General features: G+C 68.6%; 80 protein-coding genes (1 of these 80 running past the window's edge). 48 read left to right on the top strand and 32 right to left on the bottom strand.

Annotation, left to right across the window (positions count from 1 at the left end; all coding sequences use genetic code 11):
* The 6 genes from RT97_RS34050 to RT97_RS23590 form a co-directional block, all read left to right on the top strand.
* Positions 1–847, top strand: the end of a protein-coding gene (locus tag RT97_RS34050; protein ID WP_080898405.1) for an amino acid ABC transporter permease/ATP-binding protein. It extends 992 nt beyond the left edge of the window; only the last 847 of its 1,839 coding nucleotides appear in the window; its start codon lies off the left edge, out of view; its stop codon occupies positions 845–847.
* Between the two features lie 29 nt (positions 848–876).
* Positions 877–1,800 carry an ABC transporter substrate-binding protein gene (locus RT97_RS23610; protein ID WP_042581264.1) on the top strand — a complete coding sequence of 308 codons (924 nt, stop codon included), beginning with the start codon at positions 877–879 and terminating at the stop codon, positions 1,798–1,800.
* A 12-nt stretch (positions 1,801–1,812) separates the two neighbouring features.
* Entirely contained in the window at positions 1,813–2,739 is a 927-nt protein-coding gene (locus tag RT97_RS23605; protein WP_042581263.1) for an ABC transporter substrate-binding protein, read from the top strand.
* Between the two features lie 14 nt (positions 2,740–2,753).
* Positions 2,754–3,797 carry an LLM class flavin-dependent oxidoreductase gene (locus RT97_RS23600; RefSeq protein ID WP_042581262.1) on the top strand — a complete coding sequence of 348 codons (1,044 nt, stop codon included), beginning with the start codon at positions 2,754–2,756 and terminating at the stop codon, positions 3,795–3,797.
* Positions 3,798–3,933: 136 nt separating this feature from the next.
* A complete protein-coding gene (locus RT97_RS23595; protein WP_042581261.1) occupies positions 3,934–4,884 on the top strand; it encodes a sulfurtransferase in 951 nt (316 codons plus the stop codon).
* 120 nt (positions 4,885–5,004) lie between these two features.
* Positions 5,005–6,222 carry a YeeE/YedE family protein gene (locus RT97_RS23590; RefSeq protein ID WP_042581260.1) on the top strand — a complete coding sequence of 406 codons (1,218 nt, stop codon included), beginning with the start codon at positions 5,005–5,007 and terminating at the stop codon, positions 6,220–6,222.
* Here the strand turns inward: RT97_RS23590 and RT97_RS23585 are convergent.
* From RT97_RS23585 to RT97_RS23575, 3 genes are read right to left on the bottom strand one after another with little or no spacing between them, the layout of a single operon-like run.
* Complete coding sequence (locus RT97_RS23585) at positions 6,206–6,451, bottom strand: hypothetical protein (protein WP_042581259.1); 246 nt, start codon at positions 6,449–6,451, stop codon at positions 6,206–6,208. The genes RT97_RS23590 and RT97_RS23585 overlap by 17 nt on opposite strands.
* 9 nt (positions 6,452–6,460) lie before the next feature.
* A complete protein-coding gene (locus RT97_RS23580) occupies positions 6,461–8,530 on the bottom strand; it encodes an esterase/lipase family protein (protein ID WP_253278305.1) in 2,070 nt (689 codons plus the stop codon).
* Positions 8,527–9,567 (bottom strand): Lnb N-terminal periplasmic domain-containing protein, encoded by a 1,041-nt coding sequence (locus RT97_RS23575; protein WP_042581258.1) that lies wholly within the window; start codon positions 9,565–9,567, stop codon positions 8,527–8,529. Before RT97_RS23575 ends, RT97_RS23580 begins: the two co-directional genes overlap by 4 nt.
* A 218-nt stretch (positions 9,568–9,785) precedes the next feature.
* Between RT97_RS23575 and RT97_RS23570 the strand changes: the two genes are divergently transcribed.
* Positions 9,786–12,926, top strand: a complete 3,141-nt coding sequence (locus RT97_RS23570) for an amidohydrolase family protein (protein ID WP_042581257.1) — start codon at positions 9,786–9,788, stop codon at positions 12,924–12,926.
* Positions 12,927–12,947: 21 nt separating this feature from the next.
* Here RT97_RS23570 and RT97_RS23565 read toward each other — a convergent pair whose 3' ends face one another.
* Complete coding sequence (locus tag RT97_RS23565; protein WP_042581256.1) at positions 12,948–15,647, bottom strand: bifunctional acetate--CoA ligase family protein/GNAT family N-acetyltransferase; 2,700 nt, start codon at positions 15,645–15,647, stop codon at positions 12,948–12,950.
* Between the two features lie 308 nt (positions 15,648–15,955).
* Here RT97_RS23565 and RT97_RS23560 point away from each other — a divergent pair, with 308 nt between their 5' ends.
* Positions 15,956–17,317, top strand: a complete 1,362-nt coding sequence (locus RT97_RS23560; protein ID WP_042581255.1) for a homoserine dehydrogenase — start codon at positions 15,956–15,958, stop codon at positions 17,315–17,317.
* 306 nt (positions 17,318–17,623) lie between these two features.
* On the opposite strand, the gene RT97_RS23550 is transcribed toward RT97_RS23560, so the two are convergent.
* The gene (locus RT97_RS23550; protein ID WP_253278304.1) at positions 17,624–18,520 is read right to left on the bottom strand and encodes a LysR substrate-binding domain-containing protein; all 897 of its coding nucleotides are present in this window, start codon (positions 18,518–18,520) and stop codon (positions 17,624–17,626) included.
* Positions 18,521–18,685: 165 nt separating this feature from the next.
* On the opposite strand from RT97_RS23550, the gene RT97_RS23545 reads away from it, so the two are divergent.
* Genes RT97_RS23545 through RT97_RS23535 form a run of 3 tightly spaced genes read left to right on the top strand, consistent with a single transcriptional unit; the run spans position 18,686 to position 22,316 of the window.
* On the top strand, positions 18,686–19,657 hold the full coding sequence (locus tag RT97_RS23545) for a Bug family tripartite tricarboxylate transporter substrate binding protein (RefSeq protein WP_042581253.1): 972 nt from the start codon (positions 18,686–18,688) through the stop codon (positions 19,655–19,657).
* Positions 19,658–19,697: 40 nt separating this feature from the next.
* Positions 19,698–20,816, top strand: coding sequence for a DSD1 family PLP-dependent enzyme (locus RT97_RS23540; protein ID WP_042581252.1), 1,119 nt, complete (start codon positions 19,698–19,700; stop codon positions 20,814–20,816).
* Positions 20,817–20,852: 36 nt separating this feature from the next.
* On the top strand, positions 20,853–22,316 hold the full coding sequence (locus tag RT97_RS23535) for an N-acyl-D-amino-acid deacylase family protein (protein ID WP_042581251.1): 1,464 nt from the start codon (positions 20,853–20,855) through the stop codon (positions 22,314–22,316).
* A gap of 1 nt (position 22,317) precedes the next feature.
* Here RT97_RS23535 and RT97_RS23530 read toward each other — a convergent pair whose 3' ends face one another.
* Complete coding sequence (locus RT97_RS23530) at positions 22,318–23,505, bottom strand: amylo-alpha-1,6-glucosidase (RefSeq protein ID WP_042581250.1); 1,188 nt, start codon at positions 23,503–23,505, stop codon at positions 22,318–22,320.
* Between the two features lie 128 nt (positions 23,506–23,633).
* On the opposite strand from RT97_RS23530, the gene RT97_RS23525 reads away from it, so the two are divergent.
* Positions 23,634–26,258 (top strand): excinuclease ABC subunit UvrA, encoded by a 2,625-nt coding sequence (locus tag RT97_RS23525; protein ID WP_042581249.1) that lies wholly within the window; start codon positions 23,634–23,636, stop codon positions 26,256–26,258.
* A gap of 128 nt (positions 26,259–26,386) precedes the next feature.
* A complete protein-coding gene (locus tag RT97_RS23520) occupies positions 26,387–27,367 on the top strand; it encodes a ferritin-like domain-containing protein (protein ID WP_042581248.1) in 981 nt (326 codons plus the stop codon).
* 58 nt (positions 27,368–27,425) lie between these two features.
* On the opposite strand, the gene RT97_RS23515 is transcribed toward RT97_RS23520, so the two are convergent.
* Together RT97_RS23515 and RT97_RS23510 are read right to left on the bottom strand one after the other, a co-directional pair.
* The gene (locus RT97_RS23515) at positions 27,426–28,706 is read right to left on the bottom strand and encodes a phospholipase D-like domain-containing protein (protein WP_042581247.1); all 1,281 of its coding nucleotides are present in this window, start codon (positions 28,704–28,706) and stop codon (positions 27,426–27,428) included.
* A gap of 22 nt (positions 28,707–28,728) precedes the next feature.
* The gene (locus tag RT97_RS23510) at positions 28,729–29,361 is read right to left on the bottom strand and encodes a response regulator (RefSeq protein ID WP_042581246.1); all 633 of its coding nucleotides are present in this window, start codon (positions 29,359–29,361) and stop codon (positions 28,729–28,731) included.
* A gap of 273 nt (positions 29,362–29,634) precedes the next feature.
* Here RT97_RS23510 and RT97_RS23505 point away from each other — a divergent pair, with 273 nt between their 5' ends.
* A complete protein-coding gene (locus RT97_RS23505) occupies positions 29,635–30,735 on the top strand; it encodes an ATP-dependent DNA ligase (protein WP_042581245.1) in 1,101 nt (366 codons plus the stop codon).
* Positions 30,736–30,753: 18 nt separating this feature from the next.
* Here the strand turns inward: RT97_RS23505 and RT97_RS23500 are convergent, their stop codons facing one another.
* Positions 30,754–30,984: a hypothetical protein gene (locus tag RT97_RS23500; protein WP_042581244.1), complete on the bottom strand. Its 231-nt coding sequence runs from the start codon at positions 30,982–30,984 to the stop codon at positions 30,754–30,756.
* A gap of 254 nt (positions 30,985–31,238) precedes the next feature.
* Between RT97_RS23500 and RT97_RS23495 the strand changes: the two genes are divergently transcribed.
* The 12 genes from RT97_RS23495 (at position 31,239) to RT97_RS23440 (ending at position 54,202) form a co-directional block, all read left to right on the top strand.
* Entirely contained in the window at positions 31,239–33,659 is a 2,421-nt protein-coding gene (locus tag RT97_RS23495) for a catalase (RefSeq protein WP_042581243.1), read from the top strand.
* Between the two features lie 51 nt (positions 33,660–33,710).
* Positions 33,711–35,006, top strand: a complete 1,296-nt coding sequence (locus RT97_RS23490) for an NRAMP family divalent metal transporter (protein ID WP_042581278.1) — start codon at positions 33,711–33,713, stop codon at positions 35,004–35,006.
* 139 nt (positions 35,007–35,145) lie between these two features.
* Positions 35,146–35,388 (top strand): hypothetical protein, encoded by a 243-nt coding sequence (locus RT97_RS23485; RefSeq protein WP_042581242.1) that lies wholly within the window; start codon positions 35,146–35,148, stop codon positions 35,386–35,388.
* A gap of 300 nt (positions 35,389–35,688) precedes the next feature.
* A complete protein-coding gene (locus RT97_RS23480; RefSeq protein ID WP_042581241.1) occupies positions 35,689–36,174 on the top strand; it encodes a DUF421 domain-containing protein in 486 nt (161 codons plus the stop codon).
* Between the two features lie 127 nt (positions 36,175–36,301).
* Positions 36,302–36,613: a hypothetical protein gene (locus RT97_RS23475; protein ID WP_042581240.1), complete on the top strand. Its 312-nt coding sequence runs from the start codon at positions 36,302–36,304 to the stop codon at positions 36,611–36,613.
* Positions 36,614–36,839: 226 nt separating this feature from the next.
* On the top strand, positions 36,840–38,738 hold the full coding sequence (glgB, locus tag RT97_RS23470; protein ID WP_042581239.1) for a 1,4-alpha-glucan branching protein GlgB: 1,899 nt from the start codon (positions 36,840–36,842) through the stop codon (positions 38,736–38,738).
* Positions 38,738–40,804 carry an alpha-1,4-glucan--maltose-1-phosphate maltosyltransferase gene (locus RT97_RS23465; RefSeq protein WP_042581238.1) on the top strand — a complete coding sequence of 689 codons (2,067 nt, stop codon included), beginning with the start codon at positions 38,738–38,740 and terminating at the stop codon, positions 40,802–40,804. The genes glgB and RT97_RS23465 overlap by 1 nt, the downstream gene beginning before the upstream one ends.
* Before the next feature lie 19 nt (positions 40,805–40,823).
* Positions 40,824–44,138: a maltose alpha-D-glucosyltransferase gene (gene treS / locus RT97_RS23460; RefSeq protein ID WP_042581237.1), complete on the top strand. Its 3,315-nt coding sequence runs from the start codon at positions 40,824–40,826 to the stop codon at positions 44,136–44,138.
* Between the two features lie 36 nt (positions 44,139–44,174).
* Positions 44,175–44,930 carry a mechanosensitive ion channel family protein gene (locus tag RT97_RS23455; protein WP_042581236.1) on the top strand — a complete coding sequence of 252 codons (756 nt, stop codon included), beginning with the start codon at positions 44,175–44,177 and terminating at the stop codon, positions 44,928–44,930.
* A 57-nt stretch (positions 44,931–44,987) separates the two neighbouring features.
* On the top strand, positions 44,988–47,150 hold the full coding sequence (glgX, locus tag RT97_RS23450; protein WP_042581235.1) for a glycogen debranching protein GlgX: 2,163 nt from the start codon (positions 44,988–44,990) through the stop codon (positions 47,148–47,150).
* Positions 47,151–47,205: 55 nt separating this feature from the next.
* Positions 47,206–49,044 (top strand): malto-oligosyltrehalose trehalohydrolase, encoded by a 1,839-nt coding sequence (gene treZ / locus RT97_RS23445; protein ID WP_042581234.1) that lies wholly within the window; start codon positions 47,206–47,208, stop codon positions 49,042–49,044.
* Complete coding sequence (locus RT97_RS23440) at positions 49,034–54,202, top strand: malto-oligosyltrehalose synthase (protein ID WP_042581233.1); 5,169 nt, start codon at positions 49,034–49,036, stop codon at positions 54,200–54,202. The genes treZ and RT97_RS23440 overlap by 11 nt, the downstream gene beginning before the upstream one ends.
* Here the strand turns inward: RT97_RS23440 and ctaD are convergent, their stop codons facing one another.
* Genes ctaD through RT97_RS23425 form a run of 3 tightly spaced genes read right to left on the bottom strand, consistent with a single transcriptional unit; the run spans position 54,203 to position 58,073 of the window.
* Positions 54,203–56,710 (bottom strand): cytochrome c oxidase subunit I, encoded by a 2,508-nt coding sequence (ctaD, locus tag RT97_RS23435; RefSeq protein ID WP_253278303.1) that lies wholly within the window; start codon positions 56,708–56,710, stop codon positions 54,203–54,205.
* Entirely contained in the window at positions 56,707–57,642 is a 936-nt protein-coding gene (locus RT97_RS23430; protein ID WP_042581231.1) for a cytochrome c oxidase subunit II, read from the bottom strand. Before RT97_RS23430 ends, ctaD begins: the two co-directional genes overlap by 4 nt.
* Positions 57,639–58,073, bottom strand: coding sequence for a c-type cytochrome (locus RT97_RS23425; protein WP_080898404.1), 435 nt, complete (start codon positions 58,071–58,073; stop codon positions 57,639–57,641). Before RT97_RS23425 ends, RT97_RS23430 begins: the two co-directional genes overlap by 4 nt.
* Before the next feature lie 74 nt (positions 58,074–58,147).
* On the opposite strand from RT97_RS23425, the gene RT97_RS23420 reads away from it, so the two are divergent.
* From RT97_RS23420 to RT97_RS23400, 5 genes are all read left to right on the top strand, one after another.
* Positions 58,148–59,011 carry a c-type cytochrome gene (locus RT97_RS23420; RefSeq protein WP_042581230.1) on the top strand — a complete coding sequence of 288 codons (864 nt, stop codon included), beginning with the start codon at positions 58,148–58,150 and terminating at the stop codon, positions 59,009–59,011.
* Between the two features lie 141 nt (positions 59,012–59,152).
* Complete coding sequence (locus RT97_RS23415) at positions 59,153–59,428, top strand: hypothetical protein (protein ID WP_042581229.1); 276 nt, start codon at positions 59,153–59,155, stop codon at positions 59,426–59,428.
* A gap of 19 nt (positions 59,429–59,447) precedes the next feature.
* Complete coding sequence (locus RT97_RS23410; RefSeq protein ID WP_253278302.1) at positions 59,448–60,098, top strand: L,D-transpeptidase; 651 nt, start codon at positions 59,448–59,450, stop codon at positions 60,096–60,098.
* A 174-nt stretch (positions 60,099–60,272) separates the two neighbouring features.
* On the top strand, positions 60,273–60,644 hold the full coding sequence (locus RT97_RS23405) for a response regulator (RefSeq protein ID WP_042581227.1): 372 nt from the start codon (positions 60,273–60,275) through the stop codon (positions 60,642–60,644).
* A 30-nt stretch (positions 60,645–60,674) separates the two neighbouring features.
* Complete coding sequence (locus RT97_RS23400; protein ID WP_042581226.1) at positions 60,675–61,640, top strand: YihY/virulence factor BrkB family protein; 966 nt, start codon at positions 60,675–60,677, stop codon at positions 61,638–61,640.
* A gap of 3 nt (positions 61,641–61,643) precedes the next feature.
* On the opposite strand, the gene RT97_RS23395 is transcribed toward RT97_RS23400, so the two are convergent.
* The 3 genes from RT97_RS23395 to RT97_RS23380 form a co-directional block, all read right to left on the bottom strand.
* Complete coding sequence (locus RT97_RS23395) at positions 61,644–63,587, bottom strand: PAS domain-containing hybrid sensor histidine kinase/response regulator (RefSeq protein ID WP_042581225.1); 1,944 nt, start codon at positions 63,585–63,587, stop codon at positions 61,644–61,646.
* A gap of 199 nt (positions 63,588–63,786) precedes the next feature.
* A complete protein-coding gene (locus RT97_RS32165) occupies positions 63,787–66,534 on the bottom strand; it encodes a DUF6351 family protein (protein ID WP_155403870.1) in 2,748 nt (915 codons plus the stop codon).
* Between the two features lie 48 nt (positions 66,535–66,582).
* Positions 66,583–67,581, bottom strand: a complete 999-nt coding sequence (locus tag RT97_RS23380) for a tripartite tricarboxylate transporter substrate binding protein (RefSeq protein WP_042581223.1) — start codon at positions 67,579–67,581, stop codon at positions 66,583–66,585.
* A 226-nt stretch (positions 67,582–67,807) separates the two neighbouring features.
* Between RT97_RS23380 and RT97_RS23375 the strand changes: the two genes are divergently transcribed.
* The 6 genes from RT97_RS23375 (at position 67,808) to RT97_RS23350 (ending at position 75,506) form a co-directional block, all read left to right on the top strand.
* A complete protein-coding gene (locus RT97_RS23375; protein ID WP_042581222.1) occupies positions 67,808–68,632 on the top strand; it encodes an IclR family transcriptional regulator in 825 nt (274 codons plus the stop codon).
* 521 nt (positions 68,633–69,153) lie between these two features.
* A complete protein-coding gene (locus tag RT97_RS23370) occupies positions 69,154–71,628 on the top strand; it encodes a phosphoesterase (protein ID WP_080898407.1) in 2,475 nt (824 codons plus the stop codon).
* A 103-nt stretch (positions 71,629–71,731) separates the two neighbouring features.
* Positions 71,732–73,168 (top strand): cytochrome-c peroxidase, encoded by a 1,437-nt coding sequence (locus RT97_RS23365; RefSeq protein WP_253278301.1) that lies wholly within the window; start codon positions 71,732–71,734, stop codon positions 73,166–73,168.
* Complete coding sequence (locus RT97_RS23360) at positions 73,165–73,845, top strand: hypothetical protein (protein ID WP_042581220.1); 681 nt, start codon at positions 73,165–73,167, stop codon at positions 73,843–73,845. Before RT97_RS23365 ends, RT97_RS23360 begins: the two co-directional genes overlap by 4 nt.
* A gap of 71 nt (positions 73,846–73,916) precedes the next feature.
* Positions 73,917–74,588: a hypothetical protein gene (locus RT97_RS23355; protein WP_052810738.1), complete on the top strand. Its 672-nt coding sequence runs from the start codon at positions 73,917–73,919 to the stop codon at positions 74,586–74,588.
* A 30-nt stretch (positions 74,589–74,618) separates the two neighbouring features.
* Positions 74,619–75,506, top strand: coding sequence for a 2OG-Fe(II) oxygenase (locus RT97_RS23350; RefSeq protein ID WP_042581219.1), 888 nt, complete (start codon positions 74,619–74,621; stop codon positions 75,504–75,506).
* 27 nt (positions 75,507–75,533) lie between these two features.
* Here RT97_RS23350 and RT97_RS23345 read toward each other — a convergent pair whose 3' ends face one another.
* From RT97_RS23345 to RT97_RS23325, 4 genes are all read right to left on the bottom strand, one after another.
* Entirely contained in the window at positions 75,534–78,032 is a 2,499-nt protein-coding gene (locus RT97_RS23345) for a DUF6351 family protein (RefSeq protein WP_155403869.1), read from the bottom strand.
* Between the two features lie 194 nt (positions 78,033–78,226).
* A complete protein-coding gene (locus RT97_RS23335; protein ID WP_052810736.1) occupies positions 78,227–78,760 on the bottom strand; it encodes a GAF domain-containing protein in 534 nt (177 codons plus the stop codon).
* Complete coding sequence (locus RT97_RS23330; RefSeq protein ID WP_042581273.1) at positions 78,753–79,718, bottom strand: Bug family tripartite tricarboxylate transporter substrate binding protein; 966 nt, start codon at positions 79,716–79,718, stop codon at positions 78,753–78,755. The genes RT97_RS23335 and RT97_RS23330 overlap by 8 nt, the downstream gene beginning before the upstream one ends.
* Positions 79,719–79,762: 44 nt before the next feature.
* The gene (locus RT97_RS23325) at positions 79,763–81,598 is read right to left on the bottom strand and encodes a gamma-glutamyltransferase family protein (protein WP_042581215.1); all 1,836 of its coding nucleotides are present in this window, start codon (positions 81,596–81,598) and stop codon (positions 79,763–79,765) included.
* A 93-nt stretch (positions 81,599–81,691) separates the two neighbouring features.
* On the opposite strand from RT97_RS23325, the gene RT97_RS23320 reads away from it, so the two are divergent.
* From RT97_RS23320 to RT97_RS23305, 4 genes are read left to right on the top strand one after another with little or no spacing between them, the layout of a single operon-like run.
* Positions 81,692–82,633 carry a LysR family transcriptional regulator gene (locus tag RT97_RS23320; protein WP_042581214.1) on the top strand — a complete coding sequence of 314 codons (942 nt, stop codon included), beginning with the start codon at positions 81,692–81,694 and terminating at the stop codon, positions 82,631–82,633.
* A 19-nt stretch (positions 82,634–82,652) separates the two neighbouring features.
* Positions 82,653–83,330: a 2Fe-2S iron-sulfur cluster-binding protein gene (locus RT97_RS23315; protein WP_052810735.1), complete on the top strand. Its 678-nt coding sequence runs from the start codon at positions 82,653–82,655 to the stop codon at positions 83,328–83,330.
* A complete protein-coding gene (locus RT97_RS23310) occupies positions 83,327–84,313 on the top strand; it encodes an FAD binding domain-containing protein (protein WP_042581213.1) in 987 nt (328 codons plus the stop codon). Before RT97_RS23315 ends, RT97_RS23310 begins: the two co-directional genes overlap by 4 nt.
* The gene (locus RT97_RS23305; protein ID WP_042581212.1) at positions 84,310–86,628 is read left to right on the top strand and encodes a xanthine dehydrogenase family protein molybdopterin-binding subunit; all 2,319 of its coding nucleotides are present in this window, start codon (positions 84,310–84,312) and stop codon (positions 86,626–86,628) included. Before RT97_RS23310 ends, RT97_RS23305 begins: the two co-directional genes overlap by 4 nt.
* Positions 86,629–86,644: 16 nt before the next feature.
* On the opposite strand, the gene RT97_RS23300 is transcribed toward RT97_RS23305, so the two are convergent.
* From RT97_RS23300 to RT97_RS23290, 3 genes are all read right to left on the bottom strand, one after another.
* Positions 86,645–87,427 carry an exodeoxyribonuclease III gene (locus RT97_RS23300; RefSeq protein ID WP_042581211.1) on the bottom strand — a complete coding sequence of 261 codons (783 nt, stop codon included), beginning with the start codon at positions 87,425–87,427 and terminating at the stop codon, positions 86,645–86,647.
* Positions 87,428–87,532: 105 nt separating this feature from the next.
* Positions 87,533–87,859 carry a hypothetical protein gene (locus tag RT97_RS23295; protein WP_042581210.1) on the bottom strand — a complete coding sequence of 109 codons (327 nt, stop codon included), beginning with the start codon at positions 87,857–87,859 and terminating at the stop codon, positions 87,533–87,535.
* Positions 87,860–87,970: 111 nt separating this feature from the next.
* Entirely contained in the window at positions 87,971–88,564 is a 594-nt protein-coding gene (locus RT97_RS23290; protein WP_253278300.1) for a TetR/AcrR family transcriptional regulator, read from the bottom strand.
* Positions 88,565–88,640: 76 nt separating this feature from the next.
* Here RT97_RS23290 and RT97_RS23285 point away from each other — a divergent pair, with 76 nt between their 5' ends.
* Positions 88,641–89,276 (top strand): NAD(P)H-dependent oxidoreductase, encoded by a 636-nt coding sequence (locus RT97_RS23285; protein ID WP_042581208.1) that lies wholly within the window; start codon positions 88,641–88,643, stop codon positions 89,274–89,276.
* 52 nt (positions 89,277–89,328) lie between these two features.
* On the opposite strand, the gene RT97_RS23280 is transcribed toward RT97_RS23285, so the two are convergent.
* The 7 genes from RT97_RS23280 to RT97_RS23250 all read right to left on the bottom strand — a co-directional run bounded on the left by RT97_RS23280 (position 89,329) and on the right by RT97_RS23250 (position 99,318).
* Complete coding sequence (locus RT97_RS23280; protein WP_042581207.1) at positions 89,329–90,861, bottom strand: esterase/lipase family protein; 1,533 nt, start codon at positions 90,859–90,861, stop codon at positions 89,329–89,331.
* A 16-nt stretch (positions 90,862–90,877) separates the two neighbouring features.
* On the bottom strand, positions 90,878–93,058 hold the full coding sequence (locus RT97_RS23275; RefSeq protein ID WP_042581206.1) for a TCAD7 domain-containing protein: 2,181 nt from the start codon (positions 93,056–93,058) through the stop codon (positions 90,878–90,880).
* Positions 93,059–93,069: 11 nt separating this feature from the next.
* Positions 93,070–93,417, bottom strand: coding sequence for a GYD domain-containing protein (locus tag RT97_RS23270; RefSeq protein ID WP_042581205.1), 348 nt, complete (start codon positions 93,415–93,417; stop codon positions 93,070–93,072).
* Between the two features lie 17 nt (positions 93,418–93,434).
* Positions 93,435–95,087, bottom strand: coding sequence for a hypothetical protein (locus tag RT97_RS33200; protein ID WP_042581204.1), 1,653 nt, complete (start codon positions 95,085–95,087; stop codon positions 93,435–93,437).
* Complete coding sequence (locus RT97_RS23260) at positions 95,084–96,361, bottom strand: CHAT domain-containing protein (RefSeq protein WP_042581203.1); 1,278 nt, start codon at positions 96,359–96,361, stop codon at positions 95,084–95,086. The genes RT97_RS33200 and RT97_RS23260 overlap by 4 nt, the downstream gene beginning before the upstream one ends.
* A 281-nt stretch (positions 96,362–96,642) precedes the next feature.
* Entirely contained in the window at positions 96,643–97,401 is a 759-nt protein-coding gene (locus tag RT97_RS23255; protein WP_042581271.1) for a response regulator transcription factor, read from the bottom strand.
* 471 nt (positions 97,402–97,872) lie between these two features.
* The gene (locus tag RT97_RS23250) at positions 97,873–99,318 is read right to left on the bottom strand and encodes a TolC family outer membrane protein (RefSeq protein ID WP_042581202.1); all 1,446 of its coding nucleotides are present in this window, start codon (positions 99,316–99,318) and stop codon (positions 97,873–97,875) included.
* A 145-nt stretch (positions 99,319–99,463) separates the two neighbouring features.
* Here RT97_RS23250 and RT97_RS34045 point away from each other — a divergent pair, with 145 nt between their 5' ends.
* The 3 genes from RT97_RS34045 (at position 99,464) to RT97_RS23235 (ending at position 109,545) form a co-directional block, all read left to right on the top strand.
* A complete protein-coding gene (locus tag RT97_RS34045; RefSeq protein WP_052810734.1) occupies positions 99,464–106,408 on the top strand; it encodes a peroxidase family protein in 6,945 nt (2,314 codons plus the stop codon).
* A 67-nt stretch (positions 106,409–106,475) separates the two neighbouring features.
* A complete protein-coding gene (locus tag RT97_RS23240; protein ID WP_042581201.1) occupies positions 106,476–108,158 on the top strand; it encodes a type I secretion system permease/ATPase in 1,683 nt (560 codons plus the stop codon).
* A 37-nt stretch (positions 108,159–108,195) separates the two neighbouring features.
* Positions 108,196–109,545 (top strand): HlyD family type I secretion periplasmic adaptor subunit, encoded by a 1,350-nt coding sequence (locus RT97_RS23235; protein ID WP_052810733.1) that lies wholly within the window; start codon positions 108,196–108,198, stop codon positions 109,543–109,545.
* On the opposite strand, the gene RT97_RS23230 is transcribed toward RT97_RS23235, so the two are convergent.
* The 3 genes from RT97_RS23230 to RT97_RS23220 all read right to left on the bottom strand — a co-directional run bounded on the left by RT97_RS23230 (position 109,508) and on the right by RT97_RS23220 (position 112,864).
* Positions 109,508–110,962 carry an ATP-binding protein gene (locus RT97_RS23230; protein ID WP_080898398.1) on the bottom strand — a complete coding sequence of 485 codons (1,455 nt, stop codon included), beginning with the start codon at positions 110,960–110,962 and terminating at the stop codon, positions 109,508–109,510. The two genes, RT97_RS23235 and RT97_RS23230, sit on opposite strands and share 38 nt — an antisense overlap.
* Positions 110,955–111,632, bottom strand: a complete 678-nt coding sequence (locus RT97_RS23225) for a response regulator transcription factor (RefSeq protein WP_042581199.1) — start codon at positions 111,630–111,632, stop codon at positions 110,955–110,957. Before RT97_RS23225 ends, RT97_RS23230 begins: the two co-directional genes overlap by 8 nt.
* A gap of 428 nt (positions 111,633–112,060) precedes the next feature.
* Complete coding sequence (locus tag RT97_RS23220; protein ID WP_052810732.1) at positions 112,061–112,864, bottom strand: LuxR C-terminal-related transcriptional regulator; 804 nt, start codon at positions 112,862–112,864, stop codon at positions 112,061–112,063.
* Positions 112,865–113,515: 651 nt separating this feature from the next.
* Between RT97_RS23220 and RT97_RS33515 the strand changes: the two genes are divergently transcribed.
* From RT97_RS33515 to cpaB, 3 genes are read left to right on the top strand one after another with little or no spacing between them, the layout of a single operon-like run.
* On the top strand, positions 113,516–113,662 hold the full coding sequence (locus RT97_RS33515; RefSeq protein ID WP_172672240.1) for a hypothetical protein: 147 nt from the start codon (positions 113,516–113,518) through the stop codon (positions 113,660–113,662).
* 16 nt (positions 113,663–113,678) lie between these two features.
* Positions 113,679–114,263 carry an A24 family peptidase gene (locus RT97_RS23215; RefSeq protein ID WP_042581198.1) on the top strand — a complete coding sequence of 195 codons (585 nt, stop codon included), beginning with the start codon at positions 113,679–113,681 and terminating at the stop codon, positions 114,261–114,263.
* A gap of 48 nt (positions 114,264–114,311) precedes the next feature.
* A complete protein-coding gene (gene cpaB / locus RT97_RS23210; protein WP_042581197.1) occupies positions 114,312–115,154 on the top strand; it encodes a Flp pilus assembly protein CpaB in 843 nt (280 codons plus the stop codon).
* Positions 115,155–115,343: the final 189 nt, after the last annotated feature.

The raw sequence follows: 115,343 nt of genomic DNA, 5'->3' as shown, positions 1-115,343 counted from the left end.
CGCGAAAGCGCCGGTGGCGGCGGAGCCTTCCGTGTCTGCGCCGCCCGCACCGGTGCTGGTGCCGCGCTGGACCGACCCGCTCACGCTGGGCGGCGAGGTCACGATCCACGGCGTGTCGAAGAGCTTCGGCGCGCTGAAGGTGCTCGACGACGTGACGCTCACCGTGCCGCAGGGCAGCGTGACGGTGATCCTCGGGCAGTCGGGCTCGGGCAAGTCGACGCTGCTGCGTTCCATCAACCACCTGGAGCGCGTGGACGACGGCTTCATCGCGATCGACGGCGAACTCATCGGCTACCGGCGCGACGAGGACACGCTGTACGAACTGCACGAGAAGGACATCCTCCGGCGCCGCGTCGATGTCGGCATGGTGTTCCAGAACTTCAACCTGTTCCCGCACCTCACCGTGCTGGAAAACATCGTCGAGGCGCCGGTGTCGGTTCGCGGCCTGGCGCGTGAGGAGGCCGAGGCGCTGGCTTCGGAGCTCCTGGTGCGCGTGGGCCTGGGCGACAAGACGCATGCCTATCCGCGCCAGCTCTCGGGCGGCCAGCAGCAGCGCGTGGCCATCGCCCGCGCGCTCGCGCTCAAGCCCAAGGTGCTGCTGTTCGACGAGCCCACTTCCGCGCTCGATCCCGAGTTGGTGGGCGAGGTGCTGGCGGTCATCAAGGAGCTCGCGCGCTCGGGCACCACGCTGGTCATCGTGACGCACGAGATCGGCTTTGCCCGCGAGGTGGCCGACACCATCGTCTTCATGGAGCAGGGCCGTATTCTCGAAACCGGCACGCCCGACAAGGTGTTCAACGCGCCCACGCATCCGCGCACGGCCGAGTTCCTGGCCAAGGTGCTCTGACCCATTTTTTTCTGACCGGAATCCTTCCCATGATCCATCGCAAGAACATTCTTTCCGCGCTCCTGGGCGCCGCCATGCTGCTGCCGCTGGCGGCTTCGGCGCAGCCTGCCACCGACCTGAGCCCCGAGCAGGCCGGCCGACCGCGCGCGCAGAAGCTGGAGGAGGCCGTCAGGCTCGCCAAGGACTTCAAGTTCCAGAAGGAGGGCGTTCTGGTCGTCGGCACCACCACCGGCCGCCTGCCGTTCGCAGCCTATGCAACGGACACCAGGACGCCCGTGGGCAACGCCCCCGACATTGCGCAGCTCGTAGCCGACAGCCTCGGGCGCAAGCTCGAACTCGTGTCCACCGCCTGGGCCGACTGGCCGCTCGGCCTGCAGTCGGGCAAGTTCGACGTGGTGGTCTCCAACGTGACGGTGACCGAGGAGCGCAAGGAGAAGTTCGACTTTTCCACCTACCGCAACGACCAGTTGGGCATCTACGTGAAGTCGGACAGCAAGCTCGGCGCCATCAAGGAGCCGAAGGACATCGCGGGCCTGAAGCTCATCGTGGCGGCCAGCACAAACCAGGAGCAGATCCTCCTTCGCTGGAACAAGCAGAACGTCGCGGCCGGGCTCAAGCCCGTGGAGATCCAGTATTACGACGACGATGTGGTGCAGCGCCTGGCGCTGCAGTCGGGCCGCGCCGATGCGTATGTCGGCCCCAACGCCATCGCGGCCTACGAGGCGCGCGACGGCAAGACGCGGCTCGCGGGCCTGGTCTCCGGCGGCTGGCCGCTGAACGCCGAGATCGCCGTCACCTCGCGCAAGGGCTCGGGCATTGCCGAGGCCATCACGGTGGCGCTGAACGCGCAGATCAAGAACGGCAACTACGCCAAGGCCCTGTCGCGCTGGAGCCTGGATTCCGAGGCGATCGAAGTCGCGCGCACCAACCCGCCCGGCCTTCCCAAGAACTGAGGCGGGCTGCACATGTCTTTAAAAAGCAAGGCCGGCGCATTGGTCGCGTTCGGTTTCATCGCAGCGACGGCAGCGCAGGCCGCCGACAAGTTCGACTTCAGCCCCGAGCAGAAGGGCCGCCTGCACACGGGCAAGGACGCCGAGGCGGTCGCCGCCATTCCCCCGGGCTTCAAGTTCGTGAAAGAGGGCGTGCTGACCATCGCGATCGCGCCGTTCGCGCCACCCATTTCCACCTATGCCACCGATGCGAAAACCGTCGTCGGCTTCGACCCCGACTTCGCGCTCCTCATCGCCGAATCGCTGGGCCTGAAGCTCGAACTGCAGCCCGTCGCATGGGCCGACTGGCCGCTGGGCCTGGCCTCGGGCAAGTACGACGCGGTGATCTCCAACGTGGGCGTGACCGAGCAGCGCAAGGAGAAGTTTGACTTCTCCACCTACCGGCTCGGCCTGCACGGCTTCTACGTGCGCACCGACAGCGCCATCAGGTCGATCAAGGAGCCGAAGGACGTGGCGGGCCTGAAGCTCACGACCGGCGCCGGCACGAACCAGGAACGCATCCTGCTCGAATGGGACCGGCAGAACGTGGCCGCGGGCCTGAAGCCGGTCGCGATCCAGTACTTCGACGACGACGTGACCCGCTGGCTGGCGGTGACCACCAAGCGCGTCGATGCCAACTTCAACCCCAATGCGCCGCAGGCCTACGAGGCGGCCAAGAACGGGCAACTGCGGCTGGTCGGCACGGTGAATGCCGGGTGGCCGCTGAAGTCGGACGTGGCGGTCGCCACGCGCAAGGGCAGCGGCCTCGCCGCGGCACTGAGCATCGCGGCCAACGGCCTGATCCGCAGCGGCACCTACGGCAAGGCGCTCGCGCGCTGGAGCCTCACGGAAGAGGCACTGCCGAAGTCCGAGATCAATCCACCCGGCCTGCCCAAGTTCTGAAAGCGGCGACAACCGTGGCCATCCATCACATCGGCTTTCTCACGCCCGGCAACTACGCCGAGGCCGACCCGCTGGCAGGTCTCGAGGCGGCGCTGCAGCTCTTCGAATTCGGCGAGCGGCGCGGCTTCGACAGCGCCTGGGTGCGGCAGCGGCACCTGGAGCGTGGCGTGTCGTCGGCCACCACCATCCTGGCGGCCGCGACGCAGCGCACGCGCCGCATCGAGCTGGGCGCCGCGGTGATCCAGATGGGTTACGAGAACCCGTTCCGCCTGGCCGAAGACCTGGCCACCGTCGACGTGCTCTCGCGCGGCCGGCTGCAGGTGGGCCTGAGCGCGGGCGTGCCGCCGCACGGCGCGCTGCTGGGCAGCCGCCTGTACGACGCGGCGCCGAACACCATCGACTTCACGCACAAGCGCGTGGCGCGCCTGCGGGCCAACCTGGAAGACGTGCTGCTCGGCGACGACGACACCTTCGTCGAGTCGGCCGGCGGACGCGTGCGGCCGCGCGTGCAGCCCTATGCGCCGGGTCTTGTCGACCGGCTCTGGTACGGCGGCGGGTCGCTGCGCTCGGCCGAATGGGCGGGGCGCAATGGATTCAACCTGCTGCTGGGCAACGTGCTCTCGGGCGAGCACACGGACGATTTCCTGCAGGCGCAGTCGGCGCTGATCGAGCGCTACCGCGCGAGCGAGGCAGGGCCGCGCCCGGGAAGGGTCGCGCTGGGCCGGGTGATCGTGCCGCTCGATGGTGCCGATGCGGCCACGCGACGGCGCTACCGCGAGTTCGCCGCGGGCCGCGTCGAGCGCACGCTCGCGCCGCAGGGCGAGCGGCGCACGCTCTTCGCGACGGACCTCGTGGGCACCTCCGACGAAATCCTGGAGCGGCTGCAGAAGGACCCTGTGCTGCCGCAGGTGACCGAACTGCGCGTGGAGTTGCCCTACAACTTCGCGAGCGAGGAGTACGAGCAGATCCTGGACGACCTCGCGCGCCGCATCGCGCCGTCGTTGGGGTGGCATGCCACGGCCGAGCCTGCGCGCGAGGCGGCGCTGCTGGCAGCTTGATGCGGTTGCCCCTTTTTCTGCTGGGTGCATTCGCTGAATTGGTTATGGACTTATCGCAAACGCTTCGTTGGTGATCGGCGCGCGACTGCCTAGAGTCCAGCCTGTCTTTTTCACGATCATTCACAAGGAGTTCCGCATGTCGATTCTCAGCAGATGGTGGCGAGCCGCGTCCTTCGCCACGCTGACCTTCCTGGCCACCTCGCCGGCCGCTTTCGCGCAGGCCTCCGCCGACGGCAGCGGCCCGCTCGTGTCTACCGAGTGGCTCGAGAAGAACCTGAAGAACCCGAAGCTGCGCGTGATCGAGGTGAGCGTGAACCCCGGCCTCTACGAGCGCGGGCACATTCCCGGCGCCGTCAACTTCTCATGGCACAACGACCTCAACGACCGCGTGCGGCGCGACATCGTGAGCCAGGCCGATTTCGAGAAGCTGCTGTCCACGGCCGGCGTGGACAAGGACACCACCATCGTCCTGTACGGCGACAACAACAACTGGTTCGCGGCATGGGGCGCGTGGGTGTTCGACCAGTACGGCCTGTCGAACGTGAAGCTGCTCGATGGCGGCCGCAAGAAATGGGAGGCCGAGAACCGCGGGCTGGACAACCGCGCGCCCGAATACGCCGCCACCCGCTTCAAGGTGACGCAACCCAACCCGCAGATTCGCGCGCGGCTGGCCGACGTGCTGGCCGTGGCCGAGGGCAGGAGCGACACGAAGCTGGTCGACATTCGTTCGGCCGACGAATACAGCGGCAAGATCTTCGCGCCCGCCGGCGCCGCCGAGCTGGCGGTGCGCGCTGGCCACATCCCCGGCGCGGCCAACGTGCCGTGGGGCCGCGCGGTCAATGAAGACGGCACCTTCAAGTCGGCCGCCGAGCTGAAGGCGCTCTATGCGGGCGTGGGCATCGACGGCAGCAAGCCGGCCATCACCTATTGCCGCATCGGCGAGCGTTCGAGCCACACCTGGTTCGCGCTCAACAGGATTCTTGGCTACAAGAACGTGCGCAACTACGACGGCTCGTGGACCGAGTACGGCAACGCCGTCGGCGTGCCGGTCAACAACCCGAGCGGCACGATCTGGGCTTCCAGGTGACGGGGTTCGACGAATGAGTTCGAGGTGAGTCGGAGTCGGGTTGTCTTCATCGCCAACTCGACGGACGACTTTTGAGCGGGCCCTCGGGCTCGCTTTTTTTATGGATGCGCCGGAACGGACATGACCACTTCATCGCCTTCACTTTCCCGCAGCGGCCTCGCTGCAGCCGCGGCAACGGTGTTACTGATCGCAGCCGCCGTGCACCTGCTCGGCGAGCGCAGCGGCGGCCGGGCGCTCGCCTTCGCGCTCGGGCTGGGCGCCGTGCTCGGCGTGGTGCTGCAACGCTCGCGCTTCTGCTTCTATTGCCACGCACGCGACTATTTCGAGGGCGGCGATGCGCGCGGGCTGCTCGCCATCGTGGCGGCGCTCGCGGTCGGCACGGTGGGCATGCACGTCGTCATGACGGGCTGGCTGCCGGTGCCGCAGCCGGGACGCCTGCCGCCAGATGCGCACATCGGGCCGGTCAGCTGGGCGCTGGTGCTCGCGGGCCTGGCCTTCGGCGCGGGCATGGTGGTTTCGGGATCGTGCATCAGCGCGCACTGGTACCGGCTGGGCGAAGGCTCGCCGACCGCGCCGTTCGCGCTGCTGGGGGCTGCCGGCGGTTTTCTGCTGGGCTTCAACAGCTGGAATTGGCTGTACAGCGCGACCATCGCCGAGGCGCCGGTGGTGTGGCTGCCGCACCACCTGGGCTATGCGGGGTCGGCTGCGGTGCAGCTGGGATTGCTGGGCGTACTGAGTGCGGTGCTCTGGCGACGGCTGCCCACGGCCGATGCGCCGGCAGCGACGCCCCGCAGTTTTGCCGCGGCGCTGCGCGGTCTGCTGCAAGGACGTTGGGCATATGGATGGGGCGGCATCGCGGTCGGTGCGATCGCGGTGATCGTGGTGCTGCGGCTGCGCCCGCTGGGCGTGACGGCCGCGCTCGGAAGCGCCGCGCGCGACTTCGGCAATGCACAGGGCCTGCTGCCGCAGCGGCTCGATGGGCTCGATGGCTTCGGCGGCTGCGTCACCGCCGTGGTCCAGAGCCTCTGGCAGACACCGAATGCGTTGCTGGTCGGCGGCATCGTGGCCGGCGCGCTGGCCGCGGCGCTTGCGAGCGGGCAGTTCAAGCCCGCATGGCCCAAGCCCGGCCAGATCGTGCGCGGCCTCGGTGGCGGCGTGCTGCTGGGGTGGGGTGCGATGACAGGACTTGGCTGCACGGTCGGAAACCTGCTCTCCGGCACCATGGCCGGCGCGCTGTCGGGTTGGGTGTTCGGTGCGAGCGTGCTGTTCGCGGTGTGGGCGGGGTTGCGCGTGCGCCGGGTCTACACCGCCTCGGACGCACTCACTCGCGGTCGATGAAGACGCCCGCGCACAGCGCGATGCCCACGACGTAGAGCAGCCAGGTCCACGGCACCGCGTAGGGGTACAGCATCAGCGCCACGCCGATCCACTTGCTGCGCCGGCGGCCGGAACGCTTGCCCCACCGGTAGGCCGCGATCCCGGCGAGGCCGAACAGCACGGCGCCGAAGATGTAGGCCGGGCTCGGCAGGGTGATGCCGAGCGACTGCAATGCTTGCAAGTTGTCCATGGGGCGGTATTAACGCACGCCCGTATTACGTTCGACCGGCTCGCAGGGAACCGAAGAAGCCGACGACCCTGAGCTTCCTGGGCGCTTGCCGGAGGTGTCCTGACAACGTGGCGTCAGCTGAAGTTGTTCGCGGAGGATTCGCCGTATCTCCAGGATGGCCAGCGGGTTCTCCTGCACGCTGTGCGTCGACGCAAGCACCAGCTCGGACGCGGCGCCCTCCAGGTGCGCGCTCCCGTACGGCACGACGCCGTCGCTCGAGAGCGCCTCTGCAACGCCGGGCGTGTCGTTGCCGATGATCGAGTGGAAGCGCACGCGCGGGTCCATCGGCAAGCCCGACGACAGCCGCACGAAGGCGTCGCGGTCGCTCAGGTTGTCGATGCTGTTGGGAATGCGCAGCGGCCCGATGTCCTGCTTGCCGGGCGCGATGCGCATCAGCTCGCGGGAAACATCGTTCAGCTGCCCGAGCATCGCCACCGGCAGCGTGATGAGGTTGGCCACCCAGCGCGAGACGCGGTTGTTGGCAAAGGGCGTGCCGCGGTGCGGCGAGGCGATGAAGATCGCGTCGCTCACCTGCGGCAGCGGCTCGAAGCGCAGGTAGGGCGCAAGCTGCTGCTCGATGCGCTGCTGCTGCGCACCCTGCATGGGGTAGCTCGCGATGAGCGCGTCCCACAGCTTTTCGCCCGACGAGGACACCAGGAGCCGCGAGAGCACGCCGCCCATGCTGTGCCCGATCAACGTGATGTTGCGCGAGGCCTCCGCCCGGCCCGTCGGGTCGAAGTGCGCCAGCGTCTCGGTGATGGCCTGGCGGATCGCGAGGTTGTTGATCGGCAGCGGCGCGTTCGTCGGGTAGTAGACCTGCCAGATCTGGTAGCGGCGCCGCAGCGTTTCGTCGCCCAGCACCTCGTTGGCCACGTTGATCCACGCTTCGGGGCTGCTCGCGAGGCCGTGCAGCATGATGACCGTGCGCCGGTCCGGGTCGTAGGGCTGCATCAGGTAGATGCGCGGCCGGGTGATGCCGTCGGCGCTGCCGAACAGGCTGCGCAGCGCCTGGCGCGCGAAGTCCGAGCGGGCAAGCCAGAGGCCGTAGCCGGAGGTGAAGTTGGCGGCGAGCGGAACATCCTGTCCGGCGAGCCGCGTGGTCGAGGTGCGGTAAGGGTCGAACACCACGATGCGGGTGGTGCGGGTGTCGAGCACTGCGCGCAGGTCCGCGCCCTCGAAGCGCAGGAGCGCGGTGAGGCCGGGGAAGGGCATTTCGCTGTAGGGGGGCGTGTAGTCTTCGGCCGCGGTGCCGGTGGTGTCCGTGGTGTCCGCAGGATGCGGCGAGGGGCCTGGCTGGTTGGTCGCCACCACCAATTCGGCGCCGAAGCCGTCGCGCCGGTAGGTGTTGCGCAGCCCCGAAAAGGTGAGCGAGGCGGCGGGAATCAGCTCCTGCGGCACCGGGCCGCCCGGCCGCAGTTCGAGCGCGGACAGGTCCACGTCGATGCGCCATTCGCCCACCTGCGGCACGCGCGGCAGTGCGTTCTCGTCCGGGCGGCCATCCTGGCGGTAGCGACTGAAGAGGCCGGTGATGGCCTGCTGCACCGCGTAGTTGTAGTAGTCGCGTACCTGCGTCTGGCGGTCTTCGAAGGCCCGGTCGCGCGGCTTGCGCGCGGTGAAGAAGAGGTACGCATAGGCATGCCGCGCGGTCTCCAGCCATGCCTCGATGGTGGCCGGCGCGGCGGGCCCGGCGGGCCCGGCGAACCTGGCGTCTGCGCCGCCGGGCTTGCCGGCCGCGAGCGCCACCTGCAGCCAGACCTCCGAGAGCGCGGACAGGCGTTGCTCGTCGGTGATGCCGGGCGAGTCGGCCAGGGCCTGGCGGCAGGCGGGGCCGTTCTTGCCGCATGCATCGGCGTCCGTGCCGATCACGCGCAGCACCTCCTGCGCCGAGGTGCTCAGCTTGCCGGTGGTGAGCACGTCGCCGCGGCGTTGCGCGAGGTATTCGGCCGGCGAGATCGAATCGACGGTGACGCCCGCGCAGCCGGACAGCAGCAGCGCGGCGCACAGCACCATCGGCAGTGCCGGGAAGCGCGAACCCGTCATGGCTTGGCCCCGGCATCGACGGCCATCTCGACGCCCGGCAAGCCGTGCCGGATGGCTTGGGAGAAACTTTCCGTGCCGGGGTCGCGGTCGAATGCGCGCGCACGTTCGGTGATGCGCCCGGCCGCGCGCAACTCCTCCATGCCCAGGCGCGGCGTGAGGGCTCCGACGTCGTGCAGGTACTCGGGCAGGTAGCCCGAGGCCAGCAGCCGCCAGTCCATCGGCAGGCCCGGCACGACGTGCCTGGCGAGCGCGTAGACGATGGTCGTGCAGTTCGCGGTGAGCGTGTTGTAGAAGCTCGGCGCCTGCACCAGCGCCGCGCCTTCGCCCAGGTAGCCGAGGAACAGCGAGCGCATCTCCGATTGCGGCAGGCGCACGCGGTACATGTAGACATCTTCGCCGCGCACGTTGGTGCGCACCCGCAGGATGTCGTGCTCGTCGGCCGCGACGAGGCTGGTTTCGAATTGCTTGAAGAAGCCGCCGACGGACGAGAAGCTCTCGCCGCGCTCCTTGCGGATCTCGATGGAGAAAGTGACGAACTGGCCGTCGTCGAAGCCGAAGGAGACCAGCGTGTGCGCGATGGCCGGGCCGGTCCAGTAAGAGAGCGAAACGTCGACCGAGCGCAGGCGGTCGAGATCGTAGCGGCGGGTTTCCCAGCGCGGGGTGTAGTCGGTGTCGCTGCGCCATTCGAAGTTGCGCACGTTCTCCATCGTGACCTTGCTCCCGTCGACGCGCGCGACGAGTTGCCGCGCGACGTCGTCTGCCCAGACGCGGTCTTGCGAGGGCAGGATGGTGCCCCACCACGCGAGCACCATGGCGAAGCCCGCGGCGTACGAGAGCAGGGCGCGTCCAGCCCTGCCGCGCCAGAGCAGCGCGATCGCGACGAGCCCGAAGCCGGCCCAGAGCACGCCGGCCGCGATCTTGACGGCGGGCGTTGCCGGGAGCTGGTACCACAGGGCCGCAGCGGCCCACGCGGCCGAGAGCAGCACCGCGAGCGAGGCCACGATGCGGCCGGAGATACGCAGGAACGTTCGGATCATGGAAGGAGAAGGAAAACTGGAGACTTGCAACGAATTCATTACGCGCATCGCGCAATGCAATGCCGAAGCTTACGACGCGCCTGCGGTCGGTGGTCTCCACCGGTAACGGGTAAGCGGACTGTCAGAAAGCGCACACAGAGTGAACCGGCGCGCCCCCGGTGCGCCGCCCTTGCGCAGGCGAATGGGCGGAACAAGAAGACCAACAGGAGACCTCCCTCATGAAGATGCGCAAACACGTGCCGGCGTTGGCTGCTGCTGTTTCGGTGCTGATCGCAGGATGCGGCACCGGCACCGGCACCGGCACCGGCGGCGGCAGCGGCCTCGTTTCCCGTACCGACTCCACGGGTATCACCAAGCCCGCCGTGCCGATCACGAGCGTGAACACGCTGCAAGGCTCGACCAAGGACGTGTCGGTGGAATTCCACGAAGGCACCAACATGGCGGCCGCGCCATCGCCGGACGGCAAGCGCATTGCGTTCACCGCGATGGGCGCGCTCTGGATGCTGCCGCTGCGCGGCGGCATCGCCACGCGCATCACCAGCTGGGACATGGAGCCGACCGCGCCGGTGTGGTCGCCCGACGGCAGCCTCGTCGCATTCCAGAACTACGACGCGGAGGGCAACTACCACCTGTGGGTCGTCAACCCCGACGGGTCGGGCCTGCGTCGCGTCACCACCGGCCCCTACGACGACCGCGAACCGGCATGGACGCCCGACGGCAAGGGCCTGGTCTTCGCATCGGATCGCAGCAACGACGGCAACTACAAGATCTGGCGCGTATCGCTGGACGATGTGTACACGAGGCTGACCTCGGGCCTCGGCGCGGAAAGCAACCCGGTCCTCTCGCCCGACGGCAAGCAACTGGCCTTCGTGGACACGGCGCGCGTCTTCACCCGCGCGGTCGGCGGCACCGAGGCGCCGAGGCTGGTCGGCCCCGGCACCATGCCCGCCTGGGCGCCCGACGGCTCGGGCCTGGTGTTCCAGACCGACCGCAAGACGCTGAACGTGCGCGGCAAGGACGTCGCGCAGAACGAAGACCTCTTTCCGTTCCCGGTCCGGCATCTCGCGGACGGCCGCTTCATGTACACGGCGGACGGCCAGATCAAGATCCGCAATGCGGCGGGCGAGGCACCGGCCAGCGTGCCTTTCAGCGCGACGCTGACGGTGCGCAGGCCCGTCATCGACAAGCGCAAGGACCGCGGCTTCGACGCGCTGGGACCGCAGCCGGTGCGCGGCATCAGCGGGCCGGTGATCTCGCCCGATGGGCAGAGCGTGGCCTTCGTGGCGCTGAACGACGTGTGGGTGATGAAGATCGGCCAGGCGCCCGTGCGCCTGACCCACGACAAGGCGCGCGACGGCAGCCCGCAGTTCACGCCCGACGGGCGCGCCGTGTACTTCTCGACCGAGAAGGGCAACGGCGGTGCGCTGGCCATCGACCAGGTCGAGATCGGCTCGAAGCGGCGCACGCGCATTGCGGCCATCCCCGCCAAGTCGATGGTCACGCCGAAGATGTCCCCCACGGGGGATCGCATCGCCTACACCACCGGCTCGGGCCAGCTGGAGGTATGGGACATCGCCTCGCGCACGCCGCAGGTGGTGATCGCGCAGGTGAGCTCACAGGTCAGCACGCCTTCGTGGCTGCCGGACGGCAAGCGGGTGGTGCTGGTGGACAACGAGCGCATGAACAACCGCTTCCGCGAGGGCTACAACAAGCTGCGCGTGATCGACATCGCGGCCAGGACCGGCACCTTCCATTCCGTGACCAAGGCGCCGATGCAGATCTCCGACCGCGAGGAGGGCGCCGCGGTCGTCTCGCCCGACGGCACCAAGGTGGCCTTCATCATGGATTCGGTGCTGCACGTGATGCAGCTGAACCCCGACGGCTCGCCCTTCGGCGCGCCGATCAAGCTCGCCGCCGAGGCGGCCGACATGCCTTCGTGGGCGGGCGACTCGCGCACCATCCTCTACAAGGCGACCGACAAGCTCAAGACCATCGCGGCCGACGGCTCGGGCGCCAGGGAGATCCCGCTCGATCTCTCGTGGACGCAGGCCGTGTCGAACGGAACGACGGTAGTGCGCGCGGGGCGCCTGTGGGACGGCAACAGCGAGACCCTGCGCACCGACGTGGACATCGTGATCAACGGCAACCGCATCACGGCGATCCGTCCGCACGATCCGTCGGCTGCGCGGCGTGCCCGCAAGTACATCGATGCATCGGCGCTCACGGTGATGCCGGGGTTGTGGGACCCGCACTTCCATCCGCTCACGCTGTACCAGGGCGGCCAGTACGGGCAGGTGGCCGCGTCGATGCTGGCCTACGGCATCACCTCGACGCAATCGGTGGCCGGGCCGCTGCACCAGAGCATCGAGATGCGCGAGGCGCTGGAGGCGGGCAACCTCGTGGGCCCGCGCCTGTTCGTCTCTCCGCCGCTGTGGGAGGGCAACCGGCTTTTCTACAGCTTCGCGCGAACCCTGCGCAGGCCCGAGGTGGCCGACCTGGAGATCGCGAAGGCCAAGGCCATGGGCGTCGACTACCTGAAGTCGTACGTGCGCGCACCGATCCCGATCATGGCGAAGATCGCGCAGGCCGGCCTCGACATGGGCGTGCCCACCGGCACGCACATGCTGGCCCCCGGCGCGGCGGCCGGCATCGGCGGCACCACGCACCTGTCGGCGACGCAGCGCATGGGCTATGGCTGGTCGAAGTCGGTCGGCGGCTTCACCTACCAGGACGCGTACGACCTGCATGCGAAGGCCGATTTCCATGTCGTCGACACGCTGTTCTCCTCACTTGCGCTGGTGGGACAAGACCCGCTGATGACCAGCGACGACCGCTTCAAGCTGCTGATTCCGCCGAACTTCCTCACGGGCCTGAGCGGCACCGCGACGCCGACGCCGGCCGTGCTGCAACTCGCGCGCAGGGATGCCGAGCAATCGGCCAAGGTGCAGCGCGCAGGCGGCCTCCTGGCCATCGGCACCGACACGCCGCTGGTGGCGCCCGGCATCGCGCTGCAGACCAACCTGCGCGCGGCGGGCATGGTCACCTCGAACCACCAGGCGCTGCAGAACGTGACGATCAACGCGGCGAAGATGAGCCGCGTCGAGCAGGACCTGGGCACGGTGGAGGTCGGCAAGCTGGCGGACCTGGTGATCGTGCGCGGCAATCCGCTGCAGGACCTGAAGGCTGCGGCGGCCGTCGAGTACGTGGTGAAGAACGGCGTGAGCATGTCGCTCGGCGAGATCCTCGCGCCGTTCCGCACGCCGGCGGCCTTGAGCGAACGTCGCAAGGCCGTGGTCGCCTACGAGAAGCTGTGCCGCGCCGACCCGCACGACTGCGCGGACATGAACCACGCGGACTGAGCGCGTCCGCCGCACTGGGGCCTACAGCTGGTAGGTCACCAGCTTGAAGTCCGGGTCTTCGGGGAACGACTTCACGGTGAAACCGATGCGGCGCACCAGCTTGAGCATGTCGGGGTTGTTGGCGAGCACGAGGCCGTCGACTTCCGACAGGCCCCGGTCGCGCGCCACGTCGATGATGCTTTCCAGCAGGCGCGAGCCGATGCCCTTGCCGCTGAACTCGTCGGCCACCACCAGCGAGAACTCGCAACTCGTCTGGTCGGGGTTGGTGACGTAGCGCGACACGCCCACGATGCGCTCGCTGTCCAGAATCGTGCCGTCGGGCGCGTTGCTGCGCTCCATCACCACGGCCACCAGCGCCATCTCGCGGTCGTAATCGATGAGCGTGAAGCGCGAGAGCATCGAGGGCGGCAGCTCGTGGAAGCGCGAGACGAAGCGGAACCAACGGCTCTCGGGCGAGAGGCCCTGCACCAGCGACTGCAGCATCTGCGCGTCGTTCGGGTGCACCGGCCGCACGGTGTAGATGTCGCCGCCCGTGCCGGGCAGCGGCCATTCGCGCCGGTAGCGCGCCGGGTACGGCATGATGGCCAGGTGCTGGTAGCCGCTGCCCACGTGGCCCGCCACCGCCTGCGGGCTGCTGTCGACCACGATGCGCGCATCGACCGACACCGCGCCGTGCTCGTCCACGATGATCGGGTTGATGTCCATCTCGCGCAGCTCGGGCAGCTCGCACACCATTTCTGACACGCGCAGCAGCACGTCTTCGAGCGCCTCCATGTTCACCGGGTTCGCGCCGCGCCATTCGCCCAGCGTCTCGGCCACGCGCGAGCGCTCGATGAGGCGGTGCGCGAGGAACTGGTTGAGCGGCGGCAGCTCCATCGCGCGGTCGTTCATGAGCTCGATCATGGTGCCGCCCGCGCCGAAGACGATGACCGGGCCGAAGGGCTCGTCGGTCACCAGGCCCACGTAGATCTCTCGGCCGCGCCGCGCCTTCACCATCTTCTGCACCGTGACGCCGTTGATGCGCGCTTCGGGCGCGAGCCGCGCAACGCGCTCCATCATCTCCACGTAGGTATCGCGCGCGCTGGTGCCGTTGAGCACGTTGAGCGCCACGCCCTCGACATCGGACTTGTGGCTGATGTCGGGCGAGTCGATCTTCAGCGCCACCGGAAAGCCCAGTTGCGTGGCGATCATCATGGCCTCGTTGGCGCTGCGCGCAAGCAGCGTGCGGGTGATCGGGATGTGAAAGCACGACAGGAGCGACTTCGACTCCATCTCGGTGAGCACCTTGCGGCGCTCGGCCAGCACGCTTTCGATGATGAGGCGCGCGCCTTCGATGTCGGGCTTGGCAAGAGCGGAAAGCGGCGGCGGGGTCTGTTGCAGCAACTGCTGGTTTTGATAGAAGGCCGCGATGTTGCCGAATGCGCCCACGGCCGCCTCGGGCGTGCGAAAGCTCGGAATGGTGGCCTCGGCCAGCACCGCGCGCGCATTGCCGACCGAAGAGTCCCCCATCCAGCAGGCGAGCAACGGCTTGTTCATGGGGCGCGGAATATCGGCCAGGGCGCGGGCCGTGGCCGCGGCATCGACGCCGGCCTTCGGAGAGAAGATGGCCAGCACGCCATCGACCTGGCTGTCGGCCGAGGCGGTGTCGATGGCGGCGCGGTAGTGCGCGGGCGTGGCGTCTTCGGAGAGGTCGATCAGGTCCGTGAGCGTTGCGAGCAGCGGCAGCGCGGGCTGCAGCAGTTTCTGCGCTGGCGCCGAGAGCTTGCCCAGATCGAGGCCGATCTCGTTGATCCAGTCGGCCGCCAGTACGCCGGGACCGCCGCCGTTGGTGACGACCGCGAGCCGCTTGCCCACGGGCCGGTAGCGCGAAGCCAGGCACTTGGCGGCCGAGAACAGCTCGACGAAGGAGCGCACCCGCACCGCGCCGGCGCGCCGCAATGCGGCATCGAACACGTCGTCGCTGCCCACGATGGCTGCGCTGTGCGTCTGCGCCGCTGCGTTGCCGGCAGGCTTGCGCCCCGCCTTGAGCACCACCACCGGCTTGGCATGCGAGGCCGAGCGCAGGGCGCTCATGAAGCGGCGCGCGTCCGAGATGCCTTCCAGGTACACGATGATGCTGTGCGTGGCCTGGTCGTTCGCGAGGAAGTCGAGCACCTGCGGAATGTCCACCGAGGTGTGCGGGCCGAGCGACACCACGCTCGAAAAGCCCACGCCGTTCTGCCGCGCCCAGTCGAGCATCGAGGCGGTGAGCGCGCCCGATTGCGACACCAGCGCGAGCGGCCCGGCCTTGGCCAGCGGCCCTGCGACGCTGGCGTTCAGGTGCAGCAGCGGGCGCTGGAAGCCCAGCGAGTTGGGCCCCAGCAGGTGCACGCCTTCGCGGCGCGCGATCTTGCGCCACTGGGCCGCCTGCTCCGGCGCGATGCCGTTGGAGATGACCACCGCCGCCTTGCAGCCGATGCGCCCGGCGATCTCCAGAGCGGCCGCCACGTCCTGCGGCGCGAGCGCGATGAGGGCGAGGTCGGCGTGCGTCTGCGAGAGTTCTTCGAGCGTGCCCTTGGTGTGCACGTCCAGGAAGCGCAGCGTGCCGTCGAAGCGGTTGGCGCGGAAGGCTTCGCGCAGCACGCGGCCCGATGCGGTCTGGCCGCCGGGGTCGCTGGCGTTGCCGACGAAGGCCACGGCGGAGGCGGGTGCGAAGAGCGGGGTCAGGAAGTGCTTGTCCATGGCCTAGTTTGCACCGATCGCCGGGCCCTGTCGCCTGTGCCCGCATGGCTCCTGTACACTCCGCGCTCCATGTCGTGCCTCCCACTCCACACCGCATCCGCCGCCGCCCGCCTGGGCCGGATGATGCCGCCTGCATTCCCGCAGGCAATGGGTGCACGAATGATTACCTCCATTACCACCGCGGCCACCTGAGCACGCGCAGGTGGCCGTTCCGGCAGCCACCTGGTGAATCGCTCTTCTCCCCGAACGAATGAAACCCAGCTCTGGCAGCTGGGTTTTTTGTTTGTTTTTTTGTTCGGAGAAGCCTCATGTACCGCGATCCAGTCCTGTCCCTTCAGCCCCTTGCCGGTGTTCCGGTGGCCATGCGCCCGCTGCGCGTGGGCATGATCGGAATCGGCACCGTGGGCTCGGGAACCTTTCGCGTGCTGGCCCGCAACCAGGCCGAGATCGCCGGCCGCGCAGGCCGAGGCATCGAGGTGGTGATGGTGGCCGCGCGCAACCTGCCGCGAGCGGCCGGCATCGTCGGCGAAGGCGTTCCGCTGACGGACGACCCGATGCACGTCGCCACGCACCCCGACATCGACGTGCTGGTCGAAGTGGCCGGCGGCACCGGGCCGGCGCGCGACTGGGTGCTGGCGGCCATCGCGCACGGCAAGCACGTGGTCACGGCCAACAAGGCGCTGCTGGCCGAGCACGGCGCCGAGATCTTCACGGCCGCCCGGCAACACGGCGTGGCCGTGGCGTACGAAGGCGCGGTGGCGGTCAGCATCCCCATCGTCAAGGCGCTGCGCGAAGGGCTCACGGCCAACCGCATCGAATGGGTGGCGGGCATCATCAACGGCACCACGAATTTCATCCTGAGCAAGATGCGCGACGAGGGCCTGGACTTCGCCGCCGCACTCGCAGAGGCGCAGGCCCTGGGCTACGCCGAAGCCGACCCGGCCTTCGACATCGAGGGCATCGACGCCGCGCACAAGCTGACGCTGCTCGCCGCCAATGCGTTCGGCACGCCGGTGCGCTTCGCGGATGTGCAAGTGGAGGGCATCACCACGCTGCAGGGCGCGGACGTGGCCTGCGCCGAACAGCTGGGCTTTCGCATCAAGCTCCTCGGCATCGCGCGACGGCGCGAGGAGGGCGTGGAACTGCGCGTGCAGCCCGCGCTCGTGCCCGCCACGCACCTGATGGCGCATGTGAACGGGTCGATGAACGCGGTCATGGTCAAGGGCGATGCATCGGGCGTCACGATGTACTACGGCGCGGGTGCGGGCTCGGAGCAGACCGCATCGGCCGTGATCGCCGACCTGGTGGACGTGGCGCGGCTCGATGGCACCCATGCGGCGCAGCGCGTGCCGCATCTCGGGTTCCATGCGCATGCGATGAGCGATCTGAAGGCGCTGCCGCGTGCCGCGGTGTGCACCTCGCACTACCTGCGGGTGCCTGTGCATTCGGCGGGCCAGATCGAAGCGGTCGCGGCGTTGCTGGCAGGGCATCGGGTGCCCGTGCAGCAGATGGTGCTGGCAGCGGAGCGGCCGGAAGCGGGACCGCAGGTGTTGGTGCTGACCGAGCCGGCGCCGCAAGCCGCGATCGACCTTGCGGTGCATGCGCTGCAGGCGAGCGCAGCGGTTGCCGGCGCGGTGACGACGCTGCGGGTGGAGGCGCTCGCGGGCTAAGGTCTCAGCGCGGCAGTCGATCCGGTCCGCTGGCGGGGATGTCGAGGCGCACGAAGGCCTCCACGTCCAGCCAATGAAGCTCGTCAGGCTCGAACGGCAGGGAGCGCGTCATCCCGTCCATCCGGACCCTCACGGCAGCGGAACTGGTCGAGGTCACGGTCCCCAACTGTCCCTTGAACTCGACGCGTGCACCTCGCCTGGCGGGCACGTTGTACCTGGCTCTGATGTGTGAGTAGTTCATGATTTGAAACAATAGTATTACTCGATTGTTTCAAAATGCAAGCTGTATCACGTAGGACGCCCTTGTCAGCCCTCGTTCGCCTGCGCCAGCAGCCATTGCCTGAACACCTGCAGCGACTGCATCTGCGCCGACTCTTCCGGGTACACGAGGTGATAGCCCTTGGCATAGCGCCACTTGCGCCGCGACAGCCGGCGCAGCCGCCCCGAGGCCACCGACTCGTCGCTCATGTAGGGCGGCAGCAGCGCCACGCCCATGCCGGCCAATGACGCGTTGAGCGCCATCGACATGATGTCGTAGCGCGGTCCTTCGCGGCCCGCTTCGGCCACGATGCCTTCGCGGGCGAACCACTCGTCCCACGCGCCGGGCAGTGTCTGGTGGTGGATCAGCGCCGAGCGCGGCGTGTTCGCATCGACCGTCTTGCCGTGTGCGGCGATCCAGGCGGGCGCGGCGTAGGGCGACAGGTCCAGCGGCAGCACGAACTCGCTGTGCAGGCCCGGGCGCTTGCCGTCGCCGAATTCGAGCGATGCATCGACCGGCGTCGCGCTGAAATCCACCGGCCCCACGCGCGTGCCCAGGTTCAGCGTGATCTCGCCGTGGTCGCGCGTGAACCCCGGCAGGCGCGGAATCAGCCAGTAGCTGCCGACCGAGGCGCCGCACGACAAGGTCAATTCGCCGCCGCGGCCCTTGAGCGCCATCACGTTGGCCGTGGCGCGCTCCAGCCGCTGCAGCAGCGGTGCGACTTCGCCGAGGTAATAGCGGCCCGCGTCGGTCAGTGCGAGGGCTTCGCGACGGCGCGTGAAGAGCTTCACGCCGAGCCGGTCTTCCAGCGTCTGCACCTGCCGGCTCACCGCGCCCTGCGTGAGGCGCAGCTCCTGTGCGGCCGCGGTGAAGGAGCGCAGCCGCGCGCTCGCCTCCAGGCACATCAAAGACATCGTCGAAGGGGCGCGAACGTGCTGGTTCATGAGAAAAGAACAAGTCTGGTGCATGCCCGCTCTGGTGGTAACCCTGAGCGCACCGCCACCGTGCATGAGGAAAGCTCATGCTAATCCCAGAAAACGTGGCTTGTCCACCGGCGCTCGCGAACTGATCATCGGCACACCGATCCTTCACTGCCGGAGTTCTCTGCCATGCGTCCACGTGCCTTGCTGTGTGCTCTTTTCGTCGCCGCGATGGCGGTGGTCTCGCTGCCGGCGCTGGCGGCCTATCCCGACAAGGCGATCCGCCTGATCGTGCCCTCGGCGCCGGGCGGCGCACCCGATTCGTTGATGCGCGCCCTCGGGGCGCAGCTGTCGCAGCAGATGGGCGTGCCCATCGTGATCGACAACAAGCCCGGCGGCTCCTACACGATCGGCACCATGGACCTGGTGCATGCCGCGCCCGACGGCTACACGCTGGCCTACGGCAACATCGTCTCGCTGGCCACCAACCGGTCGCTCTTGCCCAACGTGCCGTACGACGTCGAGAAAGACCTGACGCTGGTGGCCAACACGCTGCGCCTGTCGAACCTGATGATCGTCAACAACGACCTGCCGGTGAAGAACGTGACGGAGCTCGTCGCCTACGCCAAGAAGAACCCCGGCAAGCTGGCCTTCGCGTCCGATGGCAACGGCACCACGGCGCACCTGGGCGTGGAGCTCTTCAAGTCGATGACCGGCACCAACATGCTGCACGTGCCCTACAAGGCCGCGACGGCGGCGGTGACCGACCTCATCGGCGGCGGCGTGCAGCTGATGATGGTCAACACGCCCGTCTCGGGCCCGCTCGCGCAGTCGGGCAAGGTGAGGGCGCTGGGCATCTCGTCGCGCCAGCGCTCGGCCACCTACCCGGACGTTCCCACCATCGCCGAGGCCGGTGTGCCGGGCTTCGAGGTGGAGGCCTGGGGCGGGATCATCGGGCCGGCGCGCATGCCCAAGGAAGTGGTGGCCAAGCTCAATGCCGAGATCCGCACCGCGCTGGCCAACCCCGGGCTGCGCGAGCGCTTCCGCCTGCTGGGGGCAGAGACCGATTTCGCGACGGCAGACCAGTTCCTGGAGCTCTCGCGGCGCGAGACGGTCAAGTGGGCAAAGATCATCAAGGACTCGGGCGCCAAGATCGATTGAGTCGACCGAATCGGTTGAAGCGACTGAAGGCCAACGCACCATGACCCCCTGGAAAGCCGCAAGGCCCGGCGACCCCGTCGGCGCCATCGACACCCCCGCGCTCGTACTGGACCTCGACGCGTTCGAGCGCAACCTCGCGCGCATGGCCGAGGCGCTGCGCGGCAGCGGCGTGCGCCTGCGCGCGCATGCCAAGTGCCACAAGACGCCCGAGATCGCGCGGCGCCAGGTCGCACTGGGCGCGGCCGGCATCTGCTGCCAGAAGGTGAGCGAAGCCGCGGTGTTCGTGGAAGCCGGCATCGCCGACGTGCTGGTCACCAACCAGGTGATGGGCGAGACCAAGCTGCGCCACCTTGCATCGCTCGCCCGCAAGGCGCGCATGGGCGTGCTGGTCGATCACCCCCGGCAGGTCGAAGCGCTGAGCGCCGTCGCAGAGGCCGAGGGCGTGACGCTGGATGTGTACGTCGAAGTCAACGTCGGCGCCAACCGCTGCGGCGTGGCGCCGGGCGAAGAGGCGGTGCGGCTCGCGCTGCAGGTCGCGGACGGCGCGCCGCAACTGCGCTTCATGGGCCTGCACTGCTACCACGGGCCGGCGCAGCACCTTCGCGCACCCGAGGAGCGTGCCGCGGCCATCGCCGGCGCCGTGGAGGCCGCACGCACAACCCGCGCCGCCATCGAGGCCTGCGGCGTCGCAGTCGAGCGCGTGACCGGCGCGGGCACCGGCAGCTTCCCGCACGAGCGCGACTCAGGCGTGTTCAACGAGATCCAGGCGGGCTCCTACGTCTTCATGGACCGCGACTACGGCGACAACCGGCGCGGCGAGGGCGATGTCGCGTTCGAGCACGCGCTCTTCGTGCGCACGACCGTCCTGAGCCGCGCGACGGCCGAGCGCGCCGTGGTGGACGCGGGCCTGAAGGCCTCCAGCGTCGATTCGGGCATGCCGACCGTCTGGCAGCGCCCCGAGCTTCGCTACGTGAAGGCCGCCGACGAGCACGGCGTGCTGGCCACGACCGACGCCGCGGCGCTGGCCCTGGGCGATGCGCTGATGCTGGTGCCCGGCCACTGCGACCCGACGGTCAACCTCTACGACGAACTGGTCTGCGTGCGCGGCGGGCGGGTGGAGACCCTGTGGCCGATCGCCGCGCGCGGCGCGCTGCTTTAACTCTCTTCTATCCAAGGCATTCAAGGTACTCATTCGATGCAGGAAAAATTCGACCTTCTCATCCGCAACGCCAGCATCGTCGACGGCACCGGCGCGCCTCGCTTCACGGGCGACATCGGCATCCGCGGCGACCGCATCGCGCGCATCGGCGATCTCTCCGCCGCGCAGGGCGAGGTGGAAATCGACCGGGCAGGGCGCATCGCGGCACCCGGCTTCATCGACGCGCACACGCACGACGACCGCCTCATGCTGTCGAACCCCGACATGGCGCCCAAGGTCAGCCAGGGCATCACCACGGTGATCGCCGGCAACTGCGGCATCTCGCTCGCGCCGATGCCGGGCGGCATCACGCAGCCGGTCACGCCGCCGCTGAACCTGCTGGACGAGGAGGGCGGCTGGTTCTCGTTTCCCACGTTCGCCTCGTACATCGCCGAGCTGCGCGCCAAGCCCGCGGCCACCAACTGCGCGCTGCTCGTGGGGCACACCACCTTGCGCGTCGCGACGCTGGACGACCTGGGGCTGCCGGCCACCGACGAGCAGATCGGCCGCATGCGCGCGCTGGTGCAGGAGGCGCTGGAAGCCGGCGCCATCGGCGTTTCCACCGGCCTCTACTACGAGCCCGCAGTCGCCGCGCCGACCGAGGAAGTCATCGAGACCTGCCGCCCGCTGAAGGACTTCGGCGGTGTCTACTGCACCCACATGCGCAACGAAGCCGACCGCGTGATCGACTCGCTCGAGGAAACCTTCCACGTCGGCCGCGAGGTGGGCGTGCAGGTGGTGATATCGCACATGAAGGTGGTCGGGCCCGAGAACCACGGCCGCTCGCAGGAGGCGCTTTCGTTCATCGAGAAGAACATGGCCACGCAGCCCATCTGCCTGGACTGCTACCCGTACACGGCCGGCTCGACCATCCTCTCTTCCGACCGCGCCGCGAGCTCCTCCCGCGTGATCGTGAGCTGGTCCAAGCCCATGCCCGAATACGCGGGACAAGACCTTGACGTCATCGCGAAAAAGCTGGGGGTGGGCCAGGACGAGGCGATCCGCCAGCTCAGCCCGGCGGGCGGCATCTACTTCCGGCTGGACGAGGCCGACGTGCAGCGCATCCTGAAGTTCGACCAGACCATGATCGGCTCCGACGGCCTGCCGCACGACGCTTCGCCGCACCCGCGGCTGTGGGGCAGCTTTCCGCGCGTGCTGGGCCACTACGGCCGCCTGCTCGGGCTGTTTCCGCTGGAGACGGCGATCTACAAGATGACCGGCCTCACCGCGAAGAACTTCGGCCTGAAGGATCGCGGCGTGCTGAAAGAGGGCGCCTACGCCGACCTGGCCCTCTTCGATGCCGACACGGTGGACGAAGCCGCCACCTACGAATCGCCGATGGCGCCGGCCCGCGGCATCGAGGCGGTGATCGTCAACGGCCAGGTCGTGTGGCAGGGCGGTCCGACGGGCGCGCGGCCCGGGCGGGTATTGGCGCGCGAGATCGAAGCGGCGAAGGCCTGAGTCACCACGCGTCCGTGCGGCCTTCCAGCGCGCGGCGGGCGAGCAGGAAGGTCGCCGCATTCCAGCTCTGGCCGGCCATGCCCATCGGCACCAGCGTCTTGCCGTGGAACCACTCGGTGAAGCGCCAGTCGTCGAGCGCGTTCACGCGCGCGAGCCGTGCGAGTTCGGCCCAGCCGAGGGCGTCCTGCCCGAGCCGGGCCAGCGCCATCACCCAGAAGCCGCCGACGAAGGGCCAGATGCCGCCGTTGTGGTACTGGTGCACGTCGTTCTGCTGGTGGCGCCCCATGTAGGGCCGCCACAGTTCGTGCTGGCGCGACAGCGGATGCAGCACCACCCGCACCGGATGCGGATCGCTCGCGCGCGCCGCGGCCACGGTGTCGACGATGCGGCCCGCCATCGCCGGGTCTACCAGCCCGGCCTGTATCGCCAGCACGTTGCCGAACACGTCGCCCTCGTCGCCGACGACCGCGAAATTGACGAAGCTCAGGTACAGGCCCGGGTCGCGCCGCCCGCGTCGCGCGTAGTGCCGCAGCAGCCGCGCCCGGTGGTACTCGGGCAGGTCGCGCTGGAACGGGTTGAACATGTGGTTGAAGTGGTGCTGCGTCTCCTCGATGTGGTCGAGCGCGAAGCGGCGCTTGACGTCGTACCAGAGCGCATTGCTGTAGAGCACGTAGCCCGAGCGCGGCATGATGTCGGCCCAGTCGCTCGCTTCGTTCTGCTGCAGCAGCCGGAAGTGCTGGTGCTCCTGCGCAAGAAGCCAGCCGATCGCGCGGGCCACGCCGTCTTCCCAATGCGATGGGCCGACCTTGCCGTGGCGGCGCACGTGGTCCACCGCGATCAGCCACCACAGCGTGGCGTCGATGCAGCCCAGGTACCAGAAGTCCGCATCCTGGCCCTCGGGATCCACGTACTTGGGAATCTGGCCGTTGGCCGCCTGCTGTTCCGCGAGCGCATCGAGGCTCGCGACCGCGCCTTGCTCTAGCGCGGGCACGCCGCTGCCGCACATGGCCATCACGCAGATCGCCGCATCGCGCCCGAAGATGCGCGTGTAGCGCCGCGCCACGGCCGCCTCGGTGCGGCTGGCGGCCAGGATGCCGTGCGGTGTGAGGTTGCTTTCCAGGAGCGCCAGCGAGGCCTGAGAGCAGGCGTCGAGCAGCGCGAGCGAATCGGAATCGGGCATCGTCGTCATTGCGTGAATCGTAGGGGATGCCGCGCGCGGCAGTCCGACGTCCGGGGTGGCCCGGTGCTCACGGCTTGGCCTCGTCGTACGCTGCAGGCTCCAGACGTTCGCACAGCAGAAGACAGGAAGAAGAAACCATGGCGCGCAAACCTGCCGGGAGCCCCACCAGCGCTCCCGCCCACGACATCGACCGTTTCGTGCGCGTGCGCGGCGCACGCGAACACAACCTGCGCAACGTCGACGTGGACATCCCGCGCGACGCGCTGGTGGTGTTCAGCGGGATATCCGGCTCGGGCAAGTCGTCGCTGGCCTTCGGCACGCTGTATGCCGAGGCGCAGCGGCGCTATTTCGAATCGGTCGCGCCGTATGCGCGCCGGCTCATCGACCAGGTGGGCGTGCCCGCGGTGGATGCCATCGACGGCCTGCCGCCTGCCGTGGCGCTGCAGCAGCAGCGCGGCACCCCGAGCACGCGCTCCTCGGTGGGGAGCGTCACCACGCTCTCGAGCCTCTTGCGCATGCTCTATTCGCGGGCCGGCGACTATCCGCCGCGCCAGCCGATGCTCTATGCGGAAGACTTCTCGCCCAACACGCCGCAGGGCGCCTGCCCGACATGCCACGGCCTCGGCCGCATTTTCGAGGTGACCGAGCGCTCCATGGTGCCGGACGACACCCTCAGCATCCGCGAACGCGCCATCGCCTCGTGGCCGCCGGCCTGGCACGGCCAGAACCTGCGCGACATCCTCGTCACCATGGGCATCGATGTCGACAAGCCCTGGCGCGACCTGCCGAAGAAGACGCGCGACTGGATCCTCTTCACCGAGGAGCAGCCCACGGTGCCCGTGTACGCCGGCTTCACGCCCGCGGAGACGCGCGCGGCGGTGCGCAGCAAGATGGAGCCGAGCTACCAGGGCACATTCATGGGCGCGCGCAAGTACGTGCTGCACACCTTCGCGACCACGCAGAGCGCGCTCATGAAGAACCGCGTCGCGCGCTTCATGGTGGGCGGCGATTGCCCGGGTTGCAAGGGCAAGCGGCTCAAGCCCGAAGCCTTGTCGGTGCGTTTTGCAGGGCTCGACATTGGCGAGATCTCGCGCATGCCGCTCGCGCAGTTCGCGCAGGTGCTGCGGCCGGTGGCGGCGGGGGAGGCGCCCGCGTCGCCGGGCGGCGCCGGCACACGCGGCGCCCTGCGCGAAAAAGGTGGCGCGCACGCCGCGGCGCCCGACGTGCGCCGCACACCCAATCAATCGGTGGAGAAGCGCATCGCCGCGCAGCGCATCGCGCACGACCTGCTTGAGCGCGTTACGGTGCTGAACGACCTGGGCCTGGGCTATCTCTCGCTCGACCGCAGCACGCCGACGCTGTCGCCGGGCGAACTGCAGCGCCTGCGCCTGGCGACGCAGATCCGCTCGAACCTCTTCGGCGTCGTCTACGTGCTCGACGAGCCTTCGGCCGGGCTGCACCCGGCGGACGGCGAGGCGCTGGTCGTGGCCCTCGACACGCTCAAGCGATCGGGCAATTCGCTCTTCGTGGTCGAGCACGACCTGGAGCTGATGCGCCGCGCCGACTGGCTGGTGGACGTGGGCCCCGATGCGGGCGAGAAGGGCGGCCTCGTGCTCTACAGCGGCCCGCCCGAGGGGCTGCGCCACGTGAAGGCGTCGCACACCGCGCGCTATCTGTTCGCGCCGGACACCGCATCGTCGCGGCCGGTGCGGGAGCCGGCCGCCTGGCTGAAGCTGGAAGACGTCACGCGCAACAACCTCGAGGGCCTGTCGGTGGCGTTTCCGCTCGGCGTGATGACGGCGGTGACCGGCGTCTCAGGTTCGGGCAAGTCCAGTCTGGTGAGCCAGGCGCTGGTCGAACTGGTGGCTGCGCACCTGGGCCACGAGGCGCCGCCGCCGGACGACGAACCCGATGCCGAGCCCAGCCTCGCGGGCCGCACCGGCGGACACATCGCCGGCGGGATGGAGCGCATCCGCAGGCTGGTGCGCGTGGACCAGAAACCCATCGGCCGTACGCCGCGCTCCAACCTGGCCACCTACACGGGCCTTTTCGACCATGTGCGCAAGCGCTTCGCCGACACCAAGGCGGCCCGCGCGCGCCGATTCGATGCCGGCCGGTTCTCGTTCAACGTGGCCAAGGGCCGGTGCCCGACCTGCGAGGGCGAAGGCTTCGTGAGCGTCGAGCTGCTCTTCATGCCCAGCGTGTATGCGCCGTGCCCCACCTGCCACGGATCGCGCTTCAACGAGCAGACGCTGAAGGTCACGCTGCGCGACCGCACCATCGCCGACGTGCTGGCCATGACGGTGGAAGAGGCGCATGCCTTCTTCGCGGACGACGCCGCCATCGAGCGGCCGCTGCGGCTGCTGGCCGCCATCGGCCTGGGCTACCTGCGGCTCGGGCAGCCGGCCACCGAGCTGTCGGGCGGGGAAGCGCAGCGCATCAAGCTCGCGACCGAGCTGCAGCGCTCGCAGCGCGGCGATGCGCTGTACGTGCTGGACGAGCCGACGACCGGCCTGCACCCGTCCGACGTGGACAAGCTGATGGCGCAGCTGGGCGGCCTGGTCGATGCCGGCAACACCGTCATCGTGGTCGAGCACGAGATGCGGCTGGTCTCGGCCTGCGACTGGGTGATCGACATGGGGCCGGGCGCGGGCGAGGAGGGCGGGCGCATCGTGGCGAGCGGCACGCCGCAGGCGGTCGCGAAGGCCGCGGGGAGCAGGACCGCGCCGTACCTTGCGCGCTGGACAGCGCCGGGCAAGTAGACCGCGCGAGGCCGCGGAGGCCCGACTGCACCTACAAGCACCCGCGCCCAAGCCCCACGGCCGCACATCTTCGGGCACCCAGGATGAAGTCTGTTCATTTCGACTTCAACCTTCTTCAAGGAGCCCTCATGGCAAGAGACCAGAACCCCCTTCATCACGACGATCTCAACCGCGATCCCATCTCCGGCGCACCCGGCGCGCATCCCGTGGGTACCGGCGTCGGTGCCACCGGTGGTGCCGTGGCCGGCGCCGCCGTCGGTGCGGTCGGCGGCCCTGTGGGCGCAGCGGCCGGCCTCGTGGTCGGTGCAGTCGTCGGCGGGCTCGGCGGCAAGGCCGTGGCCGAGCGCGTGAACCCGACCGCCGAACATGCGTACTGGGAAGGCGCCTACGACCGCGAGTCTTACTACGAGACCGGGCGCACCTACGACGACTACGGGCCGGCCTACGAGCTGGGCTGGTCCAGCCGCGCTTCTGCGGTCGATGAATTCGCCGCCGTCGAGCCTTCGCTCGCACGCGAGTGGGAAGCACGCCGCGGCAACTCGTCGCTCGACTGGGAGCGCGCCCGCCCGGCCTCGCACGCGGCCTGGGAGCGCGCCGACCGCCTCTACTTCAACGAGGAAGACACCGCGATTCCCGAAGGCGATCCGCTGTCGAACGACGATGTGGTCGACGTGTTGAACGACCTCCTCGAAAACACCCGCGACGGCGAATACGGCTTCCGCACCTGCGCGGAAGAAGTGGAAACCGGCCGCCTGAAGGAGGTGTTCGCGTCGCGCGCGGCGCAATGCCAGGCGGCGGCGAGCCAGCTGGTGGAACTCGTCATCAGCTACGGCGGCAAGCCTGCAGAAGGCGGCACGGCCACCGGCGCGATGCATCGCGGCTGGGTCCACGTGAAGGGCGCCCTGGGTGCGAACAGCGAGCTGTCCATCCTCGAAGAATGCGAACGCGGTGAAGACGCGGCAGTGGCCCGCTATCGGAAGGCCCTGAAGCAGGCATTGCCCGCGGGCGTGCGCCAGGTCCTGCAGACGCAGGCGCAAGGCGCGCAGCGCAACCACGACCAGATCCGCGACCTGCGCAATGCAGCGCGCGCGGCCAAGGCAAGCGACTGACCTGGGAACGCTTGAATCCCGCATGGAACCGCGGCCCTCGGGCCGCGGTTTTTTCGTTTCAGAGTTGGACCGAGAGCACCGACGCCAGGTGTTCCATCGCCTTCTCGTGCAGAGGGCGGTTCTTCCAAGCTTCGAGCGTGACCCGCCTGGACTGCTTCAGGTCGGCCTCGAACTGCACGGTCTCCGCGGCAGCGAAGGCTTCGTCGTAGATGTTGAGGTTGGCCTCGTCGTTCAGGCGGAACGAGCGGTTGTCGAAGTTGGTCGACCCCACGGACACCAGCAGCCCGTCGACCATGAAGACCTTGCAATGGAACATCGTCGGCTGGTATTCGCTGATCTCGGCGCCGGCTTCCAGCAGCGGGCCCCACGCGGCACGAGAGGCGGCGCGCACGGTCTGCGAATCGATGATCGGCCCGGGCGTGATGATCCGCAGGCGCACACCGCGCTGCATGGCGGCGACCAGTGCGCCGACGGTCAGGTCGTCCGGCACGAAATAGGCGCTGGAGAGGTCGATGGTCTTCGTGGCCGCCGCGATCGACAGCAGGTACATGAGGTGCATGCTCTCGCTGCCGCCCGAAGGCGAGCTGCTGAACACCTGCGCGCGGCCGTCGCCTGCGGCGGGCAGCGGTGGAAAGTAGCGTTCGCCGTGCAGCACGTCGCCCGACACCTTGACCCAGTTGTCCATGAACACCGCCTGCATCTGCGCGACCACCGGCCCCTCGACCTTGTAGTGCGAATCGCGCCAGTGCTGCGGGTCCTGCCCGTTGCCGGTCCATTCGGGCGCGATGCCCACGCCACCGGTGAACCCGACACGCCCGTCCACCACCAGGAGCTTGCGGTGGGTGCGGTTGTTCATGCGGCCGATGTCGTACCAGGTCGGCTTGTGGAAACGCCGGATCTGCACGCCGGCCGATTCCATTTCCTTGATGAAATCGTCGTCCACCTTGGCGCTGCCGACCCAGTCGAGCAGCACGTGCACCGGAACGCCGGCCCGCGCGCGCTCCGACAACGCATCGGCGAACTCGCGGCCGATGTCGCCCGACCAGTAGATGTAGGTCTCGAAGGTGATGCTTTGCTTCGCGGCGCGGATTGCTTCGAGCATCGGCGGGAAGATCCGGTCGCCGTTGTAGAGCGCCTCGAAGCGGTTGCCCCCGGTGATGGGCGGGCCGAGCAGCACGCCCAGGGCGCGCTGGTATTGCGCATCGTGCAGCGCGTATTCGCGGCGCACCTGTTCGTCGAGCTTTTTCTCGCTGCCGCCGAGGTTCACCACCAGCAGCGTGGCGGCGACGGTCAGGACGAAAGTCCAGACAATCGCCTTGAAGGTCTTGCGGTGCCTCACGCTGAAAGAACGCGCGGCATGCTCAATCGATCAACTGCGTCTTGATGGCGTAGTAGGTGAGGTCGCTGTTCGTGGAGAGGTTCATCTTCTCCATGAGACGCGTGCGGTAGGTGCTGATCGTCTTGACCGACAGCGACAGCGCCTCGCCGATGCTGCCCACCGATTCGCCCTTGGCGAGCTTGAGGAACACCTGGAACTCGCGCTCCGACAGGTGCTTGTGCGGCGGCTCGCTGTCCTTGCGCTCCAGCTGGCCTGCCAGCAGCTCGGCCACCGAGGCCGAGATGTAGCGGCGACCGAGCGCCACGGTGCGGATGGCGTTGGCGATTTCCTCGGGCGCGCATTCCTTGTTGAGGTAGCCCGACGCGCCTTGGCGGATCAGGTTGACTGCGTAGTGCTCTTCCGGATAGCCGCTCAGGATGAGCACGCCCAGCTGCGGCGCCTTGGCGCGCACCATGGCCAACGCGTCGATGCCGCTTTGCCCGGGCATGGACAGGTCCATCACCAGCACGTCCATCTCGGTGGTGCGCACCATGTCGATGGCCTCGCGGCCGGTGCCGGCTTCGCCGACCACACGGAAATCCACGAAGGTAGAGAAGAAAGCCTTCAGGCCTGAGCGAACGACCGCGTGGTCGTCGACGATGCCGATCTTGATCATGAGGGGCGCTCCTTTCCGCGTGGATGAAATTGAAAGATGGCCGCGCACTTCGCGGCGACAGGAACAATGCCACAGCGGCGCGGCATTCCCCATCGGCACATGCAGGTCGCGCTCTTGTCCTGCACGGCGACGCCGTCGTGTCCGCCAAGAAGACGCGGCAAGCTACCGATTCGTGGCGCCGCGCCTACAGTGCATGCCCCGCCGCGCCGACATGGCGGCCACCGGCGGCGCGAAAACATGCCGGCTTTCATCCCACCCAACGAAGGCCGGACCATGCCGACGAACACCCCGATCGAGCCCATGCTCGCGAAGATCGCCGAGGCCGTGCCGCCCGAAGGCGACTTCCTCTACGAACCCAAGTGGGATGGCTTTCGGGCGATCGTCTTTCGCGATGCGTCGGGTGTACGCATCCAGAGCCGCGACCTCAAGCCGCTGGACCGCTACTTTCCCGAACTGAACGCGGCGCTGCTCGCAGGCCTTCCGGCCCGCTGCGTGCTGGACGGCGAGATCGTCATCGTCGGAGCGGCCGGGCTCGATTTCGATGCGCTGCTGCAGCGCGTGCATCCGGCCGCGTCCCGCATCGAGCGGCTGGCGCGGGAGACCCCCGCCTCGTTCGTGGCCTTCGACCTGCTGGCGCTCGAGGGGCGCGACCTGCAGCGCCGCAGCCAGGGCGAGCGGCGGATGCTGCTGGAGGCCTTGATGGCCGACGTCGATCCGCCGATCCACCTCACGCCGATGACCGAAAGCCGGGCGGTCGCCCTGCAGTGGCTGGACCGCTTCGAGGGCGCGGGCCTGGACGGCGTCGTCGCCAAGCGGGCCGACGGCGCGTACCTGCCGGGCGAGCGCGCCATGCTCAAGGTGAAGCACGTGCGCACGGCCGATTGCGTGCTGGCCGGGTTGCGGTGGCACAAGTCGGGCACGTCGGACGATCGCGTGGTGGGTTCGCTGCTGCTCGGGCTCCACGACGCGCAGGGCGTGTTGCAGCACGTGGGCGCAACCTCGTCGTTCGACATGGCCACGCGCCGCGCGCTGGCACGCGAACTGGCGCCGCTCATGCGCAATGCCGGCCGCGGGCATCCGTGGATCGGCGCCGACGATGCGGCCACCGCCGCGCTGCAGGCGCGCCAGCGCGCACCGGGCGGACGGACCCGGTGGAATTCGGGCAAGGATCTCTCGTGGGTGCCGTTGCGCCCGGAACGCGTGTGCGAGGTGCGCTACGACCACCTGCAGGGCGACCGCTTCCGCCACGGCGCGGTGTTCGTGCGCTGGCGGCCCGACAAGCCGCCGGCCGCCTGTACCTACGCGCAGTGCGAGGTCACGCCGCCCTATGAACTCGCACGGGTGTTCGCCGGCGAACGCAAAGGCCGGTCCTGAAGCGAAGCGCCGCGGCGCTCAGCTCACGCCGAGAACGATCGCACCCGATTCGATGAACCGGTCGAACTCGATCTTCGGAATGGCGGCGGTCAGCGGCTGACCATCGTCGATCCAGGTCAGCACGGCGCTGTCGCCCTCCACGATGACCTGGCACTCGCCTTCGCGAATCTCCAGCAACGGGCCGTCGCCGGCTCGGAACTCGACGGGCGCGACGATGCGCGCGCTGATCTGGGTGGGGTTGGATGACATGGCGCCGATGTTTGCAACCGGCGGCCCGCCAGCGCGTGGGACGGCACCGCATGCGAAGCGAGGGCAATGACCTCAAAGGGCAGGCACCCCTCGCATCGAAACCCCCCTTCGATGCCGTGCTCGATCGCCGGGACGAGAGCCGGGCGATTCGGCCCATTGAGCTCCGACAGCCTCTTCGCTACGGCGTCCTACAAAAACGCACGGCTCGCCGCTCTAGGTTGAAGTCCCCTCGAACCCAACCGGACACCACACACATGGCCAAGCAACCCCGAGCCAGCACGGCACCTTCCGCCGCGCTCGACGCCGCCCGCTCCGCGGCACGCAACACCGACAGCGGCCCCGCCCACCCGGCGCCCGCCGCGGCGGGCAAGGGCGACATCCCCGCACAGAAGGCGATCGACACGCAGGCGCTCGCCGCCGCGATGCCCGCCAATACGAACAAGCCGCTGGAGCACACGCCGGAGGCGCCCGTCGGCCTGAGCGCCAAGCCGCCGTCGCGCCTGCCCACCGGCAGCACCCTCTCGGAAGCCAACGTGTCCGACAAGACCGGCTCGGTCGCGCCCGAAGGCACCAACGCCACCGTCGGCACGCTGGACCGCGTGCGCGTCGATTCCGGTGGCCAGCGCCTCACCACCAACCAGGGCGTGCCGATAGCGGACAACCAGAACTCGCTCAAGGCAGGTGCACGCGGCCCGGTGCTGCTGGAAGACTTCATCCTGCGCGAAAAGATCACGCATTTCGACCACGAGCGCATTCCGGAGCGCATCGTGCACGCGCGAGGCTCGGGCGCCCACGGCTTCTTCGAGTGCTACGAGCCGCTGACGAAGCACACCCGGGCCGCGCCGTTCCAGGAAGCCGGCAAGGTCACGCCCGTGTTCGTTCGCTTCTCGACGGTGGCTGGCGAGCGCGGCTCCAAGGACACCGCGCGCGACGTGCGCGGCTTCGCCGTCAAGTTCTACACCGACGAAGGCAACTGGGACCTGGTGGGCAACAACATGCCCGTGTTCTTCATCCAGGACGCGATGAAGTTCCCCGACCTGGTGCATGCGGTCAAGCCCGAACCGCACCATGGCATGCCGCAGGCCGCTTCGGCGCACGACACCTTCTGGGATTTCGTCTCGCTCATGCCCGAATCCACCCACATGCTGATGTGGCAGATGAGCGACCGCGCCATTCCGCGCAGCTACCGGATGATGCAGGGCTTCGGCGTGCACACCTTCCGGCTGGTGAACGAGGCGGGCGAGTCGGTGCTGGTCAAGTTCCACTGGCAGCCCAAGCTCGGCACGCATTCGCTGGTGTGGGATGAGGCGGTGAAGATCTCCGGCGCCGACCCCGACTACCACCGCCGCGACCTGTGGGAGGCCATCGACGCCGGCGAATACCCCGAGTGGGAACTGGGCCTGCAGATCTTCACCGAGGAGCAGGCCGAGCAGTTCAGCTTCGACATCCTCGACGCCACCAAGATCATTCCCGAGGAGCTGGTGCCGGTGCAGATCGTCGGGCGCATGGTGCTGAACCGCAACCCCGACAACTTCTTCGCCGAGACCGAGCAGGTCGCGTTCTGCACGGCGCACGTGGTGCCGGGCATCGACTTCACCAACGATCCGCTGCTCGCGGGGCGCATCCACTCCTACGTCGATACGCAGATCACGCGCCTGGGCGGCCCCAACTTCCACGAGTTGCCCATCAACGCGCCCATCGCGCGGGTGCACAACAACCAGCGGGACGGCATGCACCGCCAGGCCATCCATCGCGGGCGGGTCGCCTACGAACCCAACTCGCTGGCGGGCGGCTGCCCGTTCCAGGCCGGTGCGGCGCAGGGTTTCGCGAGCGTCGCCAAGCGCCTCGATGCCAAGGAGAGCAGCGACAAGATGCGCGTGAAGCCCGAGAAGTTCGCGGACCACTACACGCAGGCCACGCTCTTCTTCCAGAGCCAGACGCCTGAGGAGCAGGCGCACATCGCGGCCGCCTTCCGGTTCGAGCTCTCGAAGGTCACGGTGCCGGCGGTACGCGAGCGCGTGGTGGCGAGCCTGCTGAATGCCTCGCCCGACCTCGCGGCCAAGGTGGCGCAAGGGCTCGGCATGGAGCTGCCTGCGCCGCTGCCCAAGGCGCTGGAGACGCCCGCGACGCCCGAGGTCGACAAGTCGCCCGCGCTTTCGCTGCTGGCCCGCCCCGGTGACGGCGGCATCCGCACGCGCAAGATCGCGATCCTCGTGGCCGACGGCGCCGAAGGCGGCTCCATCGGCAAGCTGGTCACCGCGCTGGTGCAGGCGGGGGCGGTGCCGCGGCTGGTCGGCCCGCGCCTGGGTACCTACACCGCGGCGGACGGCGACAAGCTCGAAGCCGATGCCAGCATGGAAAACAGCCCGGGCTTCCTCTTCGACGCGCTGGTGCTGCCGGACGGCCTCGCGGCGGTGGAGGCGCTCGCCGCCGACGGCCACTCGATGGAGTTCGTGAAGGACCAGTACCGCCACTGCAAGACCATCCTCGCGCTCGGCGCGGCGCAGGCATTGCTGACCGAGGCCGGCATTCCGATGAGCTTGCCCGACGGTTCGGACGACCCGGGCCTGATCCTCGCGGACGCGGCGCATGCCGACACCGCCACGGTCGACTTCATCGCCGCGGTGGGCATGCATCGCCATCCGGCGCGCGACACCGATCCGCCGCGGGTGTAAGTGGAGCGGGGTGCCGTGGAGAACCCGCCGCCGCTGAAGGGCCTCGACGGCCTGGGCCCGCCCGCCGAGGGGCAGGCGGCACCGCCCGAGGAGGGGCGGGGCTTCTGGCGCAAGCTGGGCCCGGGCCTCATCACCGGGGCGGCCGACGACGACCCGAGCGGCATCGCCACGTACACCCAGGCCGGCGCCAAGTTCGGGTACGGCCTGGGCTGGACGCTGCTGGTGACCTACCCGCTGATGGTCGGCATCCAGCTCGCGAGCGCGCGCATCGGGCGGACCACCGGGCGCGGGCTGACCTCGGCCTTCGCGAAGCTCTGGCCGCGGCCGGTGGTGGCGGCCGCGGTGCTGATGCTGCTGGTTGCCAACATCGTCAATCTCGCGGCCGACCTCGGCGCGATGGCGGAGGTCACGCGGCTGGCCATCGGCGGGCCCGAGGCGCTGTACGCGCTGGCCTTCGGCGCGGTCTCGCTGGGGCTGCAGGCCTGGCTGCCGTACCGGCGCTATGTGCGCGTCCTGAAGTGGCTGACGCTTTCGCTGCTCGCCTACGTGGGCGTGGCCATGGTCGCGCACGTGGACTGGAAGGCGGCGCTCTCGGGCGCGGTGCTGCCGCACGTGACCTGGAATGCCGAGACGGTGAAGATGGTCGTCGCGATCCTCGGAACGACCATCAGCCCGTACCTTTTCTTCTGGCAGGCCGCGCAGGAGGTCGAGGAGATCGAGCGCGTCGAGAAAGACCAGCCGCTCCACAAGGCGCCGCACCAGGCGCCCGCGCAGCTGCGGCGGCTGGGCTTCGACACCTGGCTGGGCATGGGCTTTTCCAACGCGATCGCATTCTTCATGATCGTCGCCGCGGCCGCCACGCTGCATGCGGGGGGCCAGCTGGATGTCGAATCGACCGCGCAGGCCGCCGAGGCGCTGCGGCCGGTGGCGGGCGATGCGGCCTTCGTGCTGTTCGCGCTCGGCATCCTGGGCACGGGAATGCTGGCGCTGCCGGTGCTCGCGGGCTCCGCCGCGTACGCGTGCGCCGAATTCCTGAAGGTGCGCCGCGGGCTGGAGAAACCCGTCGGCGCGGCGCCGGCGTTCTACGCCATCCTTGCCGCGGCCATGGTGTGCGCGATGGCCATCAGCCTGATCGGCATCGACCCCATGAAGGCGCTGGTGTGGGCGGCGGTGATCAATTCGCTCATGTCGGTGCCCATCATGGTGGGCGTGATGCTCGCGGCCGGGAGCCGCAGGCTCATGGGCGATCTTCGGTTGCCGTTGGGGTGGCGCGTGCTGGGCTGGGCAGCGACGGCCGCGATGGCGGTGGCGTCGGTTGCCTTCGTCGTGACGAGCTTCGCCTCGTAGCGGTGCCGCCGGTACCGCGGCGCGGGACTGCTCCCACGCACAGGCGCAACGCCATCCGACCGCTCGCCTGAAGAACCGGACCACCATCGCCCGACGCCTTCCTTTTTCGAGGAGGGGTCCACATCGCCAGGAGCGCACCATGACCGCCAAGCAAGAGAAAGAACAGAAGCCGTTTCCCTTTCCCACATCGGAGAACCACGGCAAGCCTGCCGACCACGGAAAACCTGTCGAGCAGCCCGCCAGCGAGGACGCGCTGGACAGTGGCGTCGAAGAGTCCTTTCCCGCCAGCGACCCGGTGTCGGTGACCGTCACCAAGGTGAAGCTGCCTTCGGCGGAGAAGGAGAAAGAAGAGCAGAAGGAAGGCGAGGCGCAAAGGCGCTGACCGCCGAGGTGCCCACTGCCGATCGCCACCGGCCACGGCAATGAAGGTGAAGGCGGCCCTCTACCCCCGGCCGGCAGCATCGGCGTCGCCCGCGCCGTCGGCGCTCGCGCAATTGCGCAGCCTCTTGAACGGGCCCGCGCAAGGCTCACAGCGCGCTGCTGGTGTCGTCAATGAGGGAGATGACGCTCGGAGCCAGGGCGAACGCGACGATCACGAAACCGGTGTCCACGGGTTCGGCCTGAGCCGTCGGACGCCACCCGACAACAAACGGCACCCGCCAACGCCGGAGGGAGGCAACCCATGGATTCGCTCTCGGAACTCTTTCGCCTGGAGATGCTGCCTTGGCACATGGTGCTGCGCGGCACGGTGGTCTATTGGTTCCTGCTGCTGGTGTTTCGCTTCCTCTTGCGGCGCGATGTCGGCTCGCTCGGCGTGGCCGACTTGCTGTTCGTCGTGCTGGTCGCCGATGCCTCGAGCAACGCGATGCAGGGCGAATACAAGACCATCGGCGACGGGCTGGTGCTCATCTCCACGCTGGTGGCCTGGAACTACCTGCTCGACTGGGGCAGCTACCACTCGCCGCTGGTGTCGCGCTTGATCGAACCGCCTCCCGAGCCCTTGGTCAAGCACGGGCGCATCGTCCAGCGGACGCTGCGCCGCCAACTCATCACGGTCGACGAACTGATGTCCAAGCTTCGGGAGAAGGGCATCGCCGAACTCTCCGACGTGCGACTCGTGATGCTGGAGAGCGACGGCGAACTCAGCGTGCGCAAGTACAAGACATGAACCAGGGAGGCGGTACGGGTTGTGTAGGACGCTTCCTGCATGAACATGCGCCGAATTCCAGTGGGCTTCCTGCGCTTGCGCGCCTTCAATGCTTGCCGCGAAAGCACCCCAACAAGGAGACACGGCAATGGATTTCGAGGGTATTTATTGTTTCGATACCGCGTCGGTGCGCGTTGCCGTCTATCCCGACGGGCCGCAGGGCGCACGGATCGTGGCGCAGATTTCGGAAGACACCCTTCACGACGGCTTCGGCACGCGCGAGGTCGGACAGCGCCTGCTGGATGTCTGCAGGAACAACTTCCATGCGATCGAACCCGCGGTGGTCGCGCGTTACCGGGCCAATCCGCGGCAGCCCGTCGTCACGCTCACGCTCGGCGACTTCGCGATGCATCGGGGTGCACGGTTCGCGGCCCGCGAGGGCGACGCGCTCGCCGCCTGAAGCTCGATAGAACTCAGCCAGAAGTTCGCCTGGGTCGCCCCGTATTTTCGGGAGGCCGTTTCATCCTTGGCCCGTGCGTTGCGCGATACGGGCAACTCTCCGACACGGCGAGGAGACACCTACCGTAGCTGCCATGCCCGTCACTCCTTCAGATTGGTGACAGCCATGCGGAGGCCAGAGTCGTTCCTTGAACAACCGTTCCGCGGGCCCCCCATCAAGGAACGCCGTGCCGCTGAACCATTCATCGCTGGACGATCGAGACGCTTACCTGTTCCGTGAAGGAACGCACTCCCGCCTGTACGACGTGCTCGGGTGCCACCCCGCCAATGCCGGAGACGGCGGCGGCGCGCACTTTGCCGTGTGGGCGCCCAACGCCGAATCGGTTTCGGTGGTCGGGGACTGGAACTACTGGTCGGGCGACGCCGACCCGCTGCAGCCCAGCCCCGACGGCACCGGCATCTGGCGCGGACATGTGCCGAATGCCGCCATCGGCCAGGCCTACAAGTACCGCATCCGCTCGCGCCACGGCGGCTACACCGTCGACAAGGCCGACCCGGTCGCCTTCGCCGCCGAGCCGCCGCCCGCCACCGCCTCGCGCATCTGCGAACTCTCGTACGAATGGGGCGATGCGGACTGGATGGCCAACCGCGGACCGCACAACGCGCTCGATGCGCCGCAGTCGGTCTACGAGGTTCACCTGGGGTCGTGGCGCCGCAAGGACGGCCAGTTCCTCGGCTACCGCGAACTCGCGCACCAGCTGGCCGAGTACGTGACGAAGATGGGCTTCACGCACGTGGAGCTCATGCCGGTCACCGAGCACCCGTTCTACGGCTCGTGGGGCTACCAGACCACCGGCTACTTCGCGCCGACCTCGCGCTTCGGCTCGCCGCAGGACTTCATGTACCTGGTCGATCACCTGCACCAGCAGGGCATCGGCGTGCTGCTGGACTGGGTGCCTTCGCACTTTCCGACCGACGAGCACGGCCTGGGCTACTTCGACGGCACGCACCTGTACGAGCACGCCGATCCGCGCCAGGGCTTCCACCCCGAGTGGAGCTCGAGCATCTTCAACTACGGCCGCGCGGAAGTGCGCAGCTTCCTGGTGTCGTCGGGGCTGTTCTGGCTCAACCTCTATCACCTGGACGGCCTGCGGGTGGATGCGGTCGCCTCGATGCTGTACCTGGACTACGCGCGCAAGCACGGCGAATGGATTCCCAACCGCCACGGCGGCCGCGAGAACCTGGAAGCGATCGACTTCCTGCAGACGCTGAACCGCGCCGTCTACCGCGAGCACCCCGACACCGTCACCGTGGCCGAGGAATCGACCGCCTGGCCGCGCGTCTCGCGGCCCACCGACATGGACGGTCTGGGCTTCGGCGAGAAATGGAACATGGGCTGGATGCACGACGCGCTCGCCTACATGAAGGAGGACCCGGTCAACCGGAAGTACCACCACCACAAGCTGACCTTCTCGCTCGTGTATGCCTTCAACGAGAACTTCGTGTTGCCGCTCTCGCACGACGAAGTGGTGCACGGCAAGGGCTCGCTCATCAACAAGATGCCGGGTGACGCGTGGCAGCAGTTCGCGAACCTGCGGGCGCTGTACGGTTTCATGTGGGCGCACCCGGGAAAGAAGCTGCTCTTCATGGGCGGCGAGTTCGGCCAGCGCCGCGAATGGACGCACGACGGCGAGCTCGAATGGTGGGTGTGCGAGCAGGAAGGGCACGGCGGCCTGCAGCGCCTGGTGGCCCAGCTCAATCGCGTGTACCGCGGCGCGCCGGCGCTCCACCAGCTGGACTTCTCGTCCTCGGGCTTCGAGTGGGTCACCGCCGACGACGAGGCGATGAGCGTCTTTGCATTCCTGCGCAAGGCCGGCGACGGCAGTCCGCCGTTGCTCGTCGTGAGCAACATGACCCCGGTGCCGCGCACCAACTACCTGCTCGGCGTGCCGTTGGGTGGCCACTGGCGCGAGGTAATCAACACCGACGCCGCCGAGTTCGGCGGCTCGGGCTGGGGCAATTTCGGGGGCGTCGAGGCGGCGCCCGTGCGTTCCCACGGACACAGGCAATCGGTGTGCATCACCTTGCCTCCCTTGTCCACGCTGATCCTGGAGCACCGGCCCTGATGAAGAACATTTTCTCGACGAAGACCCCATCCGCCGCGGCAACCGATGTCGCACCGAGCGCCGATATCCAGCAGGCCGACGGCGCCGTCCGCGCGGTCATCGACGCGGTGTTTCCGTGCGTGGACAACGGCCGCTTTCCCGTCAAGTGCGTGGCCGGTGAGCGGGTCGCCGTGCGCGCGCATTGCTTCACCGACGGGCACGACGTGCTTCGCGTGCAGCTGTGCTGGCGCGCGCAAGACCAGAAGGAATTCCGCGAAGTACCGATGAAGCCGCTGGGCAACGACGTGTGGGAGGCCGCGTTCCCCCCGCCGTCGCTCGGGCGCTACCTGTACACCGCGGTGGCCTGGGTGGACCCGTTCGAATCTTGGCGCCACGAGCTCACGCGGCGCGTCGATCCGGATGACGTGCGCATTGCCGCGCAAGTGGGCGCGCTGGAAATCGCCGCGGCCGCCGGGCGCGCCGAGGGTGCCGACCGCAGCGCGCTGCAGCGCTGGGCCACCGAACTCGATGCCGGCGCGGCCAACCCCGCGTCCGATGTCGCTTCGCTCAAGGCACTGGCGCTGGACGACGAATATGCCGAGCTCGCGCGCCGCCACCCGGACCGCCGCCATGCGGTGCGCCACCCGGTCGAACTGCCGCTGGTGGCCGACCGCGAGCGTGCGCGCTTCAGCACCTGGTACGAGCTCTTTCCGCGCTCCACCGGCGAGCCGGGCGTGCACGGCACTTTGAGGGACGTGGAGGCGCGCCTGCCGGCCATCGCCGCGATGGGCTTCGACGTGCTGTATTTCCCGCCGATCCATCCGGTCGGTCGCATGCAGCGCAAGGGCCCGAACAACGCGCTGCAAGCCGGCCCCGAGGACGTGGGCAGCCCCTGGGCCATCGGCGCGGCGGAGGGTGGGCACAAGTCGATCCTGCCGGCGCTGGGCACCTCGGACGACTTTCGGCACCTGCTCGCACGCGCCGCCGAACACGGCCTGGAGATCGCGCTGGACATCGCCTTCCAGTGCGCGCCCGACCACCCCTACGTGAAGGCGCATCCCGACTGGTTTCGCTGGCGCCCCGACGGCACTGTGCAATACGCCGAGAACCCGCCCAAGAAGTACCAAGACATCTATCCGTTCAACTTCGAATGCGAAGACTGGCGCGGCCTCTGGGCCGAACTCAAGAGCGTGTTCGACCACTGGATTGGGGAGGGCGTGCGCATCTTCCGCGTCGACAACCCGCACACCAAGGCCTTCCCGTTCTGGGAATGGGTCATCGGCGAAATCAAGCGCGAGCACCCCGACACCATCTTCCTGGCCGAGGCGTTCACCCGGCCGAAGGTGATGCACCGGCTCGCGAAGCTGGGCTTCTCGCAGTCGTACACCTACTTCACCTGGCGAAACACCAAGGAAGAGCTGCAGGAGTACTTCACCGAGCTTTCCAGCGGCCCCGGCGCGGACTACTTTCGCCCCAACGCGTGGCCCAACACGCCCGACATCCTGCACGAGCAGCTGCAGACCGGGGAGCCGTCCGTCTACATGTCGCGGCTCGTGCTGGCCGCCACGCTCGCTGCCAACTACGGCATCTACGGCCCGGCCTACGAGCTGCGCGAACACCTGCCGCGCGGCCCCGCGAGCGAGGAGTACCTCGATTCCGAGAAGTACCAGCTGCGCCACTGGAACCATGACGACCCCGCGAGCCTTTCGCCCTTCATCGCGCGGGTAAACCGCATCCGCCGCGAGAACCCGGCGCTGCAGTGGGACCGGGGCCTTCGCTTCCTGCACGTGGACAACGACCAGCTGCTGGCCTATGCCAAGGAATCGCCCGACGGCGACAACGTGATCGTCACCGTGGTCAACCTCGATCCGCACAACCCGCAGTGGGGCTGGGTCGGGCTGGAGCCCGGGAGCGTGGGCGTGAAGGACGGGCGTGCGTTCCAGATGCACGACCTCCTGAGCGACCAGCGCTTCGTGTGGCAGGGCGACTGGCACTACGTGCGCCTGGACCCCCACAGCGTGCCGGCGCACATCTTCGTGGTCCGGCGCCGCCATGGCGACGAACGCGACTTCGACTATTTCCTATAACAAAGAAGGTGATTCGCCCATGAACGCACCCGTCTCCCATATCGCGCTTGAAACCGTCGAGATCGACAACAGCGACGATCCGCTGTGGTACCGCGATGCGGTGATCTACCAGCTCAACGTCAAGGCCTTCTTCGACTCCAACAACGACGGCATGGGCGACTTCCAGGGCGTCACGGCCAAGCTCGACTACGTCAAGGAGTTGGGCGTCAACACCATCTGGCTGATGCCGTTCTATCCGTCGCCGCTGCGTGACGACGGCTACGACATCTCCGAGTACGAAGACGTGCACCCGCAGTACGGCACGCTGGACGACTTCCGCGAAATGCTGGCCGAGGCGCACAAGCGCGGGCTGCGCGTGATCACCGAGCTGGTCATCAACCACACCTCGAACGAGCATCCGTGGTTCAAGGCCGCGCGCCTGGCGCCGCCCGGCTCGCCCGAGCGCGACTTCTACGTATGGAGCGACACCGACCAGATCTACCAGGGCACGCGGATCATCTTCACAGACACCGAAACGTCGAACTGGACCTGGGACCCGGTCGCCAAGCAGTACTTCTGGCACCGCTTCTTCAGCCACCAGCCGGACCTGAACTTCGACAACCCGGCGGTGATGGAAGCCATCCTGAAGACGATGAAGTTCTGGCTCGACATGGGCGTGGACGGCTTCCGGCTCGATGCCATTCCCTACCTGGTGGAGCGCGACGGCACCAGCAACGAGAACCTGCCCGAGACGCACGCGGTGATCAAGCGGCTGCGCGCGGAAATCGACGCGCAGTACAAGAACCGCTTCCTGCTGGCCGAGGCCAACATGTGGCCCGAGGACGTGCGGGAGTACTTCGGCGACGGCGACGAGTGCCACATGGCGTATCACTTCCCGCTGATGCCGCGCATGTACATGGCCATCGCGCAGGAAGACCGGCACCCGATCGTGGAGATCATGGCGCAGACCCCCGACATTCCCGAGGGCTGCCAGTGGGCGATTTTCCTGCGCAACCACGACGAGCTCACGCTGGAGATGGTGACCAGCAAGGAGCGCGACTACATGTACACCATGTACGCGGCCGACATGCGCGCGCGCATCAACCTGGGCATCCGCCGGCGCCTGGCGCCGCTGATGGAGAACGACCTGGACCGCGTCAAGCTCATGAACGGCATGCTGCTCTCGATGCCGGGCTCGCCCATCATCTATTACGGCGACGAGATCGGCATGGGCGACAACGTGTTCGTGGGCGACCGCAACGGCGTGCGCACGCCGATGCAATGGAGCCCCGACCGCAACGCCGGCTTCTCGCGCGCCGACCCGCAGCGCCTGTACCTGCAGCCCATCATGGACCCGATGTTCGGCTACGAGGCGCTCAACGTGGAAACGCAGGCGCGCGACAGCAGCTCGCTCCTGAACTGGACCAAGCGCATGCTCGCCGTGCGCAAGACCAGCCATGCCTTCGGGCGCGGCAAGCGCCGCTTCCTGAAACCGGGCAACCGCAAGATCCTGGCGTACCTGAGCGAGCACGACGGCGATGTGATCCTGACGGTGTTCAACCTCTCGCGCGCCGCGCAGCCGGTGGAGCTGGACCTGTCGGAGTTCAAGGGCTTCGTGCCGATCGAGATGCTGGGCCGCGCACCGTTTCCGCCCATCGGCGAGCTGCCGTACCTGCTCACGCTGTCTTCGTACGGCTTCTACTGGTTCAAGCTCACGGCCGAGGCCGATGCGCCCAGCTGGCACGAGCAGGGCGTGGCGCTGCAGGAGTGGCCCACGCTCGTTCTCTTCGACGGCTGGACCAGCTTCTTCCGCGAACGCGTGATGCCCTGGCGCATCGGCATGTCCGAGCGCATGCGCACCCAGTTCGAGACGGAAACGCTGCCGCGCCACATCGAGATCCAGCGCTGGTATGCCTCCAAGGGCACGGCCATCCGGCGCGCGCGGCTGGTCGACCACGCGGTGTGGGAGGCGAACGGCCAGAGCTGGCTCCTGCCGCTGCTCGACCTGGAAGGCCCGCCTGGCGGCGCGACCTACTTCATGCCGCTCGCGCTCGCCTGGGAAGAGCGCGACGAAGAGCGCATGGCCGGGGTGGCGCAGGCCGCCATCGCCCGCATCCGCCAGCAGGCGCAGGTGGGCCTCATGGGCGATGCGTTCTACGACGAGGCCTTCTGCCGCGAACTGGTGCGCACCATCGAGAAGGGCGCCGAGTTGCCCACTGCCAGTGGCAGGCTCGTCTTCAAGCCGACGGCCGCGTTTGCGGAAATGTCGGTCGACATCGACGCGCTTCTCGTCGGCCGCCCGAGCGGCGTGAGCAGCAACACGGTGGTCACGCTGAACGAAACGCTGTTCCTCAAGGGCTACCGCCATGTGCGCGAGGGCATCAATCCCGAGCTGGAGATGGGCCGCTTCCTGACCGAGGTGGCGCGCTACCCGAACTGCGTGCCGGTGCTCGGCGCGCTCGAGTACATGACCAACGACGGCCGCACGATGACGCTCGCGATGGTGCAGAGCTACATGGCCAACCAGGGCGACGGGTGGGACTACACGCTGGGTTACCTCGAACGGTTCCTTCGCGACGCGGCCACCACCGACGCCGCGGCGACGCCCGACAGCGCCGAGGTGGCGGCGGTGCACGGCGGCTTCCTCGCGCTCATGGCCACGCTGGGCCGGCGCACGGCCGAGCTGCACCATGCGCTGGCAGCGCGCACCGGCGCCGCGGCGTTCGATCCCGAGCCGCTGGCGGCCGCCGACTTCGCGAGCTTCAAGACGCACGCGGCCAACGACGCCACGGCCACGCTCGCGCTGCTGCGCGAGCGCATCGAGCTGCTGCCGGCCGCCGCGCAGGCCGATGCCCGCACGCTGCTCGCCGCGGCCGACGCGCTGCAGGCCGGCATCGCGGCGCGCCACCCGGTCGAGGGCGCGGGCGTCAAGACGCGCTACCACGGCGACTTCCACCTGGGCCAGGTGCTGGTGAAGGACAACGACTTCGTCATCATCGACTTCGAGGGCGAGCCCGCGCGCACCTTCGAGGAGCGCCGCACCAAGAGCTCGCCGCTGCGCGACGTGGCGGGCATGCTGCGCTCGTTCAACTACGCGCGCTGGTCGGCGCTGCGCCGGGTGGCGCAGAGCACCGACGAGGCCGAGCGGCTCGCCGCCCCGGCCATCGCCTGGGAGCGGGCCACGCGCGACGCATTCCTGGCCGGCTACGGCGACGCGGTCGATACCGAGCTGCTCGCGCTCTTCGAGCTGGAGAAGGCGCTCTACGAGCTGCGCTACGAGCTCAACAACCGCACCGACTGGGCGCAGGTGCCGCTGCATGGCGTGCTCGCGCTCATCCAGCCGGCCCGCACCTGACGCCACCGACGCAACCTTCAACGCAAGAGACACACCATGGAAAATTTCGGTATTCACCTGGAGCCGCTGCGCGCCATCCTCTACCAGGTCGGCGCGTTCATCCCGCGTCTCCTGATCGGGGTGGTGGTGGTCGTCGTCGGCTGGCTCATCGCCAAGGCGGCCCGCTTCGCCGTGACCAAGGCGCTGCGCGCCATCAACTTCAATGTGCTCACCGAGCGCGCGGGGCTGGACAACTTCCTGCGGCAAGGGGGACTTGCGGGCGACACCAGCAGCCTGTTCGGCATCCTCACCTATTGGCTGGTGATCCTGGCCTCGCTCCTCATCGCCTTCAACGGCATGGGCCTGAGCTACATCGCGGACCTTCTGGGCCGCATCGTCTGGTTCGTGCCGAACGTGTTCGTGGCGCTGCTGGTGCTGGCCTTCGGCTCGTACTTCGCGCGCTTCGTGGGCGAGGCGGTGGCCAGCTATTTCCGCGGCGTGAAGATGCATGACGCGGTGGCCTTCGGCAAGGTCGCGCAGTACGCGGTGATGGCCTTCGTCATCCTGATCGCGCTCGACCAGATCAAGGTGGGCGGCGACATCATTCGCGAGAGCTTCCTCGTGATCCTGGCGGGCGTGGTTTTTGCGTTGGCCCTGGCATTCGGCCTGGCGGGCAAGGACTGGGCAAAAGCACAGATCGAGCGCTGGTGGCCCAAGCAGATCAAGGACGCCAAGGACGCGAAGACGCCGACGCCCGGCGTCACCCCGGTGGGCACGCCCACGCGATTCGACAACGACCGGCCACCGCGCTGAAACGCACATCTTTCTTCTCTCTCTCTCTCTCTCTCTCTCTTGAATCCGGCCACCTGAATGACACGAAAAACCAATCCAACGATCACGGCTGTCTGGCCCGGCCGGCCTTACCCGCGCGGCGCCACCTGGGACGGGGAGGGTGTCAACTTCGCACTGTTCTCGCAGCACTCCGACAAGGTGGAGCTGTGCCTCTTCGACGACCGCGGCCGCCAGGAACTGCAGCGCATTCCGATGCGCGAGCGCACCGACGGCGTGTGGCACTGCTACCTGCCCGAGGCGCGCCCGGGCCAGGCCTACGGCTATCGGGTGCACGGCCCCTACAAGCCTGAAGAGGGCCATCGCTTCAACCCCCACAAGCTCCTGCTGGACCCGTACGCCAAGGACCTGGTGGGAGATCTGCGCTGGGGCGACGCGCTCTACGGCTACACCGTCGGCAGCAAGCGCGAAGACCTGTCGTTCGACCGCCGCGACAGCGCGCCGCTCATGCCCAAGGGCCGCGTGCTGGAGACCGCCTTCACCTGGGGCGACGACCGCCGCCCCTCGGTGCCCTGGCAGGACATGGTGATCTACGAGATGCACGTGCGCGGCTTCACCATGACGCACCCCGACGTGCCGCCCGAGCTGCGCGGCACCTACGCCGCGCTCGGCTGCGCGCCGGTGGTCGATTACCTCAAGCGCCTGGGCGTGACCACGGTCGAGCTCTTGCCCGTGCACAGCTTCCTGAACGACCGCCACCTGGCCGAGAAGGGCCTGCAGAACTACTGGGGCTACAACACCTTCGGCTACTTTGCCCCCGAGATGCGCTACAGCGCCTCGGGCAAGGTGAAGGAATTCAAGACCATGGTCAAGACGCTGCACTCCGCGGGCATCGAGGTGATCCTGGACGTGGTCTACAACCACACCTGCGAGGGCAACCAGCTCGGGCCGACGCTCTCGATGCGCGGCGTGGACAACGCCTCGTACTACATCGTCAATGCCGACAACCGGCGCTACTACGACGACTTCACCGGCTGCGGCAACACGGTGAACCTGGAGCATCCGCACGCGCTGCAACTGGTGATGGACTCGCTGCGCTACTGGGCCGAGGAGATGCACGTGGACGGCTTCCGCTTCGACCTGGCCTCGGCGCTCGCGCGCGAATCGGGCAAGGTCGAGAACCTGGGCGGCTTCTTCGATGCGATCCGGCAGGACCCGACGCTGAACCGCGTCAAGCTCATCGCCGAGCCCTGGGACCTGGGCCACGGCGGCTACCAGGTGGGCAACTTCCCGCTCGGCTGGGCCGAGTGGAACGACCAGTACCGCGACGGCCTGCGCGGCTTCTGGAAGGGCGACGGCGGGCTCATCGGCGAGGTGGCCAAGCGCGTCACCGGCTCCGAAGACCTGTACGGCTGGTCGGGCAAGCGGCCGAGCGCCAGCATCAACTTCATCACCGCGCACGACGGCTTCACGCTGCACGACCTGGTCTCCTACAACGACAAGCACAACGAGGCCAACGGCGAGGACAACCGCGACGGCAACAGCCACAACGTGTCGTGGAACTGCGGCGTCGAGGGGCCGACCGACGACCCCGAGGTGGTCACGCTGCGGGAGCGCCAGAAGCGCAACCTGCTGGCCACGCTGCTGCTGTCGCAGGGCGTGCCGATGCTGCTCGCGGGCGACGAGCGCGGCCACACGCAGCAGGGCAACAACAACGTCTACTGCCAGGACAATGCGCTCGGGTGGCTCGACTGGACCCCGACGCCCGAGCGCCTCGCGCTCGCGACCTTCGTCGAACGCGTGGTGGCGCTGCGCCGCGCGCACCCGTCGTTCCGGCGCCGCACCTTCTTCGCGGGCAAGCCGGCCGAAGGCGAGACGGTCACCGACGTGCACTGGCTCAAGCCCGACGGCGCCGAGATGCAGCCGGACGACTGGAACGACACCAACGCCCGCTGCATCGCCATGTACATCCCCGGTGGCGGCATCGCCGACCGCGGGCCACGCGGCGAGGTGCAGCACGACGACGACTTCCTGGTGCTCATGAACGCCCACCACGACGAGATCTCCTTCACGCTGCCGCCCATGCCGCACGGCGCATGGCGCCTGCTGGTGGACACCGCGAGCAATTCGCCGCCGCCGACCACCGAGGACGCCGCGTCGCTCGCGCCGGCGTGGGGCGAGGCGGCCTATCCGCTGCAATGCCGCTCGCTCGTGGTGATGAGCCGGCCGGACGTGCGGCCATGAGCCGCCGTGCCGCTCCCAGGGCGAATGCCGCATTGCGAAGCACGGAGGTGATCCGATGACCGTTCATTCACATCGCATGCCTTTCGGCGCCACGGTGCAGGCCGAAGGCGTGGACTTCGCGCTCTGGGCACCGTCCGCGGAAACCATCGAACTCGAACACCGATCTGCCTCCAGGCCGATGACGCGCGACGGCGGCTGGCATCGCCTGACCGTGCCCGGCGCCAAGCCCGGCGACAGCTACAGCTACCGGCTCCCCGACGGCACGCGCGTGCCCGACCCGGCCTCGCGCTACAACCCCGACGACGTGCACGGCCCGAGCGTGGTGACGGACCCCGGGGGCTTCGCGTGGACCGACGACGCCTGGCGCGGCCGGCCGTGGGAAGAGGCGGTGGTCTACGAGCTGCACATCGGCACCTTCACCGAAGAAGGCAGCTTCAACGCCGCGCGCGAGCGCCTGGGCGACCTGGCCGAACTCGGCATCACCGCCGTCGAGATCATGCCGCTCGCGGACTTTCCGGGGCGGCGCAATTGGGGCTACGACGGCGTGCTGCAGTTCGCACCCGATGCCTCGTACGGCACGCCCGACGAGCTGAAGGCGCTGGTGGACAAGGCCCATTCGCTCGGGCTGATGGTGTTGCTGGACGTGGTCTACAACCACTTCGGTCCGGAAGGCAACTACCTGCACGCGTACTGCCCCGAGTTCTTCAACGCGGGGCACCGCACGCCCTGGGGTTCGGCGATCAACTTCGACGGGCCGGGCTCCCGCACGGTTCGCGATTTCTTCATCCACAACACGCTCTACTGGATCGAGGAGTTCCGCTTCGACGGCCTGCGCATGGACGCGATCCACGCCATCCACGACGAGACGCGGCCGCACATCGTGCGCGAGATCCGCGAGGCGATCGACGCCGGCCCGGCGCGCGAGCGCCACGTGCACCTGGTGCTGGAGAACGACACCAACCAGGCCTCGATGCTGATGCGCGACGGCCGCGGCCTGCCGGTGGCCGGCACAGCGCAATGGAACGACGACCTGCACCACGCGGTGCACGTGCTGGCCACCGGCGAGCGCGACGGCTACTACGCCGACTATGCCGACGACCCGGTGTGCCGTTTCGCGCTGGCGCTGGCCGAGGGCTTCATCTACCAGGGCCAGCCTTCCGCATTCCGCCAGGGCGAGGCGCGCGGCGAACCGAGCACGCGGCTGCCGCCGCAGGCCTTCGTGTCGTTCCTGCAGACGCACGACCAGGTCGGCAACCGCGCGTTCGGCGAGCGCATCCACGCGCTGGGCGATCCCGTGCTGGTGCGCGCGGCCATGGCCTGCCTGCTGCTGTCGCCGCAAGTGCCGATGCTCTTCATGGGCGACGAGTTCGCGGCCTCCACGCCGTTCCAGTACTTCTGCGACTTCGGGCCGGACCTCGCATCCGCGGTGTCCGAGGGACGGCGCTCGGAGTTCGGCGGGTTCGCGGCCTTCAAGGACGAAGCGGCCCGTGCGCGCATTCCCGACCCGAATGCCGAGGCGACCTTCCTCGCATCGAAGCTGCGCTGGCGCGAGCGCGGCACGCGTGCGCATTTTTCGCGGCTCAGCGAGGTGCAGCAACTGCTGGCCCTGCGACACCGCTACATCGTGCCCAGGCTCGCCGGAATGGCGGGTGCGGGCATCTACCGCTGCGAGAACGACATGCTCCGTGTGCAATGGGACCTGGAACCCGAGGCCGAGGGTGCGCCGCCGATGCGCCTCCACATGCTGGCCCACTTCGGCGCCGAACCGGCACCGGGTGTCGAGATGCCGCCCGGCGAGGCGATCTACAGCGATGGCGTGCAGGCGCACGACGGCGCGCAGCAACTGGCGCGCGGCGCGGTGTACGTGACGCTGGAGGCCGTGCATGGTGAATGAGGCAGGCCACGTCACCGGCGACCTGGGACGACTCTGCGAGCACTACGGCATCGCGACCGGCTACTTCGACGCGTTCGGCGTGCGGCAGGAGGCGTCGGCACAAAGCCTGATCGCCTTGCTGGCGGAGTTCGGCGTGCGCCTTGAAAACGTGTCCGATGCGGGCCAGGCGCTCGATGCGGCACGCCGCGCGCAGCGCGCCGAGTCGCTGCCGCCGGTGCTGGTGGTGCAGGCCGGCGCCGCCGCCTGGTCGGTGCCGCTGCGGCTGCCGCGCTCGATGCGGCGCGTGCGTTGGCAACTGAGCGACGAGCAGGGGCGGGAGCAGGCGGGCGATATCGATGTCGATGCGCTGGCCGAAACCGGCCACGCGGAACACGATGGGCTCGCGCTCAGCGAGCGCACCTTGCCGATGTCGCAGGCGCTCGAAGCCGGCTACCACCGGCTGCACGTCGAAGGCCTGCGCGGCGAGACGCTCGTGCTCGCGACGCCGGGCCGTTGCTACCGGCCACCGGCGGTGCGCGACGGCGGGCGTGTCTGGGGCACCGCGGTGCAGCTGTACAGCCTGCGATCGCCGCGCAACTGGGGCATCGGCGACTTCAGCGACCTGGAAGAGCTTGCCGTGCAGATGGCCGCGCAGGGCGCGGACCTCATCGGCCTCAACCCGCTGCACGCGCTGTTCGCGAGCACGCCGCTGCACACCAGCCCGTACAGCCCGTCGTCGCGCCAGCAGCTCGACGTGCTCTACATCGACGTGGAGGCGGTGGAAGGCTTCGGCGAATGCACGCCGGCCGTCGAGCGCGTGCGTTCTCCCGATTTCCAGGCGCGGCTCGCGGGCTTGCGCGCCACGCCGCTGGTGGACTACACCGGCGTCGCCGCCGCCAAGCTCGAGGTGCTGGCGATGCTGTTCGACGACTTCCGCGCACGGCACCTGCCGCCGGAATCCGCGCCCGACGACACCGGCCGCGAGTTCCAGGCTTTCGTGGCGGAGCGCGGCGAGGCGCTGCGCCAGCACGCGCTGTTCGAAACCCTGCAGGCCCACTTTCTCGCCACCGAAGGCGGTGCGTGGGACTGGCACGCCTGGCCCGATGCCTACCGCGACCCCGATTCCGCCGAGGTGACGGCCTTCGCGATCGCCAACGCGGAGCGCGTGCAGTTCCACCAGTTCCTGCAATGGCTGGCGAGCCGCCAGCTGGCACGCGCCGCGGCGCGCTGCCATGCGCTCGGCATGGGCGTGGGCCTTTATGTGGACCTGGCCGTGTCGGTCGAACGCGCGGGCTCCGACGTGTGGGGCGCGCAGCAGGTCTTTTCTCAGGGCGCAAGCGTCGGCGCGCCGCCGGACGAGTTCAACCCCGCCGGCCAGCGCTGGGGCCTGCCGCCGATGCGGCCGGACCGCCTGCGCGCGGACGGCTACCGCTTCTTCACCGAGACGCTGCGCGCCAGCATGCGCGGCGCGGGCGCTTTGCGCATCGACCATGTGATGGGCCTCATGCGCCTCTTCTGGATTCCGCCGGGCCGCGACGCGACCGAAGGCGCCTACGTCTATTACCCGCTGGACGAGATGCTCGCCATCGTGGCGATCGAAAGCCACCGGCACCGCTGCATGGTGGTGGGCGAAGACCTCGGCACGGTCGAGGACGCGGTGCGCGATGCACTTGCCAAGGCCGATGTGCTGTCGTACCGGCTGCTGTATTTCGAGAAGCAGCACGACGGCCGCTTCCAGCCGCCCGGCGCGTATCCGTCGGCCGCGCTGGTGGCGATCAGCACGCACGACCTCGCGACCTTCGCGGGCTGGTGGACTGCCAACGACCTGCGCGAGCGCCTCGCGCTGGAGCTGTTCCCGGATCCGGCCATCTTCGACAAGCAGCTTTCGGACCGGATGCAGGAGCGCATCGCGCTGATGCAGGCCTTGCAGCAGGCCGGCCTGGTGTCCCGCCAGGAGGTGGCCGACGCGGCCGGGCTTGCGCTGCCGTCCGCCCGCATCGTCGAGGCGGTGCATGCCTTCCTGGCCGCCGCGCCCTCGGCGCTGATGATGGTGCAGCTCGAAGACGTGGCCGGGGTGGTGGCGCAGGCCAACATGCCCGGCACGGTCGAGCAGCACCCCAACTGGCGCCGCAAGCTGCCCGAGGCAATCGCGGCACTGGCGGCCGGCGAGCGCATGCGCAGCATCGGCGAGGCCTTGCGCACGGCGCGGCCACGTCCGGTGGCAGCCGCCGAAGGAAGCTCCCCCGCCGGTCTGCAGACCCGCGTGCCGCGCGCCACCTACCGGCTGCAGTTTCACAAGGACTTCGGCTTCGACGACGCGATCCGCGTGCTGCCGTACCTGGCCAGGCTCGGCGTGAGCCACGTGTATTGCTCGCCGATCCAGCGCGCCCGCGCGGGCAGCATGCACGGCTACGACGTGGTCGCGCATGCGGAGGTCAACCCCGAAATCGGCGGCGAGGAGGGCTTTGCGCGCTTCATCGCGGCGCTCAAGGACCACGGCCTCGGCCAGCTGCTGGACATGGTGCCCAACCACATGGGCGTGTTCGGCGCCGACAACGCCTGGTGGATGGACGTGCTCGAAAACGGCCCGGCCTCCCGCTACGCGCAGCACTTCGACATCGATTGGCAGCCGCTGAACGTCGAGCTCACCGGCAAGGTGCTGCTGCCCGTGCTGGGCGTTCACTACGGCGAGGCGCTGGAAAGCGGCGAGCTGGTGCTGCACTTCGAGCACGAAAGCGGCAGCTTCGCCATCCGCTATTTCGACCACCGGTTCCCGCTGGCCCCCGAGAGCTATCCGGTGGTGCTCGGGCGCGCCCTGGCGCGCCTGGGGAGCGGCGAGGGCGGGGATGCTTCGGAGCGCCTCGCGAGCCTGTGTACCGCGTTCGCGCGGCTGCCCGGGCGCGATGCGCCGTCGCCCGGCGAACTGGCCGAGCGCGTGCGCGACAAGGAACTGCTCAAGGCCCGGCTCGCACGCCTGGCGCAGCAGCATCCCTCGGTCGCGCAGGCGCTCGTGGCCTCGGTGGCGGAACTGAACCTCGCCCAGCCCGAGGCCCGCGATGCGCTGCACCGGCTCGTCGAGGCGCAGGCCTACCGGCTCGCGCACTGGCGGGTGGCGGCGGACGAGATCAACTACCGCCGCTTCTTCGACATCAACGACCTCGCGGCCGTGCGCATGGAGCGCGACGAGGTGTTCGAGGCCACGCAGTCGTTCGCGCTCGACCTCGCGGCGGCCGGCCTGGTGGATGGCCTGCGTATCGACCATCCGGACGGGCTCTACGACCCGGCGGACTACTTCCGCCAGCTCCAGGAAGGCTATGCGCGCCGCGCCGGCCTCGTGCTGCCCACGCACGACGTCGACGGACGGCCGGCGCGCCCGCTGTACGTGGTCGCCGAGAAGATCGCCGGCGCACACGAGGAAGTGCCCGACAGCTGGCATGTGCACGGCACCACCGGCTACCGCTTCGCGAACGTGGCCAACGGCGTGCTGGTCGACACCACCGCCGAGGCCGGCGTGGTGCATGCGTGGCAGCGCTTCACCGGCGAGATGGACGACTTCGCCTCGATCTGCCGCGCGGGCCGGCGCGAGGTGATGCGCAACGCGCTGTCGTCGGAACTGAACGTGCTCTCCAGCGAATTGCTGCGCATCGCCAGGGCCGACCGCAGCACGCGCGACTACACGCTCAATGCGCTGCGGCGCGCGCTGGCCGATGTCGGCGCGTGCATGCCGGTCTACCGCACCTACATCGTGGACGGGCCTTCGGAACAGGACACGCGATTCATCGACGAAGCCGTGAACGAAGCCGCGCGGCAGAGCGGCGATGCCGACCGGTCGGTCTTCGACTTCGTGCGCAGCGCGCTGCGCGGCGAGGCCGTCGCCTCCGCACCGCCGGCGCTGGGCGAGCGGGTGCGCCGCTTCGCGCTGCGCTTCCAGCAGTTCAGCGCGCCGGTGGCGGCCAAGGGTGTGGAAGACACGGCCTTCTACCGCTACTTTCCGCTGAGCGCGCTCAACGAGGTGGGCGGCGAGCCCGACCTGTTCGGCATCGAGGTGGAGGAATTCCACGCGCTGAGCGCCGACCGCGCGCTGCGCTGGCCGCACACGATGCTGGCCACCTCGACGCACGACAACAAGCGCTCGGAGGACGTGCGCAACCGCATCGACGTGCTCTCGGAGATGCCCAACGAATGGATGCTGGCGCTGACGCGCTGGCACGGCCTGTGCCGCGGCGCACGCAAGAAGCTCGTGGGCGGCGAGGCGCCCTCGCGCATCGACGAATACCTGCTGTACCAGACGCTGCTGGGTACCTTGCCGCTGGGCGGGCTCGACGCCGGAACGGCGCCCGGGTTTGCCGACCGCATCTGGCAATACATGCAGAAGGCCGCGCGCGAATCCAAGCTGCGCACGCGCTGGACGCAACCCGATGCCGAGTACGAAGCCGCGCTGGAAGGCTTCGTGCGCGAACTGCTGATCCCCACCGAAAACGACGAGCATGCCGGTGAGGGCGCCTGCCTGCCCGGCATCCAGCGGCTGGCCGACCGGCTGGCGTGGTTCGGCGCGTGGAACAGCCTCACGCTCACGCTGCTGAAATACGGCTCGCCCGGCGTGCCCGACCTGTACCAGGGCAGCGAGCTCATCGAGCTGAGCCTGGTCGATCCGGACAACCGGCGCCCGGTGGACTATGCGCTGCGGCAGCAGCGGCTCGATGCGCTCCATGCGATGGCCGACGAAGGCGGCCTCGCCGCGCGCGTCGGCGCGATGGCTGCGGCGCCGCACGATGGCCAGGCGAAGCTCTGGTTCATCTGGCGTCTGCTGTCGTTGCGGCGCGCGCAGCCGCTGCTGTTCCGCGAAGGCAGCTACGAGCCGTTGGCGGTCGAAGGCCCGCTGGCCAAGCATGTCGTGGCGTTCGCGCGCCGGCATGAAGGCCGGGTGCTGGTGATCGTCGCGGCGCGGCTGTTCGTCGGACTCTCTGGTCACGGTGCGGATGAAGAGGCCACGCCGGCGCTGCCGGATGCGGCCCGATGGAACGGCACTACGGTGCAGCTGCCGGCCGACCTCGGCGCTGCCGCGCTCGACAACCTGCTGACCGGCGAAACGGTGAATGCCGCTGCCGGCACGGTGCGCCTGGCAGACGCCTTCCGCCACATGCCGTGGGCGGCGCTGGTCGTCGGCACATCGCCGTGATCAGGCGAGGACGACCGGCACCAGCTGCACCGTGAGCGCGCCGATGAGGCCCTGCGCGGTGACGCAGTGCCACATCAGCGCGGTGTTGTCGAGCGTGGCTCGCGCCGCGGGCTGCAGCCTGCCGGTCCAGGAGCGTGCCAGCAGGTAGCCACCCATGAGCATCAGCACGGCGACGTGGAAGGCCTGGTAGCCGAGCAGCATGCCGACGCTCGCGCTCCAGGCCTGGTCGCGCGGATCCAGGCCGGCCTTCCAGTGGCCCGTGAGTTCGAGCCCGAGCGCGCAGGCGGCGCAAAGCATGGCGAAGGCCGTGAGCAGCCGCACGGCGCCTTGGCCTTCTTTCGGCGGCTGCCTGAGCGTCCGCACGGCCACCGCCATGCCGGCGGAGCCCGCGAGCAGCAACAGCATCGACGCAAGCGGCCAGCGCAGCGGCGGAAGGGCCGCGCCGGGCGGCGGGCAGACCTCGGCCGCCATCGACAGGTGGATGTGCGCGAACAGGAAGGACACGAAGATCGTCATGTCGACCGCGATCAGCACGATCACCGCCCACCACGAATGCGAGGCCCGCCCCGTGGCGCCCACCGGCAGCCGCACGCCGTGGCCCACGTTGGCGGTCGTGGTTGGCGGCGGCTGGTCTGAAGCCCAGAGCCAGCGCAGGATGGCGACGATCGCCAGCAGCCCGCAAGCGAACGCGAGCACCGCCTGCGACGCGGTCAGGAGCAGGAAGAACCCCGCGGTGCCCACGGCCGCCACCAGCGGCCACCAGCCGTCGGTCGGCAGCCTCAGCAGGTGCATCGGCCGCGCGTCGCGCATGCTGGTGACCAGCGTCTCGCGTCCGCCGAAGACGGTGCCCGGCAGCCAGTGCCGGCCGGCCTCGACCTGTTGCGGCAGGTCGGGCTCGCGCCACAGCGGGTAGAGCGAATCGACCTCCGGGATGCTGCGCACGCCGTAGTCGCGCGCGGGCAGCCATTCGAGCGTGCCCGCGCCCCAGGGGTTGCCGTGGTCCTTGTCGGGACGGCGCAGGGTGCGGATTGCGTCGATGAAGAACAGCAGCACGCCCGCCGCGAGCACGAAGGCGCCCACGGTCGAGGCCATGTTGAGCCCGTTCCAGCCGAGGTCGCCCGGGTAGGTGTAGATGCGGCGCGGCATGCCCATGAGCCCCGCGATGTGCATCGGAAAGAACGCGAGATTGAAGCCGCCGAACATCAGCCCGAACACCCAGCGGCCCCAGCGCTCCGAGAGCCGGTGCCCGTTGAACACCGGCGCCCAGTAGTAGAAGCCCGCGAACACCGGGAACACCATGCCGCCGATCAGCACGTAGTGCAGGTGGGCGACGATGAAGTAGCTGTCGTGCGCCTGCCAGTCGAAGGGCAGCACCGCCACCATCACGCCGGTGAGCCCGCCCAGCACGAAGATGAAATGAAAGCCCAGCAGGAACAGCGTGGGCGCATCGAAGGTGACGCGGCCGCGCCAGAACGTGGCGATCCACGCGAACACCTGCATGCCGCTCGGAATGGCCACCATGAAGCTGGCCGCCGACACCACCAGCATCGAGACGTTGCCCAGCCCCGTGGTGAACATGTGGTGCGCCCACAGCAGGAAGCTCACCGCGCCCACGCCGACGAGCGCCAGCACCACCGCGCGGTGGCCCACGAGCGGCGTGCGCGCGAGCGTTGCCACCATCACCGAGACCATGCCGGCCGCGGGCAGGAAGATGATGTAGACCTCCGGATGCCCGAAGAACCAGAACAGGTGCTGCCACAGCACCGGGTCGCCGCCGCGCGCGGGAATGAAGAACGGCCAGTCGAAGGCGCGCTCCATCTCGAGCAGCGTGGTGGCCGCGATCACCGCCGGGAACGCGAACACGATCATCAGCGCGCTCACCAGCATCGCCCAGGCGAACACCGGCATGCGCATGAGCGTCATGCCCGGCGCGCGCGTGAAGAGGATGCCGATGATCAGCTCGATGGCCCCCGCGATGGCGGAGATCTCGATGAAGCCGATGCCCAGCAGCCACCAGTCCGCGCCCCGGCCCGGCGAGAACTCGCGGCTCGTGAGCGGCGGGTACATGAACCAGCCGCCGTCGGGCGATTCGCCGAAGAAGATCGTGCAGAAGAACGCCAGGCCGCCGATCGCATAGGCCCAGAACGCATAGGCCGAGAGCCGCGGAAACGGCAGGTCGCGCGCGCCCAACATGCCCGGCAGGAGGTAGACCGCGATGGCCTCGACGATCGGCACCGCGAAGAGAAACATCATCACGGTGCCGTGCATCGTGAAGAGCTGGTTGTACGTCTGCGCGCCGATGAGGTCGTTGCCCGGCACCGCGAGCTGCGCACGCATCATCAGCGCGAGGATGCCGGCCAGCACGAAGAAGAGCATCGCGGTCGCGATGTAGAAGACGCCGATGTGCGTGTTGTTGACCGCCGAGAGCAGGCGCCAGCCGCGCGGCGCGCGCCACGCGCGTTCGAGCGCTTCGCGTTCGCCTTCGGGGCGGTCGGTGGGGTGCATCATTTCAGTTGGCCCAGCCATGCGGCGATGGACTGCAGGGTCGCCGCGTCGATGCGCTCGCCCGACGAAGGCATGCGCGCGCCGGGCTTGAGCTGCTGCGTGTGGGCGACCCAGGCGGCGAGTTGTTCGGGGGTGTTGGGCACCGTGCCCGCGCCCAGGTACAGGCGGCTTCCGACGTGGGTGAGGTCGGGGCCCAGGCGGCTTTCCTCGCTCACGCCGCGCACCGTGTGGCAGGCATTGCAGCGGTTCGCGAGAAAGGCCTCGCGGCCGCGTTCGATGTTGGGGGACGCCGCCCGTGTGGCGGGCCTGGCCTGGGCGGAGAGCCAGGCATCGAAGGCCGCGGGCGCTTCGGCCACCACATGCAGCGCCATGCGCGCATGCTGCTCGCCGCAGTATTCGGCGCACTGCCCGCGGTAGGTGCCGGGGCTGCCGGCCTGCAGCAGCAGGTGCTGCACGCGGCCGGGCAGCATGTCCATCTTGCCGCCGAGCGCGGGCACCCAGAAGCTGTGGATCACGTCCGCGCTGCCGAGGCCGAAGTACACCGGGCGGCCGACGGGGATGCGGATCTCGTTGGCGGTCGCGATCTCCGCGCCGGTGGCCGGGTCGCGGTAGCGCACTTCCCACCACCACATGTGGCCGGTGATGCCGACGATGAGCGCATCCTTGGGCGGCACGGCCCGCCATGTCGGCCGGTGCCACTCGCTGTACGCAAACAGCGCGACCAGCACCACCGCCGGGAAGACGACCCCGCCGCCGATGACCCACAGGCGCGCGTTCAGCGTGCCGGCGTGCCTGCGCGCTGCGAGCGCGAGCAGCGCCATCACGCCCAGGAAGATCAGCGCCGCGCCCGCGACCAGCAGGCCGGTGACGCCGAGCAGCGTGTCGGCGACCGGCCCCGCGGCCTGCAGTGCGGATTGCGAAGGCGCGTTGCTCATTCGAGCGCGAGCAGGTAGGCCGCCATGTCGCGCGCGTCGGCGGGGGACACGCCCATCGCCGGCATCAACGTGCCGGGCACCAGCGATGCGGGCGCGACGATCCATTCGGCCAGCGTGTCCGGCCGGTTCGGCACGCGCCCGGCAATGTAGCTGCGCCGTCCGAAGGCACCGAGCGGCGGGGCGGCCGCGCCCTGTGCGATCGGCACGCCGGGAATGGCGTGGCAGCTGCCGCACTGGTACTGCGCGAGCAGGCGCTGGCCCGCGATGCGTTGCGCCGATGGCGCGCCGCCGTACGGCAGGTCGCGCTCGCCGAGCTCGCAGCCGCTCGCGAAAACCGCGACCAGCAGCGCGGCCGAAACGGGGAGCGCCCTGTGCGGGCGCGCGGCTCGAGGAGCAGCGGCAGTGACGACAGCGGCAGTGGAAGGGCCCATCTGCGGATTCTGCGAGCGTGGACGCGGCCTGCGCCGACACGTGTGCCCTGGTGCGCGTCAGACAATGCCGCCAAATGGGGACGCCCAAGACCATCCTTTGCACCCTCGCGACGCTCGGCCTGGCCGCGGCGGCCGGAGGGGCATGGCTCGTGTGGGGCGGGCTCTACAACGTCTCCGCGACCGAGCAGCACACGCAACCGGTGTATTCGCTCCTGGAAACCGCGATGCGGCAGTCGGTGCGCCTGCGGGCCCGCGGCATCGAGCCGCCGGCACTCGGTGCAGAAGCGCAGGTGGTGCACGGCGCCGCTTGCTACCGCGAGAAGTGCGTGCAGTGCCACGGCGCACCGGGCGTGGCGCAGGGCGACATCGGCAAGAGCATGCAGCCGCTGCCCGGTCCGCTCGTCGATGCGCGCCAGCGCTGGAACGCGCGCGAGCTCTACTGGGTGACGAAGAACGGCATCAAGATGAGCGGCATGCCGGCATGGGAGTACCGCCTCTCCGACCAGGACCTCTGGGCGCTCGTCGCGTTTCTCGAGCGGCTGCCCGACATGACGCCGCAGCAGTACGCACAGGCGAGCGCGCCGATGATGCCGTCAGGGCAGGGCGCACCTGGCGGGCCGGCGTGCGGGCCGGGGCCGCGAGCGGCCGGCGGTGCGCAGGACAGCGTGCGGCGCGGCCAGCGAGCCCTCGCGCAATATGCCTGCAACGCGTGCCACACCATTCCCGGCACCACCGGTTCGTTTCCCCAGGTCGGGCCGCCGCTGGCCGGCATGGCCAGGCGTGCCACGATCGGCGGCAAGCTCGCCAACACGCCCGACAACATGGTGCAGTGGCTGCGTCACACGCGCACCGTCGATCCGCTCACCGCCATGCCCGAGATGGGCGTGACGGAACAGGACGCGCGGGACATCGCGGCGTATCTCGCGACGTTGGACTGACGGGCCTGGCCTTCGCACCGTCCGCGCCGTTGCTGTCTCCTACAGCCGGCCGCGCCGTCAACCGACCTGTTGCGGCGCGCGCCCCCCCAGTCTCGAACTGCGCCGGACATCCGCCCGGCGAAAACCTCAGGAGACATCACCATGAACCGCACGTCCAGCTTGATCGCAGCCCTTGCACTCGGCACCGCCGGCATCGCCTTCGCACAGGGCAACCCGCCCACCACCGCACCCGCGAATCCCGCGACCGCCGCGGGCCAGCAGAACCCCGTGGGCGGACCCATGGGCACCACCGGCACCACCCCGCAGAACAACGCACCGGCTGCCGCGCCGATGCCGCAGAGTTCGGCAGGCACGAGCAGCAGTTCGACCATGTCGAGCGAGCCGCCGATGCGCCAGGCCCGCGCCGACCGGAACTGATCGCGCCCGGCACGCCGACATGAGCCTCGACTCACCGATGCGTAGGCCGGCGACAGGCGCGAGCGCTGCGGGCCGTTGGCTCCGCACGCTCGCTCCCTGCGTCCTTGCCGTTGCGTGGACGACGGGAGCGGCCGCTCAGCCCGACGCACTGCGGCTCGCGAAAGCGGCCGTTGCGGCTGCCGACAACAAGGGCGAGGCTTTCGCGGTGGTCGACAAGAAGAGGGCGCGCGTTTTCATCTTCGATGCACAAGGCCGCCTGCAGGGCGATTCGCCGGTGTTGCTCGGCCTTGCACATGGCGACGATTCGGTGCCGGGCATCGGCGAGCGGAAGATGTCCGATATCAGGCCCGATGAGCGCACGACACCCGCGGGACGCTTCGCAAGCGAGCCGGGGCGCAACCTGCAGGGCGAGGACATCGTGTGGGTCGACTACGACGCCGCTGTCTCCATGCACCGCGTTCGCGCGAACAACAAGTCCGAGCGCCGGCTGGAGCGGCTCGCTTCGCCGGGTGTGGCGGACAACCGCATCTCCTATGGCTGCATCAACGTGCCGGCCAGCTTCTACGACACCCACATCCAGCCTCTGCTCGGGCAGCGCAACGGGGTGGTGTACGTGCTTCCCGAGACCGAGCCGATGCAGGTTCGCTTCAGCTTCCTGGGTCAGCCATAGCACCCGTCGTCGAGCCCGATGCAGACAGGCCGCATGTGCGCATGGGCTTCCGTCGCACCACCACGCTGTCGCGGTTTCTGCCTACATCTGCCGACGGCCGGACGGATCACCTTTCAGCAACCGTTTCCTCGTCCTGAATCTGCTCACCCACCTTGAACCCAGGAGCCCAACCGCATGTCCCTCGCCATTTTCATCGTGGAAGACGAGCCGAACGTGCAGGACAGCCTGAAGGTCGTTCTCGAGGGCTACCTGGAGGCGAAGGTCGTGGGCTCTGCACCCACCGAGGCCGAGGCCATCACGTGGCTGACAGCGAACCAGGGCCGATGGCAGCTTCTCGTGGTGGACCTGTTTCTCGCGCAAGGCAATGGGCTGGGTGTGCTGATGGCGTTGTCCGCGATGGGCCGCAAGGGCGGTGTGGTGGTGGCGTTGACGAATGCGGCCTCCGAGGACAACCGCGCGGAGTGCATCCGGCTCGGCGCGGATGCGGTCTTCGACAAGACTGTGGAAATCAACGAGTTCCTGGCCTTCTGCGCTGCCGGGAAGTGATGTCGTCGGCAACGCTGTCTTCATGACGCCATGAGCAGGCTCAAGCACCTTTTCCAGCTCTGCAAGGATGCGGTCGTGGCATGGGTCGACGACTTCGCGCCGAGCATGGGCGCGGCAATTTCTTACTACACCGCGTTCTCGCTCGCTCCGCTGCTTGTGATCGTGATCGCCGTGGCGGGTGCGCTCTTCGGCGCCGAGGCGGTGCAGGGCCAGATCGCCGCGCAGTTGTCGGGCCTCATCGGACGCGACGGCGCGCTGGCGGTGCAGGGCCTGGTCAAGGCCGCGAGCGAGCCCTCGCGCGGGCTCATCGCGGGCGGCATCAGCGTGGTGGTTCTGGTCGTCGGCGCGACCACGGTGTTTGCCGAACTGCAGAGTGCGCTCGACCGCATCTGGCATGTGCCCGAGCGCGAGAAGCCGAGCGGTGTGTGGGGCATCCTGCGCGCGCGGCTGCTGTCGTTCGGCCTGATCCTCGGGCTGGCCTTCCTGCTGATGGTGTCGCTCGTCGTGAGCGCCGGGCTCGCGGCTGTCGGCAGCTGGAGCACGGGTTTGTTTCCGGGCTTCGAGCTTCTGCTTCAGGGCCTCAATGCAATCGTCTCGCTGGCCATTCTCACGCTGCTGTTCGCGATGATCTTCAAGTTCATGCCGAGCGCGCCGATCGCCTGGCCCGACGTGTGGATCGGCGCCGCGGTGACGGCGGTGCTCTTCGAGGTGGGCAAGGTGCTGATCGGGCTCTACCTGGGCAAGAGCGGCGTCAACGAATCGTTCGCCGCGGCCGGGTCGCTGGTCGTGCTCCTGGCCTGGGTGTACTACGCCGCGCAGATCTTCCTGCTGGGCGCGGAGTTCACGAAGGTGTATGCCAGCGCCCACGGATCGGTGGCGGCGGCCAAGGCCCAGGCGGCCACCGAGGTCGCGGCCGAGCAGGCCAAGGCGGGCACCGAAAGCCCCGCCGTGAAGCAGCAGGAACAGCAGACCGCGCGCCCGGCCGCCAGGGCCTGAAGCTCAGGGCTTGCCGAGCAGGCGCTCGAGCAGTCCCTCGAGCTGATGCGCGTCGATCGGCTTGGTCATGTGGGCGTAGAAGCCGGCCGCGAGACTCGTCTCCCGGTCCGACGCCTGGCCGAACCCGGTAACGGCCACCAGCGTCGGCGGATGGGCGACCTCACGGTGCGCGCGCCGGGCCACTTCCACGCCGCTGAACCCCGGCAGGCCGATGTCCAGCAGCACGATGTCGGGCTGCTCGACCTTGATGGCATCGAGCGCCGAGGGGCCGTCGAAGGCGGTGCGGGTCGCGTAGCCCAGGCTCTCCACGAGCAGGCACATGGTCTCGGCCGCGTCGCGGTTGTCGTCCACCACGAGCACCACCTTGCGGGCCTCGCCGCTTTCGTCCCGCCGCTTCTCCAGCGGTGCGGCGACGCGGGGGAGGCGGATGATGAATTCCGTGCCTTCGCCCGGCACGCCCTTGCTGAAGGCGCTGACGTCGCCGCCGTGCAGCGTCACCAGTTGCTCCACCAGCGTGAGGCCGAGGCCCAGGCCTCCTTGCGGCCGCGAAATCTCCTGCTCGCCCTGCGCGAACAGCATGAAGACGCGCGGCAGCGACGCGGGCGCGATGCCCGGGCCGTTGTCGTTGACGCTGATCTCCGCGTTGCCGCCCGCCGCCCGCAACTGCACCTCGATGCGTCCGCCGTTCGGCGTGAACTTGACGGCGTTGTTCAGCAGGTTGCAGACCACCTGGATCATGCGGGCGCGGTCGCCGGCGATCCACGCATCGGGGGCCGTGCTCTGGAAGACCAGCGCGTGGTGCTTGGCATCGGCGGACGGCTTGACCATTTCCAGCGCCTCGTCGATCACCTCGGCCAGCTTCACCGGCTTGGATTCGAGGTGGATCTTTCCGCTCGTGATGCGCCCGACATCCAGCAGGTCGTCCACCAGCCGCGTGATCTGCTTGAGCTGGCGCGAGATGATGTTGTTCATGCGCGCGAGCGTCTTGCCGTCCACGCCTTCGCCCAGGCGCTCCATGATCGCCACCGCATTGGAAATGGGCGTGAGCGGGTTGCGCAGCTCGTGGCCGAGCATCGCCAGGAAGGTCGTGATGCGGCGGCCTTCGTCTTCCAGCGTGGAGACGCGCCTGCGCTCGGTAAGGTCGCGCGTGACCTTGGCAAACCCGCGGTGGCGGCCCGTTTCGTCGAAGAGGGCCGTGATGATCACGCTGGCCCAGAACCGGCTGCCGTCCTTGCGCACGCGCCAGCCTTCGTCCTCGAAGCGGCCGACCTCGCGCGCGACCCGCAGCTCGGTGTCGGGAAATCCCGTGGCGGCCACCTCGGGCGGATAGAACACCGAGAAGTGCTTGCCGATGATCTCGTGCGCGTCGTAGCCCTTGTTGGCCTTGGCGCCCTTGTTCCAGCTGACGATGTAGCCGCTCGGGTCGAGCATGAAGATCGCATAGTCCTTCACGCCATCGACGATGAGGCGGAAGCGCTCCTCGCTGGCGCGCAGCATGTCGTCGTGTTTCTGGCGCTCCGACAGGTCGCGGGTGATCTTGGAGAAACCGCGCAGCGTGCCGTCGGGACTCGTGAGGCGCGTGATCACCAGGCTCGACCAGAAGCGGGTGCCGTCCTTGCGCAGGCGCCAGCCTTCTTCCTGGAACTGACCGGTGGCGGCCGCGATGTCCAGTTCGTGCTGCGGCCAGTTCTTCTCCAGCAGTTCGGGGGGGTAGAAGATGGAGAAGTGGCGCCCGACCACTTCGTGGGATTCGTAGCCCTGCAGTTGCCTGGCGCCCGCATTCCAGCTGAGCACGATGCCGTTGGGGTCGAGAAAGAAGATCGCGTAGTCGGTGATGGAGTCGATCATCAGCCGGTAGTCGGCATCGACGATCAATCCGAGGTTCAGAGGCGTGCTGAGATCGTGGACCGTTTCTTCGTTCGCGACTGGTTTGCTGCCATCGGCCATTTTTCTCGGATCTCGTTTTGGAAAGCCAGCGCGGCACGCAGCCGCTGTCGACCGAGACGTTATGGCTTTTTGCCTTTTGAAAGTGTCGGACAAGGCCGCGTGCCCCGATGGGGCAAACCTGTCGCTGGAGACCGGGGACGGGCATGACCCCGGTCCACGAGCCTTCTGCTTCGCGGGCGGCAGGCCCGCGAGGCAAGACCTATCGGCTCAACGGATGGCCGATCGTCATCTGGTTCACGCCGGTGATCTGGATCCACGTGCCCGCCAGCGGCTGCTCTTCCAGCCCGGGCTTGGTGTAGTCGCACACCCCGCTCGCGAACACCGTGCGCAGCCTGGCCAGGTCGGCATCGCGCGCGCCGCCGGTCCATCCCGGATTGCGCGCGGCGTAGCCGGCGTAGTCGGCGGCATCGACCGGGCGGAACTGGCACTGCATCGTGCGCGCCGGCAGCGGCTCGCCGGCCTCGAAGCGCGGGAACGACGATGCGGGGTACATCGCGTTGCAGCGCGACGGGGCCGAGCCGGTGCCCACGGTGCCGGCCGGCGACTTGCCGCCGTTGCCGTTGAGGAACACCGAGTTGAAGCCGCCGAAGACCTGCGGCTCGGCAATGAAGTCGTCCGCCGCGCCGGGCGTCGTCGCGCCGAAGCAGCCATCGACCAGCGTCGCCGGCTTGGTCTTCACGACCTTGGCCGCCAGCGGCTCGGCCGACTTGTCGTTGGCCAGTGCGGTGAGCCACTCGTCCATCGCGAAGAAGGCCTTCTGCATCGCGCCGATCGTGCGCCCGGTCTTGGCCGGCCGCGGTGCCTGCACGGGCGTCGCGTGGTTGGCGTTCGGATCGGGGTTGAACGCAGCGACGTTGGCCATGCCGTTCCACATGATGTGGTTGTCGAACTTGCCGGTCGCCGCCGCGATGCGTGCACGCAGGATGTAGTGGAAGAACTTCAGGTGCATGTCGCCCGCGCCGGTGAACTCGTTGTTCAGGCCGTCCAGGTCGAGGATCGCGGTGGTCGCCAGGCCCGCGCCGCCGTACGCGATCATGCCGGTCTGGTAGGCTGCCTTCAGCGCGATGGGGTCGGGCTGCATGCGCGCGGTGCCCAGGTTGCCGTCGGGGTCCTGGCCGCCGATCTTCTCGTTCAGGTGAATGAACTGCGCCATCGTGATCTGCCCGGTGTTCAGCGCGTTCAGGCCGAACTGCACGCCGGCATTGCCCGAGAACGAGCGCGCGAACCCGGTGGCCGGATCGATGCCGAGCACGTTGCGGTTGTGGTCCGCGACGTTGGGGCGAAGGCCCGTGGGGTTGGCGGCCAGCAGGCTCACGGGCGGTGCCGGCAGCACGCCCATCGGTGCGCTCACGACCACGTTGGCGGGGCTGTACTTCTCGCTCGCACCGATGATCGCGTTGAAGACGGAGCTGTTGCCGCTGCCGGCCATCACGTTGTCGCGGTCGCCCTGGTTGGCGGGGCGCAGCACCGAGTCGGTCCGTGCCGCCCAGAAGCTCGCCTGCTGGCGCATGCTGTGGTAGGTCGAGTAGCCCGAGGCGGCGGCGATCTCCGCGTTGGTCCAGGTCGGCAGCGTCGCATCGGCCGCGCGCTTGGCCGCGGTGGCGTTGTCGTAGGTCGGGTCGTAGGGGCTGTTGGGCACCGGCGTGTAGGTGCCGTTCTGCGTGGTGCCGTTCTTCGTGTGGTTCAACTGGTAGTTGTAGAAGAGGCGCCCCTCCATGCTCTGCGGGCCCGCGTTGTCCGGGAAGCCGTTGAGCATCACGATGCCGTCGAGCAGGCCCGGGTAGGTGTCGGCGATCATGCTCTGCTGCATCGCCGAGCCGGAGCTGCCCCAGCCCATCGTGTAGAGCACCGGGCCGTTGGCCTTGATGAAGCGCTCCTTGACCATCATCATGGTTTCGGCCGAGATGATGTGGTTGCAGTTCTGCCCGAAGTAGTTGAGCGTGGAGTTCGCGACCGCGAAGCCCTTGGAGAGCGGCAGGTCGTTGAGCGCATTGAAGTCGCCCGATGCGCCGTTCGCCGAATTCGTGGAGCCGCCTACCGGCCCGAGCGAGCGGCCCTGCACGTACCAGCCGCCGCCGCAGCTCTGGCCGAAGGGATAGACCAGCCGGCCGTTGAAGCCGCCCGGCGGATTCGTCGCGGTGGGGTTCGGGTTGTTGGCCGGATCGCCCAGCACGGCGATCTGGTAGATGCCGCGGTTGATGACGCCGGTTTCCAGCCGCACGATGTAGGGCACCTTCCTGCCGTCGAGCAGCGTCGTCTGCTCGATCATGGCCGGCGGGTTGGCCGGGTCGTACTTCTGCCAGACCGCGGTGCCTGCCTTGGTGGCGTCGTGGTAGACCCAGTCGATGCGGGTGGGCGCGGCGCAGTTCGCATCGGTGTTCGGGCCGGCCGTCAGCGTGGGGCCGCCCGGATAGACGTTGAAGGTGTCGGTCTGGCAGTGGAAGCTGCCTTCCTGCGGCGCATACAGGATCGGGCCCTGGATCGGGTAGGCGGTGAGCTTCAGGCTCCCGCGCACCTTGGACGCGTCGGCGGCGTCGCGCACCTCGATCGTGTTCTCGCCTTGCGCAAGGCCGGTCAGCAGGCCGAGCGATGCATTGCCGCCGGGCGCCTTCTTGAACTGGTCGGTCACGTCCTTGTCGTTGAGCACCACCTTCACGCCGGCAACGGCGCCGCCGTCGGCCGCGGTCAGCTGGATGAGCGTGTCGTCGCCGCTGGTCATCTTCTCGGGGGAGGAGAGGCTTTGCACCGTCACGGCGGGTTTGTCGCCAGGGTTGCCGCCGCCGGGGCCACCACCGCCGCCCCCGCCATTGCCGCCGGGCCACCCGGCCCAGCCGCCGCCACCACCGCCGCTTCCGCCGCAGCCGGCCAGGGCCAATGCGAGCGTGCCGAGCAGCAGCCCCGATGCACGCAGCGGTTGCTGCTTGTTCCTTGTGCCTGTCTTTCTCATCTTCTTGTCTCCGGTGTTGTTGTTCAAAAAAGATCTCATCTCATCGCATCACTTCGCAGCCAGGCCGAGCCTTTCGATCAGCTGCTTGTCCTTGGCATAGGTATCGCGCGCCCATTTCGCGTAGTCGTCGCCGCTGCGGTACCAGGCGTCCTGGTTCAGCTGGTCGAGCAGCTCGATGTGCTTGGGGTCTTCCATCGCCTTGCGGAAGGCGTCGTGCAGGGTCTTGGCGACGGCCGGGTCCATGCCCTTGGGGGCGGCCAGTCCGTAGGGGGAGGTCGACACCACGCCGTAGCCCAGCTCCTGCGCGGTCGGCACGGCGGGCCAGCGCTTGGTGCGCTTCTCGCCGAAGGTGACCAGGAGGCGCATCTGGCCGCCGTCGACGTACTTGTCCCAGCCGCTCGCATCGCTCTGCGCCATGACGTGGCCGCCCAGCAGCGCCTGCTGCAGGTCCGCGTTGCCCTTGAAGGGGATGTGGTTCAGCGTGACCTTGGCGTTCGCCGCCAGCTCCTCCATCAGCAGGTGCGGCGAGGTGCCCACGCCGGTGGAGCCGTAGTCGATCTTGCCGGGGTCCTTGCGGGCGGCCTCGATGTATTCCTTGAAGCTCTTGAAGGGCGAATCGGCGCGCACCGTGAGGCCGAAGGTGTAGCCCGAGACGCCCAGCAGGAAGGTGAAGTCCTTCAGCGGGTCCCATTGCACCTTCTGCATGTGCGGCACGCGCAGCATGCCCATCGGGTACTGGGAGATCGTGTAGCCGTCGGGCTTGGCGGTGAGCGCCATCGTGCCGGGGCCGGTGGTGCCGCCGCCGCCGGGCTTGTTCTCCACGATCACCGGCTGCCCGAGGTTCTTGCTCGCCAGCTCGGCGAGCGCGCGCATGTGCCGGTCGGTCGAGCCGCCGGCGGGCCAGGGGCAGATCAGCGTGATCGGCCGGCTCGGAAAGCTTTGCGCGCGCGCCGGCAGGGCGGCGAGCGTGGCGGCGCCGGCCGCGGCGATGAGCACCGTGCGGCGCGAAGCAGCCGCGGGCGTGGAGGGAAGGGGGCCGAGGGTCATGGAAGAGGTTGTCCTTGGAAGCGGTTGTCGATTCGACGCAAGGACTGATTCCTCGTATTCCGTTCTGCGGAATATGATTTCCAATCCCGACAAAGTCTAGAAGCGGACCTTGCCGCTGTAAACCTCGGTAAGGGATTCTCCGAATCGGTAGAACCCTGAGGCGCAATGCCATCGACTCGGCTCCCGTGTCCCGATATATTCCGCATATCGGAATAAGGAGATTGCATTGGGCAGAAAACGAAACGCCGCGGCCTCGGCCGACGCCGACGACGCGACCCGGGACCCGCGCTTCATCGCCGCACTGGCGCGCGGCATCGAACTGCTGCGCGTGTTCAAGCCGCAGGACCGCTGGCTGAGCCATCGCGAGATCGTGCGGCGCATCGCGTTGCCGCCCGCCACGGTGTCGCGCCTGACCTTCACCCTGACCGCCCTGGGCTACCTGAAGCATCGCGAGGATGTCGGCGAATACGCCCTGAGCCCGGCCGTGCTCGGCCTGGGCTTCTCGATGCTCGGCAACTTTGACATCGCCCGCATCGCCCGCCCCACCATGCAGGCGCTGGCCGACAAGTGCCAGGCGGCCGTGTCGCTGGGTGCGAGGCATGGGCTGGAGATGATCTACGTCGCGCACAGCCGCAGCACCGCGCGGCTGATCCTCGGCCTGGACGTGGGCGCGCGCCTGCCGATCGCGCGCACGTCCATGGGCCGCGCGGTGCTGTGCGGCATGTCGCCAGGCGAGCGCGACATGCTCATGCAACGCATCGCGCAGGCAGAGGGCGACGGCTGGCCCGCGGTGAAGGAGCGGCTCGCGCAGGTGCAGCAGCAGTTCGACACGTGCGGCTTCGTCACGACCGAAGGCGAATGGGACCCGTCGATCTCGGCCGCGGCCGTGCCGGTGGTGGTCGGCGACGGGCGGACCTTGCTCGGTCTCTCGGTCGGCGGCGCCTCGAGCTGGTTGCACAGCCATGCGTTGCGCGAGGAGGTGGGGCCGTTGCTGGTCGAGGCTGCGCGCACGATCGTCTCGGCCATTCATGCGGCGGACTGGAAGGACTGACGGGGCTGCACCGGTTCTGCCTCGATCGCGCCGAGGAGTGGCGCGTTATTCGCGCGTGGCTTCCATGGCCACGCATTGCGGGGCGCATTGCGCAATTCAACCCACGCTGTTTTGCTGGCGCGTTCGCATTCCTGACCGTATCGGCGTTTCGGTCGCTCTTCATCGACCGTGCGCTTCTTGCAATTGGCAACTCATTTGCGACGCCGCGCAAGAGCGGCGGTCCGGGAAACGAGCCGAATTCCCTCTGTAGATCTTTGCGATCCATGCGCTGAATTTCGTTCCGGCGACGAAGTCAGCTTGCGGTCAGTTAATCTGGTTTTGGAAATTTGATTTGGCTGGGAATTTAGCCATTTATTAGCTGGGAATTAGCAAATCAATCGGCGCTCTTTTGACACAAAGATGTCACCCGCTATTTCTACATTTCTCCTCGAAGTGGCGTTTCGTATTCAAACGCACGAGGCCCGGCATTCCCGCGCAGGCCAGTCAAAACCATCCATAACTAACTGCCCCGGATCAACATGATGATTTTCCAGAAACGAGTTTTGCTCTCGTCATTGACGACAGTCGCAGCCTGCGTGCTCGCCGCTTGCGGAGGAGGCAGCGACGGAAACAGCGGCTTCTTCCCGATCATCACGCCGCCCGGCAACACGACCACCAACACCGGCGGCAACACGGGCGGCAACAGCACCACCTTGAGCGGCGTGGTGGCGGCCAGCGGTTTCGTTCCGGGCAGCACCACCGGCAACCCGACCCTCAAGCCCGGCTACTACCAGAAGGCCACGGTCTTCGTCGATGCCAACGGCAACGGCGTGCTCGACAGCGGCGAAGCTTCGGCGGTCACCGACGCCAGCGGCAAGTTCACGCTGACGACCACCGCCACCGGACAGCTGGTGGCCGACATCGGCACCGCCTCGACCAACAGCGCCACCGGCGCGGCCGTGGCCGGCCACCTGATCCTGCGCGCTTCGGCCGCGCAGATCGCCGACCAGGGCACGGGCAAGATCGTCATCAGCCCGCTGTCGAGCGAAGCGCAGCGCCTGGTGGAAGCCAACGGCACCGACTACGCGACCGAAAAGGCCAACCTCGTCGCACGCATGAACGGCCCCGCCTTCAATCTGGGCGATGCCACGTTCACCGATCCGCTGGCGGACGTGAACGGCCTGAGCGGCGCCACCCAGTACGCGGCGCTCTACCAGGACAACGAGCTGACCAACCGCTACACCTACGCGACCGCCAAGCTCGACCGCAAGGACATGTTTCCCGACAACCTGGCCGTCCTCGGTGGCGACCCGCGCCTGGTCGGCCTCTCGGGCGTGACGCTCACCAACTCCGACGGCACCAAGGCCACGCCCACCGTGCCGGCGCAGAAGCAGGCGCCCATCACCTTCGCGCAGGCGCAGCAGGCGGCCTTCAACGTGGAGGGCGTGCCGGCCTACGACAACATCTTCGTGATCATCGAAGAAAACAAGTCCACCGACGTGATCCTGGGCAACTCGCGGGCCGTGAACATCAATCACATCCTGAACAACTACGGCCAGCTGAGCACCTACTACTCGACCGGCAACCCGTCCGAGCCGAACTACACCGCGCTGGGCGGCGGCGACGACTTCGGCATCCGCGACGACAACTGGTTCGGTTGCGGCGCCGTCGGCCCCTACGCGGTCACCGACGTCGCTTTTGCCGGCGGCACCGCCTCCGACGGCCAGCCCTTGCCCGCACAGGACAAGCTCCCGCCGGCGGACAGCGCACACCGCGCCGGCTACAGCGCGGCCAGCACGAGCTGCGGCGACGTCCCGACCGGCGGCACGGTACACAACGTTCCGGGCGCCAACCTCTTCACGCTGATGTCCAGAACGGGCCGCACGATCCGCACCTACAGCGAATCCATGAACCCCGGCCAGGACGTGCGCGCCGACAGCATCGCCGACACCGCCGTGGTCGCCACGTACGACACGAGCCGCCTGAAGGGCGTGACCAACCTCGATGGCTCCGCCATTCCGGCGCTGGTGGGCACACCCAACTTCGCGGTGGTCAACGGCCTGTACAAGGTCAAGCACGGCCCGTCGATCGCCTTCCAGGAAGCGCGCAACCTGCCCGAGTTCGCAGCCACCAACCGCACCATCTTCGGCACGCAATACCAGGAAGCGGACTGGCTCAAGACCGCGGCCTACAAGGTGCCGAGCGGCTGGGTCTACGACCAGTTCAGCAAGGACCTTGCCGCGGGCGACGTGGGCAACATCAACTTCATCGTTCCCGACCAGTGCGACGACATGCACGGCGTGGGCAGCGACACCAGCTGCCAGGGCGGCAACGACGGCCAGGGCCCCAACATCAAGCGTGCCGACATCTACCTGGGCATGACGGTCAAGGCGATCCAGAACTCGGCGCTGTGGAAGAACCCGCACAAGCGCGTGGCGATCGTGGTGATGTTCGACGAAGGCGAGGGCGGCAGCAACGGCTCGTGCTGCGGCTGGAACGCGGGCGGCACGAATTCCGGCGCCGCACCGGTGAACGTGGACGCAAGCGGCAAGGCGACGGCCACCACCCCGCCGCCGAACTACGCCGGCGGCAACTTCGGCCACGGCAATTCGATCTTCGGCATCATGACCAACCAGCAGGACCTGGGCACCGCGAAGAAGAAGGTTGCGGACAGCGACGCCTACAGCCACTTCTCGTTCGTTCGCACGCTGCAGGACATGTTCCAGATCGCCGACCCGGCCGTCGATGCGACGTACCTGAACCGCGCCAAGTACACCGAAGCGTTCATCACGGCCAACATCGCGGCGCTGCCCGAATATGCAGGCAGCGCGGACACGCACTTCGACTCGGTGCGGCCGATCAACCATGCCTACGTGATCCCGGCCAACTACACGCAGAAGCTGTACGCGCCGGACATCGACGGCCAGGTCGACTCCGCCACCGGCCAGCTCGAAGGCCAGATCACCCCGCAAACGGGTCCTGACGCGACCCAAAGCAACGTCTGGGCGACGAAGTAAGCGCAGCAAGGAAGACCGGCCGCGAAGGTCGTCGGGGGGCAAGTCCTGCGGGCCTTGTCCCCCATGCCTTTGCGGCCCGGAGTGTTCCGCACAGCAAGCAATGATGAATCTGAAACTGGTGTCGGACAGGATGGTCCCGCTCGCCATCGCGGGCATGTTCTCGGTAGCGCTCCTGGTCCTGACGGCTTGCGGCGGCAAGGGCGCGGCAACGGGAGCAAGCACCCTGGGCCCGCGCACACCGGCCTTGAGCACCCAGGCGCAGGTCGGGCAGCTGGCCTTCTTCGACAGGAACCTCTCGGGCGCGAGGAACATGTCGTGCGCGAGCTGCCACGATCCGCAATACGCCTACGGGCCGCCGAACAGCATTTCGGTGCAGCTGGGCTCCGACATCACGCAGACCGGCGCGCGTGCCGTGCCCTCGCTGCGCTACAGGGAGTCGACGCCCGCCTTCAGCGACGATGCGCCCAACCCCGACGGCGTGACCTCCAATTCGCCCGGCGGCGGCTTCATGTGGGACGGGCGCGGTGCGACGATGGCGGCGCAGGTCGCGCTGCCGCTGCTCAACCCCGTCGAGATGAACAACACCTCGAAGGAAGCGGTCGTGAAGGCGGTGCGGGACGGCGCCTATGCGGGTCTCTTCAAGCAGGCCTTCGGTGCCAACATCTTCGACAACACCGATGCGGCCTTCGACGCACTGGGCACCGCGATCCAGGCGCTGGAGACCGAAGACCTGAGCTTTCACCCGTACAGCAGCAAGTACGACCTCTATGTGTTCAACAAGATCGGCGGCGTGCTGACGCCGGCCGAGCGGCGCGGCGAGGTGCTGTTCCACAGCACCGGCGTGACCAACTGCTCGGGCTGCCACTACACCGGCGCCAACTTCAACGGCAACACCGGCCTGATGACGGACTTCACCTACCAGGCCCTGGGCGCGCCGCGCAACGACCGGTCGATTCCGAACAACCCGGACCCGATTCCGGCCAACGACGATCCGAAGTACTTCGACATGGGCCTGTGCGGTCCCTTCCGCACCGACCACATGCCCGCGACGCCGGAGACGGCCAACCCCTACTGCGGCATGTTCAAGGTGCCGGTGCTGCGCAACGCGGCGACGCGGGGCGCGTTCTTCCACAACGGCGTGCTCCATTCGCTGGAGCAGGTCGTCAATTTCTACAACACGCGGGACACGAACCCGGAGTACTGGTACCCGGCTCGCGGCGATGGCACCGGCGACGGCACCGGTACGACGAAGGCCAACCCGCCCTGGGCGCTACAGCCCACCGCCGTGCCGGGCGCCACGGTCGACAAGTACAACGACCTGCCGCGCGCGCAGCAAGGCAGCATCGACGAGGAAGTGCCGCTGGGCACCGGCGAGGGCGGCGAGAAGACGCTCGCCAGCGGCACGCGGCCGCGCGCACCCGGCTCCCCGCCGGTCATGACGCCGCAGCAGATCGCCGACCTGGTCTGCTTCCTGGGCACGCTGAGCGACGGCTACCAGCCCTCGACCGCGCCGGCGGCCAGCGGCAGGTGCGTGAAATGAAGAGCCTTGCAAACACCGTGCTTCGGGGCGTCGGCGGCGCCGTGTTCCTGCTGGCGATGCTGGCCACGCTCAACGGCTGCGACAACGAACAGGCGCGCCTTCCGACCCAGGAGAACTTCACCGCGACCACGAACGACTACCTCGCGCAGCGCGGCCATGTGTGCCTGGCCAAGTACGAGTGGCCGATCACGGTGATGGCCGGGTCGCGCAACCCGGATGCGCAGCAGATGCCGGTGCTCGAGAAGCTGGGGCTGGTGAGCGGCAAGGATGTCGCCCTCGCGCCCGGCAGCACCGCCGGTGCCCAGCCGCCGGCATCCACCGTGCCGGCCCGCGAATACGCGCTGACCGACGCGGGGCGCAAGTTCTACCTGAAGGTGCCCATCGTGATCCGCACCACGACAGAGAACGTCACCCATCCGGCCGACTTCTGCGCGGCCACGCTCAGCCTGGACCGCCTGGTCGGCTGGGACCCGCCGCAAACGCGCGATGGCCGCACCGCGACCTCGCTGCTCTTCACCTACCGCATCTCGCCCGAACCCTGGGCCGCGGCGCCCGAGGTGCAGCAGGCCTTTCCGCTGCTGGCGCGGGCCATGCAGCGCGAAGGAACGATGCAGGTGCGCCTGGGCGTGCACCTGACAAGGAGCGGCTGGGTCGCGGACGAACTGGATGCGCACTAGCCGAGACCTTCCGCCGACCGGGCGCGGCATCGCGCCTTTCATTGCCACCCGAAAAATCAACCAGAGCCTTCATGAATCTCCGCTTCATCCGCCCGAGCCGGCGCACCCAGACTTCGATCAAGACCCTGACCGGCATCGCCCTGGTCTGCGTGCTCGCTGCGTGCAGCGCCGCCCGCGATGCCGAGGCGCCCACCGCCGAGAATCTCGCGGCACCGCTGGACGAGTACCTCGCCCAGCGCGGCGACATCTGCCTTGCGATGTTCGACTGGCCCATCGACCTGACCGAAGCCGAGGCCGGTTCCGGTGCGCGCCATGCCGTCCAGTTCCCGGTGATGGAGCAGCTGGGCCTGGTGCACAGCACCATCGTCGCCGTGCCCAAGAGCGCCGAGAACCCGGACGGCGCGGTCAAGCGATTCGAGCTGACCGACGCGGGCCGCAAGTTCTACAAGCCGCATCAGCACGCGGCCAACGGCACCGAACACGCCAACGATCTTTGCGTGGCGCATCTCAAGCGCGAGCAGATCGTCGACGTCAAGGTCGATGCCGCGAACGCGCAGCATCCGCTGGCGGTGGTGAGCTACACCTACCAAATCGACACGGCGCCCTGGATGCAGGAGGCCGAGGCGCAGCGCGTGTTTCCGATGATTGCGCGCATCGCGAATGGCGCGGGCGGCAAGCTGCAGATGCGCCAGGGCTTCACGCGCGGCGACAAGGGCTGGGTCGCGCAAGTGGGGCCGGTCTGATTCGCGCGTGCATGGAATTCGCAGAGCCTCATGAGCACCGTCGTCCGTTTCTCGCCTGACCTGGGCCGCTGGCTCACGCACAACCTCGATGCCGGCCAGGCGCCCCACGCGCTCGTGGCAACGATGCGAGGGCAGGGCATGAACGAGCGCGCCGCGCAGGCCATCGTCGCGGCCTACGTCGATGCGCGCCAGCGGGGCGCAGCCGTGCCAACCGACGCCATCGAGCTGCCGGACGAGGCCCCGCCCAAGCCCGTGACGCGGCTCGCACCGGGCACGCGAATCGCCGCGGCCGACCGAGAGATCGTCGTGCACTCGCGCGGCGAGGACCCGGTCTTTGCCGCGCTCGGCAATGTCGTGGACGCCGACGAATGCAAGGCCCTCATCGAGATGGCGCGGCCGCGCTTGAAGCCTTCCACGCTGGTCGACCCGGTGAGCGGCCGCGACGTCGTGAGCGACAAGCGCGCGAGCTGGGGCATGTTCTTCCGGCTGGGCGAAAACGACCTGGTCGCGCGACTCGATCGGCGCCTGTCGGCCTTGATGAACCTTCCGCTGGAAAACGGCGAGGGGCTGCAGCTGCTGTATTACCCGACCGGCGCGGGCAGCGAACCGCACCACGACTACCTGGCGCCCACCAATGCCGCGAACCGCGAGTCCATCGCGCGAAGCGGCCAGCGCGTGAGCACGCTTGTGACTTACCTCAACGACGTGCCGGACGGCGGCCAGACCGTCTTTCCGCAACTGGGCCTGGCGTTTTCGCCGGTCCGTGGCAATGCCTGCTACTTCGAATACTGCGACGGCAGCGGCCGCGTCGATGCGCGGTCGCTGCACGCCAGCGCAGCGGTGACCCGGGGCGACAAGTGGGTCATGACGAAGTGGATGCGCGAGTGCCGTTTCGTGCCCGCTGCGGGGCAGGGCTGAGGTCGGTGTTGGCCTCGACGGCCGGGCTCACGAACTCGCCGGCCGCGGCCCCAGCGGTTTGCCGCCGGCACCGGCCCTGAAGGTCATCGGCGCCGCCGTCTGGACCTGGCCCACGCCCGGCTTGCTCCAATCGCACACGCCTTGCGCAAAAGCTACCTGCAGGCGCGACCATTGGGTGGGCGAGAAGGTGACGGGTGCGTAGTCGGCGGCGGCCAGCGGCTTCAACTGGCATTTCAGGATGTCTTCCGTCAACGGTCCACCGGCAACCTGGCGCGGCGAGCCTTGCGGCAGCAGCACCGGGTCGGCGTCGCAGGTCGCGGTGTTCAACACCTTGGTGGAGAACGTCGTGTCGGCCGACAGGTAGCACAGGTCCGACGCGGCGGCGGGCCTGGCTGCGGCCACCTGCTGCTGGGTGCGCTCCGCGTTGGTCCATTCCTTCGGGCTCGAAGTCACCAGGCCCGTGAGCCAGGCATCCATCGCGAGGAACGCTTCGACGGGAATCGACGGCGGCGTGCCCGCGGGACCGAAGCGCCACAGCGCATGGTTCGCATGCCCGCCGGCCGCCGCATCGATGCGGGCGCGGTGCGAGTAGCTGCGCCAGTACTGGTGGATGCCGGCCTGGCCGATCGGGAGGTTGTAAGTCTCGTCGTAGGCGCGCAGGTCGATCGTCGCCACCTTGGCGAGGTTGCCGCCCGGCGAGACCAGACCCGCGCGGTAGGCGATCGACAGCGAATCGGCGTCCGCCACGGCGCGCGCGGCGGAGAGGTTGCCGTCCGTGTCCGAGCCGCCCACCTTCTCGTTGAGCGTGACAAACTCCTCGGCGGAGATCGCGCCCGACTTCAGCGCCTTCAGGCCGTACTGGATGCCCACGTTGTCCAGGTTGCTCAGCCCGCGCACGCCGCTGGGTGCGAGTGCGTTGGCCGTCGTGCCGTAGACGCTCGATGCGCCGTCGGTGATGCCGCAGCGCGGCCCCGTCGGGTTGCTCGCGGGGTCGTAGACCAAGGAGGCCGGAAGCTGGCAGTTGTTGGTCGGCGCGCCGGTTGGCACGATCGCGCCGGTGGCGTTGTCGGCCACGCCCAGCGGCGTGTAGTTGCCGGATTTCAGGAGGCCGCCGAAGAAGGTGAGCCAGCCGTGGCAGGCGGTGTGGTCCAGGTGCCCGTTGATCGCCTTCTTCTTCGCGTTGACCTGCGTCGGGGTCGCGCCCACCTGCAAGGCCGTCCATGCGGGCGACTGGTAGAAGTTGACCAGCTGCACGCAGTCCATCACCTCCATCGCTGTCGTCTCGGAGTCGGCGAAGTCCACGCCCAGCTGCGTGCCGTCGATCACGCCGGGCAAGAGCGAGGCCACGCTGTTCTGGTTGATCGCGCCGCCCGAGCCGCCGTTGCCCATCATGTAGAGCACCTCGCCGTAGCTGTCGATGACGTGCTCCTTCATCATCAGCGTCGTCTCGGCCACCAGGTAGCGGTTTCCGTTGAGCTGGGAGTCGGTCATGCTGTTGTCCACGACCATGAAGCCGCGCGAGAGCGCCGCGTCGTCGGCCCAGTTCTGCGACGAGCGGAACTGCAGCCTCGGAAAGCCCGTGCCGGCGCCGAACGAATAGAGGAGCTTGCGGTTCCACTGAGGCTGGGGAGAGGTCGCAGTCCATGCCGGGGCCGACGGGTCGAACAGCACTGCGATGTCGTAGATGCCTCGGTTGATCGTGCCGCGCTCCACGCGAACGATGTACGGCACCTTCACGCCGGTCGTCGTGGTGGTGCTCGCGACCGCGGATGCGGGCGTGGTGCCCGCCACATAGGGCTGCAGGCACGAGTTGGCCGGCGTCGGCGGAACGGGGCCGCCCGCGGTGGCGGGGCTGGGGTCAGGAGGCACGAACGAGCAGCCGCCGTCGCCCGGCGCTGCCGTCACGGGCGTGAGCGTGCGATAGAACAGCTTGAACTCGGTGGCGATGCTGCACTGCGCATCGGTTGCGCTGGTCGAGAGGCCGCTGGCGTTCGATGCGGGCGTTGCCCCAGCGCCGGTCGTGGGCGCCGGCGTGGCGCAGACGTACGGCGTGAACTGCGTGCTCGACAGCACCGGCCCGCTGCGCGGCGCGTTGACGACCGTGAGCGTGGCTTCGCGGTTGAGCCGGGTGCTCGCCTTGATCGTGTTCGATCCCACCGCCAGGCCGGTGGCAAGCCCGGTGATGCGGCCGTCGGCGCGCCTGGCGAACGCGTCGGTGATGTCCTTGCCGTTCAGCGTGACCTTCAGGCCCCCGGCATTGCCGCCTTCGGGAAGCAGCTCGACCAGCACGTCGCCGTCGCTGACAAGGTCGGCGCGGGTGGAGAGCGTGCGCACCTCCATGCCGCCGGTGGCGCCGCCGTCACCGCCATTGCCGCCACCGCCGCCATTGCCGAAGTTCCAGGGGAACCCGTTGCCGCCACCTCCGCCGCCGCCGCAAGCGGCAAGCAGGAGAGAGAGGCTCGCCGCCGAACCGGCCAGGAGCATCTGTCGGGGAATGCGCATCGGCGCGCGCGTCGGTGTTGTCATGGTTTTTGTCTCCTGTCCTGCGCTGCAGCGCACGCCCTTCGGACCGGCCGGCCCGAACGAGGCGGGGCGCGCCTTGGACATGGAGATTCTTGGACGACCCGGCGCTGCCCGTCCTATCCCGGCGATGCCATTTGCATGACTTTCGAGACGCCCGAGGGTTTGCCCGTGGGGCGAGCCTGCAGCCGCTCAGGCGCTCAACCGCTCACCGCACCGCTGCGCGCGCGCAGCACCCACGGCGTGGCCAGCAGCGCCAGCAGCCGCACCAGCGCGATCTCCTGCGGCGTCCAGCGCGCCCGGGTGCCCAACACGTTGAAGGTGGCGGCGCACCGGCCGTCTTCCATCAACGGCACGTTCACCACGGCGCGAAGCCCCAGCGCGGAGATGAGCGCGTGGTCGTCGAACACCTGGGCCAGGGCCTCGTCGCCTTCGCCGATGAAGACCTCGGCGCGCACGAGCAGTTGCCGCGTCCACGGCGTGAGCGTCTTGCGCTTGCGGCCGGCCACCGGGTAGGCCTGCGGGTTGGAAGACCAGAGGCGTTGCAACTGCACCTCGTCCGGCGGATCGTCCGGAGTCGTCGCGTTCAGGTTCACCGTGAGCAGCCCCGGGCCGAGCACCGAGAGCCGCGCCGCCTCGATGTGCGCCATTGCCGCATCGAAGGTGCTGGCGCGCGAGAGCGCGTCGCAGAGCGGCACGCAGACCGCCTGGGGCAGCACGTCCCCGTCAGTCAAGCTTGATCCCCAGGTCCTTGATGACCTTGTCGTAGCGCTGGGTGTCCCTGCGAAGCGAGGTCGCCAGCTGTTCGGGCGTGCTCTTCACGAGCTCGACGCCGATCGAATCCATGCGGGTGCGCACCTCCGGCACCGCCAGCGCCTTGTTGATCTCGGTGTTCAGGCGCGCGACCAGTTCGGCAGGCATGCCCGCCGGTCCGAACGCGGCGTACCACACGCTCATTTCGTAGCCGGGCAGCGTCTCGGCCACGGTGGGCGTGTCGGGCAGCAGCGCGGAGCGCTTGGGTTCGGTCACGGCCAGGAGGCGCAGCTTGCCCGCCTTCACGTGCGGCAGCGTCTGCGTGCCGGCGGAGAACAGCACCTGCGTCTGGTTGCCCACGGTGTCGAGCACGGCCGGCGCGCCGCCCTTGTAGGGCACGTGCAGCATGTCGATGCCCGCGGCCTTCTTGAACATCTCGGCGCTCAGGTGATTGGTGGAGCCGCCGCCCGCCGAGGCATACGCCAGCTTGCCCGGGTTGGCCTTGGCGTAGGCGATGAACTCGCGCAGGTTCTTCGCCGGCACCGAAGGGTTGATCACCATCGTGTTGATCACGTTGGCCACCAGCGCGATGGGCGTGAAGTCGTCCGTGCCGTTGAAGGGCATGCCGGGCATGAGCGTCGGGTTCATCGCGTGCGTGCTCATCGAGCCGATGAGGAGCGTGTAGCCATCGGGCTTGGCCTTGGCGACGAAGTTCGAGCCGATGTTGCCCGAGGCGCCCACGCGGTTGTCCACCACCACCGGCTGGCCCATCGACTTGGTGAGCTGCTCGGCGATGGCGCGCGCCAAGATGTCGGTGGAGCCGCCCGCGGCCCAGGGGACGATCAGCGTGATCGGCTTCTCGGGATAGGCGGCGAAGCCCGCCTGCGCGGTGCAGGTGAGGGCCAGCAGCAAGAGGCCGCGCAAGACACGTTGGAACATGGTGGTGAAGTCCTTGGAACGAAATTGAAGAAAGCGCAAGCCGATCAGCGGCCCACCGCGTAGCCCTGCATGCCGCGCGGATTGGCGCCGGCGCGCAGCAGCAGCCGGCCTTCCGCGTCGCGCTCGCGGCTGCAGGCGGACATGCGGCTTTCGGACCAGGCATCGCCCACCTGCACGCGGTGGCCCATCGCGCGCAGCGCGTCGAGCGTTTCGGGCTCGAAGCGCGATTCCAGCGTGAGCGTGTTGAGCGTGGTCTGGCGCGGCCAGAATGAACTGGGCGCGTGCTTGACGTGCCAGGCCGGCGCGTCGATCGCCTGCTGCAGGTTGAGGCCGTGCACCGCATGGCGCAGGAAGAAGCTGACCGACCACTGGTCCTGCTGGTCGCCGCCGGGCGTGCCGAATGCCATGTACGGCTGGCCGTCGCGCAGCGCCATCGAAGGCGAGAGCGTGGTGCAGGGCGCGACGCGCGGCTCCACGGACCCGGGCAGGCCCTCGTCGAGCCAGCTCATCTGCAGCCGGGTGTTGAGCGCGAAGCCCAGCGCCGGAATCGTCGGGCTCGACGACAGCCAGCCACCCGAGGGCGTGGCCGCAACCATGTTGCCGTGCCGGTCGATCACGTCGATGTGGCAGGTGTCGCCCACGAAGATCTCGCGCTCGGCCCATTCGGCGATGGGCGGCAGCGCGGCGAAGGTAGGCTCGCCGATGCCGAAGCGCGTGTCGGCGTTGCGAAGGGTTCGTGCGCTCACGTCCAGGTCGGGCAGGCGCGGCGCGAGGCCCAGGGGCGCGCCGGGGCGCAGGACCTCGGAGGCGCGCTGCAGGTCGACCATCGCCCAGCGCTCGCGCAGATAGGCATCCGACAGCAGTGCCTCTTGCGCATCGCCGCGCGCACCCGACGCCGTGCCGTACCACGCGAGGCGGTCGGCCAGCGCGAGCTTGGCGGCTTCGGTGATGCGATGCACGAAGCCTGCCGAGCCGGGCACGTGGTGCTCCAGGCCCGCGTGCCGCAGCATGCCCAGCTGCTGCAGGAAGGCCGGCCCCTGGCTCCAGAAGCCGCACTTGGCGACGGTGTAGCGTCCGAAGTCCGCCGTGAGCGGCGCCTCGGTGGCCACGCGCCATTCGGCCATGTCGTCCAGGCGCAGCAGGCCGGCGTGCGCCTCGCCGCTGCTGTCGCGCACGGTCGTGTTGCGGCAATAGCGGTCGATCTCGCGCGCGACGAAGCCTTGCTGCCAGGTGCGGATCGCCGCATCGATCACGCCGGTGCGGCCGCTGCCTTCGCGCTCGGCCGTCTCGACGATGCGGCTGTAGGTCGCGGCCAGCGCCGGCAGCCGGAACAGCGAACCGGGCTGCGGAACCCTGCCGCCGGGCAGCCACACCTCGGCCGAGGCGTGCCAGTGTTCGAGGAAGAGGCCGCGCACCGCCAGGATCGCCTCGGCCACCCGCGGCACCAGCGGGAAGCCGTCGCGCGCATAGCCGATCGCCGGCGCCAGCACCTCGGCCAGCGACCAGGTGCCGTGCTCGCGCAGCATCGTGAGCCAGGCCGAAAAAGCACCCGGCACCGTCGCGCCCAGGAGGCCGATGCCCGGCACCTGCTCGAAGCCGAGCGCGCGGAAGGTCGAGGCGGTGGCGTCGGCCGGCGCGCAGCCTTGTCCGCGCAGGGCGTGCATGCGCTGCTCGCGCTCGCTCCACAGCAGGATCGGCGCTTCGCCGCCGGGGCCGTTCAGGTGCGGCTCCACCACCTGCAGCACGAAGCCGCCCGCCACGGCGGCGTCGAAGGCGTTGCCGCCGCGCTCGAGCACGCCCATCGCGGTCTGCGAGGCCAGCCAGTGGGTCGATGAGGCGACGCCGAAAGTGCCGGCGATTTCAGGGCGGGTGGTGAACATGCGGCCGAGTGTAGAAAGTTCGGATAGCCAGAAGCGCATATTTACTGATGAATGCATGCATCGACTGCTATGCCTCTCGTTTAGCATCGCCGCATGTCAGCGCCGACGCTCCAGCACCTCACGCCACGGCTCAAGCTGCGCCATTTCGCGCTGCTTGCCGAACTCGAACGACAGCGCTCGGTCAGCCGCGCCGCCGCACACCTGGGCCTGAGCCAGCCGACCGTCACGCGTGCGCTGGGCGAGATCGAGAACATCTTCATGACGCCGCTGTTCACCCGCAGCCGGCGGGGCCTGGAGCCCACGGCTGCGGGGCTCCTGGTGCTGGCGCGGGCGCGGGTGGCGCTGGCCGATGCGCAATCGCTCGGGCAGGACCTGGCCGCGCTCGGCACGGGGCTGCAGGGGCGGCTGCGCATCGGCGTGCTGCCGTTCCTTGCGCGCGCCACGCAGGACGCCGTCTGGCGGCATCTCCTGGCCGTGCGGCCGCGCCTGGGTTTCGTGGTGGAGGAGGCCACGACCCACGTGCTGGTCCAGGCGGTGCGCGCACGCACGCTGGACTGCGCGATCTGCCGTTTCACCTCGGCCAGCGCTGAAGCCGGGCTGGCACAGGAGTTTCTCTACACGCAGGAGCCGCGCCTGGTGGTGTCGCGCGCGGCCGCGCAGCGGCTGGCGCGGCGCGGGCTCGACTGGGAAGCCTTCGTTTCCCTGCACTGGATCTTTCCGCCGGAGGACACGCCGATCCGCCAGATGATCCATTCGATCTTCGCCTCGGCGGGGCAGCCGGTGCCCGTTCCTTTGCTGGAGGCGTATGCGCAGAAGACGCTGGTGTCGGTGCTGCGGCACATGCCCGATGCGATCACCATCCTGCCCGACGACATTGCGCAGGAGGTGGCCGATGCGAGCGGCGCCCGCGTGATGCCCCAGCGCCTGCAATGGAACCTGCCGCCCGTGGGCGTGGTGCGGCTGCACGATGCCGCCAATGCGGTGATCGTCGACGAGATGACGAAAGCCCTGCAGGGCATGCGCCGGGCGAGCTAGATCGGCAACCGCTTCGCGCGTGCGCGCTGCCAGCGCCGCGCCCGGGGCGTTGTCGAGAAATCCTGACGCAGCCGCGCAATTCGGCGTGCTAAGAGAACGGTTCTTCCAGGTTCGCATCGCCACATCGGCGCTGCGGCAACCGTTCACTCACCTCATCCCCACGAGGAAGCACATGACCATCACCATCAATGGAGCGCCGGTCGAGCTGCCCGGCGATCCGCGGGTTTCGTTGCTCGATCTCCTGCGCGAGCACCTGCATCTGTTCGGCGCCAAGAAGGGCTGCAACCAGGGCGCGTGCGGCGCGTGCACCGTGCTCGTCGACGGCGAACGCGTGCTCTCGTGCCTTGCGCTGGCCGTGCAGTACGAAGGCCACGAAGTCACCACCGTCGAAGGGCTCGCGCCGCAGGGCGACCTGCATCCGCTGCAGAAGGCCTTCGTCGAACACGACGGCTTCCAGTGCGGATACTGCACGCCGGGCCAGATCTGTTCTGCCGTGGGCATGGTGCACGAGCTGCGGCAGGGCGTTCCCAGCCACGTTACCGCCGACCTCTGTACGGAGCGCATCGCGCTCAGCCACGACGAGCTGCGCGAGCGCATGAGCGGCAACGTGTGCCGATGCGGCGCCTACAACGGCATCGTCGCGGCCATCTCGGAGACCTTCGAGAGCTTCGAGACGTTCGAGAAGGAGCCGGCATGACTCCCTTCACCTACGCCCGCGCGCAAGACGCGGGCGACGCGCTCCAGCTGGGCAGCCGGCCCGGCGCCAAGTACCTGGGCGGCGGCACCAACCTCGTCGACCTGATGCGCGAGACCATCGAGCGCCCGGTCGCGCTGGTCGATGTGACGAACCTCTCGTGCGACATCGAAGAGCGGGCCGACGGCAGCCTGCTGATCGGCGCGGCGACCCGCAACACGGCGCTGGCCTCGCACCGCGCCGTGCGAACGCGCTACCCGCTGCTCGCGCGCGCCGTGACCGCCGGCGCGTCGGCGCAGATCCGCAACATGGCGACGGTCGGCGGCAACATCCTGCAGCGCACGCGGTGCGCCTATTTCTACGACGAAGACGGCTCGCGCTGCAACAAGCGCAACCCCGGCCAGGGGTGCGACGCCGCCGAAGGCATCAACCGCTACCACGCGATCCTGGGCGCCTCGCCCAGCTGCGTTGCCACGCATCCGTCCGACATGTGCGTGGCGCTCGCGGCGCTGGGCGCGGTGGTGCACCTGCGCAACGCCCGCGGCGAGCGCACGGTGCCGTTCACGGATTTCCATCGCCTGCCCGAAGACCATCCCGAGATCGAGACGCTGCTGGAGCCGGGCGAACTCATCACCGCGGTGGCGTTGCCCGCGCTGCCGTTCGCCGCGCGGTCGACCTACCGCAAGGTGCGCGACCGGTCCAGCTACGCGTTCGCGCTGGTGTCGGTGGCGGCCGCCCTCGAACTCGACGGCGACACCGTCAAGGACGTGCGCATCGCCCTGGGCGGCGTCGCGCACAGGCCCTGGCGCGCGTGGAAGGCGGAAGCGGTGCTCAAGGGCCGGCCGGCCACCGCTGAAACCTTCCGTGCCGCCGCCGAGGCGGAACTCGCGGACGCGAAGCCGCTGCACGACAACGGATTCAAGGTCGAACTGGCAACGCGCACGATCGCCGCCGTGCTCGCCGAACTCAAGGAGATGAAAGCATGAGCATCGTTCAAGAGGCCATTCAGGCCGTCATGAAAAAAGCCGTCGCGCTTGCGCCCGATGCGTGGATGCCGGGCGGCAAGCCCGATCCGCTCATCGCTCGCAGGCAAGGCCTGATCGGCGCGCCGGTCTCGCGCCTGGATGGCCCGCTCAAGGTGCAGGGGCAAGCGCGGTTCGCGGCCGAGTTTCCGATGGAGGACATGCTCTACGCTGCGCTCGTGTACAGCACCGTGCCGCGCGGGCGGATTGCGACGCTGGACACCGCTGCGGCGCAATCGGCGCCCGGCGTGGTGCTGGTGATGACGCACGAGAACGCGCCGCGCATGAAGCCCATGCCGCTCTTCATGTCCAAGGACAAGGCGGCCGGCGGCGACGACCTGCCCGTGCTGCAGGACGACCAGGTCCACTGGAACGGCCAGCCCATCGCCGTGGTGCTCGCGCAGACGCAGGAGGAGGCCGATCACGCGGCGTCGCTGGTTCTCGCCACCTACGAAACGGCGCCGGCCACGACCTCTTTCGCAGCCGCGAAGGCCAAGGGCACCAAGCCCGGCACCTTCCAGGGCGAGCCGCTCAAGATGGAGATCGGCGATGCCGAAGCCGCGCTGGCCGCCGCGCCGCATCGGATCGACGTCACCTACACGACGCCGCGCCACAACCACAACGCGATCGAGCTGCACGCGGCGACGGTGGCCTGGAAGGGCGACGAACTCGTCATTCACGACGCCTCGCAGGCCGTGGCGCACATGGCCTGGTCGATGGCGGAAATCTTCGGCATCGACGAGAAGCAGGTGCATGTGACCTCGCCCTATGTCGGCGGCGGCTTCGGCGGCAAGACGCTGTGGCGGCACCACGTGCTCGCAGCGGCGGCGTCCCGGCTGGCCGGGCGGCCGGTGCGCATCATGCTCACGCGCGAGGGCGTCTATCGCGTGGTGGGCGGACGCACCAACACCGAACAGCGCGTGGCCATCGGCGCGCAGGCCGACGGGCGCTTCGACGCGCTGATCCACACCGGCACGGTGACGATGACCGAGCACAACAACATGCCCGAGCCGTTCATCCTGCCGGCGCGCTCGGCGTATGCGGCGGGCAGCTTCAAGCTGGACGTCGAGGTGGCGACGCTCGACATGCTGGCCAACACCTTCATGCGCGCGCCCGGCGAAGCGGTCGGCACCTTCGCGCTGGAGAGCGCCATCGACGAGCTGGCCGACGCGATGAGGATGGACCCGATCGAGCTTCGCATCCGCAACGAGCCCGAGAAGGACCCGACCACGGGCGCGCCTTTTTCGTCGCGGGAGATCGTGCAGGCTTACCGCGCGGGCGCCGAGCGCTTCGGCTGGAGCCGGCGCAGCGCGACGCCGGGCGCGCGCCGCGAAGGGGAGTGGCTGGTCGGCATGGGTTGCGCCACGGCCACCTACCCGTACTACCGCATGCCGGGCGGCGCGGCGCGGATCACGCTCGCAGGCGATGGCCAGGTGAAGGTCGAGGTGGCGGCCCACGAGATGGGCATGGGCACCGCCACGGCGCAGACGCAGGTCACCGCCGAGCGGCTGGGCCTCTCGATGGACCAGGTGAAGTTCTGCCACGGCGATTCGCGCTTTCCGGGCGTCGTGCTCGCGGGCGGCTCGCAGCAGTCGGCCGCGATCGGCAGCGCAGTCATGGCGGCGCAGCACGCGCTCGTGACCGAGTTGCTGAAGCTGTGCGGGGACGGCTCGCCGCTGCATGGGCTGAAGCCCGACGACGTGGTCTGCCGCGATGGCGGCCTCGGCAAGATCGACGATGCCAGCCGTTTCGACAGCTATGCCGCCATCCTGGCGCGCGCCGGTCGCGACGAACTGGTCGCCGAGGCGAGCGCACCGCTGCCGCTCGAAGTGCAGCACTGGTCGATGCACTCGCACGGCGCCATGTTCTGCGAGGTGCGGGTGAACGAGGTGACGGGCGAGACGCGGGTCAGCCGCTTTCTCGGTTCGTTCGACTGCGGGCGCATCCTCAATGCGAAGACGGCGGCCAGCCAGTTCCGCGGCGGCATCATCATGGGCCTGGGCCTCGCGTTGATGGAAGAAACGCAGTTCGACGAGCGCAACGGCCGCATCATGAATGCGAGCTTTTCGGACTACCACGTGCCGGTGCACATGGACGTGCCCGAGATCGACGTGATGTGGACCGACATCCCCGACCCGCACTCGCCGATGGGCGCCCGGGGCGTGGGCGAGATCGGCATCACCGGCGTGGGCGCCGCGGTGGCCAACGCGGTTTTCAACGCGTGCGGAAAGCGCGTGCGTGCGCTCCCGATCACGCTCGACAAGCTGATGGGCAGCTAGCTTTTTTGCCGGCGGCCTACGCCTTGGGAACGTCCAGCTCGATCCACGCCGGCGCGTGGTCGCTGGCGCCGGTGCGCCCGCGCACGTCGTGGTCCACGCCGGCGCTGCGAAGCATCGGCGCGAGTTCGGCGTTCAGCATCAGGTGGTCGATGCGAAGCCCGGCGTCGCGCGGATAGCGGTTGCGCCAATAGGTCCAGAAGGTGAACGGCGCGCGTTCGGGATGGCAGGTGCGGATCGCATCGGTCCAGCCTTGCTTGAGCAGTTGCGCGAACGCGGCCCGGCTTTCGGGCTGCAGGAGCGCGTCGTCGCGCCACGAGGCCGGGTTGTAGATGTCGGCATCGGTCGGCACGACGTTGTAGTCGCCGGCCAGCACGACCGGAAGGCCGCTCGCAAAGAGCTTTTTCGCGTGCTTGTTGAAGGCCTGGAACCACTGGAGCTTGTAGTCGAACTTGGGTCCCGGCTGCGGGTTGCCGTTCGGCAGGTAGAGGCAGCCGATCAGCACGCCGTCGACCACCGCCTCGATGTAGCGGCTCTGCGGGTCGGCCTCGATGCCGGGCACGCCGCGGCCGGTGACGATGGGCTCTTTTCCGCGCGCGAGGATGGCCACGCCGTTCCACGCGCGCTGCCCGTGCGCCACGATGCCGTAGCCCGCGGCGCGGATCGCATCGACCGGCAGGTTGGCGTCAGGGCTCTTGAGTTCCTGCAGACATGCCACGTCGGGCTTCGATTCGTCGAGCCATTCGAGCAGGCGGGCGAGGCGGCTGTTGATGCCGTTGACGTTGAATGTGGCGATCTTCATCTCGGGCGGGCGGGGAGGGGGCGGAAGGGCGAACAAGTGAGCGCGAGAGCTTCGGGCCTTCGCGTCCCGCCGATGCCGGCCCTGGCGGCCCTGGCGGCCGGGGGCCTAGCTGAGGCGGCTTTCGATCGGCTCGGCAGCCGGGCGGGAGAGAAGCTCGAAGGCCGGGCGCTGCCCGTGTCCGCTGTGCACGGCGTGACCGCGCTTCACCGGCGCGACCGCGCTGGGCTGCGGTGCCGCGCCGAGCGCGCCCCACATGCTGGCGAAACGCACGTCCGCCTCCTTGCGAAGCCGGGCGATCTGCTCGATGCGGTTGTCCGGGATAGCGAGGCGCCCACCCTGCGTGCGCTGGTGAAGCTGGTGGATGGCGGTGTAGGCGGCGGTTTCGGCTGCCATCCAGGCAGTGAATTCGGCAGGGTTGGGTTCTTCGGCCATCGATTTCCTTCAGTGGTGTCTGCGCGCGGCGTCATGGAATCTAATGACCTTTCCGCGCGCTTTTGTAGGCCGACACCGCCAAGGCACGAACGAATGCGCCGCCCGCGCGTCTCAGGCCCGCTGCGCGATGCGCACGATGGCGTCGTAGATTTCGTTCTCCGCTTCCGCCGGGTCGAATTCGCCCGCGGCCGCCGCGAACGACACGGCCTCCGCCGCACCCAGCATCGCGCGCATCGCCGCCGGCGCGATGGGCCGCTTCGCGAACGGCTGCAGCGCGTCCCGGCACTTCACCAGGAACTCGGCTTCGAGTTCCTTCTTCAGGGCGTCGAGTTCGGGCGAGCCGGCCAGCGCGGCGCTGACGCCGGGCATCTCACGCCCCATTTCCATCACGCAGTTGACATAGGTGGCGGCAATCACCTTCGCCACGGCCGGGAGCGACTTTTCCGATGCCTGCAGCGCCGCGTCCATCAACGCATGCTGCCGGCTGTCGTATTCGCCGTAGAGAACGCCGAGGAGGCCCGTGCGTGTGCCGAAATGGTCGTACACGACGGGCTTGGTCACCCCCGCGCGCTCGGCCAGGTAGCCCAGCGTGAGCGCATCGGTTCCTTCGCTGCGCACGATGGCCCATGCCACGTCCAGGAGCTGGCGGCCGCGCTCGCCCTTGGGAAGGCGTTTCCTGGCTGCGACCTGCACAACCGGTTCCATCTGCTTGCTTGACATCTTTAACCTACCAAAGGTAACCTACGAAAAGTAGTTTACACCCGACCAAAAAGGAACCGCCATGCATGCCCTCATTGTTGTCAGTCATCCCGATTCCGAATCCCTCACGCACGCCGTCGCGCGTTCGTTCGCCGAGGGCGTCGGGCAATCCGGCGAGCACACCGCCGAGATCGCCGACATTGCCGCAGAAGGCTTCCAGCCGGCCTTCATCCAGGCCGACCGCGCCGCCTATTTTCTCCAGAAACCCTTGCCATCGGACATCCTGCGCGAGCAGCAGCGCATCGACCGGGCCGACGCACTCGTGCTCGTCTATCCCGTCTACTGGTGGTCGTTTCCCGGCCAGCTGAAGGGCTGGATCGACCGCGTGTTCTCCAACGGATGGGCCTACGACGAGGCGCCGGACGGCACACTCGGAAAGCGGCTCGGCCGCCTGGACGTCCACCTCATCGGCATGGGCGGCGCAGACGGCGGCACCTATGCCCGGCACGGCTACGACAAGGCGATGCGCACGCAGATCGACCACGGCATCTTCGATTTCTGCGGTGCGCGCGTCGTCACTTCCGAGTTCCTGCTCGACGTGAATGGGCAGGGCGGCGCGGCCCACGTCGTCACTGCGCGGGCGCTCGGCGGCAACGCCTTCGCCAAGGCTGCATCGGGCGGCACCGGCCGGCCCGAGGTCGCCGAACTGCGGGGCTGAGCAGGTCGCTCTCGCAGCGCACGAGCCGACAACCGGTCTTTGCGCCGACGGCTCAAGCCAGCCACTCGAGCAGGCGCTCGGACACCTTCGGGTTCTGGAACAGCGTGGTGTGCGACACACCCTCGCCGGGCTCGAACAGCAGCACCCGCCGTGCATCGAGCGGAAAGCGGCTGCTGCCGTTTTTCTGGAAGACGCCGTCGGTCGGCACCACGAGGTCGTTGCCGGCCTTGCCGAAGACGGTGTCGAGCAGCAAGTCCTTGCCGCCGGCCACCAGCCCTCGCAGGCCGGTGTCGGTGGCCGAATAGTTCGATGCAATGGCGAAGTAGTCCGCGGGCGCCGCCGCTGCCGATGCGTTGACCCGCCCGAGAAAAGCGCCCTCGGGCCGCATGCTCGCCAGCCCGTCCAGGCCCTTGAGCGCGCCGTGGGCGATGACCTTGACGACCGTGATCAGCGCCTCCAGCGTCTCGGCGACGGGGCCCGCAGGGAACAACGCCAGCAGCGTGGTCAGCCGGTCGACCATGGCCACCATGTGGTCGGGGTCGGCCAGCACCGTGCCGCTGTTGGGCGTGGCGCCGAACACCACGCGGCGCACCCGGGCGCGGGCGGTGTCCAGGCCCGGCGCGGGCGGCATCTCGGCAAGCACGCGCGAGACCAGGCCGCCGCGGCTGTGGCACACGATGTCCAGGTCGACGCCGCCCGGCGGCAACTGCCCGAGCAGCCAGCGCACGTTGGCCTCGGGGTCCACGCTCACGCTGGGGTGGTCGAAGGCGATCACGCGGCCGTCGTAGCGCTGGTGCAGCGCGTCCAGCGTTTGCGAAGGCAGCGCGCCGAAACCCGCGCTCGATGTGCTGAAGGTGCCGTGCACGAACATCAGCACCGGGCCCTTGGCGGCCAGCGCCCCGAGGGTGTCGGGCGTGTGGCGCACGGCGGGCGTGGCTTGGTAATCCTCTGGGGTGAAGCTGCGCACGGCGTAGGGGCGCTTCGTGCCTTCCCAGCGGCCCACGAAATGCTCGCCGACGGCCCCCAGGATCGGGTCGGTCAGCGGATACACCAGCACCTTGAGCAACTTGCGGCCGACCAGGCCGAGCACGCTGCGCTGCGTGCCGCCGCCGGTCGCGGGCGCCGGTGGCGGCGCTACCTGCGCCGGAATGCGAAAGCGCTTGACGGCGCCGCCACCGCCGCGCGAAACAGGCGCCGACGACGACGCCGTCACGGGTTCGGGCAGGTGCCAGTGCAGCGCCCCCGTGTCGTCGATGGACAGCACGAGCTGGCCGGTGGCATCGCCCAGGTCGGGCACCTCCAGCTCGATGGTGTCGGACGCCGCGGTGCCGCTGCGTCCGGTGGCGCCGCCCGCGGGCGCGGGCTTGAGCGTCAGGTCGATCTGGCGCACCTGCGACACGCCGGCCGCAGTCATCGCGGCGTCCAGCGCGTCCATGCCCTGGTCCAGGCCGCGCACGCTGGAGCGCGTGGTGGCGCCGCCGCCGGCTCGCAGCTCGGCCGTGCCGGTGAAGCCTGGCGTGCGCAAGGCGTAGCCCGGTCCGATGGACACGGCCTGGTTGGTGGCGTTCAGGGGAGTGGTTGCCATGATCGAGAACCTCCGTTCAGGGCGCGCGCCGCAGCGTCAGCCGCGGATGGCCGTAGTACACATAGGAAAGAAAGGTCGAGATGGGCGTGCCGTCCGCGCCCGCATACCTGGCGCGCAGATCGCGCAGGATGGCGCCCACCGGCTCGCCCTCGGCGGGCGCGCCGGACGCTGCAGATGCCGTGGGCAGCGCACGCCGCCAGAACTCGATGGCGATGTCGTGGGCGACGTCGTCGTCCACCTCCCACAGCGCGCCGAGCACGCCGCCGAATCCGCCGCGCAGCGAGTTGCCGGGAAACCCCGCCATGTCGCCCAGGAGCTCGCCGCCGATGCCCAGCATGCAGGCGTTCAGGAACAGCAGCGGCTGCCGCTCGCCGCCATATCTGGCCGCGCGAAAAAGCGTCGAGCGCAGCGGCGCGCCGTCCTGCAGGAACATCGCCGCGCCGTCGGGCCGTGCAGGGTCGAAATCGCCGTGGCCCGCCACATGCACTGCCTCGACGGCCACCGGCCCGGACTTGCCCCGCAGCGTCGCGTTGAGCAGGTCGCGCACGCCCTCGGCCGTGGCCTTGAGCGTGACGCCGGGGTAGCTGCCGCTGAGCGCCTGCACCTCGGCTTCGGCCTTGGGCAGCCGGCGCAGGCCCGACTCCGCGCTGTACCAGGCGGCCATGGTCGCCATGTTGCGCACCTCCAGGCGGGCGATGGGGTGCGCGGCCGGGCGCGCCGCGGCGCTGGCCGCGCCGGACGGCGAGGCACTGTCGCGCAGCCACCGCCCGGCCAGCGTCTGGGCGCCCAGGTAGCTGGGGCGCGCGGCGTCCAGCGGCACGTCCATCCACGCCAGCTCCCAGGGCACGTACGGTTCGGCGCTCACGATGAGCAGCGACACGGGTTCCGGCGCGACCCGGTCCTTCAGTTCGGCCAGGGCCTGGAAGAACTCGCCGGGCAGGCGCTCGGCCACCAGCCGGCCCAGGCTCTCCAGCGCGGTGCCCAGCAGGGCGCTGCTGCCGTACTGGCGCACCTCCTCGACGACGGACCGCGCGAAGGTCTTGGCGTCCTGGCCCAGGTCCATGTCGAAGGGGCCGGTGGCGGTGGCCAGCGCATGCGGGCTGATGAGGCGGCACACGTACTGGCCGCTGGCGGCGTTGCGGTCGGGCTTGCCGATGTCCAGCGTGAGATCGGGAACCTTGGCGTCGGCCACCAGCTCGAGCGGCGTGGCGGCCGCGGGCAGGGCGTGCCAGGGCTGGCCGAGCGGGCGCGGATCGAGCTGGTCGCCGTGTCCCGCGGGCATGATGGCCAGCGCCCGCGATGCGGTGCCGCAGACCGTGCCGCCCAGCACGTAGCGAACCTCCAGCATGGTGAGAAAGGGCTTCTGCGGGTTCTCCGGCGCGAGGCCGATGAGCTTGAAGCTCACCTGCGCCGTGGCCACGTCGCCGGCGGTCACGCGCAGCGTCCGGCTCCAGCCTTCGGTCGCCTGCACGCCGTGGCCGGCCGACAGCTCGACCTGCAGGTCGAGCGCCTGCACGTCGGCAGAAAAAGGCAGGGCGATCGCCGCGCCGCTCACCTGCGCCTGCGCCTGGGCGCCGAAACCGACGATCACCTCGAACACCTCGCCCGCGGCCTTGGCTTCGGGCGCCTCGATCCGTGGCCACGCCTTGATCGGCCCGGCCGGCGGCGCCTGGGGCGTGGCGCCGGCGGACGGAGGCGACAGCGGATCGCTGCCGCGCAGCACCAGGTCGATGGGCGCCGGGCCGCGCGCCGGCGGGAGGAGCGCATCGGCAGGCACGCGCAGCGACACCCCCACGGGCTCGCCATGCAGCAGGGTCACGCCATTGCGCATGACCACCGCGCCGGCGCCCATGTCGATCGGTTTCTGGCTGTCCGGCTCGTGCAGCTGGAGCGCGTCGAGCAGCGGCAGCGCGGGCGGCGCATGGCTGCAGGCGGCCAGCACGTCCCGCAGCTCGCGGGCGTACCAGAGCACGTGGGTGCCCCATTGGCGGCGGATGGCGGCGCCGCAATCGTCGGCATTGCGGGCCAGCCGATTGGCGACTTCATCGAAGGGGCGGCCCATGCGGCTGGCCACAGCCTGGATGCGCGCGCGGGCCGCGCCTTGCGCCGCATCCAGCCAGTAGCCATTGAGCGCGAGGCGCTCGAGCACGGCGCCGGCCGTCATGTCGGCATCCAGATCGATGGCGGGCATCAGCATGTGCGTGTTCCTCAAGGTGAGGGGTGGCTGCCGGCCTGCGGCGGATGCAGCACGTCCTGCGCCTGGCGCATGGCAGCCAGGGTCGCCTGCTGCGTGAACAGCGTGCTGGTGCGCACCGTCTGGATGCGGCCCTGGCCGTAGATGAGCATCACGCACGAGAGCGCGGTGGTCTCGTCGGGAAACTCCGAGATCGCCACGCCGTCGCAATCGCCGAACGCGTAATAGAAGCCGTGCAGCGTGCCGCCGAAGGCCTCGATGGCGGTGCGCACGACGTCGGCACGGTCCGACGACTCCTCGTTCTCGAGCATCTGGCGGATCTGCTCGTCCTTGTAGCGCCATTGATGCAGGTAGAGCGGCATGGGGTTCTTTCTTTTCTTCAGCGGACCAGCGCAGACGCCTTGGCCTCTTGCGGTGCGGGCACCGGCGCGAGGACGCGGTCGGACAGGGTCAGCTCGTAGGCGGAAATTCGGGGCGCCGGCGGGTTCAGCGCCGCCGGCTCGCCCGATGCCGGAGCGGCCTCGCAGGCGGCGGGTGTACGGCGCCTCCTTGCCAATTCAGGGATGACAGCGCCCATCGCCGCCCCCAGCACCAGGCCTGCGCCGACGGCCGCGAGGGTGCGCCAGTTCCAGAACTCGGCCAGCGTGTCGGCGGTGAACCCGCGCGACACCACCGCCGAGAGCAGCCAGGCGGCGCCGAACAAGGCGGCGTCCAGGCCGCGCCGCGCGCGGACGTCGTCCACCGCCGCCCACCGATGGTCCTGCGTGAGCCAGGCAACGAGCGCGCCGGTGAGAAAGGTCGAGGGCAGGGTGGGGGCGGCCTCCGCCAGGCGCTGCAGCGCGCCGGCCGTGCCGCCGTAGACCAGTGCGCCCGCTGCGAGGTTGACCAGCACCGAGAAGCCCAGCGCGCAGGCCCCTGCCGCCACCACGAAGGCCGGGGGCGTTCTGCGGTGCAGCCCGCCGCTCGCAAAGCCGAAATAGAACTTGGGCAGGATCGCGATGGCCAGGGTGCCCATCACGATCACCAGGATCACCGCGATGCGCTGGCCCACCGACAGGCCCGCGCCGTCGTCGGGCGGCAGCACCACGAAGAAGATCCACAGGCCCGCCAGCATCAGCAGCGCCGCATAGCCGAAGGCGCGCGAGAGGTTGTCGGGTTCGCTCGCGCATGCGGTGAACCCCATGCGCTCGAAGGCGGCGTTGCGCCCGGCCTGGCGCAGGTTGGTGGCCAGCACGCCGCGCGCGGCCAATACCGAGGCGTCGCGGTAGAACAGGCCGATGTCCTCGCACACGTCCGAGATCATGTCGCTCACCAGATGGCGCAGGCGGTCGTCCAGGTCCTTGTTGTCGTCGATGCCGTGGTCCGAGGCGATGACCTTGATTTCGCCCAGCTGTTCGATGGAGGCCAGCGTGCGCGACACGCGGAACGAAAGCCTGTCGAACCGCTGGCGCAGCCGGTACAGCTCGTGCGTCACCTCGCGCGTGTAGCGCCCGAGCGAGCGCTCCTGGTCCCAGGCGCGCAGCTGGATGAAGAGCTCCGCGGCCTTGCGCATCTGCTGGTGCAGCGGCTGCGCGAGCGGCAGCCAGTCGCGGTCGGCATCGATGCCGCGCATGCGAAGCATGTCGCGGGCCTGCGCCCGGATGTCGCTGCGGGCTTCGAACGGCATCTCGGCAATGAACTTGGCGAGCGACAGCGCCTGCTGCGGAATGCCGGCCATGCGATGCAGCCGCTCGCGCAGGCGCCGCGACAACGGCACGACCGCCCGCAGGCAGGCGACCAGCGCGAGCGCCAGCCACAGCACCAGCGTGCGCGCGCCCGAGCCGCGCGGCGCATCGACGCCCATGATGCGCAGCAGGACGCCGTAGCACAGCATGAACAGCAGGAGGTAGAGACCGGCATGCGCGGCCACGGCCGTCCAGTAGCGCCAGGCGGTCGTGTAGCTGCGCGACCAGCTCGGGCGGTTGAACCCCGCCGAGGCCATCAGCACCGTCAGGCCCGCGGCGAAGACCATGCTGACCGACCAGAGCGTCATCGGTCGCCCCAGAGCTCGCGCAGCTTCGACTGCGCCTGGGTCATCCGCGCCGGCGCAGCGGCTGGATATGCGATCGGCCCCACGGTCACGGCGCCGGCCACGCCGGCCGCCTCCTGCGGCATCGCCGCATCCGGGGTCGCCTCGAACAGCGCAAACGATCCCGATCGGGTGAAGAGCACCGGAATGGCCCATTCCGCGTCGGAATTCATGCGGATGTACTTGCGGGCCACCGTCAGTGCGCGCTCCACCGTCTGCCCCTTGGTGAGCGACTTGTAGAAGTGCTCGGAGAAGCGCGATGCGGCGGTGTTGGTGATGGCGAACTGCATCGCGATGGCCATCGGCAGGCCTTGCTCGACCAGCGCAGCGCCCCCGCTGGACGAGGCATTGTCCCGCGCGCTCTCGCAGCAGTTGAGCACGGCCAGGTCGACGTCGCCGTCCGCCAGGATGTCGGCCAGCCGCGAGGCCGACACCTTGACCGGGCCGCCGAGCCCATCGTCCATGACGACGAAGCCTTCGCTGCGCGTCAGGCCGTCGGCGTCGACGTAGCGGTCGGTGCCGCCGTGCCCGATGAAATGGAAGATGTGCCAGGGGCCCCGCTGCATCATGTCGAACAGCCCGTCGGGCGTGGCGCGCAGCACCCAGTTGAACTCCACCTGCAGGCCGGGCGCGCGCAGCACTTCTTCCATGTGGCGGCGCTCGGCCTCGGTGTCCAGCCAGGTCCAGGTGCCGCCCGGGTTGGCGATCATGCCGAGCACGCGCACCGGCCCCTGGCCGCGCACCGGCGTGCGCTGCTGCGCGCTGTGCAGATAGCGCACCAGCGGCGATTTGCTGCTCAGGCACAGGTAGTGGTCGGGCTTGCTGGCCTGGTCGAACACGTATTCCCACGGCAGGCAGGCCAGCTCGGGCGGGTCGATGCGCAGGTTCAGGCGCAGGCCCGTGTCGTCCTTGGCCAGCAGCAGGGCGCGGCTGCCGGTGTAGGTGTCCGACACCGAGCCCGACTCCCTGAAGACGGCCCTGAAGACTTCGGCGCCGAAGTCGCGCAGCACCTTTTCCTCGGGCGAGATGATGGGTCCGCCGCGCAGCGTGAGCCGGCTCTTGAGCACCGCGTTCTCCAGCTCCAGCAGCAGCACGCGCCCGGCGTCGCCGCCGAAGGGCCATTGCAGGACTTCGCGCTTGGACGACCCGGCCGGCGAGTTCGTCACCTCGGCCATGTAGCGGTCGGCCTCGCGCCAGATGCGCAAGTCGAAATTTTCGTAGCGGGTCTCAGTCGGCATTGCCAGCCCTCGTACGGCAAGGAAACACGGGTGCACGTCGTAGAGGTGCGCCCGTTGCATCGATGCCGGATGCTCGAATCTCGGAGTCCGCACTATTGCCGGGACGAAACAGCGTTTCAATCCCACAAACAGACGATGCCGCGGTCTTTGGCATATCCCCGATGGGGGATGCGCGGCGCGCGCCGTTGCGCCGCTGCTCACCGGTGGCACCGGCGAGCCGGTCGATTTCGTCCGATCGCGAATTCGGAAAAAGGGCGAAAGAACGCCTCTGGCGCGCCTCCTCAGATCAAACCGCTGTGCACGGCGAGGCTCACCGCCTGGGCTCGCGAATGCACGTGCAGCTTCTTGTAGACGCTCTTGATGTGCGCGTTGACCGTCTGGCCGGTGATGCCGAGCCTCGCGCCGATCTCCGCCGTGGCGAATCCCAACGCCACGAAGCGCAGGATCTGGCTCTCGCGATCCGAGAGCGTCGTCTCCTGCGGCGGCGGCGCTGCAGGCGGCAGCTCATCGTCGGTCGGCTGGTCGCGGGGAAGCTGGTTCAGGAGGTGCAACAGGCGCCGCGCGAGCCGCGGCGTGATGGCCGCGCCGCCGTTCACGACATGCAGCACGGCCTCTGGAAAGCTCTGCAGCCAGGCGTTCTTCAGCAGGTAGCCGGTCGCGCCCAGCTCGAAGGCATGCAGCACGTCGGCTTCGTCTTCGAAGGCGGAGATCACGATGACCTCGCCGTTGCAGTGGTGGCGCCGCGCTTCGTCGATCAGCTCGAAGCACCGGCCGTCGCCCAGCCGCAGGTCGACCATCAGCACGTCGAACTCGTGCGTGGCCAGCAGCTTGCGGCCCTCGCGGATGCTGTCGGCCTGGCCTTCGAGCTGGATGCGCATGTCCGCCAGCAGCTCCCGCGCGATGGCGCGGCGCACGACTTCGTCGTCGTCGACGAGCAGCACGCGCACCGGCGATCTTTCCTGGCCCGTGAGGAAGTCGGGCCACAAGCCTGCCGCGGGGGCGCAGACGCCGGGCAGTGCGTTCTGGCGGTATGGCGCCATCCCGGTGGAGGCCGTTTCTCGAGAAGCAACGAGGGTCGCATCGTGCATGGGTGGGGTCCGGTGGTGAAGGGCCGGGGTGTGGGTGGCCCCCGCTGCTTGCGGCACCGGTTTCGGGTTCATCTCGGGCGGGTCCCCTTCATGCAGCGGAATGACGGCCGATGCCCGGCGTTCTTCGTCCGCAATGCCGCTGCGGTTGCGAAGGCGGGCGATTTCCGCGTGTCCTTCATCGGTGATGGCGAAGACGACCGCGCGTTCGTAGCGCTGGTAGCCGAAGCCGTCGAAATGGAATTCGGCCTCGACCAGCCCGGTCGCCACGAGCACCGATGCGTCGTGGATATCGGCTTCCGAGGTGAGCGCGATGGGAAATCGCTTGCGCAGAAGCCGAAGAAGAAGTGCGAGCGGCATCCGATGCTCCATTTCGTTGTCGGTGGCGCGGATCGACGACCTGATGACAAGGACGAGTGATGGGCTTCACCGCGCGCGCGCACCCGCGCCCGTGGCCGTGCTGTCCACCGCCGGCCTGCCGTCGAGTGCCAGCGTCGCGTTGAGCGCATCCAGCGCTTCGGGGGTCAGCGTGCCATTGGCCTGCCGAAGCCGCAGGCTCCCCAGCAGGACGTTGTAGCGCGCCTGCGCCAGGTCGCGCTTGGTCTGGAACAACTGGCTCTGCGAATTCAGCACGTCGATGTTGATCCGCACGCCCACCTGGTAGCCCATGCGGTTGGCGTCCAGCGCCACCTGGCTCGACGCTTCCGCGGCTTCGAGCGCCTTCACCTGGCTCGCGCCGGAAACCAGCCCGAGGAATGCAGCCCGCGTCGATACCGAAACACTGCGACGGGTGTTGTCCAGCGTGGCGCGCGACTGGTCCGCCAGCGCAAGGGTTTCGCGCACCCGGTTCTCGGTCGCGAAGCCCGCGAACAGCGGCATGTTGAACACCACGCCGACGCTGGCCGCACCCACGCGCGTCTTGCCGGCCGATGGGGTGCTGGAGGTCGTGTTCTGCGGGTTGGTGGTGATGTTGTAGCCCAGCTGCGCGTCGACCGTCGGCAGGTGTCCTGCCTGCGCCTTGCGGATCTCCAGCGTGGCAACCTCCACGCCGCGGCTCGCCTGCAGGATGGCCGGATGCATCGCCTCGGCTTGCGCGAGCCAGGCTTCCACGTTGTTCGGCGCGAGCGGCGGCAGCACCACCGGCGCGGCGAGCGGCGTCGGGCTGCTGCCGGCCTGTCCCACGAGCTGGTCGAGGATGATCTTCTTCACCTCCAGGTCGTTGGCCGCCGCGATCTCCTGCGCCACGACGAGGTCGTAGCGTGCCTGGGCTTCGCGCGTGTCGGTGATGGTCGAGGTGCCGACATCGAAATTGCGTTTGGCGGACGCAAGCTGTTCCACCACGCCGAGCTTCTGCGCGCGCACCAGCACCAGGCTGTCGTAGCTCGCGAGCACGTCGAAGTAGGCCTGGCTGACACGCACCACCAGGTCCTGCTCGGCAAGCACCAGTTGCGACTGCGCAATTTCCTCCTGCAGCCCGCTTTGCTCGTAGGCGGCCCAATTGGCAGGCCGGTAGAGGGGCTGGGTCAGGTTGATGCCCACGTTGCGGGAGTTCACGCCGCGGCTCGTCGAGGTACCGCCGGAGGAAAGGTCCTGCTCCGTGAACGACGCGCCTGCCGACAGGTTGATGGACGGAAGCACACCTGCGCGCGCCTGCGCCGCGCGCGCCACGCTGGCGGCGTATTGCGCTCGCGCGCCTTGGTAGACGGCGTCGTAGTCGCGCGCCGATCGATAGAGCTCAACCAGGCTTTGCCCCGACGCCGGTGCGCCCGCGAGCGCAAGCAGGAGCGCCAGTGGACTGCTCGCCGATGCCGCATAACGATGCCCGCGCACGCCGGGCAGGGCGCCTTGATCGCCTTGCGCGCTTGTGTCCATGTCTTTGTCTCCTCCGTGGCCCTCGACCCCCTTGCTTCAAATTACTACCTATAGCTTAAGGAGTTCTTAAGGGTAGAGCTAAAGACTGTGATGACGGAAGTAGCGTTCCGAAACACCCCACCACAAGCACCTGAGGAGCCATGTCATGTCCGTCACTGTCAATCAAGCAGACCTTGAGTTCATCCTCGCGCAGATCAAGATCTCGGAGGCGCACGCAGCCGGTCAACCGTTGTTCGGGCCGGGCGGGCTGGTCCCGGCGTACAATGTGAGCTGGGGTCTGCGAACGGTGGATGGCACCTACAACAACCTGCTTCATGAAACGTGGGGCGCCGCGGACCAGCCGTTCCCCTCGCTGATGGACCCGGTGTACCGGCCCGCCGACGGCACGATGTTCGACCCCGACGGCCCCGGCCCCGCGCCTGCCATGCCGACGGCGCCGAACTACAACCCGAGCAACAACCCGAACTCGCTCGTCTTCGATTCCAGCCTGCGCACCATCTCCAACCTGCTGGTCGACCAGACCCTGGGCAATCCGGCTGCCATCCTGACCGCGCTGGACCGCGCGGGCGCGGCCAACCCCATGGCCGACCTGGCCGCCATCACGGTCATCTACCAGGCCTTCAAGCCCGCGTCCGATGCCGAGTACCAGGCCCGGGTCGTGGCGCAGAACGCGCGTGCGGATGCCGAGGAACTCGGCGACGGCGATCCCAACACGCCGCCCACGCCCGCCGAGCAGGCGGCCCTGGATGCGGCCGCCGCCGCCGATGCCGCGCATGCGTTGACCGTCACGGCCCTGGAGGAAGCGCGCGTGGTGCGCGACGCCGCCATCGAGCCCTTCGGCATCGCGATGGACGGCGACAACGTCAGCCTGCCCAACATCTCGCCGGACGTGGGCCTGTCGGCGTCGTTCAACTCGTGGTTCACTCTCTTCGGCCAGTTCTTCGATCACGGCCTGGACCTGGTCAACAAGGGCGGCAGCGGCACGGTGTTCATTCCGCTGCAGCCGGACGATCCGCTGTACATCGAAGGCAGCCCCACCAACTTCATGGTGCTGACCCGCGCCTCGGTGTCGGCCGGCACGGACGGCATCATGGGCACGGCGGACGACGTGCGGCCGGTGAACACCACCACGTCCTTCGTCGACCAGAACCAGACCTACACCTCGCATTCCTCGCACCAGGTGTTCCTGCGCCAGTACACGGTCAACGGCGACGGCCAGCCCGTGGCGACGGGCAAGCTGATCGAGGGCGGCAACGGCGGCATGGCGACGTGGGGCGAGGTCAAGGCCCAGGCCCTGATGCTGGGCATCGAGCTCACCGACTTCGACGTGGGCAGCGTGCCGCTGCTCAGGACCGATCAATACGGCAACTTCATTCCCGATGCGGTGACCGGCATGGCGCAGGTCATCGTGGGCATCGGCGTCGACGGCATTCCGAACACGGCAGACGATATCGTGGTCTCCGGTACGCCGGGCAGCCCGGTCAATCCGACGACGGCGCTTGCGCTGCGCACCGGCCACGCGTTCCTTGCGGACATCGCGCACGAGGCGGTTCCGATCGGCAAGATCGCCGACGGCGACATCACCATCGGCCTGGGCAACCCGGGCAACGGCGACACCGAGTACGACAACGAACTGCTCGACGCCCACTTCATCGCCGGCGACGGCCGCGTGAACGAGAACATCGGCCTCACCGCCGTGCACCACGTGTTCCATGCGGAGCACAACCGCATGGTCGAGCACAACAAGGAAGTCATTCTTTCCACCGCGGCCGGCGGAGACCTCGCCTTCCTGAACGAGTGGCTGGTCGAAGACGTGGCGGCGCTGCCCGCGGACCTGAGCACGCTCGTGTGGGACGGCGAGCGCCTCTTCCAGTCGGCCAAGTTCACCACCGAGATGCAGTACCAGCATCTGGTGTTCGAGGAGTTCGCGCGCAAGATCCAGCCGCAGATCAATCCGTTCGTGGTGCCCGACGGCTTCGACGTCACGATCGATCCGTCGATCGTTGCCGAGTTCGCGCACGTCGTGTATCGCTTCGGCCACTCGATGCTCACCGAGTCGATCGACCGGTTCGACCCTAACTTCAATGCGGACGACATCGGGCTCATCCAGGGCTTTCTCAACCCGGTCGCGTTCGATTCCGGGCATGCCATCACCGATGACATCGCCGCCGGCGCGATCATCCGCGGGATGACGCGGCAGGTCGGCAACGAGATCGACGAATTCGTGACCGGTGCGCTGCGCAACAACCTGCTGGGCCTGCCGCTGGACCTGGCGACCATCAACCTGGCGCGGGGGCGCGACACGGGCGTGCCGTCTCTCAACGCGGCGCGGCGAGAGTTCTTCGAGGCGACCAACAACGCCGCCGAACTGCGGCCCTACGACAGCTGGGTCGACTTTGCCGGCAACCTCAAGCACGAGGCATCGATCATCAACTTCATCGCGGCCTACGGCACGCATTCGCTGATCACCAGCCAGACGACGATCGAGGGCAAGCGCGACGCGGCGCTGACCATCATCACCGGCGCGTCGGTCGGCGCACTGCTGGTGCCCGACGATGCGGTCGACTTCCTCAACGGCAGCGGCGCCTGGGCGAGCGGTGCGAACGGGGTCACCACCACCGGCCTGGACAACGTGGACCTGTGGATCGGCGGCCTCGCGGAGAAGATTCTTCCGTTCGGCGGCATGCTCGGCTCGACCTTCAATTTCGTGTTCGAGCAGCAGATGGAAAGCCTGCAGAACGGCGACCGCTTCTACTACCTGCAGCGCCTGGACGGCCTGCACCTGTTCGGCGAGATGGAGAACAACTCGTTCGCCGAAATGATCATGACCAACACGAACGCGACGCACCTGCCGTCGGACGTGTTCTCCACGCCGGGGCTGGCGCTGGAGGTGGACATCACCCGCCAGTTCAACGACCTGGACGGCAACGGCACGCTGGAGAGCACCGACCCCGTGGGCGGCGGCATCCTGACGCCGCTGGTGGTGCGCAACAACCCGGGGACGGTCGGGCCCGACAGCAACTACCTGCGCTACACGGGCGACGAGCACGTGGTGCTGGGCGGCACCGAGGGCAACGACATCATCATCGCCAGCGAGGGCGACGACACGATCCACGGCGACGGCGGCAACGACAACCTGGAAGGCGGCGCCGGCAACGACATCATCAATGCCGGGGCGGGCGACGACATCGTGCGCGACCTGGGCGGCGACGACAACATCAAGGCCGGCGACGGCAACGACGTGGTGCACGGCGGCCCGGGGCTGGACCTCATCATGGGCGGCAAGGGGCAGGACTTCATCGTGCTGGGCACCGACGCGGGCTCCGAAGTGTTCGCCGGCGAGGGCAACGACTTCATCCTGGGCAGCAAGAATGCCGAGCGCATTCTGGGCAACGAGGGCGACGACTGGATCGAGACCGGCACCTTCGACGGCGCGCCCGGCGACAGCTTCGACGAGATCTTCGCGCGCGACGGCATCGTGGGCCACGACGTGTTCCTGGGCGACGGCGGCTTCGACGAGTTCATCGCCGAGGGCGGCGACGACATCATGGTCGGCAGCCCCGGCCGCGGCAAGCTGGCCGGCATGTCGGGCTGGGACTGGGTGACCTACAAGGACAACGCCGCCGGCGTCGATGCCGACCTCACGCGCGCCATCGTGTTCGACGAGAACCCGACACCGCCGCAGAACGGAACGCTGGACGGCTACGAGTCGGTCGAGGGCCTCTCGGGCACGCGGTTCGCCGACGTGCTGACCGGCGCCGACACGCTGGCCGAAGAGCGGCTGCCGTTCGCGCAGGGCGGCACCGAGGGCTACGCGGGCAGCGCGCTCGATGCGGCGGGCATCGCGCGCATCAACGGCCTGCAGGCCGTGCTGGGCGCCGGTGTCGTGAGCTACTCGGCGGGCGACATCATCCTGGGCGGCGACGGCGGCGACCTCATCATGGGCCGCGGTGGCGACGACATCATCGACGGCGACAAGTGGCTCGACGTGCAGATCGGCGTCTTCGCGGCCGGCGACACCGAGCACACCGGCACGCCGATCGCGCTGCACAACAGCATGAAGACGCTGGTGAACAGCATGTTCGCGGGGCAGATCAACCCCGTGCAGCTGGCCATCGTGCGCACCATCAGGACCGACGAGACGGCGGGCGACATCGACACCGTGGCGTACCTGGGGCCGATCGCTAACTACGCATTCGGCACCGACGCCAACGGGCGGCTCACGGTGACCGACGTGAGCGCCGATCCGATCGAGGGCACCGACACGCTGAGCAACATCGAGCGGCTGCAATTCACCGATGCCACGCTGGCCATCGTGACGGGCACCGCCGGCAACGACACGCTCAACGGCACCGCGGGCAACGACCTGCTGCTGGGTCTTGCGGGCAACGACACGCTGAACGGGCTGGGCGGGGACGACGTGCTGGTGGGCGGCACCGGCACCGACACGCTCAACGGCGGCCTGGGCAACGACACCTATGTGTTCGGCCTCGCGGATGGCAACGACACGATCAACGAACCCGTCAACGCGACCAGCGGCGGTACGGCCGATCGCATGGTGATCCAGGCGGCGGGCACGGCGCTCGTCGGGCTGAATGCCTCCGACAACAACACCGCCACGGCCAACGGCAGCCTGGTGGTCAACTTCAACGGGCAGACGGTGACCGTCAACGGCCACTTCACCGGGGGCAACGCGCAGACCGGCGTGGAGCGCATCAACTTCAACGACGGCACCTACGGCGGCTACCTGCTCGGCGTGGACGACTACCTGATCAGCCGCCTGGACCCCACCGGCGGCTCGCGCACCATCGACCTCACGGCATCGACGGCGAACAACTTCATCGCCGGAGAGAACGGCACCGACGACCTGATCACCGGGGGCAGCGGCAACGACCTGATCTTCGGCGGCACCGGCGACAACACGCTCAACGGCGGCGCGGGCGACGACCTGCTGGTGGGCGGCTCGGGTGCCGGCGACAACGACGTGCTCGACGGCGGCCTGGACGCCGACACCATGGTCGGCCTGGCGGGGAACGACACGTACATCGTCGACGACGTGGCCGACGTGGTCGTCGAAGCGGCGGCCGCCGGGACCGACGAGGTGCAGACCGAGCTGGCCGCGTTCTCGCTGGAGCTCATCGCCAACGTGGAGAACCTCACCTACACCGGCATCGACGCGGACCCGTTCGTGGGCACGGGCAACGCGCTCAACAACGTCATCAGCGGCGGCGACCTGGCCGACACGCTCGCCGGACTGGGTGGCAACGACACGCTCAACGGCGGGCTGGGTGCCGACGCGCTGGATGGCGGGGAAGGCAACGACGCGCTGAATGGCGGTGACGACAACGACACGCTGCTGGGCGGCATCGGCAACGACACGCTCAACGGCGGCGACGGCAACGACACGCTGGACGGCGGCACCGGCAACGACGCGATGGCCGGCGGCGCAGGCGACGACACCTTCCTCGTGGACAGCGCGACGGACACCGTGGCCGAGGGCGCGGGCGGCGGCACGGACACGGTGCAGTCGACCATCACCTACACCATCACCGACGCGGACGTCGAGAACCTCACGCTGCTGGGCACCGCGAACATCAACGGCACCGGCAACGCCGGGGCCAACGTGCTGACCGGCAACGCGGGCAACAACGTGCTGACCGGCGGCGGCGGCAGCGACACCGCGAACTACGCCACCGCGGCAGCGGCGGTGACGGTGTCCCTGGCGCTTGCCGGGGCGCAGGCGACCGGCGGGGCCGGCAGCGACACGCTCTCCAGCATCGAGAACCTGGTGGGCAGCGCGTTCGGCGACTCGCTCACGGCGAGCGGCACTGCGGGGACCGGCGTCGTCAACCTGCTGAGCGGCGGCGCGGGCAACGACACGCTCTCGGCCACGGTCGACAACGTGCGCGACACGCTGGACGGCGGCGCCGACCTGGACACGGCCAACTACTCGGCCTACGCGGCGGGGTTGACGGTGAACCTGGGCGGCGCGGCACCGGTCGTCGTCGCGGGCTCGGGCAACAACGCGGCCAATTCCGACGTGCTGGTGGGGGTGGAGAACTTCACTGGCGGCAGCGGCAACGACACCATCACCGGCAGCGCGGGCGCGAACGTGCTGAACGGCGGGCTCGGTGCGGACACCTTCAACTACACGATCGGCGGCGGTGCCGACACCATCGTCGGCGGCGGCGGCAACGACACGCTCAACATCACGGGCGCGGCGAACAACGATGTGCTGGACGTGGTCTACAACGGCGCCATCACCGGGTTCGAAGGCGGAACGGTGACCGGCGTCGAGTCGATCGTCGCGAACCTGGGCGGCAATGCGGACACGCTGTCGTACGGCGATTCCGCGACGGCCGTCAACGTGAACCTGCTGGCGGGCACGGCCTCGGGCTTCACCTCGATCGCGAGCATCCTGAACGCCACGGGCGGCGCGGGCAACGACACGCTCACGGGCAATGCCGGCGCCAACACGCTCATCGGCGGTGCGGGCAACGACACCATCAACGGCGGCGCCGGAGGCGACATCCTGATCGGCGGCATCGGCGCGGACACCCTCAACTCCGGCGCTGCGAACGACAACGTGCAGGACATCTTCAGGTTCAGCGCGACCAACGAGTTCGGCGACGTGGTGAGCAACTTCGACGCCAACGGCCCGACCGCGGCGGGCGACGACCGCATCGAGTTCGGCGGCGCGCTCAACACGGCCTGGGACGACGGAAACAACAACGACAACTTCCTCTTCGGCACGGGCAACGGTGCGGGCGGCACGGTGAATGTCACGGTGGGGCAGGGCAACGGCGACATCGAGGCGCTGCTGCTGACCGGCGCGGGCGGGGAGGGGGTGACCACGGCGAACCTGGGCAACGCGGCGGCGGTGGCGGCGGCATTCAACAGCGAATTCGCCATCACCGCGGCCAACGGCGAAGACGCGCTGCTGGTGATCAACGACACCAACGGCAACAGCTTCTCGCTCTGGCAGTGGGTGCAGGCGGGCGGCGGGGAAACGTCGGCGGCGGAGCTCACGCTGATCGGCACCTTCAGTGCCAACGCAGCGGTGGTGGCGGCCAACTTCGACTTCGTCTGACCGACCAAGGCAACGGACGGCGCGGGGCGTGCAAGCGCCCTGCGCCGCATACCGGAGGAGACCCATCATGAAGCCGATCTGGGCCGAGCTGAAGCCGCTGCTTTTCAGCATGGCGCTCTTCTCGTTCGTCATCAACCTGCTGTACCTGGTGCCCGCCTTGTTCATGCTGCAGGTGTTCGATCGCGTGATCCCGACCAACAGCCGCGAGACGCTGTGGGTGCTGCTGGGCGGCGTCGGCACGGCGCTGCTCATTCTTTTCGTGCTCGACTACGTACGGCTGCGCCTGCAGCACCTCACGGGGCACATCGTCGACGAGCGGCTCTCGCCGCCGGTGGTGCACGCGGTGGTGACGGCCGCTGCGCGCTCCCCGCTGAATGTCCGGCCCGATGCGATGCGCGACATCGCCACGCTTCGGGGCCTGTTCTCGGCCAACGGATTGACGGCACTGATGGACGCGCCGTGGATCGTCGTCTACGTGGCCGTCATCGCCTTCTTTCATCCGGCGCTGGGCCTGGGTGCCGCGTGCGCTGCCGCCGTGATGATCGGGCTGGCCTGGCTCAACGACCGCGTGAACCAGAAGTCGCTGGACGCGGTGCAGCGCGAAACGCGCCAGGCCTCCCGCTACGTGGAAGGGTCGCTGCGCAACGCCGAGGTGTTGCAGGCCATGGGCATGACCGAGCGCCTCTTGGGCCGCTGGCGCAAGCAGCAGGACGAGGCCCTCGCGCTGCAGGCCAGCACCAGCCATGCGAGCGTGTCGTTCAGCGCGGCCTCGCGCTTCCTGCGCCAGGGCGTGCAGGTGATGATGATGTCGATCGGCGCCTACCTGGTGCTCACGCAGGCGGCTTCGGCCGGCGTGATGATCGCTACCACCGTGCTGCTCGGCCGCGCATTGCAGCCGGTCGAGCAGATCGTGGGCAGCTGGCGCGTGCTGAACGAAGCGCGCTCGGCCTACCGCCGCTTGCGGGACCTGTGCGAACACTTCGGCAAGGACGTGCCACGCATGTCGCTGCCCAGGCCGGTCGGCCATGTGCGGCTGCATGGCATCTCGTTCCGGCCGCCCGGCTCGGAGAAGCTCGCGCTGTCGGGCGTTTCGCTGAACCTCGTGGCCGGCGAGGCGCTCGCCATCATCGGACCGAGCGCAGCGGGCAAGTCGACGCTCGCGCGCCTCATGACGGGCATCTGGCAACCGACCATGGGAACGATCCGGCTGGACGGCACCGAGCTCTCGACCTGGTCGCGGCGCGAGCTCGGCCCCTGGATCGGCTACGTGCCGCAGGACGTGGAGCTGTTCGACGGCACGGTGGCCGACAACATCTGCCGGCTGGGCGAACCGGACGGCGAGGCGGTGATTGCAGCCGCCAAGCGTGCCAATGCCCACGACATGATCACGCAGCTGCCGATGGGCTACGACACGCAGATCGGCGACAACGGCGCGCGCCTTTCGCCCGGCCAGCGCCAGCGGATCGCGCTGGCCCGCGCCATGTACGGCGACGTGCGCCTCCTGATCCTCGACGAGCCGAATGCGAGCCTGGATGCCGAAGGCGAGATCGCGCTCGCTCGCGCGCTCAGCGGCCTGCGCGCCGAGGGGGTGACCTCGATCGTGGTGACGCATCGCCCCTCGCTGGTTGCGCACGTGGACAAGATCCTCATCCTCGAGGCGGGGCAGGTGAAGCAGTTCGGTCCGGCCGGCGAGGTGATGAAGTCGATGCAGAAGCAGGCGCAGGCCGCGCTCACCGAGCGCGCCGCGTGAGGCTACGGACCGCAGCAAGACAGGAGGGCAACACGCCATGACGCACGCACACGCACAGGCACTTCCGCTCGGGAGCACGAAGCCGAAGCGCAAATCCACCAAGCAGCAGATCAAAGGCCTGGTGCGGCTGGGCCTGGGGACCGTGTTCGCCATCGTCGTTCCGGTGGCCATGTGGGTCGGGCTCGCGCCGCTGGCCATGGCCGTGGTGGCGCCGGCGCACGTCAAGGTCGATCTGAACCGCCGGCCGGTGCAGCACCTGGAAGGGGGCATCGTGCGGCAGGTCCTGGTTCGCGACGGGCAGCAGGTCAAGGAAGGCCAGCCGCTGGTGGTTTTTGCAGACGTGGGCATGGACGCCGACCGCAATCGCCTGACCTACCGCCTCGCGGTGGAGCGCACCGCCCTGGAGCGCCTGGAAGCCGAGCAGCGCCGCGCCGAGAAGCTGGTGTTTTCCGAGGCCCTCCAGGCCGAGGCCCTCAGGGACGCGCGCCTGCAGGATGCGATGGCCAAGGAGACGGCCCTGTTCTCGGCGCGCCGGCATTCGCTGCAAAGCGAACTGGCGCTCATGCGCATGCTGCGCCAGAAGGTGCAGCAGGAGATCGGTTCGCTGGAGGCGCAGGGCGTCAAGGCGCAGGAATCGCTGGCGCTGCAGCACCGCGACCTCCAGGCCAATCGCGACCTGGTGCAGGAGGGCTTCGTCTCGAACGCCCGCATCAACCAGATGGAAGCCTCGGTGGCCGACTACACCGCGAAGCTGGAAGAGCGCCGCTCGGAGCTTGCGCGCGGCCACGGGCGGCTGGTCGATGCCGACATCAAGAGCAACTCGATCGTCAACGAATACCTCCGCTCGGCGAGCGACCAGCTCAAGAGCGCGGTCACCCGCGTGAGCGAGATCGAGCAGGAGCTGCGCAAGTCGGACGACGCCACCACGCGCCAGGTCGTGCTGGCGCCGGCGGCAGGCGAGATCATCGACCTGAAGTTCACCTCGCCGGGCGCGGTGGTGCGGCCGGGCGAGGCGATCGCGGAGATCGTGCCGAGCAACACCGCGCTGATGATCGAGGCGCAGATCCGTCCGGAAGAAGTCAACAACGTGCTGATAGGGCAGAGCGCCCGGATCAAGTTCACGGCCTTCAAGTACCGCAATGCCACGATGGTGAAGGGCAAGGTGACTTACGTCTCGGGCGACCGGTTCACCGACAAGACGACGCAGATGCCGTATTACGCGGTCTCCATCCTGGCCGACGCCGAATCGGTCGAGGCCGTGGGCGACCTGAAAATGCAGGCCGGCATGCCGGCCGAGGTGTACATCGAAGGCGGCTTCCAGACAGCGCTTCAGTACCTGCTGGAGCCGATCACTTCCACGTTGCGCCGGGCTGCACGACAAATGTGAGCCCCTGGCTCTTCGCCGGCCTTTCGTCGGTTTCGGCTGCGGTGTCGCACGGGACCGGAAACGTGATCTCCACGCGCAGGCCGCCCAATGGCGATTTCTGCAGCCGCACCTCAGCATGGTGCGCGAGCGCCACCGCCTTCACGATCGACAGGCCCAGGCCGACGCCGTGCGGATCGACGCGGCCCAGGCGGTTGAAGCGCTGGAACGCTGCGGCATGCTGGCTCGCGGGGATGCCGGGGCCGGAGTCGTCGAAGGTCAGCAGGACGCCCTCGCGAACCGGGAGGCTGCCGATCTCGATGCGGCCGCCGGCGGGCGTGAAGCGGATGGCGTTGTCCAGCAGGTTGTGCATCAGCATGTGCAGGCCCAGTTCCACCGCCGGCAACCGGGACACTTCCAGACGCGTGGCCACGGTCACCTGGCTGTGCGCCGCCACCGGACCGAGCTCGGACATCACGTCCTGGAAGACCTTCTGCAGGTTCACGTCGACCGCGACATGCCCCACCACCGCCAGGCTGTCGACGCGGGCGAGATCCAGGAGCTGGTCCAGGAGGTAGCTGGCCTCGTCGATGCCCGACATCAGGCCGCGCAGCGAAGACGACAGCTCCTGCGGCGATGCGGCGACGGCGGTGGCCAACTGGGCGTGCGCGCGAAGCCCGGCGAGCGGCGTTCGCATCTCGTGCGCGGCGATGGCCGTGAATTCACGCTCGCTCGACAGCACCGAACGGAAGCGGGCGAACACCCCGTTGATCGAATCGACCATCGGCTTGAGTTCGATCGGCGGATTCGCGACCTTCAGCTCCGACAGGTCGAGCGCATGGCGTTCGCGAAGCTGCGAGGCGTAGCCCTCGACGGAGCGAAGCGCCTGGTTCACGAACCACCAGGTGCTCACGAAGATCAGCAAGAGCGGAATCGCCAGGAACGAGAGGAAGTAGCCGGTCGTGATGCCGGCCGCCGCTTCGCGGTCGCTCTGGCGCTCGGCGATCTGGATCACCATGCCCGTCTTCGCGGCCACATGGGTGTAGGTTCGCACTTCCTCGCCATCGACGACCGTTTCGCCGAAGCCGCGCTGTGCGATCGGCTGCACCGGATCGGCCTGCCTGCCCTTGTGGCTCTGGTGCAGCAGCCGCCCTTCGACGGACCAGATCCGGTAGTGATAGCGCGCGTCCAGCGAGCTTTCGGTCTGCTTGACGACGTCGCTCAGCCCTTCGATGAATCCCTCTTCCTCGATCTCGTGTTCCGCGAAGGCAAGCACCGTGCGCGCGAGCGTGACGAGCCGCGCGTCCAGCACGTTGCGGTCCGAGATGATGTCGGCCCGATGCATGGCGAGGCCGCCGGCCAGCAGCGTCGCGGTGCACACGAAAAGCGCGATGGCAGCAACGCGATGGCGCAACGACCACGATGACGCGAGGCTATGCATTGAGCTTTTCCGGCCCGAGCTGATAGCCGACGCCGCGCACCGTCAGGATGAGGTCCGGCGAGAACTTGCGCCGCAGATAGTGGATGTGGACCTCGACCGCATTGCTCTCCACCTCGACATCGAAGGTGTAGAGCGCCTCCTCGAGCTGGCTGCGCGAAAGGACCTGGGTCTTGCGGCGGACCAGAATCTCGAGAAGCCAGAATTCCTTGTTGGTGAGGGCGACGATGTCGCCATGCCAGGTGGCCGTGCGGTGCGACGGGTAGAGCTTGAGCGGGCCATGCTCCGGTTCGATCGAGGCGGGCGCCTTGCCGTTGACGCGGCGCAGCACGGCCCTCACGCGCGAGGCGAGTTCTTCCAGGTCCACCGGCTTGACCATGTAGTCGTCGGCGCCCATGTCGAGCAGGCGCACGCGGTCCTGGATGCCGCAGCGCGCCGTGATCACGATCACCGAGACGGGAATCCCCCGGGTGCGGATGCTCTTGAGCAGCGAATCGCCGGTGACGTCCGGCAAGCCGAGATCCAGCAGCACGCAGTCATAGTTGCAGGCCGCGAGCGAAGAGAGAACTTCCTTGCCGCCCCGGCTCCAGTCGACCGCATAGCCCGCGCGCATGAGGCTCTTGTGCACGGCGCTTCCGAGCAGTTCGTTGTCTTCGACCAGGAGCAGCCGCATGGCAGAACCCTGTCAACGTGGTCCAACCGGCGCTGCGGAGCGCACACAAGATGTTTCGGGTGGGATGAAGAGCGGGCCCGGGAGATCGCCGGGTGCCTGGCAGCGCCGGATGTCGCACGAAGACCGGGCCGCACCGTCGAGGCGCAGCGCACCGGCAGGAGAGAGCCCGCCGAACGATGAACGGGAAACGACTTTCGAAGTCTTCATCTTGTCTCCTCGGCGCACTGTTGAACCGATGGTTTCGGTCGGGTCGTAGCCAGCTCGTTCTCCGGTCGCCATCCGCAACATTGTTGCTGTGGATGTACAACGGGCGTATTAATGTAGGGAAAGTCAATTCAAATGGCAATCCAGCTTTTGTGGGTTGTCGCCATAGGCTTAAAGCACTAGCGCGGCGCAGCGAGGGGCTCCCTCGCTTTTGTTCGTGCCGCTCAGATCAGGCCGGTGTGAACGGCAAGGTTCACCGCCTGGGCGCGCGAATGCACATGCAGCTTCTTGTAGATGCTCTTGATGTGCACGTTCACGGTCTGGCCGGTGATGCCGAGCTTCGCGCCGATCTCGATCGAGACGTGGCCCGATGCCACGAAGCGCAGGATCTGGCTCTCGCGCTGCGTCAGCGTCGTATCACGCGACGGCGGCGCCGATGGCTGCGTGTCGCCGCCCAGGTGCTCCCGCGGATGCTGGTTCATGAGGTGCAGCAGGCGCCGCGCGAGCCGCGGCGTGATGGCCGCGCCGCCGTTCACCACATGCAGCACCGCCTCGGGAAAGCTCTGCAGCCAGTCGTTCTTCAGCAGGTAGCCCGTCGCGCCCAACTCGAAGGCGCGCAGCACGTGGGCATCGTCCTCGAGCGCGGAGATCACGATGATCTCGCCGTTGCAATGGTGGCGCCGCGCCTCCTCGATGAGCTCGAAGCACAGGCCGTCGCCCAGCCGCAGGTCGACCATCAGCACGTCGAACTCGTGCGCGGCCAGCAGCTTGCGGCCCTCGCGGATGCTGTCGGCCTGGCCTTCGAGGCGGATGCGCACATCCGCCAGGAACTCCCGCTCGATCATGCGGCGCGTGAACTCGTCGTCGTCGACGAGCAGCACGCGCACCGGGGACAACGCCTGGCCGGCAAGGAAGTGCGGCCATGGCCTCGTTGCAGGAGGACCGATGCGGGGCACGGCATCCCCGAGGTATTGCGGCATGCCAAGGGAGGCCGAAGGGCCGGCGGGAACGAGCGCGGTATCGAGCATTTTTTTGTCCGGTCGAGGGGAGATTTCCGGGAATGGAAGCAGCAATTGAAATTCGATTCGATGCGACTCGAATTTGCGCCATGCTATGAATTCGACGATTCGCTCGTGCAGCTGTTTTGCCTGCGCTTACACGCGGATATACATATTTCCGAACCGAACTACCTCAGGACTACCTTTTCGGTCGCGTTCGATATTTTTGCGCATCAAATTCCCGTGCTTTTCAAGACCCGACGCTACGTTCGCCGGGTCTTTTGGTTTGGCGTTCGGCCATGCCCCAAGTATTTGACGAAAATATTGAATAAAAACAAGGACTTATGAAGGTCGTGCAGCTGGCGATCGCTTGATGAATGAATGCATGGATTCCATTTATTCATCCGGCCGCCGCTGAATTTGACTTGGCGAATTCAAAATTCAAAAATGCTTGCTGAACATTGAATTCCAAGCGCCAGCATTGGCGCTGCACCGTTTTGGGTAGGCGCTTTGTCACGCTCCAAGGCCCAAACGCACAGGACGCATGACTCCCCGATAAAAGTGCGCTTCGCTCATGTGCGAAGAAACGCCAATTCCTAAAGTCATCCCCAGGCCGAAAGCCTCTGCCCATCCCGGTCAGAGCAGCTGTTGCGGCCCGTCGCGAGACAACCGGGGAACCGCATGGAACCGCTTCAACTGCTGCCGAGAACCTTCATGGGCCTGCTGCGCGAAGACGCCGGCATGTCGTTCATGGAGTTCGCGCTGATCAGTGCGCTGGTGATGGTGGTGTGCCTGCTCCTGTTGCTCGCCATCCGGCGCAACGCCTGAGCCCGGGGAGAAGACCATGCAGGAATTCGGCGCCGTCCTCGACCTCCTGGCCCTGCTGGCTTCGGACCTGCGCATGCCGGTGCTGCTCGCGCTGCTCGTCGTGGCTTCGGTCAGCGACTGGCGCTCCTACCGCATTCCCAACTGGCTGACGTTCGGCGGCGCGCTGTTCGCCGTGGTCTACGGGACGCTCGCGGCACGCACGCCGGTCGCAGGTGCAATGAACGCGTTCGGCGGGCTCATCGTCGGATTCGCCGCGATGCTGATCTTCTATGCGATCGGAATCATGGGCGCGGGCGACGTCAAGCTGATGGCCATGGCCGGCGCCTTCCTCGGCCCGCAGCAGACGCTCATGGCCGTGCTCTTCACCTTCATCGCGGGCGGCGTCGCGGCACTCGCATTCGCCATCCACCGCCGCCGTCTCGGACCGATGCTGGACAACGTCAGGGCCGCAGCCCAGGGCATGGTCATGTCGACGATCGCGGGCGTTCGTCCCAACGAGAGCCTGCGGGTGAGCCGCTCGGTGGGAAAGCTGCCGTACGGCATCTGCATCGGCGCAGGCACGACGGCGCAAGTGCTCGCGCACCAGCTGGGCTACGTCTAGCCCTTTTATTCATTCACTCGTCATTCCTCGTTCACGGCGGAGGTTCCCATGAAGAACATCAAGGCGCTCGGGCTGTTGCTGCTGGCCCTCATGACCGGCCTGGCCGCCGCGGTGTACGCGGCGGGCTGGGTCTCCCAGCAAGGCGGGATCGCCTCCAACAAGGTGGTGGTGGCCGCGGTGGACATCGAACTGGGAAGCCGCGTCAACGCGCAGATGCTTTCCACCGTCGACTGGCCCAGCGGCTCGGTTCCCGCCGGCTCGTTCGGCGAGATCAAGGCGCTGGACGACCGCGTGGTGAAGGTCGGCGTGGTGCGCGGCGAGCCGCTGATCGAAGGCAAGCTCGCGCCGGTCGGCACGCAGGGCGGGCTGTCCGCGGTGATCTCGAGCGGCAAGCGGGCCATGACGGTGCGCGTGAACGACGTGGTCGGTGTCGCGGGCTTCGCGCTGCCGGGCAACTACGTGGACGTGATGGTCAACGCCCAGCAGGACAAGGGCCGCGGCGAAGAGGCCTCGCAGATCAGCAAGACGGTGCTCGAGAAGGTGCTCGTGCTCGCCGTGGCCCAGGAGGCCAACCGCGACGACACCAAGCCCAAGGTCGTGAGCGCCGTGACGCTGGAGCTGTCGCTGGAGGACTCCGAGAAGCTCGACCTTGCGCGCAGCGTGGGAACGCTCTCGCTGGTGCTTCGCAACCAGATGGACAAGACGACTGTGGCCACCGGCGGCATCACCAAGGGCCAGCTGTTCGGCGAGAAGGAAATCGTGCAGGTCGCCGCCGCCGCGGCACCCGTGCCGGCCCGCCCCCGTGCGCCGCGCACGGGCCCCGCCGTGCAGCGCGCCTCCGAATGCGTCGAGGTGATCCAGCACGCGGCCCGCTCGCTCACCTGCTTCTGACCCGGCCTGCCCGAACACACACACAAGGAGGAACACCAAGTGCGACATCTCTCTTGCACCATGGCCCGGCTGCTGGCGATCTGCGCCGCGGCGGCGGGTCCCGCCCTGGCCGCCGACGTCGTGGCCATCGCGCCGGCCTCGTCCGCGGCGCCCGCTGCGGCAGCCGCGGCCCCCACGGCCGCGGGCACC

This window comes from Variovorax paradoxus, from assembly GCF_000834655.1.
GTDB classification, from domain to species: Bacteria; Pseudomonadota; Gammaproteobacteria; order Burkholderiales; family Burkholderiaceae_C; genus Variovorax; species Variovorax paradoxus_F.
The sequence above is the reverse complement of the archived record's forward strand: the minus strand, read 5'-3'. Positions and strand labels throughout refer to the sequence as shown.

Excerpts from the sequence above, each read along its gene's own strand:
- RT97_RS23535 (WP_042581251.1), top strand. The coding sequence starts at position 20,853 with ATGCAGGAAAAATTCGACCTTCTCATCCGCAACGCCAGCATCGTCGAC.
- RT97_RS23595 (WP_042581261.1), top strand. The coding sequence starts at position 3,934 with ATGTCGATTCTCAGCAGATGGTGGCGAGCCGCGTCCTTCGCCACGCTG.
- RT97_RS23520 (WP_042581248.1), top strand. The coding sequence starts at position 26,387 with ATGGCAAGAGACCAGAACCCCCTTCATCACGACGATCTCAACCGCGAT.
- RT97_RS23580 (WP_253278305.1), bottom strand. The coding sequence starts at position 8,530 with ATGACGGGTTCGCGCTTCCCGGCACTGCCGATGGTGCTGTGCGCCGCG.
- RT97_RS23500 (WP_042581244.1), bottom strand. The coding sequence starts at position 30,984 with ATGTCATCCAACCCCACCCAGATCAGCGCGCGCATCGTCGCGCCCGTC.
- RT97_RS23230 (WP_080898398.1), bottom strand. The coding sequence starts at position 110,962 with ATGCATAGCCTCGCGTCATCGTGGTCGTTGCGCCATCGCGTTGCTGCC.
- RT97_RS23400 (WP_042581226.1), top strand. The coding sequence starts at position 60,675 with ATGAGCAGGCTCAAGCACCTTTTCCAGCTCTGCAAGGATGCGGTCGTG.
- RT97_RS23325 (WP_042581215.1), bottom strand. The coding sequence starts at position 81,598 with ATGTTCACCACCCGCCCTGAAATCGCCGGCACTTTCGGCGTCGCCTCA.
- RT97_RS23280 (WP_042581207.1), bottom strand. The coding sequence starts at position 90,861 with ATGGCAACCACTCCCCTGAACGCCACCAACCAGGCCGTGTCCATCGGA.
- RT97_RS23255 (WP_042581271.1), bottom strand. The coding sequence starts at position 97,401 with ATGGCGCCATACCGCCAGAACGCACTGCCCGGCGTCTGCGCCCCCGCG.
- RT97_RS23270 (WP_042581205.1), bottom strand. The coding sequence starts at position 93,417 with ATGCCGCTCTACCTGCATCAATGGCGCTACAAGGACGAGCAGATCCGC.
- RT97_RS33515 (WP_172672240.1), top strand. The coding sequence starts at position 113,516 with ATGGAACCGCTTCAACTGCTGCCGAGAACCTTCATGGGCCTGCTGCGC.
- RT97_RS23290 (WP_253278300.1), bottom strand. The coding sequence starts at position 88,564 with ATGGAACCGGTTGTGCAGGTCGCAGCCAGGAAACGCCTTCCCAAGGGC.
- RT97_RS23320 (WP_042581214.1), top strand. The coding sequence starts at position 81,692 with ATGTCAGCGCCGACGCTCCAGCACCTCACGCCACGGCTCAAGCTGCGC.
- RT97_RS23505 (WP_042581245.1), top strand. The coding sequence starts at position 29,635 with ATGCCGACGAACACCCCGATCGAGCCCATGCTCGCGAAGATCGCCGAG.
- RT97_RS23575 (WP_042581258.1), bottom strand. The coding sequence starts at position 9,567 with ATGATCCGAACGTTCCTGCGTATCTCCGGCCGCATCGTGGCCTCGCTC.
- RT97_RS23530 (WP_042581250.1), bottom strand. The coding sequence starts at position 23,505 with ATGACGACGATGCCCGATTCCGATTCGCTCGCGCTGCTCGACGCCTGC.
- RT97_RS23360 (WP_042581220.1), top strand. The coding sequence starts at position 73,165 with ATGAAGAGCCTTGCAAACACCGTGCTTCGGGGCGTCGGCGGCGCCGTG.
- RT97_RS23260 (WP_042581203.1), bottom strand. The coding sequence starts at position 96,361 with ATGCCGACTGAGACCCGCTACGAAAATTTCGACTTGCGCATCTGGCGC.
- RT97_RS23430 (WP_042581231.1), bottom strand. The coding sequence starts at position 57,642 with ATGAGCAACGCGCCTTCGCAATCCGCACTGCAGGCCGCGGGGCCGGTC.
- RT97_RS23550 (WP_253278304.1), bottom strand. The coding sequence starts at position 18,520 with ATGAACCAGCACGTTCGCGCCCCTTCGACGATGTCTTTGATGTGCCTG.
- RT97_RS23610 (WP_042581264.1), top strand. The coding sequence starts at position 877 with ATGATCCATCGCAAGAACATTCTTTCCGCGCTCCTGGGCGCCGCCATG.
- RT97_RS23295 (WP_042581210.1), bottom strand. The coding sequence starts at position 87,859 with ATGGCCGAAGAACCCAACCCTGCCGAATTCACTGCCTGGATGGCAGCC.
- RT97_RS23240 (WP_042581201.1), top strand. The coding sequence starts at position 106,476 with ATGAAGCCGATCTGGGCCGAGCTGAAGCCGCTGCTTTTCAGCATGGCG.
- RT97_RS23570 (WP_042581257.1), top strand. The coding sequence starts at position 9,786 with ATGAAGATGCGCAAACACGTGCCGGCGTTGGCTGCTGCTGTTTCGGTG.
- RT97_RS23275 (WP_042581206.1), bottom strand. The coding sequence starts at position 93,058 with ATGCTGATGCCCGCCATCGATCTGGATGCCGACATGACGGCCGGCGCC.
- RT97_RS23420 (WP_042581230.1), top strand. The coding sequence starts at position 58,148 with ATGGGGACGCCCAAGACCATCCTTTGCACCCTCGCGACGCTCGGCCTG.
- RT97_RS23410 (WP_253278302.1), top strand. The coding sequence starts at position 59,448 with ATGAGCCTCGACTCACCGATGCGTAGGCCGGCGACAGGCGCGAGCGCT.
- RT97_RS23370 (WP_080898407.1), top strand. The coding sequence starts at position 69,154 with ATGATTTTCCAGAAACGAGTTTTGCTCTCGTCATTGACGACAGTCGCA.
- RT97_RS23465 (WP_042581238.1), top strand. The coding sequence starts at position 38,738 with ATGAAGAACATTTTCTCGACGAAGACCCCATCCGCCGCGGCAACCGAT.
- RT97_RS23560 (WP_042581255.1), top strand. The coding sequence starts at position 15,956 with ATGTACCGCGATCCAGTCCTGTCCCTTCAGCCCCTTGCCGGTGTTCCG.
- RT97_RS23250 (WP_042581202.1), bottom strand. The coding sequence starts at position 99,318 with ATGGACACAAGCGCGCAAGGCGATCAAGGCGCCCTGCCCGGCGTGCGC.
- RT97_RS23565 (WP_042581256.1), bottom strand. The coding sequence starts at position 15,647 with ATGGACAAGCACTTCCTGACCCCGCTCTTCGCACCCGCCTCCGCCGTG.
- RT97_RS23225 (WP_042581199.1), bottom strand. The coding sequence starts at position 111,632 with ATGCGGCTGCTCCTGGTCGAAGACAACGAACTGCTCGGAAGCGCCGTG.
- RT97_RS23395 (WP_042581225.1), bottom strand. The coding sequence starts at position 63,587 with ATGGCCGATGGCAGCAAACCAGTCGCGAACGAAGAAACGGTCCACGAT.
- RT97_RS23310 (WP_042581213.1), top strand. The coding sequence starts at position 83,327 with ATGACTCCCTTCACCTACGCCCGCGCGCAAGACGCGGGCGACGCGCTC.
- RT97_RS23425 (WP_080898404.1), bottom strand. The coding sequence starts at position 58,073 with ATGGGCCCTTCCACTGCCGCTGTCGTCACTGCCGCTGCTCCTCGAGCC.
- RT97_RS23235 (WP_052810733.1), top strand. The coding sequence starts at position 108,196 with ATGACGCACGCACACGCACAGGCACTTCCGCTCGGGAGCACGAAGCCG.
- RT97_RS34045 (WP_052810734.1), top strand. The coding sequence starts at position 99,464 with ATGTCCGTCACTGTCAATCAAGCAGACCTTGAGTTCATCCTCGCGCAG.
- RT97_RS23380 (WP_042581223.1), bottom strand. The coding sequence starts at position 67,581 with ATGACCCTCGGCCCCCTTCCCTCCACGCCCGCGGCTGCTTCGCGCCGC.
- RT97_RS23350 (WP_042581219.1), top strand. The coding sequence starts at position 74,619 with ATGAGCACCGTCGTCCGTTTCTCGCCTGACCTGGGCCGCTGGCTCACG.
- glgX (WP_042581235.1), top strand. The coding sequence starts at position 44,988 with ATGACACGAAAAACCAATCCAACGATCACGGCTGTCTGGCCCGGCCGG.
- RT97_RS23220 (WP_052810732.1), bottom strand. The coding sequence starts at position 112,864 with ATGCTCGATACCGCGCTCGTTCCCGCCGGCCCTTCGGCCTCCCTTGGC.
- RT97_RS23585 (WP_042581259.1), bottom strand. The coding sequence starts at position 6,451 with ATGGACAACTTGCAAGCATTGCAGTCGCTCGGCATCACCCTGCCGAGC.
- RT97_RS23495 (WP_042581243.1), top strand. The coding sequence starts at position 31,239 with ATGGCCAAGCAACCCCGAGCCAGCACGGCACCTTCCGCCGCGCTCGAC.
- RT97_RS23525 (WP_042581249.1), top strand. The coding sequence starts at position 23,634 with ATGGCGCGCAAACCTGCCGGGAGCCCCACCAGCGCTCCCGCCCACGAC.
- RT97_RS23305 (WP_042581212.1), top strand. The coding sequence starts at position 84,310 with ATGAGCATCGTTCAAGAGGCCATTCAGGCCGTCATGAAAAAAGCCGTC.
- RT97_RS23480 (WP_042581241.1), top strand. The coding sequence starts at position 35,689 with ATGGATTCGCTCTCGGAACTCTTTCGCCTGGAGATGCTGCCTTGGCAC.
- RT97_RS23215 (WP_042581198.1), top strand. The coding sequence starts at position 113,679 with ATGCAGGAATTCGGCGCCGTCCTCGACCTCCTGGCCCTGCTGGCTTCG.
- RT97_RS23285 (WP_042581208.1), top strand. The coding sequence starts at position 88,641 with ATGCATGCCCTCATTGTTGTCAGTCATCCCGATTCCGAATCCCTCACG.
- RT97_RS23355 (WP_052810738.1), top strand. The coding sequence starts at position 73,917 with ATGAATCTCCGCTTCATCCGCCCGAGCCGGCGCACCCAGACTTCGATC.
- RT97_RS23405 (WP_042581227.1), top strand. The coding sequence starts at position 60,273 with ATGTCCCTCGCCATTTTCATCGTGGAAGACGAGCCGAACGTGCAGGAC.
- RT97_RS23540 (WP_042581252.1), top strand. The coding sequence starts at position 19,698 with ATGACCCCCTGGAAAGCCGCAAGGCCCGGCGACCCCGTCGGCGCCATC.
- RT97_RS33200 (WP_042581204.1), bottom strand. The coding sequence starts at position 95,087 with ATGACGCTCTGGTCGGTCAGCATGGTCTTCGCCGCGGGCCTGACGGTG.
- RT97_RS23330 (WP_042581273.1), bottom strand. The coding sequence starts at position 79,718 with ATGTTCCAACGTGTCTTGCGCGGCCTCTTGCTGCTGGCCCTCACCTGC.
- RT97_RS23545 (WP_042581253.1), top strand. The coding sequence starts at position 18,686 with ATGCGTCCACGTGCCTTGCTGTGTGCTCTTTTCGTCGCCGCGATGGCG.
- RT97_RS23475 (WP_042581240.1), top strand. The coding sequence starts at position 36,302 with ATGGATTTCGAGGGTATTTATTGTTTCGATACCGCGTCGGTGCGCGTT.
- ctaD (WP_253278303.1), bottom strand. The coding sequence starts at position 56,710 with ATGATGCACCCCACCGACCGCCCCGAAGGCGAACGCGAAGCGCTCGAA.
- RT97_RS23485 (WP_042581242.1), top strand. The coding sequence starts at position 35,146 with ATGACCGCCAAGCAAGAGAAAGAACAGAAGCCGTTTCCCTTTCCCACA.
- RT97_RS23510 (WP_042581246.1), bottom strand. The coding sequence starts at position 29,361 with ATGATCAAGATCGGCATCGTCGACGACCACGCGGTCGTTCGCTCAGGC.
- RT97_RS23590 (WP_042581260.1), top strand. The coding sequence starts at position 5,005 with ATGACCACTTCATCGCCTTCACTTTCCCGCAGCGGCCTCGCTGCAGCC.
- RT97_RS23300 (WP_042581211.1), bottom strand. The coding sequence starts at position 87,427 with ATGAAGATCGCCACATTCAACGTCAACGGCATCAACAGCCGCCTCGCC.
- RT97_RS23345 (WP_155403869.1), bottom strand. The coding sequence starts at position 78,032 with ATGACAACACCGACGCGCGCGCCGATGCGCATTCCCCGACAGATGCTC.
- RT97_RS23455 (WP_042581236.1), top strand. The coding sequence starts at position 44,175 with ATGGAAAATTTCGGTATTCACCTGGAGCCGCTGCGCGCCATCCTCTAC.
- RT97_RS23440 (WP_042581233.1), top strand. The coding sequence starts at position 49,034 with ATGGTGAATGAGGCAGGCCACGTCACCGGCGACCTGGGACGACTCTGC.
- cpaB (WP_042581197.1), top strand. The coding sequence starts at position 114,312 with ATGAAGAACATCAAGGCGCTCGGGCTGTTGCTGCTGGCCCTCATGACC.
- treS (WP_042581237.1), top strand. The coding sequence starts at position 40,824 with ATGAACGCACCCGTCTCCCATATCGCGCTTGAAACCGTCGAGATCGAC.
- RT97_RS23415 (WP_042581229.1), top strand. The coding sequence starts at position 59,153 with ATGAACCGCACGTCCAGCTTGATCGCAGCCCTTGCACTCGGCACCGCC.
- treZ (WP_042581234.1), top strand. The coding sequence starts at position 47,206 with ATGACCGTTCATTCACATCGCATGCCTTTCGGCGCCACGGTGCAGGCC.
- RT97_RS32165 (WP_155403870.1), bottom strand. The coding sequence starts at position 66,534 with ATGAGAAAGACAGGCACAAGGAACAAGCAGCAACCGCTGCGTGCATCG.
- RT97_RS23605 (WP_042581263.1), top strand. The coding sequence starts at position 1,813 with ATGTCTTTAAAAAGCAAGGCCGGCGCATTGGTCGCGTTCGGTTTCATC.
- RT97_RS23365 (WP_253278301.1), top strand. The coding sequence starts at position 71,732 with ATGAATCTGAAACTGGTGTCGGACAGGATGGTCCCGCTCGCCATCGCG.